At 58.0% G+C, this 110,245-nt stretch carries 112 protein-coding genes and 15 pseudogenes (1 of these 127 cut by a window edge); 64 read left to right on the top strand and 63 right to left on the bottom strand.

The window, feature by feature from the left end; genetic code table 11:
• A protein-coding gene (gene icd / locus ACXPVS_RS09210) for an NADP-dependent isocitrate dehydrogenase (RefSeq protein WP_283180862.1) crosses the window boundary here: on the top strand, positions 1–1,234 show its 3' portion. Its footprint begins 23 nt before the window's first position; 1,234 of the gene's 1,257 nt are visible here — the last part of the coding sequence; its start codon lies beyond the left edge, outside the window; the stop codon is at positions 1,232–1,234.
• A gap of 96 nt (positions 1,235–1,330) precedes the next feature.
• Here icd and cspD read toward each other — a convergent pair whose 3' ends face one another.
• Positions 1,331–1,603, bottom strand: coding sequence for a cold shock domain-containing protein CspD (gene cspD / locus ACXPVS_RS09205; protein WP_458509645.1), 273 nt, complete (start codon positions 1,601–1,603; stop codon positions 1,331–1,333).
• Positions 1,604–1,822: 219 nt separating this feature from the next.
• On the opposite strand from cspD, the gene clpS reads away from it, so the two are divergent.
• Both clpS and clpA read left to right on the top strand, forming a co-directional pair.
• Entirely contained in the window at positions 1,823–2,206 is a 384-nt protein-coding gene (clpS, locus tag ACXPVS_RS09200; protein WP_458509644.1) for an ATP-dependent Clp protease adapter ClpS, read from the top strand.
• Positions 2,207–2,236: 30 nt separating this feature from the next.
• On the top strand, positions 2,237–4,507 hold the full coding sequence (gene clpA / locus ACXPVS_RS09195; protein ID WP_458509643.1) for an ATP-dependent Clp protease ATP-binding subunit ClpA: 2,271 nt from the start codon (positions 2,237–2,239) through the stop codon (positions 4,505–4,507).
• A gap of 148 nt (positions 4,508–4,655) precedes the next feature.
• Here the strand turns inward: clpA and infA are convergent, their stop codons facing one another.
• The 4 genes from infA to trxB all read right to left on the bottom strand — a co-directional run bounded on the left by infA (position 4,656) and on the right by trxB (position 7,456).
• Positions 4,656–4,874, bottom strand: coding sequence for a translation initiation factor IF-1 (infA, locus tag ACXPVS_RS09190; protein WP_002553999.1), 219 nt, complete (start codon positions 4,872–4,874; stop codon positions 4,656–4,658).
• A gap of 111 nt (positions 4,875–4,985) precedes the next feature.
• Entirely contained in the window at positions 4,986–5,693 is a 708-nt protein-coding gene (locus ACXPVS_RS09185) for an arginyltransferase (protein ID WP_458509642.1), read from the bottom strand.
• 56 nt (positions 5,694–5,749) lie between these two features.
• Positions 5,750–6,430, bottom strand: coding sequence for a leucyl/phenylalanyl-tRNA--protein transferase (gene aat, locus ACXPVS_RS09180; protein WP_458509641.1), 681 nt, complete (start codon positions 6,428–6,430; stop codon positions 5,750–5,752).
• Positions 6,431–6,496: 66 nt separating this feature from the next.
• The gene (gene trxB, locus ACXPVS_RS09175) at positions 6,497–7,456 is read right to left on the bottom strand and encodes a thioredoxin-disulfide reductase (RefSeq protein ID WP_458509640.1); all 960 of its coding nucleotides are present in this window, start codon (positions 7,454–7,456) and stop codon (positions 6,497–6,499) included.
• 38 nt (positions 7,457–7,494) lie between these two features.
• Between trxB and ACXPVS_RS09170 the strand changes: the two genes are divergently transcribed.
• From ACXPVS_RS09170 to cysG, 7 genes are all read left to right on the top strand, one after another.
• Positions 7,495–7,767, top strand: a complete 273-nt coding sequence (locus ACXPVS_RS09170) for a hypothetical protein (protein WP_458509639.1) — start codon at positions 7,495–7,497, stop codon at positions 7,765–7,767.
• Positions 7,764–10,169 carry a DNA translocase FtsK gene (locus ACXPVS_RS09165; RefSeq protein ID WP_458509638.1) on the top strand — a complete coding sequence of 802 codons (2,406 nt, stop codon included), beginning with the start codon at positions 7,764–7,766 and terminating at the stop codon, positions 10,167–10,169. The genes ACXPVS_RS09170 and ACXPVS_RS09165 overlap by 4 nt, the downstream gene beginning before the upstream one ends.
• A 63-nt stretch (positions 10,170–10,232) precedes the next feature.
• Positions 10,233–10,856 (top strand): outer membrane lipoprotein chaperone LolA, encoded by a 624-nt coding sequence (gene lolA / locus ACXPVS_RS09160; RefSeq protein ID WP_458509637.1) that lies wholly within the window; start codon positions 10,233–10,235, stop codon positions 10,854–10,856.
• Between the two features lie 23 nt (positions 10,857–10,879).
• Positions 10,880–12,202: a replication-associated recombination protein A gene (locus tag ACXPVS_RS09155; protein WP_458509764.1), complete on the top strand. Its 1,323-nt coding sequence runs from the start codon at positions 10,880–10,882 to the stop codon at positions 12,200–12,202.
• A complete protein-coding gene (crcB, locus tag ACXPVS_RS09150) occupies positions 12,202–12,576 on the top strand; it encodes a fluoride efflux transporter CrcB (protein WP_458509636.1) in 375 nt (124 codons plus the stop codon). The genes ACXPVS_RS09155 and crcB overlap by 1 nt, the downstream gene beginning before the upstream one ends.
• 15 nt (positions 12,577–12,591) lie before the next feature.
• The gene (serS, locus tag ACXPVS_RS09145; protein WP_458509635.1) at positions 12,592–13,872 is read left to right on the top strand and encodes a serine--tRNA ligase; all 1,281 of its coding nucleotides are present in this window, start codon (positions 12,592–12,594) and stop codon (positions 13,870–13,872) included.
• Positions 13,873–15,267, top strand: a complete 1,395-nt coding sequence (cysG, locus tag ACXPVS_RS09140; protein WP_458509634.1) for a siroheme synthase CysG — start codon at positions 13,873–13,875, stop codon at positions 15,265–15,267.
• 56 nt (positions 15,268–15,323) lie between these two features.
• Here the strand turns inward: cysG and ACXPVS_RS09135 are convergent, their stop codons facing one another.
• The 9 genes from ACXPVS_RS09135 to ACXPVS_RS09095 form a co-directional block, all read right to left on the bottom strand.
• Entirely contained in the window at positions 15,324–16,325 is a 1,002-nt protein-coding gene (locus ACXPVS_RS09135; RefSeq protein WP_458509633.1) for a glutathione S-transferase family protein, read from the bottom strand.
• 90 nt (positions 16,326–16,415) lie between these two features.
• Positions 16,416–17,417 (bottom strand): glycosyl transferase family protein, encoded by a 1,002-nt coding sequence (locus ACXPVS_RS09130; protein ID WP_458509632.1) that lies wholly within the window; start codon positions 17,415–17,417, stop codon positions 16,416–16,418.
• Complete coding sequence (locus ACXPVS_RS09125) at positions 17,414–17,749, bottom strand: TusE/DsrC/DsvC family sulfur relay protein (protein WP_458509631.1); 336 nt, start codon at positions 17,747–17,749, stop codon at positions 17,414–17,416. Before ACXPVS_RS09125 ends, ACXPVS_RS09130 begins: the two co-directional genes overlap by 4 nt.
• Positions 17,746–18,039 carry a sulfurtransferase complex subunit TusB gene (gene tusB / locus ACXPVS_RS09120; RefSeq protein WP_150656268.1) on the bottom strand — a complete coding sequence of 98 codons (294 nt, stop codon included), beginning with the start codon at positions 18,037–18,039 and terminating at the stop codon, positions 17,746–17,748. The genes ACXPVS_RS09125 and tusB overlap by 4 nt, the downstream gene beginning before the upstream one ends.
• On the bottom strand, positions 18,039–18,401 hold the full coding sequence (tusC, locus tag ACXPVS_RS09115; RefSeq protein ID WP_458509630.1) for a sulfurtransferase complex subunit TusC: 363 nt from the start codon (positions 18,399–18,401) through the stop codon (positions 18,039–18,041). The genes tusB and tusC overlap by 1 nt, the downstream gene beginning before the upstream one ends.
• A gap of 1 nt (position 18,402) precedes the next feature.
• Positions 18,403–18,795, bottom strand: coding sequence for a sulfurtransferase complex subunit TusD (gene tusD / locus ACXPVS_RS09110; RefSeq protein ID WP_458509629.1), 393 nt, complete (start codon positions 18,793–18,795; stop codon positions 18,403–18,405).
• A gap of 89 nt (positions 18,796–18,884) precedes the next feature.
• Complete coding sequence (locus tag ACXPVS_RS09105; protein WP_458509628.1) at positions 18,885–19,589, bottom strand: YoaK family protein; 705 nt, start codon at positions 19,587–19,589, stop codon at positions 18,885–18,887.
• Positions 19,590–19,624: 35 nt separating this feature from the next.
• On the bottom strand, positions 19,625–19,954 hold the full coding sequence (locus ACXPVS_RS09100; protein ID WP_458509627.1) for a DUF6388 family protein: 330 nt from the start codon (positions 19,952–19,954) through the stop codon (positions 19,625–19,627).
• Between the two features lie 20 nt (positions 19,955–19,974).
• Complete coding sequence (locus tag ACXPVS_RS09095) at positions 19,975–20,223, bottom strand: hypothetical protein (RefSeq protein ID WP_008154823.1); 249 nt, start codon at positions 20,221–20,223, stop codon at positions 19,975–19,977.
• 161 nt (positions 20,224–20,384) lie between these two features.
• Here ACXPVS_RS09095 and ACXPVS_RS09090 point away from each other — a divergent pair, with 161 nt between their 5' ends.
• The 3 genes and pseudogenes from ACXPVS_RS09090 to ACXPVS_RS09080 form a co-directional block, all read left to right on the top strand.
• A complete protein-coding gene (locus ACXPVS_RS09090; RefSeq protein WP_458509626.1) occupies positions 20,385–20,735 on the top strand; it encodes a hypothetical protein in 351 nt (116 codons plus the stop codon).
• 210 nt (positions 20,736–20,945) lie between these two features.
• Entirely contained in the window at positions 20,946–21,383 is a 438-nt protein-coding gene (locus tag ACXPVS_RS09085) for a hemerythrin domain-containing protein (protein ID WP_458509625.1), read from the top strand.
• 61 nt (positions 21,384–21,444) lie between these two features.
• A pseudogene (locus tag ACXPVS_RS09080) lies at positions 21,445–21,600 on the top strand (GDP-mannose pyrophosphatase); the annotation flags it as partial.
• Between the two features lie 60 nt (positions 21,601–21,660).
• Here the strand turns inward: ACXPVS_RS09080 and ACXPVS_RS09075 are convergent.
• Positions 21,661–22,176, bottom strand: coding sequence for a methylated-DNA--[protein]-cysteine S-methyltransferase (locus ACXPVS_RS09075; RefSeq protein WP_458509624.1), 516 nt, complete (start codon positions 22,174–22,176; stop codon positions 21,661–21,663).
• A 149-nt stretch (positions 22,177–22,325) separates the two neighbouring features.
• Here ACXPVS_RS09075 and ggt point away from each other — a divergent pair, with 149 nt between their 5' ends.
• The 3 genes from ggt (at position 22,326) to ACXPVS_RS09060 (ending at position 25,461) form a co-directional block, all read left to right on the top strand.
• Positions 22,326–24,053, top strand: coding sequence for a gamma-glutamyltransferase (gene ggt, locus ACXPVS_RS09070; protein ID WP_458509623.1), 1,728 nt, complete (start codon positions 22,326–22,328; stop codon positions 24,051–24,053).
• Between the two features lie 69 nt (positions 24,054–24,122).
• Positions 24,123–24,656 carry a cysteine hydrolase family protein gene (locus ACXPVS_RS09065; protein ID WP_458509622.1) on the top strand — a complete coding sequence of 178 codons (534 nt, stop codon included), beginning with the start codon at positions 24,123–24,125 and terminating at the stop codon, positions 24,654–24,656.
• A gap of 184 nt (positions 24,657–24,840) precedes the next feature.
• Entirely contained in the window at positions 24,841–25,461 is a 621-nt protein-coding gene (locus tag ACXPVS_RS09060; RefSeq protein WP_458509621.1) for a flagellar biosynthesis protein, read from the top strand.
• Positions 25,462–25,591: 130 nt separating this feature from the next.
• Here ACXPVS_RS09060 and ACXPVS_RS09055 read toward each other — a convergent pair.
• A pseudogene (locus ACXPVS_RS09055) lies at positions 25,592–26,254 on the bottom strand (LysR family transcriptional regulator); the annotation flags it as partial.
• Positions 26,255–26,294: 40 nt separating this feature from the next.
• On the opposite strand from ACXPVS_RS09055, the pseudogene ACXPVS_RS09050 reads away from it, so the two are divergent.
• The 5 genes and pseudogenes from ACXPVS_RS09050 to ACXPVS_RS09030 form a co-directional block, all read left to right on the top strand.
• Positions 26,295–26,951: pseudogene (locus ACXPVS_RS09050) on the top strand (purine-cytosine permease family protein); the annotation flags it as partial.
• Entirely contained in the window at positions 26,948–27,517 is a 570-nt protein-coding gene (locus ACXPVS_RS09045; protein WP_458509620.1) for a nitrilase-related carbon-nitrogen hydrolase, read from the top strand. The pseudogene ACXPVS_RS09050 and the gene ACXPVS_RS09045, both read left to right, overlap by 4 nt.
• A gap of 134 nt (positions 27,518–27,651) precedes the next feature.
• Complete coding sequence (locus ACXPVS_RS09040; RefSeq protein ID WP_458509619.1) at positions 27,652–28,347, top strand: tRNA (adenine(22)-N(1))-methyltransferase; 696 nt, start codon at positions 27,652–27,654, stop codon at positions 28,345–28,347.
• Positions 28,348–28,670: 323 nt separating this feature from the next.
• Positions 28,671–28,859 carry a hypothetical protein gene (locus ACXPVS_RS09035; RefSeq protein WP_458509618.1) on the top strand — a complete coding sequence of 63 codons (189 nt, stop codon included), beginning with the start codon at positions 28,671–28,673 and terminating at the stop codon, positions 28,857–28,859.
• 82 nt (positions 28,860–28,941) lie between these two features.
• On the top strand, positions 28,942–30,183 hold the full coding sequence (locus ACXPVS_RS09030) for an MFS transporter (RefSeq protein WP_458509617.1): 1,242 nt from the start codon (positions 28,942–28,944) through the stop codon (positions 30,181–30,183).
• Between the two features lie 149 nt (positions 30,184–30,332).
• Here ACXPVS_RS09030 and ACXPVS_RS09025 read toward each other — a convergent pair whose 3' ends face one another.
• Complete coding sequence (locus tag ACXPVS_RS09025) at positions 30,333–31,187, bottom strand: LysR substrate-binding domain-containing protein (protein ID WP_458509616.1); 855 nt, start codon at positions 31,185–31,187, stop codon at positions 30,333–30,335.
• A gap of 147 nt (positions 31,188–31,334) precedes the next feature.
• Between ACXPVS_RS09025 and ACXPVS_RS09020 the strand changes: the two genes are divergently transcribed.
• Both ACXPVS_RS09020 and ACXPVS_RS09015 read left to right on the top strand, forming a co-directional pair.
• On the top strand, positions 31,335–32,381 hold the full coding sequence (locus ACXPVS_RS09020) for an agmatine deiminase family protein (protein ID WP_458509615.1): 1,047 nt from the start codon (positions 31,335–31,337) through the stop codon (positions 32,379–32,381).
• A 78-nt stretch (positions 32,382–32,459) separates the two neighbouring features.
• Positions 32,460–32,706, top strand: a pseudogene (locus ACXPVS_RS09015) (agmatine deiminase family protein); the annotation flags it as partial.
• Between the two features lie 117 nt (positions 32,707–32,823).
• Here ACXPVS_RS09015 and phnE read toward each other — a convergent pair.
• The 4 genes from phnE to ACXPVS_RS08995 are packed head-to-tail and all read right to left on the bottom strand — an operon-like array spanning position 32,824 to position 36,054.
• On the bottom strand, positions 32,824–33,591 hold the full coding sequence (phnE, locus tag ACXPVS_RS09010; protein WP_458509614.1) for a phosphonate ABC transporter, permease protein PhnE: 768 nt from the start codon (positions 33,589–33,591) through the stop codon (positions 32,824–32,826).
• Complete coding sequence (locus ACXPVS_RS09005) at positions 33,588–34,415, bottom strand: PhnE/PtxC family ABC transporter permease (protein ID WP_458509613.1); 828 nt, start codon at positions 34,413–34,415, stop codon at positions 33,588–33,590. Before ACXPVS_RS09005 ends, phnE begins: the two co-directional genes overlap by 4 nt.
• Complete coding sequence (locus ACXPVS_RS09000) at positions 34,409–35,206, bottom strand: phosphonate ABC transporter ATP-binding protein (RefSeq protein WP_458509612.1); 798 nt, start codon at positions 35,204–35,206, stop codon at positions 34,409–34,411. The genes ACXPVS_RS09005 and ACXPVS_RS09000 overlap by 7 nt, the downstream gene beginning before the upstream one ends.
• Positions 35,203–36,054, bottom strand: coding sequence for a putative selenate ABC transporter substrate-binding protein (locus tag ACXPVS_RS08995; RefSeq protein ID WP_458509611.1), 852 nt, complete (start codon positions 36,052–36,054; stop codon positions 35,203–35,205). Before ACXPVS_RS08995 ends, ACXPVS_RS09000 begins: the two co-directional genes overlap by 4 nt.
• Before the next feature lie 123 nt (positions 36,055–36,177).
• Here ACXPVS_RS08995 and ACXPVS_RS08990 point away from each other — a divergent pair, with 123 nt between their 5' ends.
• Positions 36,178–36,393 carry a hypothetical protein gene (locus ACXPVS_RS08990; RefSeq protein ID WP_458509610.1) on the top strand — a complete coding sequence of 72 codons (216 nt, stop codon included), beginning with the start codon at positions 36,178–36,180 and terminating at the stop codon, positions 36,391–36,393.
• Positions 36,394–36,406: 13 nt separating this feature from the next.
• On the opposite strand, the gene ACXPVS_RS08985 is transcribed toward ACXPVS_RS08990, so the two are convergent.
• A complete protein-coding gene (locus tag ACXPVS_RS08985; RefSeq protein ID WP_458509609.1) occupies positions 36,407–36,841 on the bottom strand; it encodes a GFA family protein in 435 nt (144 codons plus the stop codon).
• A 72-nt stretch (positions 36,842–36,913) separates the two neighbouring features.
• Positions 36,914–37,855 (bottom strand): carbon-nitrogen hydrolase family protein, encoded by a 942-nt coding sequence (locus ACXPVS_RS08980; RefSeq protein WP_458509608.1) that lies wholly within the window; start codon positions 37,853–37,855, stop codon positions 36,914–36,916.
• Positions 37,856–37,958: 103 nt separating this feature from the next.
• On the opposite strand from ACXPVS_RS08980, the gene ACXPVS_RS08975 reads away from it, so the two are divergent.
• Positions 37,959–38,642, top strand: a complete 684-nt coding sequence (locus ACXPVS_RS08975; RefSeq protein ID WP_458509607.1) for a winged helix-turn-helix transcriptional regulator — start codon at positions 37,959–37,961, stop codon at positions 38,640–38,642.
• Positions 38,643–38,770: 128 nt separating this feature from the next.
• On the opposite strand, the gene ACXPVS_RS08970 is transcribed toward ACXPVS_RS08975, so the two are convergent.
• Positions 38,771–39,784, bottom strand: a complete 1,014-nt coding sequence (locus tag ACXPVS_RS08970) for an acyltransferase family protein (protein ID WP_458509606.1) — start codon at positions 39,782–39,784, stop codon at positions 38,771–38,773.
• Between the two features lie 367 nt (positions 39,785–40,151).
• Positions 40,152–41,555, bottom strand: a complete 1,404-nt coding sequence (locus ACXPVS_RS08965; RefSeq protein WP_458509605.1) for a DUF1254 domain-containing protein — start codon at positions 41,553–41,555, stop codon at positions 40,152–40,154.
• Between the two features lie 289 nt (positions 41,556–41,844).
• On the opposite strand from ACXPVS_RS08965, the pseudogene ACXPVS_RS08960 reads away from it, so the two are divergent.
• Positions 41,845–42,186, top strand: a pseudogene (locus ACXPVS_RS08960) (hypothetical protein); the annotation flags it as partial.
• On the opposite strand, the pseudogene ACXPVS_RS08955 reads toward ACXPVS_RS08960, so the two are convergent.
• The 5 genes and pseudogenes from ACXPVS_RS08955 to ACXPVS_RS08935 all read right to left on the bottom strand — a co-directional run.
• Positions 42,161–42,430: pseudogene (locus ACXPVS_RS08955) on the bottom strand (hypothetical protein); the annotation flags it as partial. The pseudogenes ACXPVS_RS08960 and ACXPVS_RS08955 sit on opposite strands and share 26 nt — an antisense overlap.
• Before the next feature lie 116 nt (positions 42,431–42,546).
• The gene (gene arsH, locus ACXPVS_RS08950; RefSeq protein WP_458509604.1) at positions 42,547–43,239 is read right to left on the bottom strand and encodes an arsenical resistance protein ArsH; all 693 of its coding nucleotides are present in this window, start codon (positions 43,237–43,239) and stop codon (positions 42,547–42,549) included.
• Positions 43,240–43,250: 11 nt separating this feature from the next.
• Entirely contained in the window at positions 43,251–43,721 is a 471-nt protein-coding gene (locus tag ACXPVS_RS08945) for an arsenate reductase ArsC (protein WP_458509603.1), read from the bottom strand.
• A 29-nt stretch (positions 43,722–43,750) separates the two neighbouring features.
• Positions 43,751–45,034 (bottom strand): arsenic transporter, encoded by a 1,284-nt coding sequence (locus tag ACXPVS_RS08940; protein ID WP_458509602.1) that lies wholly within the window; start codon positions 45,032–45,034, stop codon positions 43,751–43,753.
• 23 nt (positions 45,035–45,057) lie between these two features.
• Positions 45,058–45,405 (bottom strand): metalloregulator ArsR/SmtB family transcription factor, encoded by a 348-nt coding sequence (locus tag ACXPVS_RS08935; RefSeq protein WP_458509601.1) that lies wholly within the window; start codon positions 45,403–45,405, stop codon positions 45,058–45,060.
• A 278-nt stretch (positions 45,406–45,683) separates the two neighbouring features.
• Here ACXPVS_RS08935 and ACXPVS_RS08930 point away from each other — a divergent pair, with 278 nt between their 5' ends.
• From ACXPVS_RS08930 to ACXPVS_RS08905, 6 genes and pseudogenes are all read left to right on the top strand, one after another.
• Positions 45,684–46,706 carry a helix-turn-helix transcriptional regulator gene (locus ACXPVS_RS08930; protein WP_458509600.1) on the top strand — a complete coding sequence of 341 codons (1,023 nt, stop codon included), beginning with the start codon at positions 45,684–45,686 and terminating at the stop codon, positions 46,704–46,706.
• Between the two features lie 149 nt (positions 46,707–46,855).
• The gene (locus ACXPVS_RS08925; protein WP_458509599.1) at positions 46,856–48,490 is read left to right on the top strand and encodes an amidohydrolase; all 1,635 of its coding nucleotides are present in this window, start codon (positions 46,856–46,858) and stop codon (positions 48,488–48,490) included.
• Between the two features lie 18 nt (positions 48,491–48,508).
• On the top strand, positions 48,509–50,251 hold the full coding sequence (locus ACXPVS_RS08920) for an amidohydrolase (RefSeq protein ID WP_458509598.1): 1,743 nt from the start codon (positions 48,509–48,511) through the stop codon (positions 50,249–50,251).
• Between the two features lie 110 nt (positions 50,252–50,361).
• Complete coding sequence (locus tag ACXPVS_RS08915) at positions 50,362–51,102, top strand: TorF family putative porin (RefSeq protein ID WP_458509597.1); 741 nt, start codon at positions 50,362–50,364, stop codon at positions 51,100–51,102.
• A 50-nt stretch (positions 51,103–51,152) separates the two neighbouring features.
• Positions 51,153–51,281: pseudogene (locus ACXPVS_RS08910) on the top strand (hypothetical protein); the annotation flags it as partial.
• A gap of 231 nt (positions 51,282–51,512) precedes the next feature.
• Positions 51,513–51,971, top strand: coding sequence for a GNAT family N-acetyltransferase (locus ACXPVS_RS08905; protein WP_458509596.1), 459 nt, complete (start codon positions 51,513–51,515; stop codon positions 51,969–51,971).
• Between the two features lie 15 nt (positions 51,972–51,986).
• On the opposite strand, the gene ACXPVS_RS08900 is transcribed toward ACXPVS_RS08905, so the two are convergent.
• From ACXPVS_RS08900 to ACXPVS_RS08890, 3 genes are all read right to left on the bottom strand, one after another.
• Complete coding sequence (locus tag ACXPVS_RS08900) at positions 51,987–52,748, bottom strand: protein kinase (RefSeq protein WP_458509595.1); 762 nt, start codon at positions 52,746–52,748, stop codon at positions 51,987–51,989.
• A gap of 456 nt (positions 52,749–53,204) precedes the next feature.
• Positions 53,205–54,500 carry a cardiolipin synthase gene (gene cls / locus ACXPVS_RS08895; protein WP_458509594.1) on the bottom strand — a complete coding sequence of 432 codons (1,296 nt, stop codon included), beginning with the start codon at positions 54,498–54,500 and terminating at the stop codon, positions 53,205–53,207.
• Positions 54,501–54,693: 193 nt separating this feature from the next.
• Positions 54,694–55,254 (bottom strand): lipid-binding SYLF domain-containing protein, encoded by a 561-nt coding sequence (locus ACXPVS_RS08890; protein ID WP_458509593.1) that lies wholly within the window; start codon positions 55,252–55,254, stop codon positions 54,694–54,696.
• A gap of 174 nt (positions 55,255–55,428) precedes the next feature.
• Between ACXPVS_RS08890 and ACXPVS_RS08885 the strand changes: the two genes are divergently transcribed.
• Both ACXPVS_RS08885 and ACXPVS_RS08880 read left to right on the top strand, forming a co-directional pair.
• Complete coding sequence (locus ACXPVS_RS08885; protein WP_458509763.1) at positions 55,429–55,686, top strand: c-type cytochrome; 258 nt, start codon at positions 55,429–55,431, stop codon at positions 55,684–55,686.
• 98 nt (positions 55,687–55,784) lie between these two features.
• Positions 55,785–56,846: a sterol desaturase family protein gene (locus ACXPVS_RS08880; protein WP_458509592.1), complete on the top strand. Its 1,062-nt coding sequence runs from the start codon at positions 55,785–55,787 to the stop codon at positions 56,844–56,846.
• A gap of 64 nt (positions 56,847–56,910) precedes the next feature.
• On the opposite strand, the gene ACXPVS_RS08875 is transcribed toward ACXPVS_RS08880, so the two are convergent.
• Positions 56,911–58,626 (bottom strand): amidase, encoded by a 1,716-nt coding sequence (locus ACXPVS_RS08875; protein WP_458509591.1) that lies wholly within the window; start codon positions 58,624–58,626, stop codon positions 56,911–56,913.
• Positions 58,627–58,947: 321 nt separating this feature from the next.
• Between ACXPVS_RS08875 and ACXPVS_RS08870 the strand changes: the two genes are divergently transcribed.
• Positions 58,948–59,364, top strand: coding sequence for an SRPBCC domain-containing protein (locus ACXPVS_RS08870; protein ID WP_458509590.1), 417 nt, complete (start codon positions 58,948–58,950; stop codon positions 59,362–59,364).
• Positions 59,365–59,565: 201 nt separating this feature from the next.
• Here ACXPVS_RS08870 and ACXPVS_RS08865 read toward each other — a convergent pair.
• The 3 genes and pseudogenes from ACXPVS_RS08865 to ACXPVS_RS08855 all read right to left on the bottom strand — a co-directional run.
• Positions 59,566–59,661: pseudogene (locus ACXPVS_RS08865) on the bottom strand (transposase domain-containing protein); the annotation flags it as partial.
• Positions 59,662–60,672, bottom strand: a complete 1,011-nt coding sequence (locus ACXPVS_RS08860; protein ID WP_458509589.1) for a zinc-dependent alcohol dehydrogenase family protein — start codon at positions 60,670–60,672, stop codon at positions 59,662–59,664. It lies immediately after the preceding pseudogene.
• A gap of 55 nt (positions 60,673–60,727) precedes the next feature.
• Entirely contained in the window at positions 60,728–61,024 is a 297-nt protein-coding gene (locus tag ACXPVS_RS08855) for an ArsR/SmtB family transcription factor (RefSeq protein WP_458509762.1), read from the bottom strand.
• A 338-nt stretch (positions 61,025–61,362) separates the two neighbouring features.
• Here ACXPVS_RS08855 and ACXPVS_RS08850 point away from each other — a divergent pair, with 338 nt between their 5' ends.
• Positions 61,363–63,222, top strand: a complete 1,860-nt coding sequence (locus ACXPVS_RS08850) for an ABC transporter ATP-binding protein (RefSeq protein ID WP_458509588.1) — start codon at positions 61,363–61,365, stop codon at positions 63,220–63,222.
• Between the two features lie 212 nt (positions 63,223–63,434).
• Here ACXPVS_RS08850 and ACXPVS_RS08845 read toward each other — a convergent pair.
• From ACXPVS_RS08845 to ACXPVS_RS08825, 5 genes and pseudogenes are all read right to left on the bottom strand, one after another.
• Positions 63,435–64,594 (bottom strand): annotated as a pseudogene (locus tag ACXPVS_RS08845) (IS1182 family transposase).
• A 273-nt stretch (positions 64,595–64,867) separates the two neighbouring features.
• Positions 64,868–66,223: an ATP-binding protein gene (locus tag ACXPVS_RS08840; protein WP_458509587.1), complete on the bottom strand. Its 1,356-nt coding sequence runs from the start codon at positions 66,221–66,223 to the stop codon at positions 64,868–64,870.
• Positions 66,199–66,864 carry a response regulator gene (locus tag ACXPVS_RS08835; protein WP_458509586.1) on the bottom strand — a complete coding sequence of 222 codons (666 nt, stop codon included), beginning with the start codon at positions 66,862–66,864 and terminating at the stop codon, positions 66,199–66,201. Before ACXPVS_RS08835 ends, ACXPVS_RS08840 begins: the two co-directional genes overlap by 25 nt.
• Before the next feature lie 96 nt (positions 66,865–66,960).
• Positions 66,961–67,398: a hypothetical protein gene (locus ACXPVS_RS08830; protein ID WP_458509585.1), complete on the bottom strand. Its 438-nt coding sequence runs from the start codon at positions 67,396–67,398 to the stop codon at positions 66,961–66,963.
• A 29-nt stretch (positions 67,399–67,427) separates the two neighbouring features.
• Entirely contained in the window at positions 67,428–68,192 is a 765-nt protein-coding gene (locus ACXPVS_RS08825) for a COG4705 family protein (protein WP_458509584.1), read from the bottom strand.
• 235 nt (positions 68,193–68,427) lie between these two features.
• On the opposite strand from ACXPVS_RS08825, the gene ACXPVS_RS08820 reads away from it, so the two are divergent.
• From ACXPVS_RS08820 to ACXPVS_RS08805, 4 genes are all read left to right on the top strand, one after another.
• Entirely contained in the window at positions 68,428–69,786 is a 1,359-nt protein-coding gene (locus ACXPVS_RS08820; protein ID WP_458509583.1) for an MATE family efflux transporter, read from the top strand.
• Between the two features lie 577 nt (positions 69,787–70,363).
• Complete coding sequence (locus ACXPVS_RS08815) at positions 70,364–71,011, top strand: hypothetical protein (RefSeq protein WP_458509582.1); 648 nt, start codon at positions 70,364–70,366, stop codon at positions 71,009–71,011.
• A gap of 410 nt (positions 71,012–71,421) precedes the next feature.
• Complete coding sequence (locus ACXPVS_RS08810; protein WP_458509581.1) at positions 71,422–71,991, top strand: YceI family protein; 570 nt, start codon at positions 71,422–71,424, stop codon at positions 71,989–71,991.
• Positions 71,992–72,075: 84 nt separating this feature from the next.
• On the top strand, positions 72,076–72,798 hold the full coding sequence (locus ACXPVS_RS08805; protein WP_458509580.1) for a GNAT family N-acetyltransferase: 723 nt from the start codon (positions 72,076–72,078) through the stop codon (positions 72,796–72,798).
• A gap of 111 nt (positions 72,799–72,909) precedes the next feature.
• On the opposite strand, the gene ACXPVS_RS08800 is transcribed toward ACXPVS_RS08805, so the two are convergent.
• Positions 72,910–73,851, bottom strand: coding sequence for a class I SAM-dependent methyltransferase (locus tag ACXPVS_RS08800; RefSeq protein WP_458509579.1), 942 nt, complete (start codon positions 73,849–73,851; stop codon positions 72,910–72,912).
• A gap of 197 nt (positions 73,852–74,048) precedes the next feature.
• Between ACXPVS_RS08800 and ACXPVS_RS08795 the strand changes: the two genes are divergently transcribed.
• The 5 genes from ACXPVS_RS08795 (at position 74,049) to ACXPVS_RS08775 (ending at position 77,343) form a co-directional block, all read left to right on the top strand.
• Positions 74,049–74,669 (top strand): cytochrome b/b6 domain-containing protein, encoded by a 621-nt coding sequence (locus tag ACXPVS_RS08795; RefSeq protein ID WP_458509578.1) that lies wholly within the window; start codon positions 74,049–74,051, stop codon positions 74,667–74,669.
• Positions 74,666–75,451 (top strand): molybdopterin-dependent oxidoreductase, encoded by a 786-nt coding sequence (locus tag ACXPVS_RS08790; protein WP_458509577.1) that lies wholly within the window; start codon positions 74,666–74,668, stop codon positions 75,449–75,451. Before ACXPVS_RS08795 ends, ACXPVS_RS08790 begins: the two co-directional genes overlap by 4 nt.
• Positions 75,452–75,522: 71 nt before the next feature.
• Complete coding sequence (locus ACXPVS_RS08785) at positions 75,523–75,834, top strand: pentapeptide MXKDX repeat protein (protein WP_458509576.1); 312 nt, start codon at positions 75,523–75,525, stop codon at positions 75,832–75,834.
• Between the two features lie 183 nt (positions 75,835–76,017).
• Positions 76,018–76,425: a response regulator gene (locus tag ACXPVS_RS08780; protein ID WP_458509575.1), complete on the top strand. Its 408-nt coding sequence runs from the start codon at positions 76,018–76,020 to the stop codon at positions 76,423–76,425.
• A gap of 249 nt (positions 76,426–76,674) precedes the next feature.
• Positions 76,675–77,343: an HAD-IA family hydrolase gene (locus ACXPVS_RS08775; RefSeq protein ID WP_458509574.1), complete on the top strand. Its 669-nt coding sequence runs from the start codon at positions 76,675–76,677 to the stop codon at positions 77,341–77,343.
• A gap of 294 nt (positions 77,344–77,637) precedes the next feature.
• On the opposite strand, the gene ACXPVS_RS08770 is transcribed toward ACXPVS_RS08775, so the two are convergent.
• Positions 77,638–77,955 (bottom strand): DUF2388 domain-containing protein, encoded by a 318-nt coding sequence (locus tag ACXPVS_RS08770; RefSeq protein ID WP_458509573.1) that lies wholly within the window; start codon positions 77,953–77,955, stop codon positions 77,638–77,640.
• A 147-nt stretch (positions 77,956–78,102) separates the two neighbouring features.
• On the opposite strand from ACXPVS_RS08770, the pseudogene ACXPVS_RS08765 reads away from it, so the two are divergent.
• The 5 genes and pseudogenes from ACXPVS_RS08765 to ACXPVS_RS08745 all read left to right on the top strand — a co-directional run.
• A pseudogene (locus tag ACXPVS_RS08765) lies at positions 78,103–78,312 on the top strand (FAD-dependent oxidoreductase); the annotation flags it as partial.
• 71 nt (positions 78,313–78,383) lie between these two features.
• A pseudogene (locus tag ACXPVS_RS08760) lies at positions 78,384–78,676 on the top strand (DinB family protein); the annotation flags it as partial.
• 116 nt (positions 78,677–78,792) lie between these two features.
• On the top strand, positions 78,793–79,203 hold the full coding sequence (locus ACXPVS_RS08755) for an SRPBCC family protein (protein ID WP_458509572.1): 411 nt from the start codon (positions 78,793–78,795) through the stop codon (positions 79,201–79,203).
• A gap of 281 nt (positions 79,204–79,484) precedes the next feature.
• Positions 79,485–79,753 (top strand): annotated as a pseudogene (locus tag ACXPVS_RS08750) (DUF4242 domain-containing protein).
• Positions 79,754–79,790: 37 nt separating this feature from the next.
• Positions 79,791–80,603: a class I SAM-dependent methyltransferase gene (locus ACXPVS_RS08745; RefSeq protein WP_458509571.1), complete on the top strand. Its 813-nt coding sequence runs from the start codon at positions 79,791–79,793 to the stop codon at positions 80,601–80,603.
• Positions 80,604–80,675: 72 nt separating this feature from the next.
• On the opposite strand, the gene ACXPVS_RS08740 is transcribed toward ACXPVS_RS08745, so the two are convergent.
• Positions 80,676–81,602 (bottom strand): universal stress protein, encoded by a 927-nt coding sequence (locus ACXPVS_RS08740; protein ID WP_458509570.1) that lies wholly within the window; start codon positions 81,600–81,602, stop codon positions 80,676–80,678.
• A 72-nt stretch (positions 81,603–81,674) separates the two neighbouring features.
• Between ACXPVS_RS08740 and ACXPVS_RS08735 the strand changes: the two genes are divergently transcribed.
• Positions 81,675–81,797, top strand: a complete 123-nt coding sequence (locus tag ACXPVS_RS08735) for a hypothetical protein (protein ID WP_458509569.1) — start codon at positions 81,675–81,677, stop codon at positions 81,795–81,797.
• On the opposite strand, the gene ACXPVS_RS08730 is transcribed toward ACXPVS_RS08735, so the two are convergent.
• Positions 81,794–82,234, bottom strand: a complete 441-nt coding sequence (locus tag ACXPVS_RS08730; RefSeq protein ID WP_458509568.1) for a hypothetical protein — start codon at positions 82,232–82,234, stop codon at positions 81,794–81,796. The two genes, ACXPVS_RS08735 and ACXPVS_RS08730, sit on opposite strands and share 4 nt — an antisense overlap.
• A 360-nt stretch (positions 82,235–82,594) precedes the next feature.
• On the opposite strand from ACXPVS_RS08730, the gene ACXPVS_RS08725 reads away from it, so the two are divergent.
• From ACXPVS_RS08725 to ACXPVS_RS08715, 3 genes are all read left to right on the top strand, one after another.
• Positions 82,595–82,792 carry a hypothetical protein gene (locus ACXPVS_RS08725; RefSeq protein ID WP_458509567.1) on the top strand — a complete coding sequence of 66 codons (198 nt, stop codon included), beginning with the start codon at positions 82,595–82,597 and terminating at the stop codon, positions 82,790–82,792.
• Positions 82,793–83,058: 266 nt separating this feature from the next.
• Positions 83,059–84,213 carry a hypothetical protein gene (locus ACXPVS_RS08720; protein WP_458509566.1) on the top strand — a complete coding sequence of 385 codons (1,155 nt, stop codon included), beginning with the start codon at positions 83,059–83,061 and terminating at the stop codon, positions 84,211–84,213.
• 74 nt (positions 84,214–84,287) lie between these two features.
• Positions 84,288–85,406, top strand: a complete 1,119-nt coding sequence (locus ACXPVS_RS08715; protein WP_458509565.1) for a glycosyltransferase 61 family protein — start codon at positions 84,288–84,290, stop codon at positions 85,404–85,406.
• Between the two features lie 32 nt (positions 85,407–85,438).
• Here the strand turns inward: ACXPVS_RS08715 and ACXPVS_RS08710 are convergent, their stop codons facing one another.
• Both ACXPVS_RS08710 and ACXPVS_RS08705 read right to left on the bottom strand, forming a co-directional pair.
• On the bottom strand, positions 85,439–86,656 hold the full coding sequence (locus ACXPVS_RS08710; RefSeq protein ID WP_458509564.1) for a DUF3422 domain-containing protein: 1,218 nt from the start codon (positions 86,654–86,656) through the stop codon (positions 85,439–85,441).
• 122 nt (positions 86,657–86,778) lie between these two features.
• On the bottom strand, positions 86,779–88,458 hold the full coding sequence (locus tag ACXPVS_RS08705) for a thiamine pyrophosphate-binding protein (protein ID WP_458509563.1): 1,680 nt from the start codon (positions 88,456–88,458) through the stop codon (positions 86,779–86,781).
• A 310-nt stretch (positions 88,459–88,768) separates the two neighbouring features.
• Here ACXPVS_RS08705 and ACXPVS_RS08700 point away from each other — a divergent pair.
• From ACXPVS_RS08700 to ACXPVS_RS08690, 3 genes and pseudogenes are all read left to right on the top strand, one after another.
• Positions 88,769–89,035: pseudogene (locus ACXPVS_RS08700) on the top strand (ParD-like family protein).
• A complete protein-coding gene (gene map / locus ACXPVS_RS08695; RefSeq protein WP_458509562.1) occupies positions 89,032–89,823 on the top strand; it encodes a type I methionyl aminopeptidase in 792 nt (263 codons plus the stop codon). The pseudogene ACXPVS_RS08700 and the gene map overlap by 4 nt, the downstream one beginning before the upstream one ends.
• Positions 89,824–90,009: 186 nt before the next feature.
• Entirely contained in the window at positions 90,010–90,993 is a 984-nt protein-coding gene (locus ACXPVS_RS08690; RefSeq protein WP_458509761.1) for a GlxA family transcriptional regulator, read from the top strand.
• A gap of 339 nt (positions 90,994–91,332) precedes the next feature.
• Here the strand turns inward: ACXPVS_RS08690 and ACXPVS_RS08685 are convergent, their stop codons facing one another.
• Positions 91,333–91,947: an FMN-dependent NADH-azoreductase gene (locus ACXPVS_RS08685; protein WP_458509561.1), complete on the bottom strand. Its 615-nt coding sequence runs from the start codon at positions 91,945–91,947 to the stop codon at positions 91,333–91,335.
• Positions 91,948–92,104: 157 nt separating this feature from the next.
• Between ACXPVS_RS08685 and ACXPVS_RS08680 the strand changes: the two genes are divergently transcribed.
• Positions 92,105–92,986, top strand: a complete 882-nt coding sequence (locus ACXPVS_RS08680) for a LysR family transcriptional regulator (protein ID WP_458509560.1) — start codon at positions 92,105–92,107, stop codon at positions 92,984–92,986.
• 112 nt (positions 92,987–93,098) lie between these two features.
• On the opposite strand, the gene ACXPVS_RS08675 is transcribed toward ACXPVS_RS08680, so the two are convergent.
• Positions 93,099–93,620 (bottom strand): hypothetical protein, encoded by a 522-nt coding sequence (locus tag ACXPVS_RS08675; RefSeq protein ID WP_458509559.1) that lies wholly within the window; start codon positions 93,618–93,620, stop codon positions 93,099–93,101.
• A 580-nt stretch (positions 93,621–94,200) separates the two neighbouring features.
• Here ACXPVS_RS08675 and ACXPVS_RS08670 point away from each other — a divergent pair.
• Entirely contained in the window at positions 94,201–95,076 is an 876-nt protein-coding gene (locus ACXPVS_RS08670) for an alpha/beta fold hydrolase (protein ID WP_458509558.1), read from the top strand.
• Here the strand turns inward: ACXPVS_RS08670 and ACXPVS_RS08665 are convergent.
• The 5 genes from ACXPVS_RS08665 to ACXPVS_RS08645 all read right to left on the bottom strand — a co-directional run bounded on the left by ACXPVS_RS08665 (position 95,050) and on the right by ACXPVS_RS08645 (position 98,214).
• Positions 95,050–95,817, bottom strand: a complete 768-nt coding sequence (locus ACXPVS_RS08665; protein ID WP_458509557.1) for a metallophosphoesterase — start codon at positions 95,815–95,817, stop codon at positions 95,050–95,052. The genes ACXPVS_RS08670 and ACXPVS_RS08665 overlap by 27 nt on opposite strands.
• A 63-nt stretch (positions 95,818–95,880) precedes the next feature.
• On the bottom strand, positions 95,881–96,354 hold the full coding sequence (locus ACXPVS_RS08660; RefSeq protein WP_458509556.1) for an N-acetyltransferase family protein: 474 nt from the start codon (positions 96,352–96,354) through the stop codon (positions 95,881–95,883).
• An 81-nt stretch (positions 96,355–96,435) separates the two neighbouring features.
• Positions 96,436–96,822, bottom strand: coding sequence for a DUF488 domain-containing protein (locus ACXPVS_RS08655; protein ID WP_458509555.1), 387 nt, complete (start codon positions 96,820–96,822; stop codon positions 96,436–96,438).
• 13 nt (positions 96,823–96,835) lie between these two features.
• A complete protein-coding gene (pcsA, locus tag ACXPVS_RS08650; protein WP_458509554.1) occupies positions 96,836–97,555 on the bottom strand; it encodes a phosphatidylcholine synthase in 720 nt (239 codons plus the stop codon).
• A gap of 233 nt (positions 97,556–97,788) precedes the next feature.
• Positions 97,789–98,214: a GNAT family N-acetyltransferase gene (locus tag ACXPVS_RS08645; protein ID WP_458509553.1), complete on the bottom strand. Its 426-nt coding sequence runs from the start codon at positions 98,212–98,214 to the stop codon at positions 97,789–97,791.
• Positions 98,215–98,437: 223 nt separating this feature from the next.
• Here ACXPVS_RS08645 and ACXPVS_RS08640 point away from each other — a divergent pair, with 223 nt between their 5' ends.
• Positions 98,438–99,154, top strand: a complete 717-nt coding sequence (locus ACXPVS_RS08640; RefSeq protein ID WP_458509552.1) for a tellurite resistance TerB family protein — start codon at positions 98,438–98,440, stop codon at positions 99,152–99,154.
• A 78-nt stretch (positions 99,155–99,232) separates the two neighbouring features.
• On the opposite strand, the pseudogene ACXPVS_RS08635 reads toward ACXPVS_RS08640, so the two are convergent.
• Positions 99,233–99,683 (bottom strand): annotated as a pseudogene (locus tag ACXPVS_RS08635) (cupin domain-containing protein).
• A 194-nt stretch (positions 99,684–99,877) separates the two neighbouring features.
• Between ACXPVS_RS08635 and ACXPVS_RS08630 the strand changes: the two are divergent.
• From ACXPVS_RS08630 to ligD, 3 genes and pseudogenes are all read left to right on the top strand, one after another.
• Positions 99,878–101,263 (top strand): iron-containing redox enzyme family protein, encoded by a 1,386-nt coding sequence (locus ACXPVS_RS08630; protein WP_458509551.1) that lies wholly within the window; start codon positions 99,878–99,880, stop codon positions 101,261–101,263.
• 10 nt (positions 101,264–101,273) lie between these two features.
• Entirely contained in the window at positions 101,274–102,269 is a 996-nt protein-coding gene (locus tag ACXPVS_RS08625; RefSeq protein WP_458509550.1) for a methyltransferase, read from the top strand.
• 131 nt (positions 102,270–102,400) lie between these two features.
• Positions 102,401–102,708, top strand: a pseudogene (gene ligD, locus ACXPVS_RS08620) (non-homologous end-joining DNA ligase LigD); the annotation flags it as partial.
• A 17-nt stretch (positions 102,709–102,725) separates the two neighbouring features.
• On the opposite strand, the gene ACXPVS_RS08615 reads toward ligD, so the two are convergent.
• The 4 genes from ACXPVS_RS08615 to ACXPVS_RS08600 form a co-directional block, all read right to left on the bottom strand.
• On the bottom strand, positions 102,726–103,400 hold the full coding sequence (locus tag ACXPVS_RS08615; protein ID WP_458509549.1) for a DUF3313 domain-containing protein: 675 nt from the start codon (positions 103,398–103,400) through the stop codon (positions 102,726–102,728).
• Positions 103,401–103,448: 48 nt separating this feature from the next.
• Positions 103,449–104,717, bottom strand: coding sequence for an OmpP1/FadL family transporter (locus ACXPVS_RS08610; RefSeq protein WP_458509548.1), 1,269 nt, complete (start codon positions 104,715–104,717; stop codon positions 103,449–103,451).
• Between the two features lie 69 nt (positions 104,718–104,786).
• Positions 104,787–106,403: an arylsulfatase gene (locus tag ACXPVS_RS08605; protein WP_458509547.1), complete on the bottom strand. Its 1,617-nt coding sequence runs from the start codon at positions 106,401–106,403 to the stop codon at positions 104,787–104,789.
• A gap of 359 nt (positions 106,404–106,762) precedes the next feature.
• Positions 106,763–107,164: a hypothetical protein gene (locus tag ACXPVS_RS08600; protein ID WP_458509546.1), complete on the bottom strand. Its 402-nt coding sequence runs from the start codon at positions 107,162–107,164 to the stop codon at positions 106,763–106,765.
• A 157-nt stretch (positions 107,165–107,321) separates the two neighbouring features.
• Between ACXPVS_RS08600 and ACXPVS_RS08595 the strand changes: the two genes are divergently transcribed.
• Positions 107,322–107,702, top strand: coding sequence for a RidA family protein (locus ACXPVS_RS08595; protein WP_458509545.1), 381 nt, complete (start codon positions 107,322–107,324; stop codon positions 107,700–107,702).
• Positions 107,703–107,788: 86 nt separating this feature from the next.
• Here the strand turns inward: ACXPVS_RS08595 and lipA are convergent, their stop codons facing one another.
• The 3 genes from lipA to ACXPVS_RS08580 form a co-directional block, all read right to left on the bottom strand.
• On the bottom strand, positions 107,789–108,772 hold the full coding sequence (lipA, locus tag ACXPVS_RS08590) for a lipoyl synthase (protein ID WP_458509544.1): 984 nt from the start codon (positions 108,770–108,772) through the stop codon (positions 107,789–107,791).
• Positions 108,773–108,822: 50 nt separating this feature from the next.
• Positions 108,823–110,079 carry a serine hydroxymethyltransferase gene (glyA, locus tag ACXPVS_RS08585; RefSeq protein WP_458509543.1) on the bottom strand — a complete coding sequence of 419 codons (1,257 nt, stop codon included), beginning with the start codon at positions 110,077–110,079 and terminating at the stop codon, positions 108,823–108,825.
• Positions 110,080–110,124: 45 nt separating this feature from the next.
• The coding region (locus ACXPVS_RS08580) for a hypothetical protein (RefSeq protein WP_458509760.1) at positions 110,125–110,245 on the bottom strand (121 nt) is incomplete at its 5' end.

The following is a 110,245-nucleotide window of genomic DNA, read 5'->3' as shown; positions in this document are numbered from 1 at the left end:
TCCAGCAGTCGGCGACAAAATCACCGTCAACGCGGACCATTCTCTCAATGTTCCTAACAACCCGATCATCCCCTTCATCGAAGGTGACGGTATTGGCGTTGATATCAGCCCGGTCATGATCAAGGTTGTCGATGCTGCTGTTAAGAAGGCTTACGGCGGCGAGCGCAAAATTTCCTGGATGGAAGTCTACGCCGGGGAGAAAGCGACTCAGGTTTACGATCAGGACACCTGGCTACCTCAGGAAACCCTGGACGCGGTAAAGGATTACGTGGTTTCCATCAAAGGCCCTCTGACCACTCCGGTCGGTGGCGGCATCCGTTCCCTGAACGTTGCCCTGCGTCAGCAGCTCGATCTTTATGTTTGCCTGCGCCCTGTGCGCTGGTTCGAAGGCGTGCCGAGCCCGGTCAAGAAGCCAGGCGACGTCGACATGACGATCTTCCGTGAGAACTCGGAGGACATCTACGCCGGTATCGAGTGGAAAGCCGGTTCGCCGGAAGCGACCAAGGTCATCAAGTTCCTTAAAGAAGAAATGGGCGTCACCAAAATCCGTTTCGACGAAAATTGCGGTATCGGCATCAAGCCGGTTTCGCTGCAAGGCACCAAGCGTCTGGCGCGAAAAGCGCTGCAGTATGTGGTCGACAACGACCGCGACTCGCTGACCATCGTGCACAAAGGCAACATCATGAAGTTCACCGAAGGTGCCTTCAAGGAGTGGGCCTACGAAGTGGCGGCTGAAGAGTTCGGCGCGACCCTGCTCGATGGCGGTCCATGGATGCAGTTCAAAAACCCTAAAACCGGCAAGAACGTTATCGTCAAAGATGCCATCGCCGACGCCATGCTCCAGCAGATCCTGCTGCGCCCGGCCGAATACGATGTGATCGCGACCCTGAACCTGAACGGCGACTACCTCTCTGACGCCCTGGCGGCGGAAGTGGGCGGTATCGGTATCGCACCGGGTGCCAACCTGTCTGACACCATTGCGATGTTCGAAGCGACCCACGGTACTGCGCCGAAGTACGCAGGCAAGGACCAGGTCAACCCGGGCTCGCTGATCCTGTCCGCAGAGATGATGCTGCGCCACATGGGCTGGACCGAAGCGGCTGATCTGATCATCAAAGGCACCAACGGCGCGATTTCGGCCAAGACCGTGACCTATGACTTCGAACGTCTGATGGAAGGCGCGAAACTGCTGTCTTCGTCCGCGTTCGGTGATGCGCTGATTTCGCACATGTAAGCGAAATTCAGGCAAGACACTCTCAAGCCTGAAAAAACCGCCCGACTCAAGTGATTGAGTCGGGCGGTTTTTTATGACTGGATGGTAAGTGCAGTCTCAGGCCGTAACGGTCTGTTCACCAGCGGGAGCGGTGACCGCCTGAGCATCAACAGGCGCGCCTATGTTCACGGCATGCAGGCCTTTTGGGCCCTGAATGATCTCAAAGATGACGGCTTGCCCGGCTTTCAGGGTTTTATAACCGTCCATCTTGATGGCTGAGTAGTGGGCGAACAGATCTTCGCTCTTGCCTTCCTCGTTGATGAAGCCGTAACCCTTGGCATTGTTGAACCATTTGACCTTGCCGCTGACCTTGACACCTGACATACCCATATCCCTCTGCAACAGACTCCATCACTGGAGTATCATCCAGTTCATCCGCAGTCATTTCCTGGAAATAAGATTGACTCCGCGGACCTTTTTTACCCACTGTGGGCTCTATTGGTTGTAACACCGTTTTGCCGATAGTCAAGGTGACCGGGCGGTCGGAGTTGAAATCGTCCATAGCCGCCCCCACCACTGTATTTGAACTACTGACGAACCTCTCTTTCCATGCATGCAATCAGCCAGATTCGACTAACATTCAATCAGGATCGCCCGGCTCTCCAAAAAGATCATCCGGGGGCTCACGACGACGATTCCGCAGGTATTGCTGTTCAGGAGGCAAAGCCTGCTTTACAGGCGCCGCCGATGTACAAGGTGGTTTTGTTCAATGATGACTACACACCGATGGATTTCGTCGTCGAAGTGCTCGAGGTGTTTTTTAACCTGAATCGGGAGCTGGCGACCAAGGTCATGCTGGCCGTCCACACAGAAGGACGGGCAGTATGTGGAGTGTTTACCCGCGACATCGCCGAGACTAAGGCCATGCAGGTCAACCAGTACGCCAGGGAAAGCCAGCATCCGCTACTCTGTGAAATCGAGAAGGACGGTTAATCGCCGACCACTTGGGTATGAGGTGAAGCTATGTTAAACCGCGAGCTCGAAGTCACCCTCAATCTTGCCTTCAAGGAGGCACGCTCGAAGCGTCATGAATTCATGACCGTCGAACACCTCCTGCTGGCCCTATTGGACAATGAGGCTGCCGCCACCGTTTTGCGTGCCTGCGGCGCAAACCTCGACAAACTCAAGCACGATCTGCAGGAGTTCATCGACTCCACCACGCCATTGATCCCCGTTCATGACGAGGATCGTGAGACTCAGCCAACCCTGGGCTTCCAGCGTGTTCTGCAGCGTGCTGTCTTTCACGTACAGAGCTCGGGCAAACGCGAAGTGACTGGTGCCAACGTACTGGTCGCGATCTTCAGTGAGCAAGAGAGTCAGGCAGTGTTCCTGCTGAAACAGCAGAGCGTTGCGCGCATCGATGTCGTCAACTACATCGCACATGGCATTTCCAAAGTGCCGGGGCATGGCGATCACTCTGAAGGTGAGCAAGATATGCAGGACGACGAGGGCGGTGAGTCTTCTTCTTCAGGCAATCCTCTGGATGCTTATGCCAGCAACCTCAACGAACTCGCGCGCCAGGGTCGAATCGATCCATTGGTAGGCCGTGAGCTGGAAGTCGAGCGCGTCGCGCAGATCCTGGCGCGTCGTCGCAAAAACAATCCGTTGCTGGTGGGCGAGGCGGGCGTGGGTAAAACCGCGATAGCCGAAGGGCTGGCCAAGCGCATTGTCGACAACCAGGTGCCGGACTTACTGGCCAATAGCGTGGTGTATTCCCTCGATCTGGGGGCCTTGCTGGCCGGGACAAAATACCGCGGCGATTTCGAGAAGCGCTTCAAGGCGTTGCTCAATGAGCTGAAAAAACGTCCGCAGGCGATCCTGTTCATCGACGAAATCCACACCATCATTGGTGCGGGTGCCGCGTCCGGTGGGGTCATGGATGCCTCGAACCTGCTCAAGCCGCTGCTGTCGTCGGGTGATATCCGTTGCATCGGTTCGACCACGTTCCAGGAGTTTCGCGGGATCTTCGAGAAGGATCGGGCCCTGGCTCGGCGCTTCCAGAAGGTCGATGTGTCCGAACCTTCGGTTGAAGACACCATCAGCATTCTGCGTGGCCTGAAAGGGCGTTTCGAAGCGCACCACGGCATCGAATACAGCGATGAGGCCTTGCGTGCCGCTGCGGAACTGGCGTCGCGCTACATCAATGACCGGCACATGCCGGACAAGGCCATCGACGTGATCGACGAGGCGGGCGCCTATCAGCGCCTGCAGCCGGTCGAGAAACGGGTCAAGCGTATCGAAGTGCCTCAGGTCGAGGACATCGTTGCGAAAATCGCGCGGATTCCGCCCAAGCACGTCAACAGCTCTGACAGAGAGTTGCTGCGTAACCTGGAGCGTGACCTGAAGCTGACGGTATTTGGCCAGGATGCCGCAATCGACTCGCTGTCGACTGCGATCAAGCTGTCCCGTGCCGGCCTCAAGTCGCCTGACAAGCCTGTCGGTTCGTTCCTGTTCGCAGGGCCAACCGGCGTCGGTAAAACCGAAGCGGCGCGTCAGTTGGCCAAGGCGCTGGGCATCGAGTTGGTGCGCTTCGACATGTCCGAGTACATGGAACGCCACACCGTATCGCGTCTGATCGGTGCGCCTCCGGGTTATGTCGGGTTCGACCAGGGTGGTCTGCTGACCGAAGCCATCACCAAGCAGCCTCATTGCGTGCTGTTGCTCGATGAAATCGAGAAGGCGCATCCGGAAGTCTTCAACCTGCTGCTGCAGGTCATGGACCACGGTACGCTGACCGATAACAACGGGCGCAAGGCGGATTTCCGTAACGTGATCGTCATCATGACGACCAACGCCGGTGCCGAAACGGCCGCTCGCGCTTCGATCGGTTTCACTCATCAGGACCACTCGTCCGATGCGATGGAAGTGATCAAGAAGAGCTTTACGCCAGAGTTCCGCAACCGTCTGGACACCATTATCCAGTTTGGTCGCCTCAGCCATGAGGTCATCAAAAGTGTGGTGGACAAGTTCCTTACCGAGCTTCAGGCGCAGCTGGAAGACAAGCGTGTGCAGCTGGAAGTGACGGACGCGGCGCGCAGTTGGCTGGCAGCGGGTGGTTACGACACGGCAATGGGTGCTCGACCAATGGCGCGTTTGATTCAGGACAAGATCAAGCGTCCGCTGGCGGAAGAGATCCTCTTTGGCGAACTGGCCGACCATGGTGGTGTGGTTCACATCGATCTCAAGGACGGCGAGCTGACCTTCGACTTCGAGACCACGGCTGAAATGGCCTGACAGTTATCTCAGGAAAGCAAAAGGCGCCGAAAGGCGCCTTTTTGCTGTCCGCCGGATCTACACCCGCTCCCGCATTGTCCCTGCGCGGCATAAAATCACGCGCGCACAAAAACGCCCGGCATAAACCGGGCGTTTTGTATTGACTTGATTAGCGAGCGCGGTAAGTGATGCGCCCTTTGCTCAAGTCATAGGGCGTCAGCTCGACGCGCACTTTGTCGCCGGTAAGAATACGAATGTAGTTCTTGCGCATCTTGCCGGAGATATGCGCGGTTACGACGTGCCCATTTTCCAACTCCACACGAAACATGGTGTTGGGCAGGGTGTCGACGACAGTGCCTTCCATTTCGAAGCTGTCTTCTTTCGACATGCAGTAAAGCCCTCGGTGTCCAATGAATGGCCCGGTGCAACTGCGCCAGGCAAAAGCGGCGTGCATTGTGCCCGAAAAATGGGGTTTAAGCCAAGGGGTTTACGGTCTGCTCTAGTTCAGGATGACCCAGCGCTGATTAATCAGCAGTTCGATAGGACGATATTGAGTCTTGTAACTCATTTTTTTGCAGTTTTTGATCCAATAACCCAGATAGACGGCTTCCAGCTCTAGACGCTGAGCCTCGGCGATTTGCCAGAGAATCGCATAGCGCCCCAGGCTACGGCGTTCTTCAGCGGGTTCGTAGAACGTGTAAACGGCCGACAGACCGTTTGGCAGCAAGTCGGTGACGGCCACCGCCACCAGTCGTCCTTCGAGTCGGAATTCGTAGAATCGGGAAAACGGCAGGTCACGTACCAGAAACGTCGCAAACTGATCGCGACTCGGCGGGTACATATCGCCATCGGCGTGACGCTGTTCGATATACCGCTGATAAAGGTCGAAATACTCTTCGCTGAATTGCGGCCTGGCAGGGCGCACCTGTAGGTCGACGTTGCGTTTGAAAATGCGTTTCTGCTGGCGGTTGGGCGAAAATTGCGCCACAGGGATGCGCGCCGGTACGCACGCATTGCAATTCTGGCAATGAGGCCGGTAAAGATGATCGCCGCTACGACGGAAACCCATTTCAGACAGGTCTGCATAGACATGCACATCCATGGGCTGACTAGGATCGAGGAACAAGGTCGTGGCCTGTTCCTCTGGCAGATAGCTGCAAGAGTGGGGCTGAGTGGCATAGAACTTCAAGCGCGCCAACTCGGTCATGATCAACCCTCGGGATAAGCTTTTGATTAAGTGTAAGCCACGCGCGCCAAAGTCGCTCAGCAAACCCAGAGTGCGCGGTTGGGCTGATCCAGATGCTGCGTAAGGTAACCGGCAAACTCGCTGCGAGGAATCGCTCGGGCGCCGAGGCTGTGCAGATGGTCGGTAGGCATCTGGCAGTCGATCAGCACAAAGCCTGAGTCTTTCAGATGTCGGACCAGTGTGGCAAAGCCATATTTCGAGGCGTTATCGGCGTGGCTGAACATGGACTCGCCGAAAAACAGCTGACCCATCGCCAGGCCGTATAGCCCGCCGACGAGTTCGCCCTGGTCCCAGACTTCTACCGAGTGGGCGTAGCCACGCCTGTGCAGCTCGAGGTAGGCCTTCTGCATGGCTTCTGTGATCCAGGTGCCGTCGGCGTAATCCCGAGGCGCGGCGCAAGCGCGGATGACCGCGGCAAAATCCTGATCAAAGGTCACTTGATAGCGTTGCTGGCGCAGCAGTTTGTTCAGGCTGCGCGAGACATGCAGTTCGTCGGGAAACAGCACGGTGCGTGGGTCCGGCGACCACCAGAGAATCGGCTGGCCTTGCGAGAACCAAGGAAAACAGCCGTGGCGATAGGCCTGAATCAGACGGTCGGCGGACAGGTCCCCGCCCGCAGCCAGCAGTCCGTTGGGATCGCGCATGGCTTTTTCCAGGGGCGGGAAGGTCAGGGTGTTGCGTTGTAACCAAGTCAGCATGGCATCCGGGCTTGCAGAAGGGGAGGGTGACGGTGGGCGCGGGTGGGCCCATCGTGAAGTGTGCCGTCAAACGACGGGAATGTCGTCCAGATACTTCTCGGCGTCCAGTGCGGCCATGCAGCCGGCCCCGGCAGAAGTCACGGCCTGGCGGTAAACGTGGTCGGCCACGTCACCGGCGGCAAACACGCCCGCAATTTCGGTGCTGGTCGCATCGCCTTCGCTGCCACCCTTGACCAGCAAATAGCCGTCACGCATTTTCAGCTGGCCCTTGAACAGGTCGGTGTTGGGTTTGTGGCCAATAGCGATGAACACGCCGGTCAGCGGCAATTCACGGGTTTCGCCAGTGTGGCTGTCCCGCAGGCGGGCGCCGGTCACACCGCTGGCATCACCCAGCACTTCATCCAGATTCTGGTTCCAGTGCAGGCGGATATTGCCGTTGGTGGCTTTTTCGAAGAGCTTGTCCTGAAGAATCTTCTCCGAGCGCAACTTGTCGCGCCTGTGAATCAGGTGAACTTCCTTGGCGATGTTTGACAGGTACAGCGCTTCTTCAACCGCCGTGTTGCCGCCGCCAACGACTGCGACCACCTGATTGCGGTAGAAGAAACCGTCGCACGTCGCGCAGGCCGATACCCCTTTGCCGGCAAATGTCTCTTCCGATGGCAGTCCCAGGTATTGCGCCGAGGCGCCGGTGGCGATAATCAGCGCATCACAGGTGTAAGTGCCGCTGTCACCGATGAGTTCGAATGGGCGCTGTTGCAACTTGGCGGTGTGGATGTGGTCGTAGACGATCTTGGTGTGAAAACGCTCGGCGTGTTTTTGCATGCGTTCCATCAGCGCCGGGCCGGTGAGGCCTTCGACATCACCGGGCCAGTTGTCGACGTCGACGGTGGTGGTGAGCTGGCCACCTGCCTGTATGCCGGTAATGACAACGGGGCTGAGGTTGGCGCGAGCGGCATAAACGGCTGCGCTGTAACCGGCAGGGCCGGAACCCAGAATGATCAGGCGGGAATGCTTCGCTTCGCTCATAAAAACACCTCATAAGCCTTTGTCACAAAAGAGAATGCATGCTCAAATTGAGCCGCGCATTATGCGCTGTGGACTATGCTGCATCTTGGTTTTCAAGCATGGCATCGGACGAACAAACCCGTACAATGCCTGCCTGTTACAGTGTTTGTAATAAATTAAGCGCTGCGCGCCGTGTTTATAAAAACCGGAGCGTAGTGTTAAAAGTAGTCCCAGTTACACCTGTTATCTTTTTTACCTGCCTGGATTGGGCAGTTTTTTATAGTCACTCAGCAGATGGACGCGCCATAGGCGCAGGAAAAGAAGCGTTTTGAAGAAATCCACCGCAGCACCCAAAACAGTCGTTCCGCTCTGGCGCCAGCAGTTGCACTACCGGCTCAAGGAAGGTGCATTGATCGCCATCGGCGGCTTGTGCCTGTTCCTGATGATGGCTTTGTTGACCTACAGCAAGGACGATCCGGGTTGGAGCCATAACAGCAAGATCGACGATGTGCAGAACTTCGGCGGACCGGTCGGCTCCTACAGCGCCGATATCCTGTTCATGGTGTTGGGTTACTTCGCCTACATCTTTCCGCTGTTGCTGGCGATCAAGGCTTATCAAATCTTCCGTCAACGCCACGAGCAGTGGGATTGGAGCGGCTGGTTGTTCTCCTGGCGCCTGATCGGTCTGGTGTTTCTGGTGCTCTCGGGCGCGGCCCTGGCTCATATTCATTTCCACGCCGCGACCGGCCTGCCGGCCGGTGCTGGCGGCGCTTTGGGCGAAAGCCTCGGTGATCTGGCCAGGAACGCCCTGAATATCCAGGGCAGTACGCTGTTGCTCATCGCGTTGTTCCTGTTTGGCCTGACGGTGTTCACCGACCTGTCGTGGTTCAAAGTGATGGACCTCACCGGCAAGATCACCCTGGACCTGTTCGAATTGTTCCAGGGCGCGGCCAATCGCTGGTGGGTTGCCCGCACCGAACGCAAGCAACTGGTCGCCCAACTGCGTGAGGTCGACGACCGCGTCCATGACGTGGTGGCTCCGACCGTCACCGACAAACGCGAGCAGGCCAAGGTCAAGGAACGCCTGATCGAGCGTGAGCAGGCCCTGAGCAAGCACATGTCGGACCGCGAGAAGCAGGTGCCGCCGGTGATTGCCCCGGCGCCGCCCACGCCATCGGCGCCCAGCAATCGCGTCGAAAAAGAGAAACAGGCACCGTTGTTCGTCGACAGCGCCGTCGAAGGCACCTTGCCACCGATCTCGATTCTCGACCCGGCAGAAAAGAAACAACTCAATTACTCGCCTGAATCCCTGGCTGCGGTTGGCCACTTGTTGGAAATCAAGCTCAAGGAATTCGGCGTCGAAGTCTCGGTGGATTCCATTCACCCGGGCCCGGTCATTACCCGTTACGAAATTCAGCCGGCCGCAGGCGTCAAGGTCAGCCGTATCTCCAACCTGGCAAAAGACCTGGCGCGCTCCCTGGCCGTGACCAGCGTACGTGTGGTGGAAGTGATTCCGGGCAAGACCACCGTCGGTATCGAGATTCCCAACGAAGACCGCCAGATCGTGCGTTTCTCCGAAGTGCTGTCGACCCCCGAATACGACAACTTCAAGTCTCCGGTCACCCTGGCCCTGGGTCACGACATCGGCGGCAAACCGGTCATCACCGACTTGGCGAAAATGCCTCATTTGCTGGTAGCCGGTACGACCGGTTCCGGTAAATCGGTGGGCGTGAACGCGATGATCCTGTCGATCCTGTTCAAGTCCGGCCCGGAAGACGCCAAGCTGATCATGATCGACCCGAAAATGCTTGAGCTGTCGATCTACGAAGGCATTCCGCACCTGTTGTGCCCAGTGGTCACTGACATGAAGGACGCTGCCAACGCCCTGCGCTGGAGCGTGGCGGAGATGGAGCGCCGCTACAAACTGATGGCGAAGATGGGCGTGCGAAACCTGTCGGGCTTCAACGCCAAGGTCAAGGAAGCCCAGGACGCCGGTACACCGTTGACCGATCCGTTGTACAAGCGCGAAAGCATTCACGACGAAGCACCGCTGCTGACCAAGCTGCCGACCATCGTCGTGGTCGTCGACGAATTCGCCGACATGATGATGATCGTCGGCAAGAAGGTTGAAGAACTGATCGCCCGTATCGCCCAGAAAGCTCGTGCGGCCGGTATCCACTTGATCCTTGCGACGCAGCGTCCGTCGGTTGACGTGATCACCGGTTTGATCAAGGCGAACATCCCGACGCGCATGGCGTTCCAGGTATCGAGCAAGATTGACTCCCGGACCATCATCGACCAGGGCGGCGCCGAACAATTGCTGGGTCACGGCGACATGCTCTACATGCCTCCAGGCACCAGTCTGCCGATTCGTGTCCACGGCGCGTTTGTGTCCGATGACGAGGTTCACCGGGTGGTTGAAGCCTGGAAACTGCGTGGTGCTCCCTCATACAACGACGACATCCTTGCCGGTGTTGAAGAGGCCGGTAGCGGTTTTGACGGTGGCAGTGGCGGTGGCGACGAAGACAGCGAATCCGATGCGCTTTACGACGAAGCTGTGCAGTTCGTCCTGGAAAGCCGTCGCGCGTCCATCTCTGCGGTTCAGCGCAAGCTGAAAATCGGCTACAACCGCGCTGCGCGCATGATCGAAGCCATGGAAATGGCCGGGGTCGTGACGTCAATGAATACCAACGGCTCGCGTGAAGTTCTGGCCCCTGGCCCGGTACGCGACTGATTTGAATTGCGGGGGGGGCCAACAGGCGCCGCCCGCACTCCCACGAATGTTATGAGGACTCCGATGCGTCTTATCCGCATGCTGTTGCTGCCGGTTTTGGCTTTGACCACGCTCTCGGCCCACGCCGATGACAAGGACGTGGCACGTCTGACCCAACTGCTGGAAAAATCCCAGACCCTGACCGCGCGTTTCTCCCAGCTGACCCTCGACGGCAGTGGTACCCAGTTGCAGGAAGCCGCGGGTGAAATGTCCTTGCAGCGTCCTGGTTTGTTTTACTGGCACACCAATGCCCCGGCCGAGCAAACGATGATCTCCGACGGCAAGAAGGTGACATTGTGGGATCCGGACCTGGAGCAGGCCACCATCAAGAACCTCGATAAGCGCCTGACCCAGACCCCGGCGTTGCTGCTGTCCGGTGACGTGTCCAAGATTAGCGAGAGCTTCGACGTCAGCGCCAAGGAAGCCGGTGGCGTGATCGACTTCACCTTGAAGCCGAAAACCAAGGACACCCTGTTCGACAGCCTGCGCCTGTCGTTCCGCAACGGTCTGGTCAATGACATGCAGATGATCGACAGCATCGGTCAGCGCACCAACATCCTGTTCACCGGCGTGAAAGCCAACGAGCCGATTCCGGCGTCCAGGTTCAAGTTCGACATCCCCAAGGGTGCCGACGTGATCCAGGAATAAATCAGAGGTTTCAAACGCACGTGATGGACCTGTTTCGCATTGCCCCGATTGCTCAGCCCTTGGCCGCCCGTTTACGTGCCGCCAATCTGGACGAGTACGTCGGTCAGGAGCACGTGCTGGCTCGTGGCAAGCCTTTGCGCGAAGCCCTGGAGCAGGGTGCCCTGCACTCGATGATTTTCTGGGGCCCACCGGGTGTGGGCAAGACCACCCTGGCGCGGTTGCTGGCGGAAGTCTCGGACGCGCACTTCGAAACGGTTTCGGCGGTACTGGCCGGCGTGAAGGAAATCCGTCAGGCGGTGGACATCGCCAAGCAACAGGCCGGGCAGTACGGCAAGCGGACCATCCTCTTCGTCGATGAAGTGCATCGCTTCAACAAGTCCCAGCAGGATGCGTTCCTGCCATACGTTGAAGACGGCACGCTGATCTTCATCGGTGCAACCACTGAAAATCCCTCGTTTGAACTCAACAATGCATTGCTTTCCCGAGCCCGCGTCTACGTGCTCAAAAGCCTCGATGAGGCGGCCCTGCGCAAGTTGGTGCATCGCGCGCTGACCGAAGAGCGTGGCTTGGGCAAGCGGCAATTGACCCTCAGCGACGAAGGCTTCCAGATGCTGCTGTCGGCCGCCGATGGCGATGGCCGGCGTCTGCTCAACCTGCTGGAAAACGCCTCGGACCTGGCTGAAGACAACAGCGAGATCGGCGTCGACCTGCTGCAAAGCCTGCTCGGCGATACCCGCCGGCGTTTCGACAAGGGCGGCGAAGCGTTTTACGACCAGATCTCTGCGCTGCATAAATCGGTGCGCGGCTCCAACCCGGATGGCGCGTTATATTGGTTCGCTCGGATGATCGACGGTGGTTGTGATCCGTTGTACCTGGCCCGGCGGGTGGTGCGCATGGCCAGCGAAGACATCGGCAACGCCGACCCCCGCGCCTTGAGCCTGTGCCTGGCGGCATGGGAAGTGCAGGAGCGCCTCGGCAGCCCTGAAGGTGAATTGGCGGTGGCCCAGGCCATCACCTACCTGGCTTGTGCGCCGAAAAGCAACGCGGTGTACATGGGCTTCAAAGCGGCGATGCGCAGCGCCACCGAACACGGTTCGCTGGAAGTACCGCTGCACCTGCGCAATGCGCCGACCAAGCTGATGAAGCAATTGGGGTATGGCGATGAATACCGTTACGCCCACGATGAACCGGACGCCTACGCCGCGGGCGAAGACTATTTCCCGGAAGAACTCGAGCCGCAGCCGTTCTATCAGCCAGTGCCGCGCGGCCTGGAGCTGAAGATTGGCGAGAAGCTCAATTACCTTGCACAACTTGATCGTCTAAGCCCTAGGCAGCGGAGAAAATAGTGATTCCATTGATCGTTGCCGTGTCAGCGGGCGGTATCGCCGGCACGCTTTTGCGTTTTGCCACCGGTAATTGGATCAACGCTAATTGGCCGCGGCACTTCTATACCGCGACGCTGGCCGTTAATATCGTCGGCTGTTTGCTGATCGGCGTTCTATACGGTCTGTTTTTGATACGCCCGGAAGTGCCGATCGAGGTGCGCACCGGGTTGATGGTCGGCTTCCTCGGGGGGCTGACGACTTTTTCTTCCTTTTCACTGGATACGGTGCGCCTGCTGGAAACCGGGCAAATGCCGCTAGCCGTGGGCTATGCTGCCATCAGCGTATTCGGCGGGCTGCTCGCTACCTGGGCAGGCCTGTCCTTGACCAAACTTTGATAACGAGAGACCGATATGCTCGATTCCAAACTGTTACGTAGCAACCTTCAGGACGTAGCGGACCGCCTGGCATCCCGTGGCTACACGCTGGATGTTGCGCGCATCGAAGCGCTGGAAGAACAGCGCAAGACCGTCCAGACCCGCACCGAAGCACTGCAGGCTGACCGTAATGCGCGCTCCAAATCCATCGGTCAGGCCAAGCAGCGCGGCGAAGACATCGCGCCGCTGATGGCCGACGTCGAGCGCATGGCGAACGAATTGAGCGCCGGTAAAACCGAGCTGGACGGCATCCAGACCGACCTGGATTCGATTCTGCTCGGCATCCCGAACCTGCCCCACGAATCTGTACCCATCGGCGGTGACGAAGACGGCAACGTCGAAGTGCGTCGTTGGGGCACCCCGACCGTGTTCGATTTCCCGGTTCAGGACCACGTCGCTCTGGGCGAGAAATTCGGCTGGCTGGACTTCGAAACCGCCGCCAAGCTGTCCGGTGCCCGTTTCGCCTTGTTGCGCGGCCCGATTGCTCGAATGCACCGCGCTCTGGCGCAGTTCATGATCAACCTGCACACCAGCGAACACGGGTACGAAGAGGCTTACACGCCTTATCTGGTTCAGGCGCCGGCGCTGCAAGGCACGGGTCAACTGCCGAAGTTCGAAGAAGACCTGTTCAAGATCACTCGCGAAGGCGAAGCCGATCTGTACCTGATCCCGACCGCCGAAGTGTCGCTGACCAACATCGTCGCCGGCGAAATCGTCGACTCAAAACTGCTGCCGATCAAGTTCGTCGCCCACACCCCGTGCTTCCGCAGTGAAGCCGGTGCCTCGGGTCGCGATACGCGTGGCATGATCCGTCAGCACCAGTTCGACAAGGTTGAAATGGTCCAGATCGTTGAGCCGTCGACCTCGATGGACGCGCTGGAAGGCCTGACGGCCAACGCCGAAAAAGTCCTGCAATTGCTCGAACTGCCTTATCGCACTATTGCGCTGTGCACTGGCGACATGGGCTTCAGCGCGGTCAAGACCTACGACCTGGAAGTGTGGATCCCGAGCCAGGACAAATACCGCGAGATTTCGTCGTGCTCCAACTGCGGCGATTTCCAGGCCCGTCGCATGCAAGCGCGTTTCCGCAACCCGGAAACCGGCAAGCCTGAACTGGTTCACACCCTGAACGGTTCTGGTCTGGCGGTCGGTCGTACGCTGGTGGCGGTGCTGGAAAACTATCAGCAAGCCGACGGTTCGATCCGTGTGCCGGACGTACTGAAACCGTACATGGGTGGCCTTGAGGTCATCGGCTGAATGGACTATCTGCCGCTGTTCCATAACCTTCGCGGCAGTCGTGTCTTGGTCGTCGGCGGGGGGGAGATTGCCTTGCGCAAATCCCGCCTGCTGGCCGAAGCCGGTGCGCTGCTGCGGGTGGTCGCACCTGAAATCGAACCGCAGCTGCGCGAACTGGTTGCCGGCAGCAATGGCGAGTGCTTGGTCCGAGGCTATGCTGAGTCGGACCTGGACGGTTGCGGGCTGATCATCGCCGCCACCGACGACGAGCCGCTGAACGCACAAGTTTCCACCGATGCCCATCGGCGTTGTGTGCCGGTCAACGTGGTGGACGCGCCAGCCTTGTGCAGCGTGATCTTCCCGGCGATCGTCGACCGTTCTCCTTTGATCATTGCGGTTTCCAGCGGCGGCGATGCGCCGGTGCTGGCGCGGTTGATCCGCGCCAAACTGGAAACCTGGATTCCTTCTACCTACGGTCAACTGGCGGGCCTGGCAGCGCGTTTTCGCAGCCAGGTCAAACGTCTGTTCCCGGATGTGCAACAGCGCCGGGCGTTCTGGGAAGATGTGTTCCAGGGCCCGATTGCTGACCGGCAACTGGCCGGGCAGGGCGCCGAAGCCGAGCGCCTGATGCGGGCGAAAATTGCCGGTGAAGCGCCGAATGCAACGGGCGAAGTCTACCTGGTGGGCGCCGGCCCGGGTGATCCCGACCTGCTGACTTTCCGCGCCTTGCGCCTGATGCAGCAAGCCGATGTGGTGCTGTATGACCGCTTGGTGGCGCCTGCGATTCTGGATTTGTGCCGTCGCGATGCCGAGCGGGTTTACGTCGGCAAGCGCCGCGCCGATCACGCTGTGCCGCAGGATCAGATCAACCAGCAATTGGTGGATTTGGCCAAGCAAGGCAAGCGGGTCGTGCGGTTGAAGGGCGGTGATCCGTTCATCTTCGGTCGCGGCGGTGAAGAGATCGAAGAGCTGGCGGCCCATGGCATCCCGTTCCAGGTGGTGCCGGGTATCACGGCGGCCAGCGGTTGCGCGGCGTATGCCGGGATTCCGCTGACTCACCGTGATTACGCGCAGTCTGTGCGTTTTGTCACTGGGCACCTGAAGGACGGTTCCTCCGACTTGCCGTGGGCCGACCTGGTTGCCCCGGCGCAAACCCTGGTGTTTTACATGGGGTTGGTGGGGTTGCCGATCATCTGCGAGCAGTTGATCAAGCATGGTCGCGCGGCGGATACGCCAGCGGCGTTGATCCAGCAGGGCACCACCGTTAATCAGCGGGTGTTTACCGGCACCTTGGCCGATTTGCCAAGTCTGGTGGCGGAGCATGAAGTGCACGCGCCGACGCTGGTGATCGTTGGGGAAGTGGTGCAATTGCGCGAGAAACTGGCGTGGTTCGAGGGCGCGCAGGCGCAAGTCTGACTACCCGGTAACGGATCGTTCCCACGCGTCTGGGAACGATCATTCACGATCATCTGTCAGGCTTTACGCCAAACCCCTTTCCCACTCAACCGCTCCCGATCATGCGGCGCCGTGAAATCCTGCGCCGGCCCTTTCGGCACAACGCCCGTCGGGTTAATGGTCGTGTGGCTGGCGTAGTAGTGATTTTTGATGTGCTCGAAATCCACCGTCTCGGCAATCCCCGGCCACTGATAAATCTCTCTTAGCCAATTCGACAGGTTCGGATAGTCGGCAATCCGTCGCAGGTTGCACTTGAAGTGCCCGTGATACACGGCATCAAAGCGAATCAACGTGGTGAACAACCGAATATCAGCTTCAGTCAGGTATTCACCCGTCAGATAACGATTGGCGCCCAACAGCTGTTCCAGCCGATCAAACTCCTCGAACACCCCATCGAACGCGTCTTCATAAGCCTTCTGCGACGTGGCAAACCCTGCGCGGTACACGCCATTGTTCACCGCCGGATAAATCCGTTCGTTCAGCGCGTTGATATTGTCCCGCAGCGGCGCCGGGTAGAAATCCAGGTCATTACCCGTCAAATCATCGAAGGCGCCATTGAACATGCGGATGATCTCCGCCGACTCATTGTTCACGATGCGATTCTGTTGTTTATCCCAGAGCACCGGCACCGTGACGCGACCGGTGTAATCGGCGGTATCGGCGGTGTAGCGCTGGTGCATGAAGTTGAAGTGATCGAGTTTGTCGCCGGTCGATCCGAGGTTCTGGTCGAAGGTCCAGCCGTTTTCCAGCATCAGCCAACTGACCACCGAGACGTCGATGAGGCTTTCGAGGCCTTTGAGTGTGCGCAGGATCAGCGTGCGGTGGGCCCATGGACAGGCGAGGGACACATAGAGGTGATAACGACCGGCTTCGGCCGCAAAGCCGCCGACACCCGTCGGGCCGGGTTCGCCGTCGGCGGTTAGCCAGTTACGACGCTGCGCCTGTTCACGCTGGAATGCGCCGTCCTTGCCGCTTTCGTACCACTGGTCATGCCAGCGACCTTCAACTAACAAACCCATGTTCAAGACTCCTCAACCAATAAGCGTTGGAGAGGAGTCTATTCACATAGGTTCGATAAAAAAGCGCAAAGGTTGGGCGCTTATGATCGGTTAAATCGATTTATCCCGAGCGTCCCAATACTGCTGGGCGGTTTCGAAGGCGTGTTCGCGGGTTTGGCCGAGGCCCCGCAAGGCCAGGGCCATGGTCGAGATCAGCGCCATTTGCGGATAGCTGTCGACTACGTCGCCACGCCACACGGCTTTCAAATACTCGGGATCTAGGGTGGCCGGTTTGACGTGGCGTTGTGCCGACAGCTGCGGCCATTCCTCGTCCCAGCTTTCGCCGCCAGTGGTGCCGTACAAGTGACTGTCGGCGTCTGGGTTGATCTCGATTTCGCCGCCGTCGCCTTTCACCACGATCGTGGTATCGCCGAGCAAACCGCTGGCATCGCGATGCACCGCCTGGTAACCGGGGTGGAAAATGCTTTGCAGGCCACAGCGCGCGCCCAACGGATTGAGAATCCGCGTCAGGGAATGGATCGGCGAACGCAGGCCCAGGGTGTTGCGCAGGTCGATCATTCGTTGGAGTTGCGGTGCCCAATCGACCAGCGGCATGAAGGCCAGACCGCCGTTATCGAGCGCCTCACCGACCTGCTGCCAGTCGCGGCATAACGGAATCTTCAACTCGTCCAGCAACTGTTCGCTATAGAGCCGACCCGCCGTGTGTGCGCCGCCGCCGTGCATGAAGATTCGCACGCCCTTCTGCGCCAGGCACTTGGCCGCCAGCAGATACCATGGCAGATGGCGTTTCTTGCCGGCATACGTCGGCCAGTCCAGATCGACGGTCAGTGCCGGCGGATTTAGACGTTCGCGCAACGCTTCGGTAAAACCGGCCATCTCCTCGGCGCTTTCTTCCTTGTGCCGCAACAACATCAGGAATGCGCCGAGCTGGGTGTCTTCGACCTTGTGGTCGAGCACCATGCCCATGGCTTCGCGGGCTTCGACCCGGGTCAGGTCGCGGGCGCCGCGTTTGCCTTTGCCGAGAATGCGCACGAACTGGGCGAACGGGTGTTCGGCGGGGGTTTCGAGGGTCAGCGCTGGGTAGTCGGTCATAAGCAATTCGTCGGTTTGGGCAGGCCCGCCAGTTTTGCGGCGAGTTTGGCGGGGGTGCCTTTGAACAATCGGTTCAGGTGCAGGCTGTTGCCCTTGTCCGGGCCCAGCTTCAACGCTGTGTACTTGATCAGCGGGCGGGTGGCTGGCGACAGCTGGAATTGGGCATAGAAACTGCGCAGCAGTTCGAGGATCTCCCAGTGTTCGGGGCTCAACTCGATGTCTTCGGCAGCGGCCAGGGCGCTGGCCACCTCAAAGGACCAGTCGCTCAGTTCTATCAGGAAACCGTCCTTGTCCAACTCGATGGCACGGGCGCCGACCGTCAGGGAGTTCATAGCCAACTGTTGACCTTGTCGTAGTGAATCGACAGCTCGACGAAAGCCGGGTAATCGATGGCCTTGGCCGTGTCAGGAATCTCCAGCGCGCGAGCCTGGGCGTCCTCGGCCAGTACGAACAGTTTCAGATGGCGGGCGTTCAGCGCATTGAACGGCGCGGTGCCTGGTTGCAACGCATAGGCTGCGTCGCCAGTCAGCAGCAGCGCATCGTCAGCGCCCATCAAGCGCAGGCAACTGGTCAGGCGATCGTCGCCGAACGGGGAATGAGACAGCACATGTAAAGTCGACATCAGAGGGTGATCACCTGGTCGTATCGGTCAATAAGTGCAGTGATCTCGCGGGAGACCAGCACCTGAGCTTCGTCCAGCGACAAATCGGCCGGGTTCAAGCCTCGTTCACTAACGCTGTCGCCGCAGACAAACAGCTCGTCGACACCGAACATCGGCAAGGCTTGCAGGTTGGCACTCAGGTCTTTCTGCTGGAGGGCCTTGGCATCCTGTTTCGCGGCGAGCTGGAACACCCCGTCATCGAGAAACAGCAGGCCGATCGGCAGATCAAAAGCGCCGCCGGCCAGTACGATGTCCAGCGCTTCGCGCGCACTAGGCCCGGACCAAGGCGCCTGACGGCTGATAATCAGCAAGGATTTAGGCATCTCACGCGCCTCCGAAACAGATCAGGCGGTCAGCGTCCTGCACCGCGTCATGCAGCTGGCCGAGTCCAGACAATTCCCACGGCGCGCCCACCGCAACGGCTTCGCGCTGATAGCGACTGGCTTCTTCTTCGTTCAACACGCCACGACGCAGGGCGGCCGCGATACACACGACACCGTCCAGTTGATGCTCGGTGACGAAGTTGCGCCATTGCTTGGGCACATCCTGCTCATCCTGCGGCGTGACCACACTGCCGGAGGCGTTGTAGACGCCGTCCTGATAGAAAAACAGCCGGACAATCTCATGCCCGCCGGCCAGCGCAGACTGAGCAAACAATAAGGCGCGGCGCGAGGAGGGCGCATGGGCAGCGGAAAACAGCGCGATGGCGAACTTCATGACGGACTCGATCAGTAGAACTGCGGCCATGATAAAGCTTTATCGCCGGGGCGGCTCAATCGATGTTGTCTGTGCGGGCCCCACAAGATTCAGCGCGGCATGTAACCCAACTGCCAACGCCGCGGGATTTTCAGAGACAGCAGCCCGACCGCGCCGGCCAACAGACCGCTGACAAACAACGCCTTGAGCCCCAGGTGATGTTCGAGCACGGCGCCGAGTACTGCGCCGGCAAACATTCCGGCCCAGGGGATCAGTTGCACGCGCCAACCGTTGCGCCGTTCGCCGAGCATCCAGCGTCCCAGGCCACGGCCGAAGCGCGACAGGGCGCCGGTGACGTAGGTCAGGCCGACCGGCAAGCCGTTCACTTCTTCCACGGCGGCATTGAGCATGCCCATGGCGATGATCGCCGCCAGTAGCGCTGGCAATTGTTCGACGTAGGGCCACGCTGCGGCGCCGCAGAGCAGCGTGGCGATGCACAGCAGCAAGGGCAGCGCCCGACGGCCGCCGAGGCGGCTGACGACAATACCCAAGGCGTTGCCGACGATGAAGGTGCCGACGAGGATCACCAGGCGCAAGGTCAAGTCCAGGTCGCCGTCGCTGATGGCGACGGCGAGGCGGGTGGTGTTGCCGCTCATGAATGAGACGAAATCGCCGCTGGCCATGAAGCCGATGGCGTCGGTCATGCCCGCGAGCACCGAGAGGCAGGCCACCAGCGACATGCCGATGCGTCCGCGCCATTTGCGGGTATGCCGATGGCGTGGACTGGCGCGATCAGTGGAGAGGGATGGCAACATCAGCGAAGGTCGTCCTCAGGCAGCGACCGAAAGGGTCACTTACTCAATCCATATAACTCGCAATACTCCAACCAGTCCATGCCGGCCATCTCGGCCACTTCCTTGTGCACTTCCAGGCGCTGTGCCTGATAGTCCTCGGGCGTCGTGGCGGTCAGTTGCAGCGTCAGCTCCCAGGCAAACAATCCCAGGCGCTCGGCCTCGGCTTCAAAGGCTTCGTGCAAGCGTTCGTCGCGGTACTGCGTTGCGGTCTCGCCCTTGGCCTGAGCCAACAATGGGTTGAGGTTGTCGAGTTCGACGCGCAGTTCAGGGCGCTCATCGAGAAACTTCTTCAGCGCTTGCTCATGTTGCTGTTCGGTTGCCGCCATGGTCGCTCCTTTAGGCTGGATTACGAAGACTGCTTCTTGCTGGCCTTGGCCGCTGCGGCCAGGCACTCGAGGGCAAACTGCTCGGGATACGTCATTTGAATCGGCGTGGTTTCGCCTTTGACCGTTCTTTCGCCGTCGAGGATGTAACGAATCCGCTTGTCGGTGACGCCAATTCGCTTGGCAATCCAGGACGGCGTCTGACCGATCTGGCTGATCAGCTTGTCGGCATATTCAGCGGTCGGTTTGTAATATTCGGCGTTGGGTGTCATGGCCTTTCCAAAAAATGAGCCCGGAGAAATGGGCGATGCGTCGTTAATGGCGCGACAGGGTGCGCGAATCGTCACTCGGTGTCGCGGTATAAATGAAGTAAAGCAGAACGATACGCCGTGCCACGGTGATACAGTCCGCTTTTTCTTGATGAGCGAACGCAATGCGAATTCTGATGGTGGCGCTGGCCGTAACGTTGCTGGCGGGATGCGCGGGCTCGACGATGAACGACGCCCGCACTGGAACCCCGTACAAAACCCTGACGTCGGACAAACCGGAAAAAATCGTCGCCCAGTGTGTGCAGTTTTCCTGGCAGGATGAGGCGGTGTTCGGTGTCGATGCTGGCGCGTATTTGCAACCTGGCGAGAAGGGCGGTACCACCGTGTACACGCGCTCGGCGGAGTCCTTTGTGGACGTGAAGACTGACGCTTCGGCCACTGTGCTCAATTATTACGCGCAGCATGACGACTTTGTGGCCAAGCGCCGACTGGCGGCGTTGGCGACGTGCCTCTGAGGTTGATGCAGTACCCATCGGGGCGATTCTATGTTGCAGGACAACCCTGCAACTTCAGGCCGGTTGGTATTCGCTTTGAGTTTTCATCAGGGCAAATGCCCCCCGGCGGATAATCAGCGGTCTGGCCTAGTTCTTCGTGGAACCGTCGCTGTCGTCCGGATGTCTAGCCTAAACAGCGTCATTCCAGAACGCGGCCTATGAGGACACTCCGTGAATATTTTCCAAGCCTTGCGTGAAAGCCACGACCGTCAACGCACCTACGCCGATGCGCTGATCCAGACCAGCGGCGACACCCCCGAACGGATCGAGGCTTACAAGCAGCTCAAGTCCGAACTTCAAGCCCACGAAACCGCTGAAGAGCGGCACTTCTACATCCCGCTGATGGAGTTCGATAACGGCGTCGACCTCAGCCGTCATGCCATTTCAGAACATCACGAGATGGACGAAATGATGGAGGAACTGGACGAGACCGAGATGTCCAGCCCGGCTTGGCTAGCGACTGCGAAGAAGCTCGCCGAGAAGGTCAATCACCACCTGGAAGAGGAAGAGCAGAAGTTCTTCCAGATGGCCGGCAAGCTACTCGACGACAAACAGAAAGAGACGCTGGCGGGTCAGTATCAGGAGGAATACAAGGCTCAGCTCTCTTAGCGCCAGGCTTTCGTTTTCGCCTAAGCTGCGTGCCTTCTGACAAAAAAAGGGATGCATTGTCATGTCGAACACCGCCGAGCGGGTCAACCTCATCGAGTCTCAGGTGTTGTCCCACGACTGGTACCGGCTCAAGAAAATCACCTGCGATTACCTGCGTGACAATGGCGAATGGCAACGCCAGCCCCGCGAGGTCTATGACCGTGGTAACGGCGGGGCTGCTCGAAGGGGCTACGACTTAAGCGGTGTCCCCCTCGCTACAAGTGCGGCGGCTGTCACCTCAAAACAAATGGCCAGTCCTGCTGGCCCCTGACCATTCGCATCCTTCCAGCGTCAGCAGTTGCTCCTTCACCTCAAGCCCACCGGCAAACCCGGTGAGTTTCCCCGAAGCGCCAATCACCCGATGACACGGCGCAACAATCGAAATCGGGTTCTTGCCGTTAGCCGCCCCCACCGCCCTCACTGCTCTGGGATTGCCAATCTGCCGGGCGATCTCGCTGTAACTACGGGTTTCACCAAACGCAATGGTCAGCAGCGCTGCCCAGACCTTCTTCTGAAACGCCGTCCCGGCAAAATCCAGTTCCAGGTCGAAACGTTTGCGTGTGCCCGCAAAGTATTCCCGCAGTTGCTGAGCGGTGCGCATCAGGATCGGACTGTCCGGTGCCTCGCGCATCGGCCCAAGCCGCACCCGTTCGGGGTTGTCGTTTTCCCAGAGGATGGCTGCCAGTCGTGAGCCGTTCGCGACCAGCTTCAACTCGCCCACTGGGGAGGCGAGGGTGATGAAGGTGTAACTCATGCCGGTGGACTCCCTAAAAGTGCTGAGCGGCGGCCAAGCATACGGCCTCGACGGGGAGGCGCAATACGCAATCCCAGCCATACTTGCGTCTGCTCTTGAAGCCTTCCCTTTGTTTTTTACAGAACCTGAAAATAAAAAGAGACCGACTCATGAAGTTCGAACCTTTTGCCAAATCGCTGATTGCGACCTCATTGGCGCTCAGCTGCCTCAGTGCTTATGCGGCCTCCGTGGCGCCGGTCGCGGCCGAAAACGGGATGGTCGTCACCGCCCAGCATCTGGCCAGTCACGTGGGCGTTGATGTGCTCAAGAACGGTGGCAACGCTGTCGACGCCGCGGTAGCGGTCGGTTACGCACTGGCGGTGGTTTATCCCGCGGCGGGCAACCTGGGCGTCGGCGGTTTCATGACCATTCAGTTGGCCGACGGGCGCAAAACTTTCCTCGACTTCCGCGAAAAAGCTCCGCTGGCCGCCACCGCAGACATGTACCTCGACAAGGAGGGCAATGTCGTTCCTGACCTGAGCACTCGTGGCCATCTGGCTGTTGGCGTGCCGGGCACCGTGTCCGGTATGGAACTGGCGCTGAACAAATACGGCACCCAACCGCGCAAGGAAGTGATCGCCCCGGCCATCAAGCTCGCCGAAGACGGTTTTGTGCTGGAACAAGGCGATGTCGAATTACTGGAATACGCCACTGACGTGTTCAAGAAGGACATGCGCGATTCCGGCTCGATATTCCTGAGCAACGGCGAGCCTATGCAGGTCGGTCAGAAACTGGTGCAAAAAGACCTCGGCAAGACCCTGCGGGAAATCTCCGAGAAGGGCGCCGACGGCTTCTATAAAGGCTGGGTGGCCGATGCCATCGTCACCTCCAGTCAAGCCAACAAAGGCATCATCAGCCAGGCCGACCTCGACAACTACAAGACCCGCGAGCTGGCCCCGATTGAATGCGATTACCGCGGCTACCATGTGGTCTCGGCACCGCCGCCAAGTTCTGGTGGCGTGGTGATTTGCGAGATCATGAGCATTCTCGAAGGCTATCCGATGAAAGACCTGGGCTATCACTCGGCCCAGAGCATGCACTACCAGATTGAAGCGATGCGTCACGCCTATGTGGACCGCAACAGCTACCTGGGCGACCCGGATTTCGTGAAGAACCCGATTGACCATCTGCTGGATAAAAATTACGCCACCAACATTCGCACCGCCATCGATCCGCAAAAGGCCGGTGTGTCCCGCGAGCTCAAACCCGGCGTAGCGCCACATGAAGGCAGCAACACCACCCATTACTCCATCGTCGATAAATGGGGCAACGCGGTCTCGGTGACCTACACCTTGAACGACTGGTTCGGCGCCGGCGTCATGGCCAGCAAAACCGGGGTCATTCTCAACGACGAAATGGATGACTTTACCTCGAAGATCGGCGTGCCGAACATGTACGGGCTGGTGCAAGGGGAGGCCAACGCCATCGCTCCCGGCAAGGCACCGCTGTCGTCCATGAGCCCGACCATCGTCACCAAGGACGGCAAAGTGGTAATGGTCGTCGGCACCCCCGGTGGCAGTCGCATCATCACCGCGACCTTGTTGACCATGCTCAACGTGATCGACTATGGGATGAACATCCAGGAAGCGGTCGATGCACCGCGCTTCCACCAGCAGTGGTTGCCGGAAGAGACCAACCTTGAGACCTTCACTACCAGTCCCGATACGGTGAAGATGCTCGAAAGTTGGGGGCACACGTTTGCCGGACCACAGGACGCCAACCATGTGGCGGCGATTTTGGTAGGCGCGCCATCGCTGGAAGGCAAGCCAGTGGGCAAGAACCGTTTCTATGGGGCGAACGACCCACGTCGTAACACGGGCTTGTCGCTCGGTTATTGAGGGTTGTTTTTCAACGGGGACGGATCTATTTTTCGTCCCCTGATCTACTGACATTTCAAGGAAGGGACCATGGCTACCGCACTGCTGATCATCGACGTCCAGCGCGCCCTGTGCACTGGCGAGTACGAATGTTTTGAGATCAAACGCGTAATCGAGAACATCAATGGCCTGAGTGCCAAGGCTCGCGAAGCAGACATCCCGGTCATCTTGATTCAACACGAAGAAGAAGGCGACCTGCTGTCATACGGGTCCGAAGGCTGGCAGCTGGCGGACGGACTGGAAACGTCACGCCTAGACCTGTGCGTGCGCAAAACCACCCCGGATTCGTTCTACCAGACCAACCTGCTGCAATTGCTGAAACATCAGGACGTTGACCGCCTGATCATGTGCGGCCTGCAAACCGATTATTGCGTCAACGCTACCGTCCGCCAGGCCCTGACCCTGGGCTATGACGTGGTGCTCGCCAGTGACGCGCATTCCACCGTCGACAACGGCAACCTCGCCGCCGAAGACATCATCACCGAGCACAACACAGATCTGGCGCACTTGACCGGGCCCGTGGCGCGGATCGATGTCCTGCCTGCCAGCGAAATCCGCGTTTAAACCCGACATCGTCCTTCAAACAATAATCGTGTCCCATCGCTCACGATTCCCGCCGCGCTGCCGATCCTCTTCATGCCCCTGCAAGCCCCGGTCTTTTTCATCGGGGCTCGACAGCGCAGGGCGCATGCAACCTGCTTGCCTCCCTGAATCGAAAATTGGACTGATCACAATGACCGGAGTCGTCATGAAACACCTGAAATTCGCCTGCTTGTTGCTGGCTACGACCGCCTTGTGCGGGTGCGTGACCAGTCGTTCGGTCGTCGGCGTAGACACCCCTCAAGCCGCGAACGGCAATGGCCAGAAAGTCGCGATCACGGTGCTCGACGAGCGCCGCTTCGAACTCAAACCTGAAATTCCCGAGATCCCGTCCCTCAAGGATGGCGAAATCACTGACAAAACCATCACCGAGCGTGCCATCGCCCGTAAACGCAACGGCTACGGCATGGCACTGGGTGACGTGTTGTTGCCAGAAGGCACCAAGCTCAGCGACCTGATCGCCAAGAGCATCGCCGCAGCGTATGGCCAAGCGGGCTATCGCGTCGTCCAGAACGGTGAAAAGACGGCCGATACTCAAGCGGTCACCGTGCATGTCATTGAATTCTGGTCGTGGATGTCGCCCGGTTTCTTCACCGCAGGCGTGAATAACAAGCTTCACCTGAAAGTGGAAACAGGCAATGCGTCCCCGGCTGTCGAAATCGTGAGGCAGAACCGTGAAGGCGTGCAGGTCGTCACCGAAAACGACTGGAAGGAAAGCACCCAGCAAGGTTTAAAAGCCATCACCGAGACGATGGCAAAAAATCTCTAAAAAACACTAAAAAAACGGGCGCTCGCAAGGCGCCCGTTTTAATTCAATCTGTCTGCAACCGCCGCACGACCACCTGAAAACGCTCGGAGGCCACCCCGTCAGCCTGTACGCGTCATGTCCCTCCCAGCGCTTATGCGGCCCGGAATCTCTCGATCAATTCAGTCAAAAAAGCGCTCACCACATCACGTTGACGCGCCGAATGCCTGACCGCCGCGTAGTGCTGCGGCAGAAACCCCAAATGCTGGCCCGACAGAATGATCAGGGCGGCGCCGTCCATGCTGTCGGTGAGCACCGTCAGACGTTCTATCGAGGTGGGCGCCGGCATTTCCGGTAAAGGATGGCTGGGCCATACCCAATCGTAATCGCTGACGTCATCCCGGGTCAGCTCGCCCACTTGCTCGAACAGTGGATGAGTGGGGGCGCAGTAGGCGATCTGGGTTTCCTGGAACAACGCAAAGTAATCAATGTTGGGCAGGCGATGCCAGAAATAGCCGATCGCCAGATCGATATGGCCGTTGATGATTTTCTCTTCCCGCAGCGATGACGACAGCTCTGTGAAATGGAAATACAGCCCTTCATGTCGGGACCGTAATCGCGCAATGGCCAAGGCGATTTTCTTGTTGGCAACCGGATCGATTTGACCGAGCAGGCCGATGTTGATGTTGCCCGATACCTTGCGATTGATGTGCTGGACTTCAACCCGCAACCCCTCGGCAGCCAAAAGTAACCGACGGGCCGCCTCGACAAACTGGCTGCCCTTGGGCGTCACCGAAAATCCGCCGCGCCCGCGCTCCTTGGCTTGTCGGCGTTGTGGACGATGTTGGCCGATGCTGTTGTCGGGCGGCTGGATGATCGGTCTCGGGGCCTGGCTTGCGCAGCAGTTGAAAGCGGCGGATGCGCTGGTGGCGCTGAACCAGGTGGGCTCTTCGATGATTCCAGGCCTGGGTAATGTGTTGGTGATCGTTTCGGTGGCGGGCTTTCTGCCGATCATCGCGCTCAACACCTACAGCGCCATGCTGACGTTGCTGACAGGTGTGGATTCGATAAAAAAAATCACACCGACACCTGGTGCCCGAGTGATGTCGATCAAAGGCGATGGCATCGCGCTGCTGAACACCTTCCTCGTGCTGCTCCTGTACTTCTTCGTGCGCAAAGGCCGCTACGCGATCGCGCATTTCTTCACGCCGAAGGGCATTTACGGCGCCTGGCAATTTCGCGGCATCGTCTCTTATCTGATTGGCTTCGCGGCCATGGTGCCGTTCTTCTACATCTTTGATGCGGCGGCCGGCAAAGAGGTGTTCGTCGGGCCAATGGCGCGGATGCTCGAAGGCGTGGATATTGCCTGGCTGGTTGGCCTGGTGGTCTCGGGCCTGACGTATTACCTGCGCAGCCGTTCGATAGACCTTGAGTACGAACGCCGGATTATCGATTCGATTACTGAGAGCGACATTGTTGCCATGGCTCATCAGTCTGTGGAGGAGGGGCGTTGAACAGCACCCAAAGTACCGTGGTCGCCTGCTGCCAACTGGCGCCGAAAATAGGCGACCTCGCTTACAACCGGAAGCTGACCGAACGAGCGATTCGTTCGGCGGTTTACCAGGGCGCCCAGGTGGTGGTGTTGCCTGAGCTGGTCCAGAGCGGCTACCTGTTTGCCGACCGCAGCGAAGCCCTGTCCCTGGCAGAAACCGTCGAAGGGCCAACCGTGCGTCTGTGGGCGGCGCTGGCCGGTGCGGACCTGCTCTGCGCCCCGGTCAATTGGCCCGATGGGCCACGGCCGCTAACTGAGCGTCCGGCCGAAGTTGTGCGAGTCCAGGCCAACGCCTCGGTCAACCGAATGTTCATCGCCGCGTGTGATCGGCATGGTCATGAACGAGGGGTCAGTTGGGTGCAAGGCTCGGTGATCGTCGATGCCGATGGCTACCCTGTGGCAGGGCCGGCGGAGCAGGGTGGCGAGCAGATTTTGTTAGCGACGCTGAATCTTGCTGAGGCGCGGAATAAGCGAATCAGTGCGCGTAATGATTTGCATCGGGATCGGCGGTCGCAGTTGTATGGGTAAGCCGTTCGATCGGGTAGGTACAGGTCGAGCTATGGTTCTGGTCGCATAAATTTGAAATACACGGCGTTGCTCGACAGAATCGCGTCCCGATCCGGCCAAAGGTGCCGGACATTCGTGGTGAAAAGGAACTGCAGTTGAACGAACAGACATTGTCCCAGCGCCTGGAGCGCGTGGCGGCGCATGTGCCAGCAGATGCGCGCCTGGCTGATATCGGCTCGGATCACGGCTACCTGCCGGTGGCGTTGATGCGCCGTGGCGCCATTGCGGCGGCAGTGGCCGGCGAGGTGGCATTGACGCCATTCCGCTCGGCCGAACGCACCGTGCGCGAAAACGGCCTGGACCAGCGGATCACCGTGCGCTTGGCCAATGGTCTGGCGGCGATCGAGCCGGGAGACGGGATTACGACGATCAGCATCTGCGGCATGGGCGGCGAGACGATCCGCGACATCCTCGACAGCGGCAAGGCGCAGCTGAGCGGCCAGGAGCGCCTGATTCTGCAGCCCAACGGCGGCGAGCAGCCACTGCGCCAATGGCTGATGGAAAATGGCTACCGCATCCTCTACGAGGAACTGCTGCGGGAAAATCGCTTCGACTACGAAATCATCGTCGCCGAGCGCGCCGGGCCGATGATGTACACCGCCGAGGAGCTTTACTTCGGTCCGCTGCAGATGCAGGCACGCAGCCCGGCGTTCCTGATCAAGTGGCAGCGCATGCTGCGCGAGAAGCAGAAGACCCTGGCCCACTTCGCCCGTGCGCGGCAGGCCGTGCCCGAGCAGAAAGTGCAAGACATCGCCCGGCAGGCCCGGTGGATCACCGAGCTGCTGGCTTGAGCCCTTCTGACCGATAGCGACCGGTTGCGAAGGGCCGCAATCGATCCGAAGCAGAACGCTCGCCGCCCCGATACGCTGCTCAAAAGCGGCTCGGGCGCTCGTTCGTCAGGCGCTGACGGAGGGTGAGCACGCGCGACGAAAGCACGACACTTCGCATAAGAACTCGCGACCTTCTCCTCCCTGACACCGAATAGCTCACGTTTCATCAGGCCGTTGTGAATGACACCTTCCGGTTGATGGGCTGGCGTTTCAATGAAAAGCGAATTTGTATCGGGCGTGTCGCACAAAGACGTGAAGAGTACGTTTTTGTCGAGGATCTATAGTTGCCGGTCAGTATAGTTTCAGTAGCGGTGAGCATTGCCAATCGCACCGAGAGATGGCTTGGTCTGTTTGATCATTATCGAGATGGGTTGCTCAAAGGCAGTGTGCGTGGCGGTGCCTACGTCAACCTGGATGGTGACTCTGTGGTCGTCGTGGCGCCGCAGTTCGCAGTTCGCGGCAGAGTCGATTGATACCTCGCTCGCCGGTAGCCTCTCGCCGCACTAGCTCGCATCCCGATACCCCCAGCGTTTACCTCCCATAAGGAACCCCGCTATGCGCGTGAATGCTGCGATTGTGATGTTGCTTACAAGTCTTGTCGCGGCAACTTATGGTTTCGGGATTTACCTATTTGCGCAACTCGTCCCCGATATGCAAGCGACCCTTGGCTTCGATTTTTCATACGTCGGGGCCATCACCGCATCGGGGCAGTTCGGGTTTCTCGTGTGCGCGCTGCTGGCGGCGTGGTTGACGCCCAAGGTAGGGGGTGGGTGGATGATATTCGGTTCTGGAATGGTATGCGCAATCGCGTTATTGCTTATCCCGCTCTCGGACAACATCCTCGTTATCGGTGCATTGTTGACCGTGCTCGCGGGCACTGCCGCAACCGTATTCGTTCCGATGGTCGATGTCATATCGAGGGTGGTTGCGTATCGCTACCGTGGAATGGCAATGGGGCTTGTATCCAGTGGCACCAGTTATGGGGTGTTCATCAACAGCGTGCTCGTTCCAATATATGCCCCGCAGGGGGAATGGCGGACCGTTTGGTGGTGGGTAGGACTTCTCACCGTGGGGATAGCCGCGGTGGTGTTCTGGGTTTTCAAAACCGGCGGCCTGTTCAGAAAGGAACGGCATCCAGTCGCGGGTCCAGCAACAGTTCGGATGTCCCTTCCTAGTGGTCGGCTATTGGGTCGCGAGAGTGAGTGGATGAAGCGATGGGTTCTTACCGTTTGGGCTATGAACTTCCTGATCGGTTTTTCAACCTTTCCATTTCAAAACTATCTCTCATCCTACCTGCGCACCGAACTGGGCTTCGGGGTGGAGTACACCGCACAAATCTGGGCAGGTATCGGATTCGTGGGGATGTTTGCGGGACTCGCTGTCGGCTGGCTCTCGGATCGGACAGGGCTTCGAACAGCGATGCTGTTGGTGTATGTGTGTGTCGTTCTAGCGGCTCTGATCTTCGTATTTTTTCCAACGGGGTACTGGCCTTTGGTGGCCGGGGTGCTGTTTTCTACGGCCTTTTATCCCATCTTCGGGCTGATTCCTGCGTACGTTTCCAAGCTGGCATCCTCTTCCGCCATGGCCGTCGCCATCTTCGGCATTGCTAATGTCATGCAAGGTACAGGTGGGATGCTTGGCAACTACGGTGCGGGGCTTCTGGCAAGTCACAGCGGAACGTTTTCTGGTGTTTATGGCGCGATCGGTATCGTCGGCGTGGTCCTCATCGTGCTGACGATAATGTTACCTGCCGAATCGCCGGTCACTGCGCCCAGTGGCTTACCCACTTCCTTTTAGTTCTGAACGTCGGTGATTGCCTTCGACACAGCGTTCATCGCTGTTGCCCTGCTTTTTGTAATCGCCGCCCCCCTCCTGGTTGGCATCAAGAGCGGATGCTCGCGAGACGCAAAAGTGCGCGCTGCGCGAACCGTAGCGTGAGGCTTCACTCAGTCCAGGTTACCCAGCAACCACTCACTGAAGCTTCGCGCCAACGCAGTGTTCTCACTGTCACGATGGGTCAGCATGGCCCAGTTCGGGCCGCGAATGGTTTGCTCAACCAAGGGTTGCAACAGTCCTTGGGCGCGCGCCTGCCGACTCAATAACTGGCTGACCAGGGCGATACCGAGCCCGGCGCACGCGGCGTCCAGCAGCAGGCCGGGGTCGGAGAAATTCAGGCCCTGATCTTTCTGGCCGACATCAATGCCAGATTCCACCGCCCAGTGACTCCAATCCATTTCCCGCTCGCCATGAAGGGTGGTGCGCTGTTCGCGTGGCAGCGCCAACAGGTTCGGGTGACACGCCGGATAGAGGCGGTCGGTGTGCAGCACCTTGAAGCTGCACTCAGCTTGGGAACTGATGTCATCGCGCACGGCGAGGTCGATGGTCTGGGTGGTCATGTCCGGGACTTCATCGGTACTGAAAATCCACAGATCAACGTCCGGGTGCTCGTGGCGAAAATCCCCCAAGCGTGGCAGCAGCCAATGACGGGCGAACGCCGGGGTGGTGTTGAGGACCAGTTGGTTGGGTTTCTGGTATTGCCCAAGGCGGCGAATGCCGACGGACAGTTGTTGCAGCAATGCCTGGGTGGTGCTCAACAGGTCGTGACCGGCATCGGTCAGGCTGACGCTGCGTCCACTGCGAAAGAACAAGGGTTGTTCGAGGTACGCCTCAAGGCTGCGGATCTGCTGACTGATCGCTGATTGGGTCAAGTGCAACTCGGCGGCCGCCTTGTGAAAGCTGCCCAGACGGGCAGCGGCTTCAAAGCCACGAAGGGTGCTGAGTGGCGGCCAGTGCTTGAGCATATTGATAAGTTCCTCTAATCATTTGTCTGCAAAATCCATCGTTTGTTTGCCTGTTTTTAAGGCCGTAGCATGCATGCCAGGACCACCCAAGCAGTTTTTTTGAACACAATGGCTTAACTAAAAGGGCTTTTTATCATGCAGCATGTCATGCGGCAGAATGAAATTCGAAACAGCGGCTGGATGATGCCGGCCGAGTGGGTCAGGCACGCCGCTACCTGGATGGTCTGGCCGCACAATACGGCACTCTGGGAGTCCGGTTGGGGCGTGACCTTGCCGCTGGTGCAAGAGGACTTTGCTCGCGTCGCCAACGCCATCGCCCGTTTCGAACCGGTGAAACTGATCGTCGACCCTTCTGCTATCGCCAGCGCCAAAGCCTTATGTGGACCGAACATCGAATTGATCGAGCTGGCGGTGAACGACAGCTGGTGCCGGGACTCCGGACCGAGTTTCATCTGCCATCCGCAGCATGGCCTGGCCGGGGTGAGCTGGCGCTTCAATGCGTGGGGCGGCAAGTCGGCCCATGATCTGGACGAAAGCCTGGCTCGTCGCGCACTCAATCACTTGGGCGTGGAGTGCTTTGGCACACCGCTGAGCAATGAGGGCGGGGCCATCCATGTGGACGGCGAGGGCACGCTGATCACCACCGAGTCGGTGTTGCTCAACCCCAATCGCAACCCGGGCATGAACAAGGCGCAGATGGAGGACATCTTCACGCGTCTGCTGGGTGTGAAGAAGACGATCTGGCTGCCGGGTGATCCGGACTATGTGACGGGTGACATGACCGATGGCCACGTCGATGGCGTGTGCGCGTTCGCCCGCCCCGGGGTGTTACTGGTGGACGCCACCCATGACCAGCACTCGGTGTATGCCGAAGTGGCCCGGGAAAACCGTCGCGCCCTGGAGTTGGCCACCGACGCCCAAGGCCGACAGTTCGAGCTGATCGAATTGTATGAAGCCACCGATGCCGTGGACACCGACGCTGACGTGTTCTGTGCCTCCTACACCAATTTCTACATCGCCAACGACGCCATCATCATGCCAGCCTACGGCATTGATGCCGACAACGTGGCTGCCGCCGTACTGCAGCAGGCATTCCCGGAGCGCGAAGTGGTGCCGGTGCGGATCAATCACCTGGCCCATGGCGGTGGCGGTGTGCATTGCATCACGCAGCAGCAACCCCATTCCCCAGCCTGATATGCGCACGCGCACCTGGACCCAGTTCAAGACCGCTACGGTGAAATGACTTCAGACACACATTCCAGGGACCAACACATGTCGACGCGTCGTGAGTTCTTCAAGCAAGTATCGGTAGTCGCCGGTTTGGGCGCGGCAGCATCAGCGGGCTTTCATCGCCTTTGGCGCACAGGAAGCGATCTGGGAAGAGTTCACCCCCGACGTACAAGCAGCCATTGGCCTGATCGCTCGCACCCTCGCGCAATATGAACCGGTGACCGTGTTCTGTCGTGAGCGAGAACGGGATCTGGCCGAAGCACACTGCGGCACGGCGGGGATGCGCCACTGGCCGCCCTGGTTGCAAGCACCGTTGAAGCCCGTCAACCCACGAAAGAGCACGTTCAGCCGCAACAACCCGGGCTTAGTCTGGATCAACGCGTTGCCATTGGGTTGTGTGAAGCCGTCAGGACTTGACCCAGCGTTGACGGCTCCAGCTGCTCAATGTGTCGACGGCAAATACCAGCAACAGCATGGCCAGAATGACCGTGCTGGCCTGCGCTTCCTGGAACAGGCTGAGGCTGACATAGAGCATTTGCCCCAAACCACCGGCGCCGACGAAGCCGAGCACACTGGCCATGCGGATATTGTTTTCCCAGCGGTACAGGATGTAAGCCAGTAGCTGCGGCAGCAGGTTGGGCAGTGATCCGTAGCAGAACGCCCATATGGCATTGCTGCCCTGCAGGCGGAGGGCTTCGGCCGGTTCGGGAGGGGTGTTTTCCAGCGCTTCGGCGAACAGCCGACCGAGCACGCCGGTGGTGTGCAAGGCCAAGGCCAGGGTGCCGGCATTGGGACCGAGCCCGGCGGCCAGAACCATCAGCGCAGCCCACACCAGTTCCGGAACCGCGCGCAAGGCGTTGAGTACAAGGCGCGACGCGCTTTGCAGAAGCCAGCCGAAGCGCCCGGCCGCGGGCAATGCCAACAGTAGACCCAGTACTGCCGCGAGCAGAGTGCCGAGGGCGGACATGGCGATGGTTTCCAGCGCGCCGTTGCCGATGGCTTGCAGATGGCCTGCGCTCAGGTCCGGGCTGAGAAAACGCTGCGCATAAGCGCCCATCAGCTTCAGGTTGCCGTTGTCACCCAGTTCGCCGAGGTCGATGCCCAAGTAGATGAACGAGGCGACCACCGCTGCGCCGATACACAGGAGCAGCACCAGGTTGATCAGGCGATTCATGCCAGCCTCCAGCGCAGCAGGCGGCTGAGTTGATCGGCGAGCAGTACCAGGACGAGAAACGTCAGTAACAAACTGGCGACTTCACCGCCGGCGAACATGCGCAACGACAAATCCATTTGCTGGCCCAGACCGCCAGCACCGACGAAGCCCATCACCACCGAGGCGCGGATTGCGCATTCCCAGCGGTACACCGTGTACGACAGCAACTCGGCAGCGACATTGGGCAGAATCCCGTAAAAAAAGGCTGCGAGACGACCGCTGCCAGCCTGCAGCAGTGCGTGGGCCGGGCGCTGGTCGACCGACTCGAAAATTTCCGCGTAGACCTTGCCCAACATACCGCTGTAGGTAATGGCGATGGCCAGCACCCCGGCCGTCGGACCGAGGCCGACGGCGCGCACAAACAAAAGTGCCCAGACGATTTCCGGCACGCTGCGCAGGAAGATCAGTAAACCGCGTACCGGCCAACGCAGCAGTTGGCCCCAATAACCCGGGTGGCCGGCACGGGAGGCGGCAGACAGCGACAGCGCCCGACTGGCCAGCAGGCTGGCGGGAATGGCCAACAGCAACGCCAGGGCCATGCCGGCCGTGGCGATGGCCAGGGTCTGCAGGGTGGCTTGCACTAACAACTCAATGAATTCTTCGCCATGGGCCGGTGGCCAGAAGGCTGAGACAAACCGGCCCATTTCGCTCTGACTGTCACTCGCTACCAGAACACTGAGGTCCAATTCGCTGAAATGGATGCCCGGCCACAGCAAGGCAAGGGCCAGTAAGGTCAGCAGCAGGCGGGGTCGGGTGGCCGGGTCTCGGGTATCACGGGTCAGCATCGGGGAATCTGCACACTCAAGGGCGCCGGAGTCATCGGTGGAGACTGCAGTTGTTCGTTGGCGTAGAGCTTATCGAGCAACTCACGGTCGACTTCGCTGGCCGCAAGGTCGAACAGAACTTGTCCATCACGCAAGCCGATGATGCGCGAAAAGTGCGCCAGGGCCAGCTCCACCGCATGCAGGCTGGCGACCAGGGTAACGTTGTGCTTCCGGGCATGGCGGCAGAGCACCGACAGTGTGTGTTCGGCCAACACCGGATCCATGGCCGATACCGGCTCATCGGCCAGCAACACCTCGGGCGCTTGATACAGCACCCGGGCAATGCCCACGCGCTGTAGCTGTCCACCGGACAGTTGCTGACATTGCGCGAACAACTTATCGCTGAGGTCCAGCCTGGTCAGCGCCGCGCGTGCGCCCGGAATATCCACCGGATGCAGCAAGTTCAGCAGGCTCTTGCCCAGCCCCCACTGACCCAGTTTTCCAGCCAGAACCGCGGTGACCACGCGCTGGCGCGCGGGCAGCGGGGGCGCTTGATGGATCAGGCCGATGCGCGCGCGCAGACGCTGACGCAGACGGGCAGACAGCTGCCAGGCGCGCTCGCCGAGCACCTGCAGCTCACCGTCGTCCGGTCGCAGGGCGGTGGCCAGCAGGTTGAGCAGGCTCGACTTGCCCGCGCCGGACGGACCGATAATGGCGACCTGTTCGCTGGCACCGATGTGCAGGTCCACACCACGCAGTGCCTGGACGCCGTTGGCGTGAGTAAGGCTGACCTGGGTCAGATGCAACGTCATTTGAGCAGTTCGGCGGCGCGTGCGGCTTCCTCGATACCCTTGTAGTTCTCGGGTTTGGTTTCGATGAATCGGCTGGCGGCCTGCAGATCCAGAATTTCCTTGTCCTTCGGGTTGGCCGGATCGAGCGCCAGAAAGGCGGCCTTTATCTTGGCCGCCAGCGCCGGGTCGAGGGTCCCGCGTACGGTCCAGTTGTAGTCGTAGTAGGACGGGGTGGTCGCAAACACTCTGACCTTGGTGGTGTCGACCTTGCCGGCGGCGACCAGTTTTTCCCAGACGCTGGCGTTCAGTACCCCGGCGTCCACCTTGCCGGCCTGAACCCAGGCGACAGTGGCGTCATGGGCGCCGGAATAGCCCACGCGGCTGAAGTACATTTCCGGCTTGATGCCGTCCTTCAGCATGAAATAGCGCGGCATGAGACTGCCCGACGTGGATGACACCGAACCGAAGGCGAAGGTCTTGCCCTTGAGATCAGCGAGGGATTTGACGGCCGGGTCGGCAGTGATGAACTTGCTGGTGAATTGGGCGTCCTGTTCGCGCTGTACCAGCGCAATGGCATTACCGGTTTTCAGGCGGGCCTGCACGAACGTGAAGCCACCCAGCCAGGCCATATCGATCCGGTCAGTGGCCAGCGCCTCGACCACGGCCGGATAGTCGCTCACGGGTACGAACTCGACCTTCATGCCCAATTGTTGTTCCAGGTAGGCGCCCAGCGGCTTGAACTTGCGCAGCAGTTCGGTCGGGGCTTCATCGGGAATCGCGCTGACTTTCAGGGTGTCGGCGGCCTGCGTCAATAGGGTGCAAAAAGACAGGGTCAAGCCGACAGCCAATGCCAGGGTACGGTTGAGCATGAATATTCTCCGGTGCTTTAAGGCAACAATATCTATGCGCCAAGCGCAACTTGATGGCTGCATGGCGCTTTGTGAGGGTAGACGAAATGGAGCGAAATTGACCGCTTTTGGCCGCCCTGTTCCATGACCGCCCGTAACCCGGCACGAGGGTTAGCTCACGCTTCGCTATTGTTGATCACACCACAAGGTTGCAAGTGGAACAGAGGATGGAATGATGAAGATGTTATCGAGCGCATCCTGAACAGCATCAAACCGAAGGCGGCGTATTTTAGCGAGCAAGATGGCATGTGTGGTGAGATTTTTGTGGTCGACGTACAAAACCCCGTACCGTGCTCCTGAGTCCTTGCTAGCACTATTCGTCCATGCCCATGCCCGATCCTCCTAATTCGGTGGGGAGATCCTTCAACTTGGGCACTCCATCTTTTATGCGCAGCACGGTCTCCTGATAGTGGACGTGAACGCCTGGCGAATACGCGAGGTCCGGGATGATCGCAGCATAGACATCGATGAGCCCCATCCCCGGGTGTTCAGTGAAGATGTGCCCGCCGCAAGTCTTGCACCACTTGCGGTAACTCTGCGGTGTCTTGTTGTAGGCACCGATGTTGTCGGCACCCCGAGTCACTTGCACCGCCTCGGGTTTCCACAGCGTGAAGGCATTGACCGGTCCCGCAGACCAATGTCGACACGACTCGCAATGGCAGTAGCCCATCCCGACTGGCTCGCCACTGACTGTGAACTCGACTGCGCCGCAAAAACAACTGCCCTTGTATGACCGTTCAATGCTCATGGCGTGACTCCTTGATCAATGGTCAGGCGAAGCCGCCGGACATGGCGTGAATCGCCTGAATGTGGCCTGCCTTCACCCGTCGATGTAGCGCACCGCAGTCGCCGGCGTGCGCCGCACCTGCAGTTGGAAAATGTCAGGGCGCGCGTAATGCCCGGTGACGTCGAGCGCCCGCCGCGCTGGCGCTACAAGTGCTACGTCGATGTCCGCATACAGAATGCCTGCCTCTCGGTGTAATGGACCGGCCACGATCCGGCCCTGAGGATTGATCACCACCGAGTCGCCGTCGTTGATCCACTCGTCCGGATCGGGAAACAGTTGCGCACGAGCCGGGAAGTCGTCGGGGATGTCACTGCCGCGCAGCACGGTGCCGCTGCCGAGCACCCAACAGCGGCCTTCGAGTGCAATGTGACGCATCGTACTGATCCAGCCTTCGCCCGTGTCGTACGTGGGCGCGACGTAGATTTCCACCCCTTGGGCATACAGTGAATAGCGTGCCAGCGGCATGTAGTTTTCCCAGCAGATGAGCGTACCCACGCGGCCGACCGGTGTATCGACCGTGCGCAACCCGCAGGCATCACCGAAGCCATGCACCATGCGTTCGGGATTGGTTGGCATCAGCTTGCGGTGTCGGTTGAGCACGGCGCCGTTCGCGCCGATAACGACTACGCTGTTATAGAGCGTGCCGCCTCCATTGCGCCGATCGCATTCATTGATGCCGCACACGATCGTCACGGCGTGAGCCTTGGCGGCCTCGCACAACTCGCTCAGGTCACCGTTCGCGATATCGACGGCGTTGGCCAGCAGTTGGGTGTGCAACTGGCCCATTACAGCCCCGTCCTTTCCTGCCGCCAGGCGCCAGATCCACGACGGGTAACCTGGAATGAACGATTCGGGCAAAACGATCAGCGAGGCTCCCGCCGCCGCTGCCTCGGCGACTGATTGCACGGCCCGGGCGATCGTCGCGCTGCGATCGAGCAGCACGGGCGGGCGCTGAATAATGGCTACCTTGGTCATGGCGTGCTCCTTCGGTATTTGGCTTTTGAGGTTTCAGCGTGCGCGTGGCGAAGTGGCGGGGCTAGTTCAGAATCTGAAGCGTTGTAATTGTGGAGCCAAGGCAATGGACGAGAGCTACGGTCAGTTCTGCACGGTCGCACGCGGTGCTGAAGCCCTGTGCGAACGCTGGACACCTTTGGTCGTGCGCGAGTTGCTGTGCGGCAGCAAGCGCTTCAATGAACTGCACCGCGGCGTTCCACGGATGTCCACCAACCTGCTGGCACAACGTCTGCGGCATTTGGAAGACATCGGCGTCGTGCACCGAACGGCCACAGGCAACGTCTGGGAGTACGGCCTGACCGAGGCGGGCGAGGAATTGCGCCCCATCATCATGGCACTGGGTCATTGGGGGGCGCGCTGGATCGGCAGTCGCCTTCGCAATGACGAACTCGACGCGGGCCTGCTCATGTGGGACGTGCGCCGGTTTGTGCGCATCGAAACGTTCCCGTCCCGCCCCGTTGTCATCCACTTCAAATTCCGCGACGCGCGGCCCGGCGAGCAAGCGTGGTGGCTCGTGGTTGAACAGGGTGTGGCAGACCTGTGCCGCGACGACCCCGGCCGCGAACTGACACTCGTCGTGGACTCTAGCGTGCGCGCGTTGACCGAAGTGTGGACGGGCGACCGCACACCGCGGGAGGTTCTTCAGTCGCGAGAGCTGCGTGTAGACGGCGCAGTGCCGGATGCGGAAAACCTGTGGCGCTGGCTTGGCACGAGTGCGTTCGCGGGTACCCGGAGCGCTGCACACTAGCGCTGGCAGCTGCCACTGGGGTCAGTGCACATTGCATTCCGTCGGTCGCAGGACTTGAACTGTCTGGGCTTAAAACGTCATAAAACCCGCGATATCAACCCTACGGAAGCCATCATGCTTATGTGGACTCAACCGGTCGATATAACAGATCGGCTAGCTACTTTCCTGGCGAACTTCTTGCCAAAAGCAATCCACCATTTTTCATAATAGAAGGTCGAGATATGCGCGGTGACAAAAATGGCGGCGAACAACAACGGGCGCTTCAAATATTTTATGACGGTATCTCCGCTACCCAACCAAGTGTGCACTAGCAGCGGATGAACAACGTAGAGGGCATACGAGAGGGTAGCGATATAAAATAGAACGGGATTGTTCAGGACCTGCGCAACGCGTGTCCGGCTATTGAGTAACGTGCTTCCCACCATTGCTGCGGCAAGATAGGGGCGCAAGTAGTTCATGAAACCCGCGTCGGGATGACAGGACAAAACAAACAGGAGGCATAAAAATATTTGCAGGGTCCCCGTTGGTGTCGGAAGTTTGGCAAGGAGGTTGCCCAACCTGTTGTTGTATATCAGTGCCAGTAGGCATCCGGAAAGTATTTCATCCATACGGTAATAAGTGTTGATTGCGACATGGACATCATTCATGACTCGGTACATCGTGACGGCGACGCAGAGAAAAGGGATGAGTACTGCCCAGTTTTTTCTCATCAGAACGACCAACACAGCGATGGCGAAATAAAATTGCACCTCCATGCACAAACTCCATAGATGGCCGTTTACATTGCCAAGCCACATAGGTGGCCAGTTGGCAATGAACAGAAAGTTTGCGATGTAGACATCCGAAGTGCTGTCCATGACCGGTAAAGCAATGACCATGTACAACCAGGCGAGAGGCACCACCCGAAAGATTCTGCGGATTAAAAAATCAACGACGCTGCTGTTACTGAGCAGAAAATTTGTTATCAAAAAACCCGATAGCGTAAAAAATATAGCCATGCCCATGACGCCGGCCGCGGAATTAAATTGCCAATGCTTTGGGCCAAGTGGTAGCAGGTGGCACGCCAAGACAAGCAAGATGCTCATGCCGCGCCATCCATCCAGTATGCTAAATCGAGAGCCCGCTACGGAACGACCATTCATGTTTGCATTCGCTCATTGGATTGTGTGTCTCAATCAGCAGTGAGCTAAAGATCCCGCTCCGCGCATTTTTCCAGAAATCATGCAGTGCTGCGTCTGAAGACTGTCTGAATTCATAAAAAAACCAGTAGTTGCAGCGGTGAAAAACTCATGAGATCAGACCATTTAAGCCTGTAGTTTAGGACACCTTTTGCACTTTACACATCACGCCATGAAAAAATTCCAGCCGCGAGGACATCGCTAAATGACTGGGTTTTTGACGTTGCTTGACCGGATTCATGTGGGCGCCTGCGGCTTGATGAATCATTGTGAGGGTGACGTCTGGGCCGCTTATGTTTAAAGCGGCACACGTTCTGAACACTGCGCTTGTTCACTCGACTATTTTCAGAGTCGGCGGGGTCCAACTCCCATTCAGCGCCGGTGATGCCGGCCAATACAGGCGCATATACATGGCAAATGCTCCCTGCGGGGCGGGTAACCAGTTGGACTCCTTGTCCTTGCCGGGCGACTCATTCTGGATGTAAATCGTCAGCCCACCGTCGGAATCCTTTTTCATATCAGGCATCATCGGCGAGTTGACCAGATAACGGTTGATCGGGTTGGCGACCAGCAAGCTCTGCGGCAGGTCGTACATCGTGATTGACCAGAACGCCTTGACCGGTGGATACGCGCCAGGTTCGAAGCGCAGAGTGTAGCGGTTGGCACCGGTCAGCGGCTTGCCTTGCCCGTCGACACGATAAATGGGGTACATGGCTTCTTGCTTGGTGTTGCCATAAATGCCGATGGTCGCTACCCAGCGATACAGGTAATTGTTTTTCAGGAAGTTGCGGGTACCGAACACTTCGCCAGAGGTCAGTTTGCCCTCATCCAAACGCTTTACTTGGCCGGCAAACTCCTCATACGCATCGGCGCGCCCCGCTTCGATTGCGGTCCTGATCTGTGGCGAGAGTTTGGCCGGATCAAAGTGCTCACCACCCCCCACGCCGATCTTGGCGAAACGCTTCATCAGATCGATTTCGCTCGGCACGGTCGGGCAATAGCGGAGCACAAAGTTGAGGACGTTGAAGAACTCCAGCGAGGACTTCTCTTCTTCCTGAGTCAGTGGTTTGATCCAGTCAACCGCTGGCGCAGCAGCGGGTGCGGGCGTGCCGAGGAACGCCGACAGGGGCTGCACCTTGTATTGGGCCTGGATCTTCTTAATATTGTCGAGGTCCGCAGGGTTGAACAACTGCGTACGGAAAAGGACCATGTCGAAGTCCGTCTCGGAGCGGATCACCTCCTTGATGCCCGCAGGCTTTTCGCCCTTCCAGTTGGGACCCGCGATCAGAAAACTGCCGGCATCGTTGCCCGTCGTACGTGAGCCCACGTAAGCAAAGTTGAAAGTGTAAGCGTCGATGAACTGGATACTGTAATAGCGCTTCTTCTCGATCGCGGGAACGCTGATCACGACCGGCTCGACGCGTAGGTCCAGCCCCACGAAGGAGTAAGGCGTGTCCGAATTGGGCGTCTGGATTGCGGTGTCGGTGGGTGTATAGACCTCGGGAATGTTTTTAAGCTGGTTCCACGGTGCCTTATACGACTCATCAATCTTGTCAACGAAGTAGGCGTACTGAATGCGGTAGCTGTCCACCAACGGATAACCGTATATGTAAGCCTCCTTGGCGATGGTACGTGCTTCTTCAGGCGTTACCACCGGGCCGGCACTTTGGGCGGCTAGTGGCAAACCGACGACAACTGTAAGTAACAGTGGCGAGGCAATTTTCAGTAACAGCATGCGCGTCTCCTCATCAAGGTGGATTGCTTGCGGCGTGCTGGTTGTAAACGGCTTTGAAACGGGTCGTCTGTGAAAGAAAAGTCGTTAGCTTGCGTCGCGCTCTATCATTGCTATTTTGTTGAATTCCGATTTTCGACGCTGAGTTCACTCGCCAGCCCCGCAAGTGTAGTAGCAAATTAGCTTAAAGAACTGACCGCCCGTGCCTGTCCGATTGCAGTCCTTCGCGGCAGGCAGCAACGGGCCGAGAGTGTGTAAAAACGCCGAATGGGCCAAGAGCTGCCGTGGACGCATGTCTACTAAAGTGGGGATTCCAGCCCAGACCAACGTCTGCCCAGGCGGCGAGACACAAGTGTGCCTGGGCGGTTGCAACTGCTTGCCAGACATAGGGCAGCTGCTCGGTCGGCACCTCCGGGAGCAACTGCTGCGCTGGTACGACCCCAGCGTCCTCGATACGGCGTGCTACACGGTGGGCGACAACGGCCAATTCAGCGCCGCCACGGCCATGCTGCAAAACCCCGATGTCGGTGCTGTGACGCTGATCGACATCATCCTCTTCCGGGATGCTCAAAGCGCAGAGCAGCGCATTGCGCTCTGGGCTCACGTATTCAAGCAGGTGCAGCCGTATCGGGAAGGGCGTGACTGAGGAGCAGCGAACCCCGCTGTTCGGCCATCAACAGCAACGACTGCGGCACAGGACTTTGCGGGTGCTGCGGCTCCTGCAGGCCGGTCAGCCGAAAACCGGCCATGTCCAGCGCATCGAGCCAACTGGACAAGGTGCGCAAATACCACGGCATGGGTTGCCACTGCCCCTTGAACCCGGCAAAGGTTTCTTCTCGCCAACCATCCTGATAGTCGCCCGCCGCTGCGGTCGATGGCGCCGGCGCAGATGGCTTCGATCCCGGGTTGGCCATTTCGTTGTCCGAACTGGGCGTACTCATCGAACACACCTTTTTGCAGGATGAAGCCAAACGCGTTGGCTTCATCCCAGCTTTCAAATCGACCGTTGATTCACACGCTGAGTCAGTTCTTCCGCTGACTCCTTGCGTTCCGAGTAGCGGTCAACCAGATCCGGGTGCTGGCGCAGCAGCAACGTGAACTTCACCAGTTCTTCCATGACGTCTACCACCCGGTCATACAGCGAGGACGGTTTCATGCGGTTGCCTTCGTCAAACTCCAGATAAGCCTTCGGCACGGAAGATTGATTAGGGATCGTGAACATCCGCATCCAGCGTCCCAGCACGCGAAGCTGATTCACCACGTTAAAGGATTGGGAGCCGCCGCTGACCTGCATGACGGCGAGCGTTTTCCCTTGGGTCGGACGAACGGCGCCCATGGCCAACGGCACCCAGTCAATCTGGGCCTTGAATACGGCAGACATGGCGCCGTGGCGCTCGGGTGAACACCAGACCTGTCCTTCAGACCATTGCATCAGCTCAAGCAATTCCTGAACTTTCGGGTGATCGCTGGGGGCGTCATCCGGTAGCGGTAATCCCGATGGATTGAAGATCCGCGTCTGTGCGCCGAAGTGTTCGAGCAGACGGGCTGCTTCTTCGACCAGCAGCCGACTGAATGACCGTGCGCGGGTCGACCCGTACAGCAACAGGATTCGCGGTTTGTGTCGGCCGTCGTCACTGGTAAGGGGCTGAATCAATGACGCGTCGAGATTAGGCAGTGGGTTGGTCATGGGGGCTCCAGTTACAACGTGCTGATACGGTCGAGTTCGCGTTTCAGAGCATCGTGATCAAGTTGGGCGAAGGGCAGGGCGAGGAAGGCCCGGCAGCGTGTTTCGATGCGCGCGAGCGTCGAGTGGAATGCAGCGGCGACGACCCTCTCATCACCCTTCACGTCTGATGGATCTTCCAATCCCCAATGGGCTTTCAAAGCCGGCCCGAAGTAGACCGGGCACGCCTCGCCGGCGGCCTTGTCGCAGACGGTGATGACAATGTCCGGTGGGTTGGCCTCGAAGGCGTCGTTCCCTTTGCTGCTTAACCCGTCGATCGCAATCCCGGCCTCTTGCAGCGTGGTCAAGCTGCGCGGCAGAACCTGTCCTTTGGGGAAACTGCCGGCGCTGATCGCCTGGAAGCCTTGCGGTGCGAGATGATTGAACATCGCTTCGGACAGAATGCTGCGACAGCTATTGGCGGTACACATGAACAGAACGCGCATGGCGACTCCTCTTTCCAGACGGGCAGGTGCTAAGCGCCCAGGCGCAAGGCCAGGGCAGATAAGGTAATGAACAGAATCGGCAACGTCAGAACGACCCCCACCTTGAAGTAGTAACCCCAGGTGATGCGGATGCCCTTGCGCTCCAGAACATGCAACCAGAGCAGTGTTGCCAGGCTACCGATAGGGGTGATTTTCGGGCCCAGATCAGAGCCGATGACATTGGCGTAGATCATGGCTTCACGCACTACACCGGTGGCGTCACTGGCCTGAATCGACAGCGCACCCACCAACACCGTAGGCATGTTGTTCATGGCGGATGACAGCAGCGCCGTGAGAAAACCAGTCCCCAACGCGGCGCCCCAGATGCCGAATTCGGCAAAGTAGTTCAGGGCTACCGTCAGATAGGTTGTCAGGCCCGCGTTTTTCAGCCCATAAACCACCAGGTACATGCCCAGCGAGAAGGTCACGACTTGCCATGGCGCTTCACGCAATACACGTCGGGTTGAAATGACATGCCCACGCGCCGCAACGGCGAACAGCATCGCGGCGCAGACAGCCGCAATGGCACTGATCGGAATGCCCAGAGGCTCCAGCGCAAACAGCCCAATCAGCAACAAACCCAGAACAATCCAGCCGACGCGAAACGTCAGCGGGTCTCGCACGGCCCGTTGTGGATCTTGTAGATCATCCAGTGAATAACGTTCGGGTATGTCACGACGGAAAAACCAATACAGCACCCCGAGAGTGGAGCCCACCGCAACGAAATTGACCGGGACCATGACCGAAGCGTACTCGCTGAACCCCAGGCCGAAATAGTCGGCTGAAACGATATTGACGAGATTCGATACCACCAGGGGCAGGCTGGCCGTGTCGGCAATAAAGCCCGCCGCCATGACAAACGCCAGGGTGGACGCAGGGGAAAATCGCAAGGCGAGCAATATTGAAATAACGATGGGGGTCAGAATCAGCGCCGCACCGTCATTGGCAAACAGGGCGGAAACGGCCGCGCCCAGTAGCACCGTGAATGCGAACAAGCGACGACCATCGCCTTTGGCCCAGCGTGCCACATGCAATGCTGCCCACTGAAAGAAGCCTGCCTCATCAAGCAACAAACTAATGATGATGACCGCGATAAACGTAGCGGTGGCGTTCCAGACAATGCCCCACACCAATGGAATATCGTCCAGCGTCACGACGCCTGCAATCAGTGCAAGAGCAGCCCCCAAGGAGGCGCTCCAGCCGACACCCAGTCCCTTGGGCTGCCAGATGACCAACACAATGGTGACGAAAAAAATGGCGAACGCAGTAAACATGGGCAGTCTCGACGGGTGAGGGGTCAGCAGCAGGCGGCAGTGTTGACAGGACGGTCGCCCATCGCTTTGAGTCGAGCGTTGTTTTCCTCAAGCCAGTCGGCGTTGGCTTCCAGTGTGGTCTCAAGAATGGTGCGAACCCACTTTGGCAGTTCGGGGTTGAGCCGGTAATACACCCACTGACCCTGGCGACGGTCGAGAAGCAGGCCGCATGCCCGGAGCTGCGCGAGGTGGCGAGAGATTTTGGGCTGACTGTCGTCCAGGGCGCAGACTAACTCGCAGACGCATAACTCTCCCTCACGGGTGATCAGCAAGGTGGCCCGCGTGCGAGTTTCGTCGCAAAGGCATTTGAATACGGCGGCAGGGTTCAGCATGGAGGCGTCTTCAGTACATGTGGTTATCCGAATATACGGTTATCCATATGTATTGATCAAGCCAAAATCTGATCGACCTCAGTAAGACGACCTGTCGCAAGTGACTGTGCTGGGGTCATTCTTGCTGATAGCCGGAGTAAAACCGTAGGACAGCGAAGCGAGCGGCCATCCGCCAGTCACCAGAATTCTCCCGCAACAACAACACCGCTCGCTGGACGCCATAACCGCGCCTATGGCATCGTCGAAAAATACGCCATGTAATAAACAGGATGAGAACAATGGAGGAGGGTGATGAAGTCGGCGCCAACACGTCGATGGCAACGCTAAAGGCGTTCAATCGTTGCGTGTTGCACCTGGGGCGGTTTGCTCGAGATCGCGGGGCCTCCCAATTCATCGCCGACGGCTTGCAGGCCTTCCGCCAACTGGTGCCCTTCGCTTCGGCATGGTGGGGCGAGATGTCGACGTCAGACGCCAGGACTCCTGCTCAAAGCTGGATGCACGGGCGGATCAATCTACCTGAGTCGTTTGCCGTCGAATGGCACAAAGTGGCGGTCAGCGACAGATTTTCCCAGGAAACCTTAAGTCAACCCGGGGAAGTGGTGCGCGACAGTGGGTTCACCGATCCCTGCGAGGAGGTGAACGACTTCGCGCGGCGTCACGACCTCTACCACTTGATGAGCATCACGTTCGAGCTCCCTGAAAGCGGCTTGATGTTCTTCGTCTGTCTCTACCGTGGCCTTCATGCACCGGTTTTCAATGACAGCGAAGACGGGTTGTTCTCGGCATTCTGCGACCATCTGTTGCAGTTGTGGCGCTTTCAGGTACAGGACATGATTCGTTGCGACACGGGCAACGGGGCGAGTGACTTCGGGGTTGCCCGGATGGACGGCAGTCTGCTGTATGTGGGCGCAGGCCTGTGCGCTGCGATTCAGCGCGAGTTGCCTGGGTGGAGCGGTTCAATGCTTCCCGTGGAGGTCATCGAACAACTGCAAAAAGCGCCCTGCGTGATTCGTCTGGGTCGCACTGCAATGACGCTTAGCCCCAACGCCGAGCACGTCATCCTGTCACTCGAAACACAGTCGCGCGGGGCGGTGCTCGCACCTCGCGAGCGAACGGCGGCGATGCTGTTCGCCGCCGGTCATTCCTATAAGGAAATTGCCAAAATCCTTGCACTGAGTCCGGCCACGGTGCGCACTTATCTGCGCAACTGTTACTTGCAGCTCGGTGTGAAGAGCAAAGTGGAGCTGGGTTCTGTCCTGCGGTCATCGACCTCGCTTGCGCAGGCAACGCACCGCGATTAACCCCCTGCATTTCAACTAGTTGCCTTACCCCTCCTCATTTGTGGAGGTCCATCCGACCGCCGCGCTCTATAGGGTATGCCCTGCATATCAGGGGCTTGCGACCGTCCGTTCGGGCCACTTCAAAAATTATAAAAATAGAGGTGAGGCAATTGAAATTTTCCAGGCTATTTATCGCCGTTGCCGCGACAACGACATTTTCCTGTGTGGCGCTGGTGGGGTGTCAGACACACGCTTCGACAGGCGCTGACATGGTCATGCGCAACGGCTATGTCTATACCGTCGACGGCAAGAATTCCGTGCAGCAGGCGATCGCGGTCACGGCTGGGAAGATCGTTTATGTCGGCAGTGATGCAGGGGTTTCCGCTTACATCGGCACGCAGACACAGCTGATCGATCTGGCGGGGCGCATGGTGATGCCGGGCTTCGTTGATGCACACATGCATCCGGGGGACGGCGGCCGCGCCATGACGTTGTGCGACCTGAAATACCAGACAATGACCCGCAAGGTTTTTCAGGAAACTATTCAGACGTGCCTGGACGCCGACAAGGACAAAGGCCCCGATGTCTGGCTCGAAGTGGGCAGCTGGGACCGCATTGGCATGACCGGACTCGACGGCGACCCCGACAAGTCGACACTGGACGCGCTCAAGACCAACCGTCCAATTCAAGTCCGTTCCACCGACTTCCATACGGTGCTGACCAACTCTCGTGGCCTGACGGTCGCCGGTATCAACAAGCACACGGCCAATCCCGGTGATGGCAAGTACCTGCGCGACAGCGCCGGCAACCCGAACGGCATCTGCGAAGACGGAGCCGCCGAGGCCAAGGCCAAGGCACTGGCCACCACCTACGACCAGGGCGAAGCGAAACCGGCGCCGGGCGTGAGCATGCGCTACGTCAAACTGTTCATGGACGGCATCATCAACGCGCCGGCCGACACCGGTGCCATGTTGACGCCGTACCTGCGAAACGCCGGTAGCGATACGGCGCCGAAGTGGACACCGGGCCAGAACACAGGTGAGCTTTACTTCCCGCCGCAAGTGCTCAACCCGCTGCTGCTGAAGGCCGTTCAGGCCGGCCTCGATCCTCACTTTCACGCTACCGGAGACCGCGCGGTGCGTGACTCACTGAACGGCATCGAATACGTGCGCCAGCAACTACCTGGCAATGGCTTCCGCCCAGCGATTACTCACAACGAGTCGGTGGACCCTGCCGACTATGCACGCTTCAAGGCGCTCGACGTGACCGCCAACATGTCCTTCCAGTGGGCCCAGCAGGCATCGTCTACGGTTGACGGTACCCACGAACATCTGGGGGCTACGCGATTTGCCCGCATGGAGCCCTCCGGCAGCATCGCCCGTGCCGGTGGTCGCGTTGCGTATGGCAGCGACTGGCCGGTCGACCCGCTCGACGAGTTCCTGGCGCTGAAAATCGGTGTTACTCGCTCAGGCGATCCGCTGAACCCGCACAGCTACGGCCCCAAGTATGCGGGCAGGCTGAATGCCGACCCGGCGCTGTCGCGCACTGAAGTGCTGCGCACCATCACCCTGAACGCTGCCGAGCAGCTGAAACTGGACGCTGTCGTCGGTTCGGTCGAGGTGGGCAAGTTCGCGGACCTGATCGTACTGGACAAGAACTTCATGCAGGTCCCCGAGGAGGAGTTGGCTCGAAATAACGTGCTGCTGACGCTAGTGGGCGGCCAGGTCGTGTGGGCCAAGGCGCCGTTCGTTGGCCTTGACCCGAAGGCATTGTCCCAGGCATCAGCCGCCCGCCCAGTCCAATAAAAACAAGAGAGTGTTCCGATGCAGCGATTTATTCCAAACCTGTTGGCCGCAGCCCTGGCCTTTTCTTCGGTGCACGCCATGGCCGCCGCTGACCTTGTGTTGTTCAACGGCAAGGTATTCACCGCCGAACCCGGTCAGGGACTGGTCCAGGCAGTGGCCGTGCAAGACGGCAAGATTCTCAAAGTGGGCAGTAATGCCCAGATCAACGCCCTGGCCGACACCCGCACGCAACGGATCGATCTGGCGGGCAAGGTGCTGATGCCGGGAATGATTGATTCCCACAGTCACCCGGTGGTTGCGGCCTTCGACAGCATGGGGGCCAACCTGCTGGATGAAGTCAAGCCGTTGCCGGAGCTTGAACAGTGGATTATCGAACAGGATCAGGCGGGCATTGCGCGGGCCGGTGACGTGATCAGCATCGCCGGGGTCAGCTCGGCGTATTGGGACAAGAGCCGTGAGCTAGGCCAGCGCTTCAATCAGGGGCGCTGGGTGGATCAACCGGTGGTCCTCAGCGGGATCGACGGGCACACCGGCTGGGCCAACAACGCCATGCTCAAGCGTCTGAAAATAGACGCGACACTGGTAAAAGGCCTGTCGGAACAGGATCGCAGCTATGTGGGTCATGACGCGGATTTCACCCCCAATGGTTATTTTGCCGAGTCTCGCTGGGACCAGGTACGCAGCCAGATCCCCGCGCCCAGCGACGAAATCATGTTGAACGCCGCCCGCGAAGCGGTGAGGGTCAATAATCAATACGGTGTCACCGCCTGGATGGACGCGGCGGCGAATGCCGGCAGTGGTGATTCGTTGTTTGATTTCAAGGCAACCGAGCAGAGTTACGGCGTGCTGCCGCTTTACCGTGAACTGGCAGAGAAGGGCGAGCTCAATGCCCACGTCGCTGCGCTGCTGTTGGCCAACCCGAAAAGCCGACCGGCCGACCTGGAGGTGCTGGCCAAGGTGATGAAGAAATTCGAGGGTGTGCCCAACCTGAGTTTTCCTGGCATCAAGGTCTTCGCTGACGGCGTTCTGGAGTTTCCGGGGCAGACCGCCGCGGTGATCGCTCCCTTCAAGAACAGCCATAAAAACGGTCAACTGCTGATCGACCCCGCGCATTTCGGTGAGTTGGTCGTGGCAGCGGAGAAGCGCGACTGGATTGTGCACATGCATGCGGTCGGCGACCGTGCGGTGCGTGAGTCACTCAATGGTTTTGCCTACGCGCGCCAACTCAACCCGACACCGGTGGCTCATAGCATCAGCCACCTGCAATTGGTCAACCCGAAAGAGTTTGCGCGCTTCAAGCAACTTGGCGTGATCGCTTCCATGCAATTGCTGTGGGCCACGGGCGAGAGTTACACCGTCGAGCTCGTCAAACCGTATATCAGCGCGTTTGCTTACGGATATCAGTATCCCGCCAAGTCCCTGCATAACGCTGGTGCGGTCATCGCCGGTGGCAGTGACTGGCCGGTATCCAGCCCCAACCCATGGAACGCCATCGCTCAGGCCAGCACGCGCAAAGGGCCATTGGGCGTGTTGAATGCCAAGGAGAGCATCGATCGCCAGACCCTGTTCTACGCCTACACGATCAATGCTGCCAAGGCCTTGCGCCTGGAGCAGCAGATTGGTTCGCTGACACCCGGCAAACAGGCCGATCTGATCATCCTCGACCGCGATGTCTTCAAGGTCAGCGACGACGAACTGTTCGACACCAAGGTCCTGAAGACCTTCTTCGCCGGCAAAGAGGTGTACGCGCCCGCGTCCTGAGCCTCCATTCACCCGCACCACGCAAAAAATGCCTGGCTCCTCGTATGACGAGGGGCTCGGCATCGCCATGGCTGAAATAACCCGCACCTTCATAAAAATAAGAGACTTGTATGAACGCACGCTCAGTATTGACCCTTGCCACGCTTGTATTGGCACCCCTGACCACCCAGGCACTGACACTCAACGATGACTTCAACCTGGACATGACCCTGGGAGTCGTCAGCGACTACCGCACCCGTGGCGTTTCGCAAACCTTGGGTGACCCGGCGGCTCAGGCCGGCGCCACGCTGGTGCACAGCAGCGGCCTGTACGTCGGCGCCTGGACCTCGAGTGTCGACTTCGGCGGCGAGTTCAAGACACGACAGGAACTCGAGTATTACGCGGGCTACTACTGGCAGGCGACGGAGGCCATCAGCCTCGATCTGGGGTACATCAAGTACGACTACCCAAAAGAGGGCCAATTCAACCTGAGTGAGGTCTACGCCGTCCTTGACGTTTATGGCGTGAAGCTCGGCGCTTACTACTCAAAAGACTCGCCGAACTTTTTTGGCGAGGACCAGGACACCCTTTACACCTACCTCAGTTACAAAATCGAATTGCCGGCCGAGATCGGCCTGGACCTGCGCGTGGGGCGCAACGATGTCAAAGACCCGGCTTTCTGGTCCGCCAGCGGCGAAAGCCGTGATGCCTATAACGAGTGGGAAGCCACGTTGACCCGTGATTTCGTGGGCGTGACCTGGGGCCTTAGCTACATTGATACTGACCTGTCGAAAAGCGAATGCACGAGCTGGTACGGCTATGGTGATTTGTGCACGGCCACAGTGGTTGCCAGTGCCAGCATGGCGTTCTAAGCGTTCGAGCCCACACCATAAAAACAAGTGCCTCAAAGGAAAACAGCGTAATGACCAAGGTCAACGATAGTCAGCAGCGAAGTCCCCTGATCGAGACACGTTCGATCGATTACATCCCCAAGGCCGAGCGTCATGGCAGTCGCTACAGCCAGTTCACTCTGTGGCTCGGCGCGAACCTGTAAATCACCGCGATCGTCACTGGCGGCCATCGTCGGGTCGGGCAGCGCCGGTGTAATGGCATCCCTGCTGTACTTGAGCGTGGTGTTCGGCAAGGTCGCGGCATCCACAACGCTCGCTATGACATCCCGGCGTTGTCTGATCCGGCGGGTCGTTATGGCCGCTGGAACATGCGCGGGATCGGCATGTCCCTTTTTCCGCTCATCAAATCAATCCACAAGGAGACGATCAACATGAACATTCAGGCCCTGCGCGCCGACGCATCCCACGTCGATAAAATCGCCAGCCTGTTCGACGCCTATCGAGGCTTCTACGGCCAGCCATCGAACCTGCCGCAGTCGTGCGACTTCATCGCCGAGCGCATTGCCCGGGACGAATCCGCGATTTTCTTCGCCCAGGCTCCCAGCGGCGAGGCGCTGGGTTTCGTCCAGTTGTTCCCGACGTTCTCCTCCATCGACGCGCACCGCACCTGGCTGCTTGGCGACCTCTTCACAACCCCCGCCGCCCGAGGGCAAGGGGTCGGCACGTTGCTGATGAACACCGCGCGAGCCTTTGCAGTGTTGACCGGCGCCAAAGGCCTGTTGCTGGAAACGGCCACGGACAATGCTGGCGCGCAACGGTTGTACGAATCCCTGGGCTATGTGCGCGATACGGGTTACTACACCTACTGCCTCGATTTGAAACAAGGCTGAACCAACCGCTGCCGGTTACATCAACTCGTGCAGGAATGCAGCTTGGGCCTTGGGGCAGGTGAGGATGCGGTAACGCGTGCTACGGGAAACATCACGGTCCCGAAAGCGCTCGTACACCGCTTGGAAAACCTCACGGTTCAATTCTGGATGCTGATTTTTCAGGTAGCGTTCACAGCACGCGTTGTAGTGTTCAACCGATATGAACGTGTTGAACCAGAAGCGATAGAAATAACCCAGCAGAAAGCCGAGGCTGAAGTCGTGATCGAGCACCGAATGCGCGCAGCATTCGAAATCGATCAGGCGCAGCCTGCCATCAGGGCCAATCAAGATGTTCTTGGGGTGCGGGTCCATGTGAACAAACCCCTCGACCAGCGTCCCTCCAAACAGTTGGAAAATGTCCAACAGCAGCGTTTGCGCCTGTTCGGGTTGGGTGATCAGTCGTTCATCGACGCTGCAATGGTTGTCGAAAAAATTGACCAGCAAATACTCTTCCTTGAGAAACGGAAAACGCCCGACGTGGCCGAATGCAGCCACTCGGGGCGATGATTCTGACTTGGCAGACACAACGGACAGGTTGATGAATTCGTTGGTCAGGTCATGCAGACCGAACACACGCTTGAGGCCCAGGAAATTCTGCAGCTGCTTTTTCCAGTGGGTCAGGCGGTTGTGTTTCAACACCCATTTACGCTCACCTTCGAGCAGGAACACGCTGCGGGTTTCCTCGGGAATATCCAGCAAAGCATGTTGATCCGGCTTGGCAAAAAAACGCTGAAGCACCGTTACCAGTTCGTTCTGATCAGATGGATCTAAATGGAAGGTGACGCCAGCAATCTTTTGCTGATTCAGAGGGGAAGTAAGGTGTCTGAGGTGACGCATGTAAAGTCCCTGCCAATGCTTTCTGGTCCATGAAGCGCCGGCAATCGAGCGCGACGCTTTGTCGTTATCGGCAGGCCCCTGAATTACCTTACTCACAGAGGCGATTTTTTAGCGCAGGGGTACAGCCTTGCCATTACGAGACGGGCGTGGACTCTATGCAAACCCGAGAAACGACAAGATAACCACGACAATCACAACAACCCCGACGATGTAGATGATGTTGTTCATGAGTTTCACCTCTCAACCTGAATGGATTGCGGAACGTGGGCGTTACAAACACAAGGTACTGCACCTTTACGCGCCACTCCATTGCAAAACGCACACAGCTCCGTTGCTCATTCACGACGCGCCACTCGACTATAGCCAGTATTCCCAGAGTCGCCCCATCTGCTCCTTGGCTCTCAACGCGAGCGAGCGACGCTGCCACTTTTCCAGCTTGATTTCATTCGACTTGGCCAGATCAGCCATGAATGCCGCCTGCATCTTTTTTCCAAACCCGGTGCCCAGCACAACGACGTTGACTTCATCGTTGTGCAGAAAGCTGCGCCAGTCGAGGTTAGTGGAGCCGACACTCGACCACACACCATCGATGACGGCAGTCTTGACGTGGAGTAGCGCGTCACGGCGTTCGTAAAGTTTGACGTTGGCTTCCAGCAGTTCGCTGTAGTGGGCGCGTCCGGCATGGAACACCAGCCACGAATCTGTGCTGCTGGGCAGCACCAGTTTGACGTCGACGCCACGTGCTGCCGCCTCCTTGAGTGCTGCCAGCAACTGCGGATCGGGCACGAAGTAGGCGTTAGTCAGCCATATCTCGGTCTGCGCGCTATGCAGCGCCGAAATCAGCGTGGCATAGATCAGGCTGAACGGCTCGTCTGGCGAGCTGCCGATGGCGCGAATCACCTCGGTGCCTTTGCGCTCCTGGGGCGGAAAGTAGTGGCGAGGCGCGAGGGGTTCACCTTTCTGGGCCGTCCAGGTTCCGATGAACAGCTTCTGCAGGTCCGCAACCACAGGCCCCTCGATGCGCAAGTCGGTATCGCGCCAGGGCAAATCACCATTGGAGCGAGTCTTTGAGTGATCGCTGAACGAGCCCCCCGAATAGACGCTGCTGATGTTGATCCCGCCGAGAAAAGCAATACGACCGTCCACTATCAGCAGTTTTCGGTGGTCGCGCTGGTTCACGTCCCAGCCCGCTTTGGCCGTCATCGGGTTGATGGGGTTGTACTCCAGCACTTTGATGCCCGCTTCGGTCAATCGAGAGAAAAATGCTGAGGGTGTTCCAAGGGTTCCAACGCTGTCACGGATCAGATTGACCTGTACGCCTTTGCGTTGCTGAGCGATCAGTGCGGCGGCGAAACGCTGGCCGACTTCATCGTCGTCGAGGATGTAGGTCTCCATGTTGATGTGATCGCGCGCAGCCTCAATGGCTTTGATCATCGACTGGTAGGTGCTGGGGCCGTCCTGCAGCAAGTCGACCTTGTTTCCTTCCGTCAGCGGGCTACCGGCAACGGATTCTTCGATGGCGAGGTGCACATCGAAGATGTTGGTCTCTGCGCCCGTGGACTTGAGTCGGTCGAGAATGGCTTTGCTGCGCTCGGCTGACAGAGGTCCGTGTATCCCGTCGAGTTGCACTGGCGCAGAGGGCGCGCGAGCCATGTCGGGCACTATCCTCGGCAAAGCACTGGAGCCAATCACAAATGTCAGGAGCACAGCCACGCATAGCACCAGAGCACTACATGCACCCTTACATCGGGTTAGAAGATTCATTAGGCCTCCTCTTGGCGAGGATGGTGATAACGCTCTGTCCGGGCGTCTTGCGGACTACGCAAGGCGCCTTGATGGACGGGTTTCAGCGCTTGATCAGGGAAATCTTGGTTCCCTCGATGCTGACTCCGGCCATTAACCCTTGTTGGTCGAAGATGAACGCGTAGGCATCGTCCTTGAGTGTTGAACTCGACAGGTTCTTCGAGACCCCTTCGTCAACCACGACTACGGTTGGTCCCACGCCGACTTCCCAACCCTTGGTCTCACGAACATATTTCACGGCGTTGTCAGTCATCAGGAACAACGCATAACCGTACGATTGGGCGCCTGCCTGCAGCCCCCATGACCCCGTTACGGAGTTGTAATAACTCTCCACTTTCGAGCCCTTCATCAGCACGCCTTCGCCATAGCTGCCACCAAACACAAGGCCAGCCTTAATGATGTTCGGGAAGACCAGCACCGCTTTGGCATTGTGCGAAATGGTTTCGGCAAATGGAGTGGCCTTGTAAAGCGTTTGCAACGCTTGCCGGGAGTCGGCATTCAGATCCTCGGCAGTTGCCGCACCTGCATTGTTCAGCAGGCTCGCTGATGCCAACGAGGTTACCGCGAGGAAGATCGATAGGAAGTAGCGCATTGACTGAGTCATTTTCTTACTCCGATAAGGGAGCAGGGGATGGAAGCAGCAGTCAGCACCTGCACCAGACAGGATCCGAACCTACTGAACGTTATCCGGCGCACCCTAATGTGTGTGAATTGCAAAGCTTCGCTTTTGAATGAACCAGGACCAAGGCCTCTGATCAGTCGCGATGCCATCAGTGGGTTGGACCACTGCGCAAGGGCCGGGTTCGTCGTCAGAAACAAAGTGGTCGCCCTGGTGCTCAGTGCAGGTTTATTCAGCGCCCAAGCACAAGCGGCTGGCGATGCTGAAGCGGGTGCGACACTGTTCAAGCGGATATGCGGCGGCTGCCATCAGGTCGCAGAGTCGGCACGCGGTTCATTCGGGATCTTCTGGGGGCTCAGCGCCCCGGAAAGAATCGACAACCTGTTGGCGTACCTTCAGACGTTGCAGCCGCAGTAGGACTTTGCGACTGTCGAGGGCATTCGCCAGGCGCGGAGCACCCGGTGGTTCTGATTTGATTTACAATTCCCCCTTTTTTGACGGAGGGGCAGCCGTTCATGGGTGTACTCGCGTTTCTGTATGACCACCTGATCAAGTGGGTGATCGAGCCTGTCACGGATCAGTTTCTTGGCATTTTCGATATGAACGGCCGCTTCAGTATCGTGTTTCTCTGCTTGTCCTACAGCATCGCCTACAGCCTGTATCGCTTCAGAAAATATCGCGGGCTGAGCGACGCATGTTCTTTCTGGCAGTTCATCGGCGGGCACCGGGTTCACTTTCATCCCTCGGCGTTGCTGGATTATCGGTACTACTTCGTGCGGGCCATCCTGAAGGTCGCGCTGGTGGTGCCCCTTGTTGGCCTGATCGATCCGTACGTCCTGCGCTCCGGCGACTACATCTCATTTTTCAACAATCTTTGGGGCGCGCGCGCGCAGGTGGGGGAGAACCTCTCACTTTCCTTGCTCTACGGGCTGGGCGTGTTTCTGGTGCAAGATTTCACCCATTACTGGGGCCATCGCGCCTTTCATTCCCGGTATCTGTGGGCGTTCCACAAAGTACATCATTCCGCGCCCGTCCTGGTGCCGGCGACGGCAAGCCGGATTCACTTTATGGAAAAAATGGTCGAAAAGCTGACTGACACGGTCTGCCTCGGCGCCTTTGCCGGTGTCTTCTGGTACGCCTGTGGCGGGGAGATCAGCCGGTACACCTTGTTCGGCGTTACGTATATGGTCTTGATCCTCAATGCCTTGGCGGCCAACCTGCGTCACAGCCATGTCTGGCTTTCTTTCGGCCCCGTGGTCGAGCATGTACTGAACAGCCCGGCGCAGCACCAGATTCACCACAGTGACGCGCCCCGACACTTCAACAAGAATTTCGGTACCAACCTGTCACTCTGGGACTGGATGTTCGGTACGCTCTACGTCACGCACTCGACGCCCGAGCCTATTCAGTTCGGTACTGGCAAGCAGGACCACGACCGTTACCTGACGCTCTATAGTCTGATCGTCACGCCCTTTGTGGACATCGCCCGCAAGATCCCCACCAGACGGGTCATGGAATGGCCGTCGCGTTTCCTCGAAAAACGCTCGTTGGCACTGTTCCGTCGACGTTGGCGCTGAACGCCGGGACGACGGTCAACCAGTGGAAGGGATTGGAGCGTGTAACGCCCCAATTCCGCCCTTTCTATTGTTGGCCAACTGGCAAGGGTGGGGTGCGAGGCGGGATCAATCGTTTCGTCCCGATCGACTCGAACGCCGAAGCCAGGCGCAACAGCGTCGAATCGTCATAGGCACGACCGGCAAATGTCAGCCCGACGGGCATGCCGATGTCCGCCATGACGCCCATCGGCACGGTGACCGTGGGGACGCCCAGGTGCCGGATGGCGAGGTTGCCGTTGGCGACCCAGATGCCGTTACTCCACGCGATATCCGCAGACTTCGGATCGACATCGGCATTCGCCGGACCCACATCGGCAACCGTCGGGAATAGCACCGCATCGAGCCCCAGCCGATCCATCCAGTCTTCAAGATCGATTCGACGCGTCTGCTCAAGTCCGCGCAGCCCGTCAGGCAGTGTGGTGATCTGGTCCCACGGTGTGATGCCGCGCTCGGCCATCTTCACGTACTCGTCCATGCCGGCGGCCAGGTCGTCCTCCCGGTTGGGGAGCGTGCCCGGGTCGTGGGGGAAAATCAGCGGTCCGTTGACATCGGCCAAGCGGTTTAACTTGGGATCGCCATTGGCCCGCAGAAAATCATCGAACGCCCAGGCCGACAGGTCCCACAACTCATGGTGCAGGAACTCTTTGGACACCATGCCCCGCGTAAACACGGTCGGCGTACCGGGACGATCACCCTCGCAATTGGAGACCATCGGGAAATCGACTTCGATCACTTCCGCACCCGCGGCTTCGAGTGCTTTACGAGCCTCTTCCCACAGCCCGATCACGCAAGGACGGGTGATGATTCGCTGCCCTGTCGGACCACCGATGCCAGGTGCATCGCTCGTGCCTGCTTCGGGATCCGCGTTGATGTACATGCGCGGAACACCCAAGCGCTTTCCTGCCAGTGCATCGGACTTCACCGCCAATTCGGCATAGGAAGCGGGGCGCACCGAAGCGACACTCGGAATCGGCACCCAGGGTTGCATCCGCCACAGATCGCCACGGGTGTCGGGATCATCCGCCACCACCACGTCGAGCACTTCGAACAGGTCGGACATGGTTCTGGCAAACGGCACGACAACGTCCATCGTCGGCGTCAACGGCCAGTTGCCGCGCACCGAAATCACCCCGCGCGAAGGTGTGTAGGCACACAGACCATTGTTCGATGCAGGGCCGCGTCCGCTCGACCAGGTTTCTTCCGCGAGGCCGAATGCCGCGAAGCTGGCGGCAGTTGCAGTACCGGCGCCGTTTGATGAACCCGAGGCGAAGGGCGCGGTGAGATAGTCAGCGTTGTACGCGCTCTGCGCACGGCCATAGACCCCGCGCTGCATGCCGCCGTTTGCCATGGGCGGCATGTTGGTTTTGCCCAGGCAGATCGCGCCAGCCGCGCGAAGCCGTTCGATCGTGAACGCATCGCGATAAGCAATCAGGTTCGCGAAGGCCGGACTTCCCGAGGCGGCGGTGAGCCCCTTCACCAGATAACTGTCTTTGGCCGTATAGGGAATGCCATCGAGCGGACCCAGGGTCTCGCCCTTGGCCCGACGAGTATCGGACGCCTGTGCCTCGTTCAGCGCCTCGGGGTTTCGAACCACTACCGCGTTGAGAGCGGTGGGCGTGTTGGCGCCGTCGTAGGCATCGATTCTGGCGAGATAGGCCAGGACCAGACCAACCGCAGTGGTCCGACCAGACTCGAGCGCAGCACGCAGTTCGGCAATGGAAACTTCGGTGACCTCAATCATGCTGTTACCACCGTCTGCTGATGGGCGACGCGATGGATGTTTCCATCGCGCTGAATGTTGGGCTCAGGGACATCACTGCTCTCAAAAAAGGTATTCATCGGTGTTCTCGTTGCGCTGCTTTTCGCGCTCTATTTAACACCAAGCCGGGAGCAGAGGCATCTGTGGTAAACAGTTCCCGGTGGTAGACAACATCCTCAAATACCTCGATGACCGTGTTGAGAAGACCCAGCAATGGCAAGCCATTGATGTTTTGCTTCACCGATGGATTCAATCGTCATTCAGTGCTTCCATACGCTGAACTGTAGGAATGGTCGTGACTTTATGAAAATCAGCATTGAATCGAGTGTTGCCGCTCCCATCGCTGATACTTGGCAAGCTTTTAATAATCCCGAGGATATCGTGCAATGGGACGCCTCTGATGATTGGCACACCACTAGGGCATCGAATGATCTGAAGGTTGGCGGGAAGCTGTTGTTGCGCATTGAAGCCAACGACGGGACTCCGGGATTCGACTTCGCGGCCACCTACACCCAGATAGCGCCAAACCGACTGATTGAATTTCGAGATGACGACGGTCGAGTGGTTCGATTAGATTTTGTCGAATCCGACAAGGGCGTCACGATTCGTCAGACCTTCGACGCCGAATCAACGCAGCCGGAAGATCAGCAGCGCAAGGAATGGCAAATCGTCCTTAACCGCTTCGCTCGATACGTCGAGCGGCAATTCACCAGGGAGTAACAGCGAAGCCCATAGAGGCCGCACCCGATCAATTAAAGCTTCGCGTACTCGCCTATGCCTCAAAGCAGTCTGCCCGCTTCCGACAGCGGGTCGGAATCGTTGCAAATGCTTATCCACCCTGCAGCTTAGCGAACGTCTGCACTGGGTCGATTGCAGTCCTTCGCGACAGACAGAAATCGACCCATAACTGCCGGTGGCGACAGGCAGTAATGGGCCAATTTCTCTCGTCCGCTGCGTCGGCAGCCGTGTCAGCACATCCTTGAAAGAGGCATACGGATCATGCCCATTCATGTGTGCTTAGATATCCAGGCAAATTTTGCCGAAATGCTGGTTGGTTTCCTGATACTTGAACGCTTCGACAATCTCGCTCAAAGGGAAATGACGATCAATAATCGGGCGCATGCCATTAGCATTGATGGCGCGGATCATGTCTTGCTGTTGGCTGCGGCTACCCACCAATACACCTTGCAGTCGCACTTGCTTGATCAGTGCCGGTACAAAATTCATTGCACCGCTTACGCCACTCAATATCCCGATGACGGAGATGTGACCAGCGACCCGAATTGCAATCATCGATTGCTCAAGCGTCGCAGGGCCGCCGACTTCGATGATGTGGTCAACACCACGGCCACCCGTTAGAGCGCGTGCAGTTTCGCCCCAGTTAAGGTCTTTGCGGTAATTGATCACATGATCAGCGCCTAGCGCTGTCAGACGTTCAAGTTTTTCGTCGCTGGAAGAGGTAGCAATGACGGTAGCACCGGCCATTTTTGCGAACTGCAGGGCGAAAATTGAAACGCCACCAGTGCCTTGAACGAGCACGGTGTCGCCCGGCTTGAGTGAGTCATCGGCCATCAACGCGCGCCATGCAGTAAGGCCAGCGGTGGTAAGCGTCGACGCTTCGGCATGGCTGTAGCCAGTAGGCGCGAGGGTGAACGATGTGGCTTTGGCCGTCACTTGCTCACGAGCGTAGCCGTCAATGCCATCACCTGGCACGCTTACAAAGCCTTCAACCAGTGGCGCACCGTCGATCCACTCCGGGAAGAAGGTGCTGACGACCGAGTCACCCACCTTGAATTCAGTGACATCTGGGCCGACAGCAATGACTTCACCTGCACCATCGGCCATGGGGATGCGTTTTTCGCTAGGGCCCCACATACCGCTGACCACCGCGAAATCGTGGTAGTTGAGCGAGTTGGCGTGAAGGCGTACGGTGATTTCGCCACGCGCGGCGGCTTGGACTTCGCTGCTGCCAAGCACAACCTTTTCATAGCCGCCGCCGGGTTGAACGAAGATAGTTTTGCTGCTCATAGGGGGTTCCTCATATTTTCTAATTACGCGAAATAACGAAATGAAAATTTAAAAATTACAATTCGATGATCAATCTGGCCGCAAAGTCATCAATTGCCTGCTCATTGCGCCGGTAGTAAGTCCATTTTCCGATGCGGGTGGTTAGCACGAAGCCTGCACGTTGCAAGATAGCTAGGTGTGCAGACGCGGTAGAAGGTGAGAGCCCGGCCTTGTGCTGCAAATGGGTTACGCACACGCCTATCGCAGGATCGCCATGATCCTGAGGTGGGAAATTACTGAGAGGGTCTTTGAGCCACTCCATCATTTGCATGCGAGTGTCATTGCCCAGGGCTTTGAGCTGGTCGAGTATCATGGTCGCTGATGTTACGCTTTTTTGCGAAATGTTCAATAAGTAATCTATTGCCCTTCGACAGGGTTTGAAATCAAAAAACGCATCCGGCTGAATCGACCCTGTTTTTGTAGACGCGTTGAATGATTGCTGTCGAAGGTCAGCACTTTCTCGTCGCTTCCCCGCCCTATTACGATCGCATCTTTGTCGGCGATGAAGCGATCCAGACGGGTGGCGATGAAAACATGTGCGGTGGTCCTCGGAGTCTCCTTTTTAGACGACCGGACCTTTAACTTCGCCAAATCCTCAACGCAACGGTTCAATGGCAGAATACCCTTAACTTGATCGTTTCGGAGACCCCCATGCTTCGTGCATTTGAACGAAAGCTCGACCCCTTTCCTCCCGACGAGGTACCACCACCACCCGATGGCCTGGCCCGGTTCCTGTGGGCTTGCACGCGGGGCGCCCGTGGTTACATCCTTTTGTTTGCACTGCTCAGTGCCGGTGTGTCGATTTACGAAGCCTGGTTGTTTTCCTTCCTCGGGCAGATCGTGGACTTGCTCTCGACTTGGCAGGCAGGCGGTGAGGCCGCAGCGCAGGAAAGTCGTGTGTTGTGGGGTATGGGCATCGTAATGGTGACCAGCGTCGGGCTAGTGGCGTTGCGCACCATGGTGCAGCACCAGATATTGGCGATCAATCTGCCGTTGCGGCTGCGCTGGGACTTCCATCGCCTGATGCTGAGGCAAAGCCTTTCGTTTTTTTCCGATGAGTTTTCCGGTCGGGTCACTACCAAGGTGATGCAGACTGCGCTAGCCGTGCGCGACGTGCTATTCACCCTTATCGAGATCGCCCCCGGGATTGGGGTGTATTTCATCGCAATCATCGCACTGGCCGGCGGCTTCGCACTGAAACTGATGCTGCCTTTTGTTGGCTGGGTGGTGTTGTTCGGGCTTGCCATGCTGTACTTCGTGCCTCGCTTGGGGAAAGTCGGGCAGGAACAGGCTAATGCGCGGTCGATGATGACCGGCCGTATCTCAGACGCCTACACCAACATCACTACGGTGAAGCTGTTCTCCCACTCCAATCGTGAAGCGCACTTCGCGCGTGCAGCGATGGAGGATTTCAAGCAAACCGGCTTTCGCCAGATGCGCCTGGTCAGCCAATTCGAGATCGTCAACCAGGCATTGGTGGTGGCGTTGATCATGGCCGCAGGTGGTTATGCGCTGTGGCTGTGGCATCAGGGTGAGGTGGGTGCAGGTGCCGTGGCGGCAATCACCGCTATGGCGTTGCGTATCAATGGCATGTCGCACTGGATCATGTGGCAAATGACCTCGCTGTTCGAGAGCATCGGCACGGTACAGGATGGCATGGCGACGCTGACCATGGGCGCCAAGGTGCAGGATGCCCCTGGTTCGGGAGCGCTAGTGACCTCCGGCGGCGCGGTAACCTTCGAAAATGTGATCTTCAACTACAATGGCGAACGCCAAGTGTTCGATGGTCTGAGCTTGAGCATCCGCCCGGGCGAAAAAATCGGCCTGGTTGGCCACTCCGGTGCTGGCAAATCCACGTTGATCAACCTGCTGCTGCGCTTCTATGACGTCGACAGTGGGGTGATTAGCATCGACGGCCAAAACATCGCAAAAGTGACGCAAGAAAGCCTGCGCGGCGCCATCGGCATGGTCACGCAGGATACCTCGCTGCTGCACCGTTCCATTCGCGACAACATCGCCTACGGCCGTCCCGATGCGACCGACGCGCAAATCCGCAGTGCCGCAGCGTCAGCCCAGGCTGATGAGTTCATAAGCCAACTGAGCGACCGACAAGGCCATACCGGCTACGACACCCTTGTGGGTGAGCGCGGCATCAAACTGTCGGGCGGCCAGCGCCAACGCGTCGCGATTGCCCGGGTGATGCTCAAGAACGCTCCGATCCTGCTTCTTGACGAGGCCACCAGCGCGCTGGACTCGGAAGTTGAAGTGGCCATCCAGGAAAGCCTCGATCACATGATGCAGGGCAAGACCGTGATCGCCATCGCCCATCGGCTGTCCACGATTGCGGCGATGGACCGGCTCGTCGTCATGGATGACGGACGCATCATTGAACAGGGCACCCACACCCAATTGCTCGAAAAGAACGGCGTCTATGCGCGGCTGTGGCAGCATCAAAGCGGCGGGTTCCTGGGTGAGGATAAGGGCGTGGTCGAGGCTATGGATCAGGCGTGAGCGTGAAGGGGGCGCAAAGGAGAGTAGTGGGCGGACCGACGTCCGCTTCCGGCCCAGAGTGTGTAAAAACGCCGAATTGGGTTTTCTCTGTCGACGCTAAGAGGCCCGGCTCACGTTTCACTCACTGATCATGGCCATGACGTTTCCTGGAACAGTTAAAACGGCTCAACAGCCTCTTAAAGTCCTTTGGATGGGGTAACAAAGACCGGTTTTTACGCCGTTAACGCGTTCATCAAGTCAGTGGCGCCGATGATTTTCATGACCCTTTTCAGGTTGTAGGCGAGCACATTCAGGCTCATCTCTGCACTCACCCCGTTAAGTTTTCGGGTCAGGAAGTGTGTCGCGCCCATCCATTGCTTGAGCGTCCCGGAGGGATGCTCAACAGTCCGTTTTCGGATCCGCATCATGTCCGGCGCGTTGCTCAGCCTATCCTGCATTTCCTCCAGTACGGCTTCATGCTCCCAGCGTCGAACTCGCCGTTCCGTGCTCGGTGTGCACTGCGGTTTCATTGCGCAGCCCCGGCATTTCGAACGCCAGTAACGGTGTAACTTCAGGCCTTTTTCAACATAGGAATAGCGCCAAATCAGCGCCTCGCCAGCCGGGCAAATGTATTCGTTTTTTTGCCGCGTCATAGATGAAGACATCGTTATTGAAGCGCCCGTCCGCTTTGGCTCCGGATGTCATTGGCTTCGGCACGTAGGCGGTGATATCTGCATCGTGACGGGCCAGGATTTCTTCGCTTTTAAAGTACCCTCGGTCAGCCACTACCGACAGCGTTTCCAAGCCCATGGCCTCGCGGGCCTGCTTGGCCATCGAGCTGAGTTGATAGCGGTCGGAGCCCACGTTGGTGACCTCATGCGCAACGATCAAATGGTGCTGGGTATCCACCGCTGTCTGCACGTTGTAGCCGACGATTCCAGTGCCGCGCGTCATCATGGAGCGGGCGTCTGGATCGGTCAGTGAGACCTGTTTGTCCGGCGAGTCGTTGAGCTGGATTTCAATCGCCTGAATCTCCTTCATTTGTTTCTTCAGCTTGGCAATTTTCTCTTCCAGCCCCCCAGCCTTGTGCTCTGCGGACTTGGGCTCTTCCCGATCAGCAGCATCGAGTGCCGTCAGATAACGATTGATGCTCGATTCAATTTCCTCCATTCGCCGCTTCAGTTTGGCGCTGGTGAAATTGCGGTCACGATTGTTGACAGCTTTGAATTGGCTGCCGTCGATGGCGACGAGATTTTCTCCGAAGTGACCAGGTCGAGTTCGTCGACGAAGACATCGACTACACGCACCGGGTTGGTATCGGTCACGTAATCGTCGAGGCTTTTGGGAGCAATGTACTTTGGCCCCGATGTTCACCTTGGATGAAGCGCTTCATGGGCGATCCTTACGATGAAGTCCTCAGAAATCATAGCAAGGGTTCGCGAAAGCGTTTTTACACACTCTGGGCCGATTGCAGCCCTTGGCGACAGGCAGACATCGGCCAAGAGCAGCAGTTTTGGAAGGTCAATATCCGGTTAGTACCGAGGCGAGGTGCTGCTTCACTGCTTTAAGAGTCTTCAGCTCATACAGGGCTTGCCAGATGTATGAGTAACTTGAGGTCATCAATATGTCGTGTCGGTTATGCAGGCTACTGAACGTATGAGTAGTGCTAGAACTCATGCCTTTTTAGCCAGACAGAAACACGTAGCCCGACCTGCTTCACTTCATCTGAAAAGCTCAATTGGATACGTGCTCCAGTACGATCTGCGATCGCTGTGACGATCGATAAACCCAGCCCGGAACCCGTTTCGTCGGTTCCTAAGCTGCGGTAAAACGGGTCAAACACTAGAGATTGTTCTGCAACGCTGATGCCCGGCCCCGAATCCTTGATCTCGATAATGACTGTGTCCCGATCCAATCCGACCTTAAGGTCGACACGGCCTCCAGGAGGGGTATAGCGAATTGCATTGTCGACCAGGTTCTTGAGGAGGATGAACAAGTCCATCTCGTTGATGATGACTTGAACATCCAGGAGACTTTCAACACCAATATCAATGTCCTTATGCTCTGCCAATGGCAGCAAGTCCTCCAGTACCCGCCGAAAAAGCTCATGTATGGACACTGATGTATGTGGCCGCTCGGTAATCGATTGTGCGGCTGCCAAGGCCAGCAGTTGTTCGATCAGTTTTCGGCTGCGCTCGATCCCCTGAGCCAATGGCAAAAAGCGTTCTTGGGCGTCGGCTGACATCTGCGTAGACTTCAATCGATCCGCTTGCAGTGATAGAGCCGTCATTGGAGATCGTAATTCATGGGCTGCGTCAGCAATGAACCGACGTTGTGCTTCCATGGCCTGCTCGACGCGCTTGAGCAATCGATTGATAGCCACGACGAAAGGCCGGATCTCTACCGGCAGGTGACTCTCGTTAATAGGATGCAAAGCCTGCTTGTCGCGCTGATCGATTTCGGCCGAAAGCGTGGCAATCGGACGGAACATCTTGCGTACCAAATCACCCACCACCAGGAGCAGCACCGGAAGGAGAATGAAGAAGGGCAAAAGACTGCGCCAGGCGCTTTCGCGCGCGCCCTTATCGCGGACGTCTGCTTCTTGAGCAACCACGATACGCCTGCCTTCTGTCGTCGTTCTGACCAAGACTCGAAACTTTTCGCCAGTGATCGTCAACGTCGATAAACCATCGGCCAGCGTCACGGGAAAGGGTAAGGGTATGGCCGCGTCGTTATTGCCGGTCGCATGCTCGCTATCGGCCAGGTATTGCACGATGACCCTAGAGTCTTCGTCGTCGCCAACGATCTGTTCTCCACTGGGATACTGCAGCGTCATTTGTTGTCGATCAAACAGTGCTGCTACCTGACGCAGGGCGTCGTCCTGCATTTCGTGCGCCTCATCGAATGCGGAGACGAAAGCGAACACACCGGCCAGTAATGCGACGATCAGAATGGCTAGCGACAGTGTTATAGAAAGCCGTAACTGTACCGAGTCCCTCAAGCGCCTTTTGAAACCATCCATCCCATACCCCTAACGTTTTTTATGACATGGTTTCCCAGCTTTCGTCGCAATGCGTGGATCAGAAACTCCACTGCATTACTTTCCACTTCATTGCCCCAGCCATAAATGCGGTCTTCAAGTTCGCTACGCGACAGAATGGCGCCAGGTCTTATCAAGAGCGCCTGCAAAAGGGCGAATTCTCGATTGGTGAGTTGGGCGTCGGTTATTTCGGCGGTGGTGGCCTGCTTAGAGACGAGATTTAACGATACCTCTGCGTTATCCAGCACCGATTGAGCGTTACCGCCGCGTCGGCGCAATACAGCGCGCATGCGCGCCAGCAACTCGGCCATCGGGAAGGGTTTGAGCAAGAAGTCGTCAGCGCCGCCATCGAGGCCACGCAAGCGATCGTCGAGGGCATCGCGTGCGGTGATAACGATCAATGGAACAGGGTTGTTACGAGCGCGAATGACATCCAGCACATCAAGCCCGTCTTTGCCGGGAAGGCCGAGGTCAAGCAGCACCAGGTCATAGGTCTGGGTGTCCAGAGCCGCCAGGGCGGTGAGGCCGTTTTTCACCCAGTCGGTGGCGTAGCTCGCATCGTTGAGCGCACCCTCGATGGCCTCACCAATCATCAGGTCATCTTCGACCAGTAGAATTCGCATGCACGCTCCGATAGAAAAAGGCGCGACGGTCACAACCATCGCGCCTGTATTGAAGCACCTGAATCGGCGTTTGTCCGCCGCCGGCTCCGTGCATGCTTACGGTTTGCCTTTCATCGAATCGAAGGCTTTGAGCAAATCATCCATTGTCGCCTTGCATTCGTTTTGCTTGGCTGAACTCGCTCGAAGCGCATTGAGCGCACGATCTATGCCTTTGTCCAGTACATGCCAGTCGGCGGCCGCGCGGGGTTTGATGCCGGCTTCGGCGGAATCCCAAGAGGTTTCCAGATCCTTGATGCGAGTCTTGGCAGCGGGCAGGTCGTTTTTCTCGACGAGTGCGGTAACGTCGGCGGCGATTGCCCGGAACTCGCCCAGATCACCCAGCTTTGAGCCAGACTGAGCAGGCGCGCTCAATGTGGTAATTGCTGTGCCGGCGCCGGGTTTGTCAGCAGGTTTCGAGCAGCCGGCCATGCTGCCGAGCAGCACCAAAGACGAGATGATCGCTACGTGGCGAAGAGCCATTTGAACGGAGCGCATGATGATTCCTTTGATAGGTGTCTGAACGGTTATTGAGCGAGGGTTTTACGGTTGCCGATGCTGACTTGCGCGACCGCCACCAACAGCACGATGACGGTCAGGAAGATGGCGCTGGTCCAGGCGGCGCCCATGCCCAAGCCACCATAGGTCTTGGCCTGGGTCAGCAAGTCGCCGAGGGAGGCTCCAAACGGGCGAGTGAGGATGTAGGCCACCCAGAACGTCAATACCACATTGGCTCCCAGGCGCCAGGCCAGCAGCGTCGCGGCAATCAGTGCGCCGAATATCACCGAACCGACGGTGAATCCCAGCCCCAGCGCTTCAGTGGCCAGATCCCCGGCGGCGGTGCCCAGGGCAAAGCTGCAGAGTACGGTGGACCAGTAAAATAATTCGCGCCGTGGCGTGTCGATTTCGCGGATCGACAGGTTGTGCTCCGATCGGTACCAGAGCAGAAAATTGATTGCCAACAGGGCCGAGAAGACTGCGGTGCTGACGTACAGACTGATGTCGAGCATGTCGGTCATGATGTCGGTGATCTGCGTGCCAACAATGCTCACCAGCACCACGGTCAACCAGTAAATCCAGGGCGAGTAGGCTGTTTTGCGCATCTGAAAAAACAGTGCGCACGCCAGTAATAGCGCCATACCAATGCTGGTCCAGCCCGCGCCGAAACCTGCATCTACTGCCAGGAAGTCAGCACCGGTTTCACCCACGGTCGTTGACAGAATTTTGATCACCCAGAAAGACAGCATCACTTCGGGCACTTTATTGAGCCATCCGGCTTTTATGTGATTCATGTGCGAGTAGCCTCTCCTGATCTGCGCTGAACTTGCGTAGAGAAGAAGATACGCAGAGAAACTTAGCTGAGACTGAGGGCGGTGGTGTGAATGCCAGAATCCTTTTCGGAAAACTTCTAATTGCCGAAAACGGACACTACTCATGCTGTCCAGATCGGCGAAATCGAATCGGGTGGTGCCCAGTCCCCTAGCGTAGAATTTCCACAACACGAGCCCACCTCGAGACGGACCCTCAATGCAAACCCCCGCCGCCCAAGCCGCTCTCTGGAAAACCTACCTTCTTTTCCTGGCTCCCATGGTTCTTTCCAATTTCCTCCAATCCATGTCGGGCACCATCAACAGCATCTATATCGGCCAAATGCTCGGCACCCAAGCGCTGGCTGCCGTGTCCGGCATGTTCCCCATCGTCTTCTTCTTCATCGCCCTGGTCATCGGCCTCGGCGCGGGTGCCGGGGTGTTGATCGGCCAAGCCTGGGGCGCGCGTGAACCGCACCTGGTGAAAACCATCGCCGGCACAACTTTATTGCTAGGCGCAATGATCGGCCTGACAGCAGCAGTACTGGGCAGCGTATTCGCAAGGCCAGCCTTACAAGGCTTGGGCACCCCGGCAGACGTTATCGACGACGCCGTGTCCTACGCCCAGGTGATGATGTGGATCATGCCGTCCCTCCTGGTCTACGTGCTCTTCACTCAACTGCTACGCGGGGTGAGCGATACGGTTTCGCCGTTGATTGCCTTGGTGGTGTCGACGTGTATCGGGTTGGCGCTGACGCCAGCGTTGATTCGGGGTTGGTTCGGGTTGCCGATGATGGGGATTCAGAGTGCGGCGTATGCGGGGTTGGCGGGCAACTTGTCGGCGATGGGGTGGTTGGCGTGGCGGTTGATTCGCAAAGGGCACCCGTTGGCGCCGGATCGGGAAATGTTTGCGGCGATGCGGTTGGATCTGTCGATTCTCGGCAAGGTGTTGCGCATTGGGTTGCCGACCGGGTTGCAGATGGTGGTGTTGTCGGTATCGGAGTTGGTGATTCTGGCGCTGGTGAATCAGCACGGTTCGCAAGCGACGGCGGCGTACGGCGCGGTGACGCAGATCGTGAATTATGTGCAGTTCCCAGCGCTGTCGATTGCGATCACGGCATCGATCCTTGGTGCTCAGGCGATTGGGGCAGGGCGTCTTGAGCGCATGGGACCGATTCTGCGTACGGGGCTTTTGATCAACGTGTGCCTGACCGGTAGCTTGGTGGTGTTGGGTTATCTGTTGTCGCACTGGTTGCTGGGGTTGTTCCTTACGGATGATTCCACCCGGGCGAAGGCGGAACATCTGTTGCACATCATGCTCTGGAGTTTGTTGGTGTTCGGCTTTCAGGCGATTGTCGGCGGTATCATGCGCGCGAGCGGGTCGGTGCTGGTGCCAATGGCGATTTCGATTATTTGTGTGGTCGGGGTGCAGTTGCCGGTGGCGTATGTGCTGGACGGGCACTTCGGGTTGCAGGGGGTGTGGATGGCGTTTCCGGTGGCGTATTTGGGGATGCTGGTATTGCAGACGGCGTATTACAAAATGGTCTGGCAGCATCAGAAGATTGAACGGTTGGTGTAGACGGACAGGAGGCACCTGTTGTCATCCCTTGCTCGGCGAGTGGACTGCTAAAAGTATGACTGTTTCAGTGGGGCAGGTCCTAAGTGCGAGCTGCTCGCTATTGCATTGTTCGTAAGTTGCGCAACAACTAATGGATCCAATAGATATCAGTGGAAGCCTCTGTAATTCACCAGCCCAGTTATCATGGGGCTGACAGGGAAGTTGATGAGTTAGTACCGGCGTGTGGGGCGTTCACAATAGCCGCCGTTTGTCGGTGGGATGCTCAAAAAATGAACATTCCAGGATCCTGGGCCTCTGATCTTGCAGCACGTCACCCAAGACCTGCTCCTGCAGCCGCAGACACGAAGTGGAAAAATAACCTCATGTGCATTGAATGCTATTGGGGATTTTTTTACCTGAAATTCAGGAGGCAATAAATAAGCCGGTCATTGATTTACCAGGTGAATCAATGGGCTAAGCAGTGCCAAGTCTATGAGTTGGCATATCTTATAAAAGTTAAAGATCGCGCAGGGTTTCGAAGAGTTGAGTGCCCTGTTAAAGACCGATCTGCACTGTCGAATAAGGTGGAAAAAGTACCGTGGCGATAAATACAATTATGAGCCTGCTTGAAAATAAAGAGTGCATGGAGTTTTTGCGATTGGGCGTTATTTACGTTCATTTAGTGTCGTGTTGTGTGGCCATTGGTTTGGTATTGACCAGTGATATTGCGATGGTTAGAGACGTGTTAAAACGGAAAACATTCACTGAGCATGATACTGCTCATCTGGAAAGTCTTCAGACGTCTGTCATCGTTGCATTGATAGCATTGTGGGTGACGGGTATCGCTATCATCGGTATTGATTACCTGGAAAAAGGTATGAATTACTTTATGAATCCCAAGCTTCACGCCAAAGTAATTATTGTCGTGTTGCTGAGTTACAACGGCATCTTGTTGCATCGCCTGGTATTGCCCGCGTTGCAAAAGGCAGGCTCGTTGCTCAATCTTGGCTTCAGCGCACGGATGCTGGCGCTGTTCTGCGGCTCGCTGTCGGCCGTGTCCTGGATGTATGCGGCGATGCTGGGGGTCGGGCGCCCGTTAGCCTGGAAGTACTCCCTTTCCGAATTGTTGATGGCGTATCCGGTACTGATTGCACTAGGTTTCCTGACGATGCTGGTTTTGACTCAGCGGGTGAAACTACAGGGTTGCGTCGTTGTTTCTCCTCGGGCAGTAGCGAGCGCATGCTAGGCCTGTTCCGCGTGTAAGCCTTAGCGCTTATACGGAGCTGACAGGGGCGACCTTCTTTGTGCAGGTGACAATAAAGACCTGCATCAGGGAGGTCGTTTTTTATGAGTCGGAAGGCCGGATGCTTCCAGACACTAAACACTTGTAGTGGTCAACTTATTCCGGCCACTTCCACGGTCTGATTGATCGGCGTTTTTTGAGCGATAGCTGTCAATGCGGCCGCAACATCGACCGAGGCTACCGGGTGCAGGGCGGCGGACGTTAAATGGAGGGTATTGCCATCCTCGCGACCCGAGTAAGCAATAGTCTGAGCGCCAGGTGGAATTAACGGCGTTTGTTTGCTTTAGTCCACCTATCGCGGGCTCACGTGTGCAGCGCCTCAGCTCATGACGGGAACTCAACCGGAGAATCCCATGAAACACCGATTCCCGACCTGCTCCGTGTTGGTGGCAGCCCTTGCATTCGGCGCGTTGCCTTGCGTCCAGGCGGTCGAGTACACGCAGGTGAATGAAACTGCCAGCACTATTTCCTTCACCTATAAACAGTTCTCTTCGCGGGTGTACGGTACGTTCCGCAAGTTCGAGGCCTCGCTTGATTTCGACACGGCGAACCCGTCGGCAGGCCGGGCTGCGCTGACCCTCCAGCTCGACAGCATCGACGCCGGAAGCAGCGACGCCAACAGCGAGCTGCAAAAACCAGCCTGGTTCAACACCGCAACGTACCCAGTGGCGACGTTTGAATCGACCGGCGTGAACGTACTGGGCGACAACCGTTACTCGATCACCGGCAAACTCACGCTCAGGGGTATCTCGCATGAAGTGGAGGTACCGGTCCTCTTGAAGGTCGAGAACGCCATCGGGATTTTCGATGGCCAATTAACGCTCAAACGCAGCGATTTCAAAGTCGGTGAAGGTGAATGGGCCGACAGTGTCGTCTCCGACAAGATCAATATCCGGTTTCGGATGGTTGCGCCGCAGCGGTAACTCGGCCAGGCGCGCGTGGCGTCGGTTATGATAGCCACGCCCGCGAACACACTCTTCACGCCCGCCCCAGAGTCAGAGCCACGAATGCCCCAGATCACCCATTTCAAAACCCCGTGCCCCGAGCACATCAATAGCCAGATCCTGCAGATGGTGGTCGATTACCTGACCGACATCAGCATGGTCGCTATCGCGCCGAGCAACCTGCTGTACAACGTGTATCAGTACGCGATCGGGTATGAGGTTCATCTCTATCTGGAAGCATTGAACGGGGCGAAAGGGATTGCGGTGGAGTTGCTCGTCGCGACCGACGAAGACGACCCCGAGAAGGTCATCGGCTTTTTGCTGTACCTGCCGGTCAAGGACGATCCCGATGCATGCGGTGTTGCGTATATGGCGGTGAGTGACCGCCATCGACGCCAAGGTATTGCCCGGCGGATGCTGCAGGAAATGGTCGGCCGCTACCCGCATGCCGAGCTGACGTGCGCGGTGGCCAAGGTTCCGTATTTTGTGGCAATGGGCTTTCAGGTCGTGGGCGTGCGCGCGACTCAAGTGCTGATGAACACCCGCGACCACGGCACAGACGGCTTGATGGCCCTACTGGACGTGGCGGCGATCTACAGCTCGCTGGAGGTGCGGCAGATTCATACGTACCTGCTGCAAAAACACGGCAAGCGGGCCATGCACGACGCGGAAAAACAGCGTGACCGGCATCTGGACCAGATGACGCGCAAAGCGAATGAGTTTGTTCGGGAGCGACTCGGTGAAGGTGCGGCGCCAGCGCTTTCCCCTCGGCTGCGGCTGGTCTAGTCGCTTCGACTCAACGCAAAAAAAGCCTCAACGCTCTTCGATGGGAAGGAAGTAGAGCCCTCGAGGCGCAAGATGCGCATGACGCTAGTGGTGAGTTGTTTGCGTTGGTGTTCAATCCTCCAGCCTGAACACCAACGCCTTCAACCCGCATTCAACATCGGCATCGGGAAACTCTGGCGGATTGTCCAGCCGTTGCTCGAAACGCAGGCTCGGTGCTTCTCGGGTGACGCCGTCGATGAGGAAGTCCGCACCGAACGCCGGATCGTTCATGCATGCCAGCACTGTGCCCTGGGGGCTGAGCAGTTCCGGCAGTCGGCGCAGCACGCGCTGGTAGTCTTTGGTCAGCAAAAAACTGCCTTTCTGAAAGGACGGTGGGTCGATGATCACCAGGTCGTAAGGGCCTTTGCCGATCACCTTGCCCCAGGACTTGAACAGGTCGTGACCGAGGAACGTCACCTTGCTCAGGTCGTGGCCGTTGAGCCGGTGATTGTCTCGGCCACGGCTCAAGGCCGGGCTGGACATGTCCAGATTGACCACGTGCGTCGCAGCCCCTTCGATGGCGGCTACCGAGAATCCGCAAGTGTAGGCGAACAGATTCAGCACGCGCTTGCCCTGGGCATTGGTCCGCACCCAGTCGCGGCCGTAACGCATGTCGAGAAACAGGCCAGTGTTCTGTTTACGTCCCAGGTCCACCCGGTAATGCAGGCCGCCCTCGGTGATCGTCATCTCGTCGATCGCGTCCCCCAACAGCCACTCGGTGGTGCTTTGCAGCAGGTAGCGATGTTGCAGCAAGAGTGTATGCGCGCCGGATTGCATCCACGCAGGCGATTGGGTGAGGTCCATCAGCTTCTGTTTCAACGCTTGCAGCTGTGACGCTTCAGGTTCTTTGAACAGCGACACCAGCACCACGCCCTGCAGCCAGTCGACGGTTAATTGCTCCAGCCCCGGCCAGCACCGGCCACGGCCGTGGAACAGCCGGCGGGTTTCAGCGGGGGCCGCTGCCAGGGCTATCAGTAAATGGTCGTGGAGGGTGGAGAGAGCGTCAGCGTTCATCGGGCAGGGCCAGCCATTTGTTGGGGCGGCATTTTAACCACAATTGAGCCAAGGGCGGACCACGCAAACCTGGGGGAGCAAGCTCACTCGCGCAGGGTATTGGGGTAGTTATCACGTTTAATTTAACTTTACGTGAGGATTTGGCGATCTTTAGGCCCACATACTCGGCTCCATCGATCAACCGCCGGGAGCCCATCATGTCGCAGTTACCTGCTCCACCCACGGTCAGCAGCCATCCCCGTTGGCTACGGCTGACCCATTGGCTGAACGCTCTGGCGGTGCTGGTCATGGTCACCAGCGGTTGGCGAATCTATAACGCCTCACCGCTTTACGACTTCAGCTTTCCCAAAACGATCACCTTGGGTGGATGGCTCGGAGGCGCATTGCAATGGCATTTCGCGGCGATGTGGTTTCTGGCCATCAACGGTCTTGTCTACCTGATCATCAACCTCGTCAGTGGTCGTCTGAAGCGGCGCTTCTTCCCGGTTTCGCCTAAAGGTGTCCTGCATGACCTGTGGGCGGCGTTGAAAGGGCGGTTGGGGCATGCCGATCTGAGTCATTACAACCAGGTGCAACGGGTGGCGTACCTGTTCGTGATGGTCGACATCACCCTGCTGGTAATTTCCGGCCTGGTGTTGTGGAAGTCCGTCCAGTTTCCTCTGTTGCGTGAACTGCTGGGCGGTTATGAAGGCGCACGGCACGTGCACTTCATCGCGATGTCGCTAATGGTGGCCTTTGTCGCGGTTCATCTGGTGATGGTCGCACTGGTTCCCAAAACGTTGTGGGCCATGATTGTCGGTCGCAAGGAGGTCGTATGAAAAAGCGCATTCAAGTCTCAGGGCTGGACGAGTCGTCCATCCTGACGGATGCCAGGAAAATCATTGCCCCACAGATCGAGGACCGCTCACGACGCTCGTTCCTGATGCGCAGTCTGACGCTCGGCGGCGTGGCCATGTTGTCCGGCTGCAACCTCACCGACAACGAGAGTGTCGACACTGCGTTGTCCTCCATGTCCCGGTTCAACGATCGGGTGCAGGGCTGGTTGTTCAACCCCAATACCCTGGCGCCGACCTATCCCGAGTCAATGATCACCCGGCCGTTTCCGTTCAATGCCTTCTACGGCATCGACGAGGCACCGACGGTGGAGGAAGAAAGTTATCGGCTGGAAGTGACCGGCATGGTCGCCGACAAGCGCAACTGGCGCCTGGAAGAACTGCGCGCCATGGCCCAAACCGAACAGACTACCCGACACATTTGCGTCGAAGGCTGGAGCGCGATCGGGCGCTGGGGCGGCGTACGGTTCAGCGACTTCCTGAAGCGGGTCGGTGCCGACACGGATGCCAAATATGTCGGGTTCAAATGCGCCGACGACTACTACACCAGCATCGACATGGCCACCGCACTGCATTCGCAAACCTTATTGTCGCTGACTTATGACGGCGCGGTGCTGCCTCGCCAATACGGCTTCCCGATGAAGCTGCGTATGCCCACCAAGCTGGGCTACAAGAATCCCAAACATATTCAGGCGATTTTCGTCACCAACACCTATACGGGTGGCTACTGGGAAGACCAGGGCTACAACTGGTTCGGTGGCAGCTGATGGCGCCTGGCTACTTCACTGCGTAGCACTCGCTGCGCTCATTCGCAACCTACGCTTCAAGGAGTTTCATCATGAAAAAATTAGCGACCACCGTACTGTCCATGTGCCTGGCATTTGGCGCCGTCAGCGTGTTTGCCGCCGATGCAACAACCAATAACGGCATGAGCAACGACAGCATGAGCAAGGATTCAATGTCTAAAGATGCCATGCACAAAGACGCGATGAAGAAAGACTCCATGTCCAAAGACTCCATGTCCAAGGATTCCATGAGCAAGGACGCGATGAAGAAAGATTCCATGTCCAAAGACTCCATGTCCAAGGACGGAATGAAGAAGGACGCGATGTCCAAGGACACCATGAAAAAAGACGCTCCGTCGAACTGATCGGCACACCCGTCTTCGAGGCCAGACCCTGGATTTCAGGCACCCATACAGCTCTGTATGGGTGCCTGATTTCATCTCCCGGTTGTATCAAAAATGAATTTGCGCCGAGTCCGCTGCTCATACCTGATAGGCAGCGGATTTAAGCGCGCGAAATCATTTGGGCAATCAGGGAGTGGCACAGTCATGAGACCCATATCGAGGGCGGGCGATCATCTCCTTGGCGGGTTGATTCTTGTGGTTGAGGACGACCCGTTGATCCTGGAGTTTCTCTGCGAAATTCTTCAGGAGGAAGGCTTTGTGGTTGAACCGCAGACCAGCGCGGATGCCGCGTTGAAGTATCTTGAGCAACACTGCGAGGGCGTCCGTCTATTACTCACGGACATCACCATGCCGGGCAAACTCAATGGCGCGGACCTGGCCAATCTGTTTGGCGACCGCTGGCCCGACAAACCGATCATGATCATGTCCGGTTTCGAAACGCCGGCCAGCTCCGGGGTGAGGCATTCGGTGTCGTTCATCAAAAAACCATGGGTGCTTGGGCAGTTGCTGGACTGTGTGGAAGGTGCCTTGAAGTCCAAACGTACCCTGTAGGGTCTGCCGCAGCTCTGGGGAGACGGTCATGGCGCGTAAATATGTCGACTGCCGCCGCTCAGCATGCGGTCAATGTTCACAAGCACACCGACTCACCGTAACTGCGCGCTCAAATGAAGACGATGTTTCACGACGGCCAAGAGTGTCAGGTTTATTGTGTGCGGGCCGTTAACGGCCGCGTTCGACAGCTCATCGCAAATGCTACATTGCTCGGCGAACCCGCCTGACACTTGCGAGAGGAAGCTTCCCTTGTCTGCTCAAAAATCTGGCTTCAATACCCCTTACCGGGCTTTTCTGTTTGATATGGATGGCACCGTCCTCAATTCCATTGCTGCTGCCGAGCGGATATGGTCGGCCTGGGCCTTGCGCCACGGCGTCGATGTCGACTCATTCCTGCCCACCATCCATGGTGTTCGCGCCATCGACACCATCAATCGCCTGGCGTTGCCCGGGGTGGATGCCGAGGCTGAAGCGGCGTTCATCACCGAGGCGGAAATCGAGGATGTCGAGGGGATCATCGAGGTGCCTGGCGCGGCGAACTTCCTGAAGTCGCTGCCCGCCAACCAGTGGGCGATCGTCACTTCGGCGCCGAAAGCATTGGCGCTGCGGCGGATGGCCGCAGCGGGTATCGCGCAGTCTTTGGTGATGGTCACTGCCGAAGACGTCAGTGCAGGAAAACCCGACCCCGCGGGCTATCGACTGGCGGCCAAGCGCTTGGGCGTTGAACCGGTCGATTGCCTGATTTTTGAAGACGCCACCGTGGGTATTCTCGCCGCCGAGGCGGCGGGCGCCGGCCTGATCGTGGTGACCGCTACCCACGACCATCCGCTCCAGACCCCGCATGCCACGCTCGCCAGCTATGAATTAGTTGTCACGCTAGTGGACCCCGACGGGCATGTCCGCCTACAGAAAATCTGATGTGGATGGCTAATAACCCCCGTATTCGTTGCCGAACTGCGCCCTTAACAGCCCTTCTTCGGAGTAAATGCGAGCGATCAGCGTCACCGCGACTGCAACGGGGGCCTGCACCAAGGCCACAAGAGGGACGCCTGCGAAGCCCTGCGTCAGACGCTGTCAGGCGTGTTCGGCAATTCCACGGCGGCACCGCGTTGTCGCTGAAGCGGTAGCCGCCGGGCAGGGTGAACTAAGCTTGGATCAGGACCGTTCATACTTAAGGCGCTCTGCCATGCTTCGCCGCTACCGTTTCAGTCTTCATTGCCCCGCAGTTACGCCTTGCTGGACGAGGATGGCTCTGGCCAGGTCTTCGTCGCTGGCGTTGAGTCCAGGATTTTCCTGACGAATCTGCTTTAAGTACGACTCCAGATAAACACCACGAATAGCGCCACCACTGGCAACGAAGCTGGAGGCGTCATCTCGGGCCGGAATCACCCGTTTGTCATCCTTGAACGTCGAGTACAGCGATGCGGAAACCCCGGCTGACGTGGCGACATCGCCCGCATCCACTTTGGCCATCGCGGAGCCGATGGGTAAACACAGCAAAAGGGAAGAGATGATCATCAGACGGCGCATGACGGTGTCCTCTGAAAACGTGAAGCAAAAAGGGAGTACCTCATCTTTTAGGATGCGTGGCGGTCCCCAGGAGTTCCCTGTCGATGCGTTAACAGTCAAACACCGGCGCCTGAAGAAACTCAGCCCCGCGCCGCACATACCCCGCTGGCGTTACCCGATAACAGCCTGCAACCGACCTACAGTGGCATCCGCCTAAAAATCACCGGACCGACTGAGCGGGCGAGCGACTTTGTCATCAGTGGGTCGCCCGAGCATGGTGTGCCTGGGCTGGTGAACCGGTTCGGAATCGAATCACCGGGCTTGACCCGTTGCCTGGCGCTGGCCGATCGGGTGGTCGAGGCGTTTTCCGACCGGTAATCAGCGTTTGCAATGCCGCTCGCCCTGAGCGCTATGCTTGGCAGAGCGCCCATCACAGTGGGAGAACTCTACTGATTAACGTACGCACGGCCCGCCTGCTTACCGATTACAAGCGCGGGGCCAATCAACGCCTCTTTGACAGCCTGGCTGCCTTGCCACCGGGTGAGGTCAATAAAGAACGCGTGTCGGTGTTCAAGAACATGATCGGCATGCTGAACCACCTCTACGTGGTGGACTGCATCTGGCAGGCTCACCTCGAACCGAACTCGCTGAATTGTGTCTGGCGCAAAAGGACATCGATCATTGGTACTGCGACTGGAGCGAACGGCAGACCGATGAATGGCTGGGTCAGCCCGTCGAGTTCGATCTTCCCGCGTGTTGCGGATGTCTTGGACGTTGCCAACCTGGTGGCTTACATTGCCTCGCCGTTGTCGTCGACAGCATGGCGATCTGAACCTTATTGATTGAGAGCGATATTTCATGGCTACAGCATCAGCATTCATCGACATCCCGGCGACCGCCGACCAGGTTTGGCAATTGATTGGCGGCTTTAACTCACTGCCGGACTGGCTGTCGTTTATTCCCAAAAGCGAGCTAAGTGAAGGCGGCCGGGTACGTAGCTTGAAAACGGCGGACGGGGCGGTGGTGGTTGAGCGGTTGGAGGCGTTTGATAACGCTGGGAAGACTTACAGTTATTCGATTTTACAGGCGCCGTTTCCGGCTACTGACTATCTAGCGACTATCAGGGTTGAAGCGCAGGAGCAGGGCGCGCGAGTGACGTGGTCCGGGCAGTTTGCACCTGTCGGTGTGAGTGACGAGGAAGTGGTGGCGCTGTTTACCGGCATCTATCAGGGCGGTCTGGAAGCCTTGCGCGCCAACTACCCGGCTTGATCCTGTACTGATCGTTCCCACGCAGCATGGGAACACCAAAGCCGTCTGCGTCGCTTGCCTGTTTACCGCCCTGAACATCAAGAAAATGGTGTCGCTGAAACAGGGCGCCTCGCCTTTCTGTAGTGAGTTTGATTGTGAGCCTGTCACGGCGGAGCGTGAAATCTCCGGACGATCGGACAGGGTTGGCCGACGATCGGGCAGGACGTCAGCGTTGCCCGGCGCGATAGTTGGCACACAGGGTCTGCCGACCCTGTCATCAATGACAAGAATGAGCGGTTGCCATGCCGAAGTTCGTCATAGAACGCGAGATGCCAGGTGCTGGAACACTGTCAGAAAGGGATTTGAAAGCGGCTTCGCAAAAGTCCTGCAGACGTTGCGCGACTTGCCAGAGGTGCAGTGGCAGCAGAGTTATGTCACCGGTGACAAGCTCTACTGCGTGTACATCGCGCCCAATGAAGCGTTGATCAAGGCACACGCCAGGCAGAGCGGTTTTGCGGCCAACCGCATTGCCCAGGTCACGGCCATCATCGATCCCACCACGGCCGAATAAGCCGGGTTGCGTTCCAACCCGCAACGGAGCGGAATTCATGAGTACACCCATTGATCTTACTGCCTTGAAAAACCGTCAGATGGCCTCTTGGGCCAGTGGCGACTATGCCGTGATCGGCACCACGTTGCAGATCGTCGGTGAGCATCTCGCCGAGGCCTGCGACCTGCTTTGCGATGAGCGCGTGCTCGACGTGGCCGCCGGCAATGGTAACGCGACGCTCGCCGCCGCGCGCCGTGGCTGCCACGTCACCTCCACCGACTATGTGGCCACGCTGCTGGAGCGCGGCGAAGACCGGGCCAGGGCAGAACGCCTGGAAGTGATGTTTCAAGTGGCCGACGCTGAAGCCTTGCCGTTCGAGGATGCCAGCTTCGATGCCGTGCTTTCGACGTTCGGTGTGATGTTTACACCGGACCAGCCCAAGGCCGCCGCCGAGCTGGCGCGGGTCTGTCGCCCCGGAGGGCGGATCGGCCTCGCCAACTGGACGCCCGAAGGTTTTGTCGGTCAGATGTTCAAGACCCTCGGCCGCCACCTGCCGCCACCGCAAGGCGTCCAACCGCCTTCGCAGTGGGGCACCGAAGCCTGGTTGCACACGCAGTTCGACGAACGTGATTTTCTACTGCAGGTGACGCGCAAGATTTTCAACTTCCGTTACCGCTCGGCCGCGCATTTCATCGATACGTTCCGCACCTGGTATGGCCCGGTCCACAAAGCCTTCGCGGCGCTGCCTCCCGAAGGCGCCCACAGGCTGGAAAGCGACATGACCGAATTGATCAACCGCATGAACAGGGCGGGAGAAAAATCGCTGGTGGTGCCCAGTGAATACCTTGAAGTGGTGATTACGCGGCGTTGACCTGGCAGCACTAAACCCAGTGGGAGTGAGGTTGCCCCCACAGGGTTTAGTGCTGTCCGGTAGGTCAATCAATCAATCATCCAGCCGCTCGGTGTACACCACCCAAACACTGCACGGCATTTTGTACAGCAGATGCTCCACCGTGCTGCCGATCAGCCGGCCCATACCGCGATGGCCGATCCGGCCCATGACAATCACGTCAACGTCATAGGCATCGGCATAACGGGTGAGGACCTTGGCCGGGTTGCCCATGATCATGTGCCGCTGCTGCGGCGCGATGCCGTTGCGCTCGGCCAGTTCGTTGAAGGCATCCTCCTGGTAATCGAACACGGTCTTGGCCTTGCCCGACGAGAAGAACGCCGACCCGTTGTCGAAGCCGAATTCGTCAGCGCTGATGGATGAAAGGTCATAGGCGTAGACCACATCGAGATCGGCATTACAGGCGCTCGCCAGTTTCGTCGCCTCGTGAAGGATTTTGTCGTTGAAGGTTTTGTAATGGTCATCGCGATGAAAGGGGTCGACCGCCGCGATGATTTTTCGCGGCAAAGCGTGCACTGCGTGGCTCACGAAATGCAGCGGTACCGGGCATTCGCGCAACAAATGCACATCAATAGGGGTAAAGATCAACCGCGACAGCAGCGATTGATGCTCCAGTGTCTTGATCAGCACATCCATCGGCTGCTCTTTGAGGTGAATCAGGATCTCTTCCAATGGGCGTTCGACCCAGGCCACTTCGGTGGTGACGTTCACCCCGATTTTGCGCAAGGGACGGGCCTGTTCCTCAAGCCATTGGCGGTGGCGCTCGACGTAGCCCACGCGCATCTGTTCCAGAGCCTTTTCGTTGACCAGACTGGCGGTCGCCAGGCCTTCAAGGTAATCGAAGGCGACGATGTGCAGCGCTGCGTCTTCGGCCTTGGCCAGCGCAGCGGCCCTGTCGAAAGCAGGGCTGTGTTCCATCAGCGGTGATGCAACCAGCATGAAGCGGGATTGACCAGACATGATGAACCTCCCGTGGATTAGCCGCCCGACGTGCGGCTCGTGCGACGTACATCCAGTCTCTAAGTATTGACCATGATCGACCTCCCGTCCGTAAACCGGGCGGTGGATGAAGGTTCGGCGGCCGAGTTGGCCGCGTGCGAGGATATCCAGAACTGGTATTTGGGGGCCGAGGGGCAGGGCACGCTTGAACGCTAACTACACATGACGCTAACGGCCTTCGCGGCGCGTTGCAGTTCTTGTTTTACGTCGACCGGTATCCGCTGTTTCACGAGTCGTTGCTCGAGGAATGTCTGATCGCCTCGGGTATCAACCTGAGCGTCAATAGCCGCATCTTCTGCTTCTATGGTGGCCGCGTGGGCCTCGATGACCGAATCGACCTCAGCGTCGCTCTTGGCGGCGTCGAGCGCACCAATGAGTGTCGCCACTTCATCCTCTTCAGCCTTGCCGTAGGCTTCTACAGACAGTCCGGCAACCAACGCCCGGGCTCGGATTTCTACGCCTTTGAGCGTCTGCTTGGCCTGTCCGCACAGCATGTCCTGTTTTTGCCTTTCGACGATTTTCCATTGGAAAAATCCATACGTCATCGTGCCAATAATCGCTACGGTGATACCACCGATCAGGATCCGGCTCATGGTTAACGACGTGAAAGTCTGGGGATTGTGAGTTCGGTGGACATCGTTTCATTCTCTATTCGAGGAAATGAAAGCGTAGCACCGGAACCGGCCCAGCCCCGTAGAAGACTGAGCGCCTCCTTCCTGCTACTGGGTTCGACGTCGTTAACACTGTTATCGCGGTTCATATCACTGACCTCCATTGAGCGAACGTTGGATTCAATGCCATGGCTGAGTTCGAGTTTTTTGTCGGCCTCAATCAGCGTGGGCAACGAAATGTACCGGCGGTCAGACGGCCTGAATTTTCCCTGATGACGGTACTCCACCGCCCGAGGAGCAGTCGCTCCTTAATAGCGGTGTAATCCGCTGGGGGAACACGTAATGCCATCGGTCGAAGATTTCAGGATCCAATCACACGCTTTCCTGATCGAGCTGGACGCTGCAACGATGGGCATGATGACGCTGGTCTCTTCCAAATGTGTTTCAGGACCCGCATGGGAAGAGGCGACCAAACGGCATCACGATGCTTACGAAACCTGGAATGCCTTTCTTAATGCCTCTGCTTCAAACACTGAGTGACGTCGGTTAACCGGGCCAAAACGCGACTACTCCATTCTGACGGCGCTTCTACTGGGTCTGGAAGAAAAACTGGCGTCATGAAATAGACGGCTGGCGTCGCCCCATGTCGCTTGCAAAGTCGCGGCCTTGATCTTTACTAGTCACTGAACGTGAGAGCGTTACTCATCAAATATGTCTTTCATATCAAGCTTTAAGCACGCCTCTTGACGTTCCGCCCTGATCTTTTTCTGACCTACCCAAAAGAACGTTCAAAGGATGACGAAGACATGAAAGAGAACGTGGTGGCAGTTGTCCGCAAACTCATATCTCCTTCATTGCGGTATGAGATAAGAAACGCTTCAAACTGGTTGCGGGACATCCTTGGACGTGCGTGTTTCTGGCGCTGGGAGATTGCCAGGTTCAGAGTGCAGAACGAAAGTCCTTACGAAATCCTCTATATCGGAAGGAAAAAGAAGCGGGAGATGGCCAAGCTTCTCATCAGGGGAAAGTCCCAGGGTGATTCCCCGATGGTCGACGGCGAGCCGGAGCCTGGCGCGTCGAATCATGTGGTAGTGGTCAGTGAAATGCCGACGTCGGGCGCCTTGTTTGTACCCCTGTATCTGAGTGCCGTCGTACCGCTGGGGCGATCCATTGAGGAGATCACCACAAAATACGATAGCGAATTGCGTCGAAATATACGCAAGAACCGACCGCGCTACCGAATGGTCCAGACGCTGTTGGATGAAGAGATTGAAAAGGCAGACAGGGAAATGCTTCGACCTTATGCCACGGCAAGGCAAGGCATCCACGCTGCGCAATTTGCCACGCAGGAGGTCTTCAGAATAGCCAAGACTGTCGGCCGGCTCGACCTGATCATGCTGGAGGACGAGGTTGTTGCATGTCACCTTGGCTGCGTAATAACCCGGGGCGGAAAGCGCTACTGGAGCACGCTACGTTTCGGATATACCGAGGCGATTTTTTCAGATGCCAAAAGACTGCGTGAGGTCAACTCGATTACCACCTTCATGGCACTTGAATGGGCGATAGAAAATGGCTTCGATTACTACGACATCGGTCTTTGCCTGGCACGGCCGGATGACGGACTTCTGAAATGGAAAAGAAGGCGCGGCGGCGATATTGATTCCTTGGGAAACCACGCTTATATGTTTGTCCGGCTGCCCAAGACAGGGACAGCCAAGTTCCTCTGGGACACGCCGCTATTCGCTGTCGAAGGAAAGGAGTTGACCCTTCACCTCGGCTTGCCGGACGGGCCAAGCGATGAGGAGGTCGCCAGCCGTTATCACGAAATGGTATTTGGCGGGCTGCACAAAATTTATCTTTATTGCGCCAAAAGCTCGGGCGAACAGTTTCTTGAAACCTTGCGTAGTCGCTACGCCAGTTTGCAGGCCCCACCCATTATGAAAAGGATTGCATCCAGCTGAGCAGTTTCCAGAACTGAAATAAATAGAGCGCTTCGCGTCTGATTATTGACCCTGTCCCGCAGGGAGGACTTTTCATGGAAAGTGATGTCTCGCCAATAAGTACTGCGATCACTGGCAATCGAAAAAAATGGACCCTGGCCGCCTACAGGTATATGGCAAGAAAAAGACTCGCACAAAAGGCAGAGATCAACTTAAAAAGCGTGGCGGCGAAAACCTGGGATATTGCGCCGGGAGGGACATCGTATTCTCCGCCTGCATTCTTCCTGCCCAATCAAATGGACCGTGTCACAGGATGGGAGGCGAAGCGCTTTTATCCTTTCGAGCATCCCGCTCGCACAATGGAAGGGCTGGGCAACGTAGTACAAGGCCCGACACGTGGCTACCTGATCAAGGATGTCTGGCTGATCGATGGGGCGCTCTACAAGAACAATGCAAGTCACTGGTTGTCTCTCAAACCCGGTTTGTTTCCGCGAATTCTCGTGGAAAACGAGATCGAGCGCGGTGCCGCCTACTGCACGCAAAATGGAAACACATGGTTTGGTACATGGTTAATGGAGGACTGCCCGACCTATTCATTGGCATGCGACGAAGGCGTCCCGATAACCACCGCGCCATCCGCCAGGTTTCCTCTATTTACCCAGGCCCCCGCTTATGAGGACTGGTTCGGTATGAAGCCGCTTCGCTTGCGCAGTGCGTTTTTTCGTGAGCTCGTGCTGTTCGACGATGTGAGCAACAATCAAAACAGGCACTTACGTTTCCGTGCCATGGGTGAAAAGCTACTGTCGCACGTGAGCTATGCGCCTCACCCTGGCGTGTTCATTCTCCGGGGTGGGGACGGCGACTTGCGCTTTTTGCGCAATGAAATGGAGCTCGCTGAACATCTGCGCAAGCGTAGGGGATTTAGCATAATCAACCCTTTGAAAACCGATGTCCCGACCATCGTGGCGACGTGTGCCGGGGCGCGGACCGTGGTGGGGGTCGAAGGGAGCCAGCTCGTACATGGTGTCAATGTACTGCCGCAGGGTGGTTCGCTGCTGGTACTGCAGCCACCGAACCGTTTCGTCAGCTACTTCAAATACCTGACGGATCGCGACAACCAGAACTTTGGCTTTGTGGTTGGAACGCCAGAGGGCGATGGCTTCAGAATCGACATTCAAGAGGTTGAGCGCACACTGGACCTGTTCCCTTCCTGATGGGTGATGGTGCCTCCGTGCGATTCACCGTATCAGTGCTCTTTGACTTTCTTGATGCGCAAGATAATCAGCGCAAGGATGGCGATCGCGAGGGGCGTCATGGCCAGCATCGCCTCTCGCGGGGCCACCTCGACACCGAGCAGGTGCAACCCTGAGTAGCCAAGCTTGAGCAGGTTCAGCAGGTAGTAAGTAATGGCGATAATCGACAGACCTTCCACGGCTCGCTGGATCTTGATCTGTGCATCGGCGCGGGCGTTCAGGCTTTTGAGAATTTCCGAGTTCTGTTCTTCCATTTCCACCTGAACCCGCGCTTGCAACAGGTCGCCCAGGTTGGCCACGCTTTTGGCCAGGTGCTCCAGGCGTTGTTCGGTGGCGGTGCAGTACCTGACGGTGGGTTTGAAACGGCGCTCAATGAACACCCCGAGGCGCTGGCAATCGCCGACGTGACTTTCCCGCAATTCGCCCAGGCGCTCGTACACGAGTTGGGCATAGGCTTGGGTGGCACTGAAGCGGTGGCGGGTTTTCGCGGTGTTGCTCACCACTTGCGCTGACAGGTTGGAGATGTCCGCCAGCAGCGCTTTCGCGTTGCCGCTGTCAGCGTCGGCGTTACGCTCGGAGAGGATGACCAAGGTCTTGTCAAAGACATCAAGTTGCGCGCTCAAGGTCTTGGCTGTGGTTAACGACAACGAGGCCATCATGCGGTAGGTCTCGATTTCCAGCAGACGGCGGATCATCCGCCCTTGGCGGTAAGCGTTGAGGCGCCGGTTGACGAACAGGATGTGGTTGTTGCCGTCCTCGCTGAGACGAAAATCGCTCCAGACCACCGCATCGCCACCACCTACGCAGGAGCCGCACGGGTCCTTGAAGCCGTAGCCTGCGAGGTCCAGATCGGCTTCGCCACGCACGACGATCTGCACCGAGTTGATCAGCTGCGGCAAATGCGCGTCGACTTGTTGCGCGAGCACCTCGGGCAGCGATGTCCAGGACACGTCATCGCAAGAGGAAGTGACCACCAGGGTCAGGGTAAAAAACTCGGCGTGGCGTTCCCATTTCAGGGCGTGGCCATCGAGTTGGGTGATGCCTTGGGCGGCATGAGGATCGATCGGAGCAGGGCAGCAGCGCTCCAGCAGTGCATTGCACGCCATGTCCCCGCCGAGGAAGGCCAGATGAAATACATGGGCCGGCTCGTCGAAATACAGTGACGGCCGCGCGTGCAGTTCGTTGTGCAGGGTTTGTCTTTGCGGATGCATGCTCTTCACGCCATTGATCGACTGCTGTTGTAGGTGGGACAGGTCGATGAACTAATGAGTCACACGCTCAAAAAAGGCGCCTTGTAAATTGTGAGTCAGGCGCCAAAAACACAAGAAACGGGCTACGTGTTGCTTGATTGCTCTCTGATCTGAGTCAGGCTGAGTCGGGGGGTCAAGGCTTCAGGGTCGACTCTGACCTCAATCAAGGATGGCCGGGATATTTCAAGGCAGCGCTCAAACGCTGGCGCAAATTCCGACGTAGCAGTTACCACCTCGCCATGCAATCCGTAGGCCTGGGCCAGTGCGGCGAAATCCGGGTTGCGCAGTTCAGTGCCTGACACGCGTCCAGGGTAATTGCGTTCCTGGTGCATTCTGATGGTTCCGTACATTCCGTTGTTGATCACCACGAAAATCACATTGGCCCCATATTGCGCGGCAGTCGCTATCTCCTGACCGTTCATCAAGAAGCAGCCATCACCTGAAAACGACACCACCACTCGGTCCGGGCAAGTCAGTTTGGCGGCCACCGCCGCAGGAACGCCGTAGCCCATAGAGCCATTGGTAGGGCCTAGCTGTGTGCGGTACTGGCGGAACTGATAGAAGCGTTGAAGCCAGACGGCATAGTTTCCGGCACCATTGGTCAGGATCGCGTCGTCCGGAAGACTGCGGTTCAACCACCCAATGATTTCCGCCATTTGCACATCGCCAGGGGAGGGCGAGTGTTGCAGATTTTCGCGGTAGTTTTTGTTCAGGGTGCGCGTCCATTCGCTCTTTATTAGGCAGGTCGCCGCCGGAAGTTTTGCGGCTGATTTGGCAAAGGTCGACAGGCTGCTGTTTATCGCTAACGCAGGTTGGTAAACCCGTCCCAACTCCTCGATGCCTTGGTGAACATGGATCAAGGTTTGCTTCGGTACCGGGATGTCCAAGGCAGCATATCCACCCGTTGAAACCTCGCCCATTCTGGAGCCCACGACCAACAGCAGGTCGGCGTTTTTTACTGCTGAGGACAGCTGCGCTGACGCGGCGAAACCAAGATCACCGATATAGTTTGGGTGTCGATTGTCGAACAGGTCCTGGCAGCGAAAGGAGGCGGCAACCGGGATATTTTGCTGTTCAGCAAAAAGCCGTATGTCGTGCACTGACTTGGCATCCCAACCGCTTCCCCCCAGCACCATCAATGGCCGCTCTGATCGCTCGAGCAGTTGCTGCATGGCGGCAATTTGCTCGACTGCCGGGGTCATCAATACGCGTTTGAAAGGCCCGGCATCACTGACTTCCGCCATTTCGGTCAGCATGTCTTCTGGCAGTGCGACCACGACAGGCCCAGGCCTGCCATTGACCGCTCGGTGGAACGCCTGGCTGATCAGTTCGGGAATTCTGCGGGTGTCGTCTATTTGCACGACCCATTTTGCCAAGGGGCCAAACATCTGGCGAAAATCAACTTCCTGAAAGGCTTCGCGATACTGTTGATCGCGAGCGACCTGGCCAATGAACAGAATCATCGGCGATGAATCCTGGAACGCAGTGTGAACGCCAACCGAGGCGTTCGTTGCACCCGGGCCTCGGGTCACGAAGCAGATGCCAGGCTCTCCAGTGAGCTTGCCGTAGGCTTCGGCCATATAGGCCGCCCCACCTTCCTGGCGGCACACCACCAGATCGATTTCTTCTTGCACGTCATGCAATGCGTCGAGCACCGCTAGGTAGCTTTCCCCCGGAACACAAAAAGCTCTTTTGACGCCATGGATGCGTAAGGCATCCACCAATATCTGACCTCCGCTACGACGAGAAATGGTTTTATTCATTGTTATCTCCTGAGTCGAATGGTGCGGTGTGAAAGGGTGAATGACGCTCTTTCTGACAGGGACTGACTCGGTCAATTGGAAGACCAACGGCTAACGACTGCGCCACGAATTCTGAGCATCATCGAATAGGGGTACAAACGATGATTGCTCAGCACTTCATTCCCTCAGCTATTGAAGTCGGACTTCACGTCGCCCAGTGACTTTTTTATGCTGCCGCGCGCTTCAGTCATGGCTAAAAATCGTGAAATTGCAATTTCACACGACTACCGACTAATATACGATCCATATACATTTCATATTGGATTAATCAGTGGGTATCGTAAAAATTTCAGAAGCCATGCACGAGAACCTGCGCGTCGCCAGCGATGCGTTGAGTTGATCGATCAACGCACAAGCCGAGCACTGGATGCGCATCGGGATGCTTGCGGAGTTACATCCCAACCTGGACCACAGCGACATCTGCCGTTTGCTGATTCGTGCCGAACTGGCTGGCGGCCTCGATGTAAAACAGCTATGCGCACTGGCCGATTTTTCGCAAAGCACCCGGGTTGATGCAGCATCAGGAGTCAAGCAATGAAGGCCAATATCACGCTCAATACGCAGGCAGAAATAGCCATGTCTCGTGTTGCGGGCACGCTGGCCGCCGAGGTCCTGGCGATGATTGCGCCGCATGTCAAAGCGGGGGTCACCACCGACGAACTTGATCAGCTCTGTCACGACTACATCGTCAACGTGCAGAAAGCCATTCCGGGCAATGTCGGCTATCACGGCTTCCCGAAAACCGTGTGTGCATCGGTCAACCAGGTGGTCTGCCATGGTATTCCTTCGGCCACGCCACTAAAGGATGGCGATATCGTCAATATCGACATTGCCGTTATCAAGGAGGGTTGGTACGGCGACACCAGTCGCATGTACTTCGTGGGTGAGCCCGGCCCGGATGCCCGACGCTTGGCTGAGACGACCTATGAAGCGATGTGTGCCGGTATTCGCGTCGTCCGCCCCGGCGCTACCCTGGGTGACATCGGCCATGCCATTGAGAAGGTGGCTGAAAGAGACGGATTCAGCGTCGTGCGTGAATACTGCGGTCACGGTATCGGCAAGGTTTATCACGATGAACCGCAGGTCCTTCACTACGGCTACCCCGGCCAGGGGCTGAAACTGAAAGCCGGCATGATCTTCACCATTGAACCCATGTTGAACGCTGGCAAGCGCCATGTAAAAACGCTGGCTGATGGCTGGACCGTGGTCACCAAGGACCACTCACTTTCGGCTCAGTGGGAGCATATGGTCGCAGTCACTGACGACGGCTTCGAGGTTCTGACCCGTTGGCCCGATAGTGTCGATGGGTATCCCGCCATCGTTTAGGCGCGCTTGCGAGTGACATAAAGTTACGTCACGGCTTTGCGCAGGCCTGATCAATCGCAAAATGGCGCTAGTGCTTTTGAAACGTCTGCAGTTAGCATTGAGGTTTATCAACGCACCCAACGACCTGTTGGGTAACGTAACCGAGTAGGTCGAACATTGATCGAGCGACGCCAATTTAGCGGAGGCATGAAGGGGAAAAATCTCCGCTATTTGAATGAGAGCCCCAACGAGAAAACTCAGACGGTTCGGGCAGGATTTCTGTTGCTTGAGCATTTCTCGCTGCCGGCCTTCACGCAAGCACTGGATACGATTGTCACCGCGAATCTTCTGCGACCCGGATTGTTCTCTTCCCGAACGTTCGGCTTGACCGATGAGGAAGTCGTCAGTGACTTGGGCCTGGTTATTCGGCCGGATACCCGTTTCGATGGCTCAACGATCCAGAACCTGGACCTTCTGGTCATTTGCGGCGGCTACAGGACCGAACTCAAAGCGACGGATGAGCTCGTTTCCCTATTGAGGGCTGCATCGGACTTGGGCGTCAGTCTGGCCGGGTTGTGGAATGGCGCATGGTTCTTGGGGAGGGCAGGTTTGCTTGACGGGTATCGTTGCGCGATTCACCCCGAACATCGCCCCGCACTCGCGGAAATCGCCAAGGCGACGCATGTCACCAGTGAGCCCTATGTCATTGATCGAGACCGGCTCACGGCTTCCAGTCCCTCGGGGGCATTCCACATGGCGCTGGACTGGATCAAAGGACTGCACGACAAAGCACTGGTCGAAGGTATCGAGGACATTCTTGCTTTCGAGGAGTCGCGTTATCGGCGCATAAAACCGACTGAAAATATCTGTGTGAGCGCGCCATTACGCGAGGTGGTGAAGCTGATGGATGCTAACCTCGAAGAGCCTCTGGAGTTGGAGCAGTTGGCGGTTTACGCCGGCCGTTCGCGTCGCCAACTCGAGCGCTTGTTCAAGGAACAACTGGGCACAACGCCGCAACGGTATTACATGGAGCTGCGAATTACCGAAGCGCGTCGACTCCTCCAGCACACAGAACTGTCCCAGGTGGACGTGTTGGTTGCATGTGGCTTTGTATCGCCCAGCCACTTCAGCAAGTGCTATAGCTCGTACTTCGGATACAGGCCTTCCAAGGAAACGCGGCTCGTCAAATAGAACGACTTTTTGAGTCTGTGTTGACTCGTGATTGGCGCAGATCTGCGCAATCACCCTTAATGCCAGGATCACCATGCGCCAAGGTAAGGCTTACCCGAAATCCTTCAAACCCAGGTTGTCCAAGAGTGCGAACGACCCGGGGTCTGGCTGGTTGCTCGTCGGCTGAACCAAGGGGCGTTCCACTGGCCAGGTATTCGCCATGGCTCTGAAATGCAGTTGGATTGCGAGCAACTCTGCCTTGGCAAACGGGTGAGCGAAATCGATCAGTTGCTGCCACATGCAAGGCGTGATGGGCGCACGCCTACAGAGCAGAATCGTATGGGCCAGGAGAAATGCTGTCTAAACCAGCGACTTTTGAATTTGATGATCAAATGTATCTAGAAAATCGTGCATGCTGATTTCTCCGAGATCGACAGATTTAGCGCCGCCGGCTGCAATAAAGGTGACATCAGTGATACCGAGGACGTTCAGGATCAATTTCAAATATTGAGTCGCAATGTCACGGTCTCTAATCGGGGAGTCGTTGGTGTATACACCTCCCGAGGCGAGCAGCACCGTTGCCTTTTTACCGGTCACAAGCCCTTTACCATCGAAGCCCAAGGTCAGGCCTTTACGTACCACGTGATCCACCCACGCCTTGAGCGCCGCCGGGACGTTATAGTTGTAGACCGGCGTTGAGATAAGCACGTGATCGGTTTCCATCAACTCGGCCACAAGCTCATCGGATAGCTGCAATACGGCTTTCATTTCAGGCGAATGTTGGGTTTGCGGGGTGAAATAAGCCTGTAACCAGGGTGCCGTCACGAACGTAAGCGCCGTGTCCGTTAGATCCCGGATTTTGATGGAGCCCCCAGCGTGTGAAGCTTCCCATGCGGCCACAAATCGGCGAGTGAGCAGCCGGGAGATTGAAGCATCCCCACGTGGGCTGGTTTCAATAGTGAGAAGTCTGGTCATGAATGTATCTCCTGCGCGGTGACGCGGCGGTATGTTTTGCGTTGTCGCTTTGGGCGATGTGCGACACACTCTACCCAATGCGATCTATATGCAGGAGTGATGTAAATATGATCGAGTCCATCTATTTAAGTGATAGGGCATGATCGGGAATCTCAGCTTGGATCAGTTGCGGATCCTTGTAACCATTGCTGATACAGGCAGTTTCTCGGCAACGGGACGTTATCTGCGGCGTGCCCAATCGGCTATTAGCCAGTCGATTGCCACACTGGAGTCCGTTCAAGGTGTGAGGCTGTTTGATCGCAGCGGCCATCGTCCAACGCTCACTGAGGTAGGTAGAGTGCTGGTGGTTCAAGCGCGCGCAGTGCTGGCAAGCGCTGCCCAGTTTGAAGCCATGGCCGCAAGTACGGCTGCGGGGGTTGAGCCGGAGCTGGCTCTCGCAATAGACCCTTTAGTCCCTAGTGCACCGCTCATCGAAAGCCTGCGCACTCTCCGTGAGACTTTTCCGCATCTGGCAGTGAGTTTTTCTACAGAAGGCTTAGGCGGCGCAGAGCGCCGGTTGCGCAACGGTGACGCGGCACTGGCGCTTTGCACATTGATTCCGACAGTGCCCGACGATGTCACCGCGCTGCCAATGTTCAGCGTCGATTTGAGGCCAGTAGTAGCCAGCGGGCATCCCCTGGCTATGTTAGGCCGTCGGGCAACAAGTGCTGACCTCAAGCCTTATGTGCAACTGGTACTTTCCGATCCGGTTTTCCCCGAAGGCCCGAGCTATGGGGTGACGGGCAGTCAGCCGTGGCGGTTTGTAGATTTGGCTCGGCGGCTGGATTTTTTGCTCGCCGGGTTCGGTTGGTGCCGAATGCCAGAGCATCTGATTACAGATCATCTGGCTTCAGGACGCCTCGTACCTCTTGAGTTAACCGCCGAACTTCAGCGCACACCAGACACACTTACGATCTACGCCGCGCACATGCAAAATCGCTCTTTAGGGAAAGCAGGCCGATGGCTTCTGAATGATCTGACCCATCGTCTGTGCAGGTGATGATACGAAGATGACTAACGTCAGCGGTTTGGTTATCCCGTTGGCCAAAGGGCTGGGTAGATGACTTGGCCGGACGGATACCGTTTTCGATTCATTGCCTATTATGTTTTGGTTACGGACGGCGGCTCGCCCGGTAGGTATATCGACAACCAATCAACAGAAACAGGGTGATCAGGCCGAGGGCTAGCCCACGAGTAATCACCGGTTTAACCAATGGCGCAGGGTTATCTTCTTCGCAGGCTGCGCTATCGGCTTCCGCGACGGTGATTTGCCCGTAGTCTGTCAGGTGCCGCTTTTCGTCATTCAGGATCGCCGCCTGTTGTTCCAGATCTAAAGCCTGATACTTCCAGAGCGTTGGCGATCCCTCTCGGCAATAGGTGAACGTTTTAGGGGTTGAAGCGGCAATAATACAAGCGTCGTTGATGCCCCGTTTTTTCAACGTATCAGTAGCTGACCTTGTGAAGTCCAGGTCGAAGGCGGGAATAACCCCCGTCGCAGAAACCGCGACCGAAACCAAAAGGCTGCCCGCGACGCAGATAGTTGAAATTTTCAAGGTAGGGTTTCCCTTGTTGTTCAGTTGTTTTTTGATTTGCGCGCGGAGCGTGGCCAGCCTGCTTTTAATGAACGTTGGCAACTAATAAGCCTGATGGCTTTGGCGGGCGAAAGTCCCCAACCTTGGGGGGATTCCTGAAAGTGGGGCGGTCTGCCGTCCAGTTGCTTACCACAATCAATACCCTGTCAGGTCCTGCATAAACGCCATGTTCGTCACCAGGCTTGCGGTCTGCATCAGCAGCCGCGGTCGTCTGCCAAGCATCAGGCATAAATACTCGAAGTTGCGCAAAGACGGCCTGGTACCGCAAATATGCCAAAGCAAGGCCCGGGCCAACAGCCAAGTATTTCGACGAGACCGATGACTCGGGAGGCGTCACTCGCGCAGCTTTCGCGCCTCGCCTCGTCTTCGACGCAATAACTCGTCTGCGCTCTTGCAGACAGGGAAATCCCTGCTTAACTCTGAATATATGGTCAGTCGGTGACTCATTGGTCACTGTGGCCATCGGAGCACCCTGCGTGACGCTTGAAAATCACTCTGAGTTATTCATGTCTTGGCTTGGCACTTCGCGTTCAGGTCCACGTGTTCTGCTGTCTGCGATAGGGCCCTGTGGGCATCCCTCACGCTGTGCGTTTAGTCCAATGGGTTCAAGGAAGTAAATGTCATGATGCCGAAAACTGCCATCGTCGAGATCTGCGGGAAGTACCAGGTTTATACGGAGCACTATCTCAACACTGCCGCTGACAAGACCATCATTCTGGTCAACGGCTCACTGGCAACGACCGCGTCTTTTGCCCAAACGGTGCGTTACCTGCAGCCGCGATTCAATGTGGTTCTCTACGACCAGCCCTACGCCGGTCAGTCGAAGCAACACAACCACCACGGCCAACCGATCCGAAAGGAAGACGAGGCAGCGATATTGCTGGATTTAATCGAGCACTTTGGTGCGCACCACGTGCTGTCCTTTTCCTGGGGCGGTGCGGCGACCTTGCTGGCGCTGGCTCAGCGGCCGAGACGAATCGAGAAGGCGGTGATCAATTCATTCGCAGCGCGTATCAATGCACCGATGCGCGATTACCTGGAGAGCGGCATGAACCACCTCCAGGCTTGCGACCGCCTCAATGTCGGTCGCTTGATCAACAGCACGATCGGCAAGCACCTGCCATCGCTGTTCAAACGCTTTAATGACCGCCATGTCAGAAGCCTGGCCGAGCACGAATACAGGCAGATGCATTTTCACGTCAATGAGGTGCTGACCCAAGACACCCATTGCTACGTCGCCTGTGCCGCTGCCATCGAAATACCGCTGCTGTTTATCAACGGCGAATGGGATGAGTACACCTCGGTCGAAGACGCCCGACTGTTCGCCGATCATGCGTCTCAGTCCCGGTTTCATACCATCAAGAACGCGGGGCACTTCCTCGATATGGAACATTCGGCGGCCTGGCATGACACCCGACAGGCCTTACTCGGTTTTCTGGATCCGGCTTGCAGGAGGCAGGGCCGTGTTGCCTCAGATATCCAGGTCAATCACGTATGAGCCATTAAATTCCGGATTTTCATTAATGCCATTTTTTGCATAGCCCCGGGCATTGCAAATGACGCGAGTTTTGCCCACCCGATAGTCAAAGCTCCCATGAGTATGGCCATGCAGCCAAAGTGCCGGCTGCCAGACCTTGATTCGGTCTTCGAGGTCTGAAACAAAACTCGCGTTAATCGGCGAATGCTCAAACAGCGGGCTTATGCTCAATCGTGTCGGCGCAAAATGGGAAACCACCACCGTGGGAGTGGTGCTGTCGCGGTTGAAGCAGTCTTCCAGCCAGGCGACTGTCTGTAAAAAAATCAATTGGGACACTGCCGGGCTGAACAGGTCTGGAAAGTCTGGCGAGATTTTTATGTGAGTGAAGTCCCGCATGAGCTTCGTAGCCAGATCAACACCCTGTTCCCGATCCCCTGCAGAATCGAAAAGGCGATAGTCAGACCACAGGGTGCAACCCAAAAACCGCACGCCGTTGTGGACATACTCCGAACGTTCCAAAACGTGAATATGTGTGCTTTCCGACAACCTGTTCAAGTGCTCATAGGTAGAGATCAGGTCGCTGCCATAAAACTCGTGATTCCCTGCCACGTACACGATCGGAACAGGGCATGATTTGGCCCACTCAATGGCCTTGGCCGGTCGGGAGATGTCTCCAGCGAGGACGACAATATCGGCCTCCACATCGGGGAAAGGTAACGCGTTGACGGACAAATGGATGTCTGACAGCAAGGCGATGCGCATCGATCGACTCCTACTTGTTTTGGAGGGTGATGAGAACAGTTCAATGAAGGGCATTCGCTGGCGTTAGTTTGACGCGCTGACAACGGGCGTCAGACGCCGCTCCATAATGATTGTGCGCTCGGCCCCGTGAAACGCATCGCGAACTTTTCGATAACCCAGCTTGAAGTAAAAGGCTTCTGCGGTAATGGATGAGGGAACGCGCAGTACCTCGATTTTTGCGTCCTGGGCGACAGAATGAAGCGTTGCCATCAACTGCCTGCCGAGTCCGACGCCCTGATGGTCTGGGTCGACGAATACGCTACGCACAACGTTTTGATCAAGACTGGCCGTGGCGACTACACGCTTATCAATGGTGGCGACAAAGACCTGGCGTTGGCTCAACAAAGCACGGATGGCCTCGCTAGAAAAGCTTTTCTCTACCTGTGTGATGACTTCGGGCGGGTAGTCCAGGGCATTGGACTGGCGCAGCGATTGAATGATGATCTGGCTGATGGCTGCCGCATCGTCAGGGGTGGCGAGTCGAATCTGGCTGTTCATTTGAAGACCCCAATCCTTGTGTCTTATGCCTTACCAACATCCGTCAGCCCGATCTTGACCCAGAGTCGCCTGCGCCAGCGACTATTTAAGCTGTGCACCTCGTGCCTTTAACAACTCGCGCAATACCGACCGATGGCAATGCTCTTCATCTTCACAATAACAGCCAATGGCCAGTGACGTTTGATGGGACAACGCCGCCAACAAATCGAGCAATTGGCTGGGCGCGGGGTGGTTCATTTCAGTCTTGAACTTGCGTTTGAACGCTTCCCACGCCTTGGCGTCTTTCGCCGCTTTGGCTTCTGCGACCAGTTCTGCACTGGGAGACAGCAGCGGCTGCCACACGTCATAAAAATCACGGCTGGCAAACTCGGCTTTCGGCACGCCACGCGGCGGGCGACGCACCGTGCCCAGGCGCAGGCCTTCATTGGCTGAGCGCGGCGTACCGAGTTGGACGATATGGATGGCCACGCTCTACAGTCCTTTATCCCCGCGAGTTTTCGAACCACTCCAGCGCCGTGCGCCAGATGCAGATCCCCAGGAAGTAAGCCGACATCAGCAGCCAAAGCCCCATCACCAACGGGTTGATCACCGGATGGTTGACCACCAGTGACAAGCTGCACAGCAGCCAGATGGCCGTTACCGCGATGTTGATCGGCATGAACTTGCGCACGCGGAACGGGTGGAGGAACTTCATCCGGGTCACGGTCAACAGCGCCAGACCGATGACCGTGAGGACGTTGATCCACGGCGACGGGGCGATGATGTACAGGCACAGGGCGACCACGTTCCAGGCGGCGGGGAAGCCCTGGAAGTAGTTGTCCTTGCTCTTCATGTTGACGTTGCAGAAGCAAAACAGCGATGAGACCAGAATCAGCGACACGGACAGCAGCAGCGTGTAGTCCGGCAAGGGGATGTAACGATAAATGAACAGCGCGGGGATAAACACGTACGTCAGGTAGTCGATGACCAGATCGAGGATCGAGCCATCGAAACTTGGCAGTACCGACTGGACATTGACCTTGCGTGCCAGCGCGCCGTCCAGCCCATCGACGATCAGGGCGACGCCCAGCCATAGCAGGCAGTTTGTGGCCTGGTTTTCCAGCAAGGCGAGGGTGGCGAGGAAGGCAGTGACCACGCCGGTGGCGGTAAAACCATGGGCGCCCCATGCTTTGAGCCTGGCGATGTGTAGGGTCGATATCACGGGGGCGTTCTCCAGAAAGTGAAGCAAGCCTGTTATCACCCCTTCAATTGGGGGGCGTTAAACCAAGTCAGGTTGCATGTATCGACCGGGTATCCGGGGATAAGGTTCACCCTCTGTAAATCTTAGCTGGGCCGCAAAAAAACACCCCGGATAAACCCTCGGTATTAAATGAAACGTTGGCGCAGGGTGATACGTTCTACTCAAGCGCAATGATGGGCTGCAAACAGGTTCATTCACAGCGCCTTGTTCATGAACACCCGACTCGTGCCTGGCGGGTTGCAAGGCACTTCGCCGAAGCGCTGCCAGCCGTGTTTTTCATAGAACTGCGGGGCTTGGAAACTGAGGGTATAGAGCACCGCCGAGCGGCAACCGCGACGACGGCCTTCGTCCTCGTACGCTTTGAGCAGTCGAGCGCCGAGCCCGGCGCCCCGTAGTGACTCGGGCAAGTAGAACAAATCGAGAAACAGCAGACCGAGCGACGTACGCCCGGTAATACCGCCCAGCACCTGATGGGTATCCGGATCTCGGACCGTTACTGCCAGCGACTGGCGGTCGTTGATGCCGGTCATCTGATCATTGAAGGCACTCAGCCCGGTGGTGAGTATGTGCTCGACTTCAGGTTCGATGACGTCGCTGACGACAATCAGGTGGCGGTCCATGTGTTGGGTGATCCTGTGGGCATCGGGTTAGCGAGGGTAGAACACTCGCAGTCCAGGCATCAGGGTCAAGTGTGACGAAGGTTGACCGAAACCCCGCTCAGCGGCTGTTTGTACAATGCGCAGCCTGCGAGCAGGTTTCACGTCAGCCAAACGGTGGTGGCGTATTTGCCTGCGAGGACTATCGTTGCCTGACTGGATCACTTCAATCGATGAGGACACCGGCATGAACACCAACGATCTGCTCGAACAGTTACTAAAGGCCGGCCAAGGCTCAATGTCGCAACAGGGTGGCGGTGGCACGTCGGCCCAAGGTGGCCTCGGTGGATTGCTCGGCGGCCTGTTGGGCGGTGGTGCCGGGTCAAGCGCCGGTGGCGGTGGCCTGGGTGGTTTGCTCGGTGGTCTGCTGGGCGGTGGCTCAACCGTGGGTGGTTCGACCCAGCCCCGGTCGGCTGGCGGCACTAACTACGCGGCGCTGGCTTCGCTCGGAATGATGGCATTCCAGGCCTATCAAGCCTGGCAACGCAACCAGGCCTCGGCGCCGCAACAGGCACCGCGCACGGTCGACCTGTTGTCCGGTCCGGAAGTCGAGGACCACAGCCACGCGATCCTTCGTGCATTGATTGCGGCGGCGAAGGCCGATGGTCGGATTGATGACGTCGAGAAGCAGATGATCAGCACCGAAATCAGTCGCCACACCGACGACCCAGAGCTCCAGCAATGGCTGGATGACGAAGTTGCACGGCCACTGGACGCCGCCGATGTGGCGCAGTCGGCCACGGATTCCGGCATGGCGGCGGAGATGTACCTGGCCAGTGTGATGCTGGTGGACGATCAACAGGACGCCGAACGTCGCTATCTGGATGAACTGGCGGCGGCGCTGAACATCGATCCGGCGCTGCAAGTGCATCTGGAGCAACAGGCCAAAGGTGGTGTGGCCTGAAGAACGTTCACACGCAGAGCGTGGGAGCGATCATAAAAAACGGCCCTGAGAAGGCCGTTTTTTTCGGGAGTCTGGCCTCTACCGACGTTCAGCGGCTTTGGGCACCAGAAACGTAACGCCGAAACGCTCAGCGATTGCCAGGATCCGCGCAAGTCCTGCGGCACTTTGAGCTGATTCACCGCAGCGAAGAACTGACCCCCGCGCGGATCAGATACCACTCCGATCATCTTCGCCGTCGCGCTGACGTTCTTGTAAGCATGAATAGCCCCCCCGGGAATATGCACATAGCCCCCGGGGGAAACGGTGGTGGCCTTGCCCGCAACCGTCACTTCCACCTGTGCGTCAATGACGTAGAACGCTTCGTCCCAAGGGTGAAAGTGCGGAGGCGGCCCGCCGCCTTGCACGCCTTCCTGGATATGCATTTCAAAAGGTTTGCTCAGATCCCGCCCGCTAGAATCGTGATGGCTTCACCCACGACATTGACCGGGTCGGGTTGTTTTTCGGGCTCGATGATATGAACCGTTCGCATGATTGCTCTGCGAAAGATGAGTCCACCCCCGCTGAGTATATTCACTTGATCTGGCGGCGGGGCGCGCGCCACAAGCCCGTTTGTCAGGGCAATTTCAACGCCGATGGAATTTTCTTCCGGGGGTGTCGCTCTGCTGATGTAGAGACGTGCTGATCCAGCGTCCTGCCATTGGCCTCAGACCGAGAGACGACTCCATGACTGTCCTGACACGACTTGAATCCCAGCCGACCCACGAACGCTCGATCCCGACCACCGGCAGCCTAAAAGGTATCTACGAGCAGTTGTTGCTGAGCGACGATGCTGAACATCAGCGCACACTGGGGAAAACCTTCCTCGAGGCTCAACTTGCGCACGCAAATGACCTGCCCACGGACCTGCCGCAAGAGCTGTCGGCACTGCCAGCCTTTGTCGAACAGCACTGCGTCGAAGTGGCTCGCCAATACGCCGACTACCTGCAAAAGCGCAAGGACGGCGCACCACGGCAGTTCTTCACCTCCAAGGCGCACGCGTTGTTTTTCCTGCAAGCCGTTGCGCCGACCAAACTGGTGGACGGCGCGTGGCTGTATGGCCTGCTGCGGCACTGGCATGACCCGCGTTTCGACGGGCTGATTTGCACCTGTCTGGAAGAGCTGGGCGACGGCAACCCGGCGCAAAATCATGTGGTGATTTACCGCAAGCTACTTGCCGAGCATGGCTTGCTGGACAACGCGTTGATTGCGGACGAGCGTTACTTGCAAGGCGCGGTGCAATTGGCGCTGGGTTATTGCAGCGACGATTTTTTGCCGGAGGTGATCGGCTACAACCTCGGTTATGAACAACTGCCGCTGCACTTGCTGATCAGCGCCTATGAACTCAGCGAACTGGGCATCGATCCGTATTACTTCACCCTGCACGTGACCATCGACAATGCCAGCACCGGTCATGCGCAAAAGGCCGTGCAGTCGGTGCGGCAATTGTTGCCGGTAGAAGGTGACCGTGAAGACTTTCTGCGCAGGGTTGCGTTGGGTTATCGGCTCAACGATCTGGGGCAGGGCAGTCGCGCGATTATCGAATCGTTCGACCTGTACGGCGAGTTGCTGAACATGCTTGAACGCAAGCGCCCGTTTGGTCAGCACATGCATTCGGACTATTGCCGGTTTGAAGGCAAGACCGTCAATCAATGGCTGTCGTCACCGGAGCAGTTGCCAGGCTTGCTCATTGCCATGGAAAACAAGGGCTGGATCAAGCGTCACCAGGACCCGCAAGCCAGCCGTTTCTGGCAATTGGTCGATGGCGACGGCGCGGCCATGTTCGGGGTGTTCAGCCCCTACGAAAAACAACTGCTGCACGACTGGATTGCCGGAGACTGGCGACCTGAGCGAGCGCCGGCCGGGGCTCGACGCGGTAGCAGTACCGCGACCGCACCGCCAGTGCCCGTCAATGACCCGGATATCCAAAGCCTGCACGCTACACTTAAAGGGCTTGCCGCCGACGAGCAAATGCAAGTCTTGATTCCGTGGTTGTCCGCCCATCGGCATGCCCACCCCGCAGGCCTGATGGCCACGCGACGGTTCATCGAACTCAAATCCGGTTTTCGATAGGGAGCCCTTCATGAATCAGGAAGAACACCTTAGCGCCGCCGATCTGGCCTTACTGCAACTGGGGCGTCGCTTGCAGGCCGACGGTTACCGTTTCGTCACGCCAACGCCGCTGACCCATCAGCGGGTCAATGATCGCGTCTTCGGACAAAGCGCCCGGACCCTGCGCGAAGTCTTTGGCTGGTCGCGGCCGTTTGAGCCGGGTCTGTTGTCGCAGGATGAGCAGCGGCAGTTGCAACAGGCAGGCGTCCTTGAAGAATGCAAGGGTCGACTGAAAAGTCATGTGCGCTGGTCAAGCCTCGATGACCTGTTGTTCGTGCATTCGGGCTACCCCACTGATGCCGCTGACGCGGTGTTCTTCGGTCCCGACACTTATCGTTTTGCACAACTGATTCACGCTCATCTGCAACAGAGCTTCGCGCCGATCAGGCGCGCCGTGGACATTGGTTGCGGCGCTGGCGTCGGAGCGATTGTGATTGCCCGCGCTCGCCGTGAAGCTGAAGTGCTGGCCGTGGACATCAACCCTTTGGCGTTACGCATGACGGCAGTCAATACCGCGCTCGCTGAGGTGACTAACGTCAGCATCGAGGCCAGCGATGTGCTGCAAGACGTCGACGGCCACTTCGACTTGATCGTCGCCAATCCGCCCTACATGGCCGACCCGGCCGAGCGTGCTTACCGGCATGGCGGCGGCGCGCTTGGCGCGCAATTGTCGTTGCGCATTGTCGAGCAAGCCTTGTATCGGTTGGCCCCCGGTGGGTCTCTGGTGTTGTACACCGGCGTGGCGATGATCGATGGTCTCGACCCGTTTCTGGAGGCGGTGGCGCCGCGTCTCGAATCGTCGATGTTCGGCTGGACCTACCACGAACTCGACCCCGATGTGTTCGGTGAAGAACTGTTGACCCCTGGCTATCAACGGGTGGAACGAATTGCCGTCGTCGCCCTGATTGTCACGCGTATCGGCCCAGGCATCGAGGGCACCGTGACCTCGTCAGCAGGTGCGCCATGACCCGCAGCCTGGACGATTACAATCGCATGCGCGATTTCTCGGCGACCTCTGAACCGGCCGCCGGCAAACGTTCGGGCAAAAAAAAACGCGAAAGGCCATGCCTTGCAGTTCTGCATCCAGAAGCACGAGGCCTCGATCCTGACGCGGCGCGGCCTTGGAAAAGCAGGGTCGAAGCCACCCAGTTGACCCTCTAGGTGCTCGATGAATTGGGGCTCAAGGCGTTCCTCGAGACCAGTGACGGCAGAGGGATTCACCTGGTGGTGCCACTGATCCGCAGCTTTGTTGGGCTGGGGTGAAGGACTTCAGCCACGTGATTGTCAGCCACGTGGCCAAGTTGCTGCCGAAGCGCTTTTGCGCCGTATCGGGCCCGAAGCACCGCGTTGGGCCGGTCTTCATCGGTTACCTACGCAACGGCCTAGGTGCCACGACTATCTGCTCTTGCAAGAAACAATCGGACTATTTGATAAATGCCTGTAGATCACTGGTCAGCTTGTCGATCGCCACTTTGAAATCCTTGGTGGTGATCTTCTGGCTGGCGTTTTCCAGCGTGGAGCCAAAGACTTTGCGCACAACTTTGGCCACGGTCTGATTGTTGCTGGCGTCGATGAACTCGGCCTCGATGAACAGTGTGGTGTCCTGATCGCGGTGGCCACTGGCAGCGGCAACACCCCCCACGACGGCGGCAATCGGCACCACTTCATACCACTTCATGCCTTCGTTTTCGGCACTCACCCCGGTGATCGCCGCGCGCATGATCAAGGTTTTTGAACCGGCAGGCGATGATTTCGCGTTCGACACCACCCGATATTTCTGACCTAACACACCTATGGCCTTACTGGTCATGTAGCTCTGCAACTCGTCCAGGGTTTGCTGGTTAACCCGTTCAGTAGGCTTGGGCGCCGGGTAGAGCTCCAGCTTATTGAAAACCACGGTGTTATAGGCCTCGGGATTCCAGGACGGGCTCACCCAGCGCATGGCTGTTTCGCCACTGGTGGTGGTGACCTGCTGCAAGTTGTTGTAGTTGGACAGGAAGCCGGAATACTGCGCGCGTTCGGTGACTTTCGAGGTGCAACCGCCGAGCAGCAAGCTGGTCAGCGCAACGCCAATAAACAGCTTTCGGGACAGGTTCATAGTGGTGTGTGCTCCGTGGATTAAGTCGTTTTTTTTGGTCGCAAGGTATCAGAAACGCCAGGTCATATTGCCGGTCACGGCTTGAATCCAGGCATTGTCGAATTGACCGGACGTTCGCGTGCCTGACGTGGATTTGGTCTGGTCCACCGGCATGTCGCCGAGCCAGACCATGGCCCAGCTGACATTGATGTCGGTGACCTTGTTCAGAGCATAGGTGGCTCCGGCCGCAATGCGCCAGGATTCGCCCATGGGCACGGTAAATGTTCGGTTGCCGTCCGAAACGGCGCTGCTGTCATATGCCACACCGACGTTCCACAGCAGTTGCGGCGTGGCCTGATATTGCGCGCCGAGGGCCAGTTGCCAGGTGTCTTTGAAATGGGCGTCGACCGTCGTCGATTGAGCGCCAAACGCGGTGGTGTCGACTTGCACCGCGATATCGCCAAACTCTGACCAGTCCTGCCAGTTGACCGAGGCCAGCAGGGCCCATTGCGGGTCGAGTTGCTGGAACAGGCTCAGCGTTGCAGTTTGCGGCACGGTCATGTCGAGTTGGGTGTTCAGGCCATCCAGACGATTCAGCGCTGGCCCGTCGCCTTTGACGTCCAGACCGTCCTCGAACGCCAGATCGACCTTGCTGGTGTAGGCAAGGCCGATGCGGGTGCCGGGTTGCGGGGCATAGATCACGCCCACATTCGCGCCGAAACCCCAATCGTTGTCTTTGTACTTGAGTTGGCCGTCGCTGCGCTCGGTAAAGCCGAAAGGTGAGCGGTCGATCGCGGTTTGGGCTTGCAACATGCCATACATAGCTTTCACGCCAACGCCCACCGACCATTGCTCGCTAAAGCGATAAGCCACGCTGGGCACGAAAGACAAACCGGCGAGGCTGGCGTTTTGTGCGAAGTAGCGCCCGGACCATTCGTTGTCGTAATTGGCCGCCAGGCCAAAGTCAGCGTACTGGCCGAAGCCGACGCTCCAGTGGTCATCAAGTTGATGGCTGATGAAGAAACTGCCGCCGGGAATCGGGTCGAGGGCGTTGCCACTGCCACTGCCGGTGCCATTGGTGTTTGAGTCGCGATCAAAGGTCAGGTCGCCGTACAGTATCTGCAAACCTCCAGTGATTTGTGTGCCCGGCAGATAACTCATGCCCGCCGGGTTGCTGGCAATGGTCGAGGGGCCCTGAGCACGGGCGGCGGCGCCAGCGTTGGCCAGACCGGCGTTATCGGTGCCTATTTCATAAAGCATAATGCCGCCCGCGTAGGTTTGCTGGCTGCACAGGGCCAACAGGGTGAAGGCGGGCAGGACGGAAGGTTTTAGCTGCATGGAGTCACCTCAGCAAATGTCCGTCATGAACGCGGGTGGCGAGCGCTGGCCACCCGCGCATTCAACTGCTTACTTGCCCATCGCCGACCGGGCCGCTTCAATCTTGGCTTTGACGGCTTCGAGGTTGAAGCTCGCGCCTTTTTGCATGGGCGGGAACTCAACCGCTGTTTCAGCCAGTTTGACCACCTGCTGCTGCACAAACACAAATCGCCAGAACTGGAATTTGAACCACTGGAAATACTCCAGGGAGCCATTGGCCGCCATGTTTTCCGGCCATCCAGCGCGTTCGAACGGGTCGAGGCGCAAGTTGGTCAGAACCGGCATGTCCAGCGTGGTTTTTGCCCCCAGCCAGCCACCAGGCTGGTCAATGAAGCGGTACTTGAAGTCATCGATACGGATTGCGCCCAGCGTGCTCTCGCCGAAATAGAAGATCTCATGGCGATTAGACGGACCTTTGCCAGTGATCATGGGTGTCTGGTCATAGCCGTCCAGGTGCACTTTGTAAGTGGTGTCGCCCAGTTGTTTACCCTTGAGCAGTTCGGCGCTGATGTTCGGGTTGCCGGCCGCCGCGACGAAGGTCGGGAACCAGTCCATTCCGGACATGATGCCATTGGCCACTGTGTTGGCCGGTACTTTGCCCGGCCAACGAACGATCGCGGGCACCCGGAAACCACCTTCCATTACCGTGCCTTTACCCATGGCAAACGGCGTGGTGCCGCCATCCGGCCAGGTGAAGTTTTCCGCGCCATTGTCAGTGGTGAACAACACGATGGTGTTGTCGTCCATGCCGTCTTTTTTCAGCTTGGCCATCACGTCGCCGACGATGTCGTCGATCTGTGCCATGCCGGCTTCCTGTTCCGACCAGCCATTTTGCGCATTGCGCATGGCTTCGTACTTGTCGGAGAGATGAGTGACGATGTGCATGCGGGTTGGGTTGAGCCAGAGGAAAAACGGTTTGTTGTCCTGCTTGGCCTTGTCGATGAAGGTGAAGGCCTTGTCACGAATCTCGTCATCGACAGTTTTCATCCGTTCCGGATAGAGGGTGCCGGCGTCTTCGATTTTCTGTTTGCCGACCTTGCCCCAGCGCGGCATCACGGTCGCGTCGTCAGTCGTCGTGGCCCAACTGTGAACCATGTTCCGTGGGCCGACGGTGGGCAGAAGATCTTGTGGATAGTTGGGGTGCGCCGGGTCTTCCATGGCGTCGAGGTGATAGAGGTAGCCAAAAAACTCGTCGAAACCATGCACGGTCGGCAGGAATTCGTTCAAGTCGCCCAGGTGGTTTTTGCCGAACTGGCCAGTGGCGTAACCCATGGACTTGAGTGTGGTGGCGATGGTGACGGCTTCGGCAGGAATACCAATGGGAGAACCGGCCTGCCCGACAGTTGTCATCCCGGTACGGATCGGCAGTTCGCCGGTAATGAAATTGGCGCGTCCGGCGGTACAACTGGCCTCGGCGTAATAGTCGGTGAAGCGCATGCCTTCAGCCGCGAGCTGGTCGAGGTTGGGTGTTCGACCGGCCATCATGCCTTGGTTGTAGACACCGATATTGGACCAGCCAATATCGTCGCCCATGATGACGACAATGTTGGGGGCTGTTTTGTCGGCAGCTTGTGTGATGCCGGGAAGCACCATTGCAGCCAACAGTACTGGTACAGCGAACGCCGAGGATAACGTTGTCCGATTCATGTCGAGCTCCTGCGCACTAGCGTTAGTACTCTGAGACGAGCCCCCACCGCCCACGAGAAATTGGATCCCCCGCGAAGAGAGTAGGTACGAACTGGGAAATATCCAGAAATTAGTTTCTCGGCTGTAAGCCGTTGTTTCATGGGCTTTACAGCTTGTCGTGGATTCGGATGATTACTGACATTTCAACCAGGCGAAGTCCTCGATCCGTGCCTCGATCGGGCATATGGGAGGTGTGATTCGACGTGCGGAAGGGCATGGAGCAGTGAGCGTGGCTCGCCGCCCTAACGACTATTGTCTGCCAACAGCGGCCGCCAGCACCCACTTCTCAATGGCTGCCGGCTCGCTTCATGGGATTGATTTCACGCGTCGCGCAACAGGTCGTTGGCGTTGAGCAGGTCGTAGGCAATCTCCGGGCGCTTCTCCAGTGCGCGACGAATCGCGGCCGGGATCGACTGACGGGTTTTGCGGCATAGCCCCGGTTGTTCGCCAAGGTTAATACCGATACCGCGCATGGTGCGTACTTCATTGAAACTGGGGACGATGTCTACGCGGATGCCCAACTGCTCGTACATCCGCCGTTGCACACGCTCGAGGTCACTCAGGCTCTGGAGATTTTCCAGGCGCTCGATCAGGCGCTTTTCCTCCGAACGGGTCAGAAACAGGATGCGCACGTCCGCCCCTGGTGTTTCCAGCAGCGGGTCACGTCCGCAGTCGCAGGCGCCGGGAGGGCAGGGTTGGCGGATCGGAGGTGGGGTGGTCATGGGGTTCAATCATAGAGTGCTCCCATCCGGTTTGCCCATAGGGTTTTGCCCTTCTGGCGAACAGAAGAAGTCGCTATCCAACGGGGCGTTCCACACTGAGTTTTCCAGCCGCTATATACTCGACGGCCCCTTTACCACCTCATACAAGAGAATCCCCATGGCAAACCACGACCTCACCTTCCTTCCCGACCCCGATCCGCAATCCATCTCCTCGGATGTCGCCGGTTTCGGCGGCCTACTGGTCTCCACTCAGATCCCCACCCGCGCCGACGGCAGTCTGGAACTGGGCGACATCGCCCTGCAAAGCGAATGCACGCTGCAGGCGCTCAAGGTTGCGCTGGAGCACGCCGGAAGTTCCATGGACCGGGTTCTGCACCTGACCATCTACCTTGCCGACATGGCCGATCGCGCCGCCTTCAACGAGGTCTACCAGCGCTTCTTCGCCAAACCCTGGCCGGTTCGGGCCGCCGTTGGCGTGGCTTCCCTGGCGGTCGAAGGCATGCGCGTGGAAGTCACCGCGATGGCGGCCAAAGGCTGAGTCCGCGGGCTTGTCTGGCGGTCCCGCGCACTGAGCGGGCGATGGCGTCGGAACCCCCTGGCAAGGTGTCTGGAATTAATTGACCACTACACAGTGCTCGTTGCCCGCTGAACTTGTTGGTCGGCATGGTAGGACGAGCGCACCAGGGGACCGGAGGCAACGTTCTTGAAGCCCATCCGCGTCCCTTCCTCGGCGAACCGGGCGAACACGTCCGGGTGCACGAAACGCTGGACTGGCAAGTGGCTGCGCGACGGTTGCAGGTACTGGCCGAGGGTGAGCATGTCGACATCGTGCTCACGCAGGCGCTGCATGACCTCGATGACTTCATCGTCGGTCTCGCCAAGGCCCAGCATCAGGCCGGATTTGGTTGGCACAGGCGCGACCATTAGCTTGAACTTCTGCAGCAGATCCAGTGACCACTCGAAATCCGAGCCCGGCCTTGCGGCTTTGTACAGGCGCGGGACGGTCTCCAGGTTGTGGTTGAACACATCGGGTGGTTCAGTGGCGGTGATCGCCAGGGCGACGTCCATGCGACCACGATAATCCGGCACCAGGGTTTCCAGTTGCACGCCAGGCGACCGCTTGCGGATTTCGCGCAGGCAATCGACAAAATGCTGGGCGCCTCCGTCGCGCAAATCATCGCGGTCCACCGAAGTGATCACCACGTACTTGAGGCGCAGATCGGCGATGGCGACGGCGAGGTTCATCGGCTCGTCGGCGTCCAGCGGTTTTGGCCGGCCGTGGCCGACGTCGCAGAACGGGCAGCGGCGGGTGCAGATGTCACCCATGATCATGAAGGTCGCCGTGCCACCGGAAAAACACTCGCCGAGGTTCGGGCAGGAGGCTTCTTCACAGACGCTGTGCAGCTTGTGTTTGCGCAGCAGCTGTTTGATGCGATCGACCTCGGGGGAGACCGGAATGCGTACGCGAATCCAGTCGGGTTTGCGTGGAAACTCATCGGTCGGGATGATCTTTACCGGAATTCGCGCGACCTTTTCCTCTCCGCGAAGCTTGACCCCGACTTGCATTTTTACCGGGCTTTTGCCGGTCGATTCCACCACTTCGCTCATGTCATTTTTCCTTTGGCGCGAGCGGGAGGGACCAGCCCTCCCGCTGCGGATCAGTCGCGGTAGACAGGGAAGTCAGAGCACATCGCGGCAGCCTGTCTGGCGACGTGGGCCTCGACATCGGCATCGCCGAGGTGATCGAGAATGTCGCAGATCCAACCCGCCAGCTCGATGCTTTGGGCTTCCTTGAAACCACGGCTGGTGATGGCAGGCGTGCCAATGCGCAGGCCGGAGGTCACGAACGGCGATTGCGGATCGTTCGGTACGGCGTTCTTGTTCACGGTGATACCGGCGCGGCCGAGGGCGGCGTCGGCGTCTTTGCCGGTCAGGCCCTGACGAATCAGGCTGACCAGGAACAGGTGGTTGTCGGTACCGCCCGACACCACGTCGTAGCCTCGATCAATAAAGACTTTTGCCATCGCCTGCGCGTTGCGGATCACTTGCGCCTGATAGGACTTGAAGGCCGGCTCCAACGCTTCTTTAAAGCACACAGCCTTGGCCGCGATGACATGCATCAACGGGCCACCTTGGCCGCCGGGGAACACCGCCGCGTTGAGTTTCTTCTCCAGTTCCGGATTGGCCTTGGCCAGGATCAGGCCGCCGCGTGGACCGCGCAGCGTTTTGTGGGTTGTGGTGGTGACGACATCGGCAAAGGGAATCGGGTTCGGGTACAGACCAGTCGCTACCAGCCCGGCAACGTGGGCCATATCGACAAACAGATAAGCGCCGACCTTGTCGGCAATCGCCCGCAAGCGTGGGAAGTCCAGGGTCTTCGAATAGGCGGAGAAGCCGGCGATGATCATTTTCGGCTGGTGCTCGACGGCCAGGCGTTCGACTTCGTCGTAAACGATCAGCCCGGTCGCGGTGTCGATACCGTACTGAAGGGCGTTATACAACTTGCCGGAGAAGCTGACTTTGGCGCCGTGGGTCAGGTGGCCGCCGTGGGCCAGGCTCATGCCCAATACGGTGTCGCCTGCCTGCAGCAATGCCAGATAGACCGCGGCGTTGGCCTGGCTGCCGGAGTGCGGCTGGACGTTGGCGTAATCGGCGCCGAACAGCTGTTTGGCACGGTCAATGGCCAATTGTTCGACCACATCGACGTGTTCACAGCCGCCGTAATAGCGCTTGCCCGGGTAGCCTTCGGCGTACTTGTTGGTCAGGCCGCTGCCTTGCGCTTCCATCACCCGTTGGCTGGTGTAGTTTTCCGAGGCGATCAACTCGATGTGGTGCTCTTGCCGTGCGTCTTCGGCATTTATCGCCGCCAGCAGTTCGTCGTCGTAGCCCTTAATCTGGTCGTGCTTGCTGAACATGGTGCAGTCCTCTGTTGTTCTTGAAGGGTAGGAGTGGGCTGACGATCAGGCGTCCTGATAATCCGCAATCGACGGGCAGGCACAGATCAGATTGCGATCGCCGAACACGTTGTCGACGCGACCGACCGGTGGCCAGTACTTGCCTTCGATCAGCGACGCAACCGGA

The organism is Pseudomonas sp. Ma2-10 (assembly GCF_054330215.1).
Note: the sequence above shows the minus strand (reverse complement) of the source record. Positions and strands in the feature narration are given on the sequence as shown.

Excerpts from the sequence above, each read along its gene's own strand:
- cspD (WP_458509645.1), bottom strand. The coding sequence starts at position 1,603 with ATGGGTATGTCAGGTGTCAAGGTCAGCGGCAAGGTCAAATGGTTCAAC.
- ACXPVS_RS08705 (WP_458509563.1), bottom strand. The coding sequence starts at position 88,458 with ATGAATAAAACCATTTCTCGTCGTAGCGGAGGTCAGATATTGGTGGAT.
- ACXPVS_RS09060 (WP_458509621.1), top strand. The coding sequence starts at position 24,841 with ATGAAACACCTGAAATTCGCCTGCTTGTTGCTGGCTACGACCGCCTTG.
- ACXPVS_RS08625 (WP_458509550.1), top strand. The coding sequence starts at position 101,274 with ATGAATCAGGAAGAACACCTTAGCGCCGCCGATCTGGCCTTACTGCAA.
- ACXPVS_RS08735 (WP_458509569.1), top strand. The coding sequence starts at position 81,675 with ATGATCGACCTCCCGTCCGTAAACCGGGCGGTGGATGAAGGTTCGGCG.
- ACXPVS_RS08670 (WP_458509558.1), top strand. The coding sequence starts at position 94,201 with ATGATGCCGAAAACTGCCATCGTCGAGATCTGCGGGAAGTACCAGGTT.
- ACXPVS_RS08830 (WP_458509585.1), bottom strand. The coding sequence starts at position 67,398 with ATGCGCTCCGTTCAAATGGCTCTTCGCCACGTAGCGATCATCTCGTCT.
- ACXPVS_RS09125 (WP_458509631.1), bottom strand. The coding sequence starts at position 17,749 with ATGAACTCCCTGACGGTCGGCGCCCGTGCCATCGAGTTGGACAAGGAC.
- tusB (WP_150656268.1), bottom strand. The coding sequence starts at position 18,039 with ATGTCGACTTTACATGTGCTGTCTCATTCCCCGTTCGGCGACGATCGC.
- ACXPVS_RS09185 (WP_458509642.1), bottom strand. The coding sequence starts at position 5,693 with ATGACCGAGTTGGCGCGCTTGAAGTTCTATGCCACTCAGCCCCACTCT.
- ACXPVS_RS08665 (WP_458509557.1), bottom strand. The coding sequence starts at position 95,817 with ATGCGCATCGCCTTGCTGTCAGACATCCATTTGTCCGTCAACGCGTTA.
- trxB (WP_458509640.1), bottom strand. The coding sequence starts at position 7,456 with ATGAGCGAAGCGAAGCATTCCCGCCTGATCATTCTGGGTTCCGGCCCT.
- ACXPVS_RS08940 (WP_458509602.1), bottom strand. The coding sequence starts at position 45,034 with ATGTTTACTGCGTTCGCCATTTTTTTCGTCACCATTGTGTTGGTCATC.
- ACXPVS_RS08610 (WP_458509548.1), bottom strand. The coding sequence starts at position 104,717 with ATGCAGCTAAAACCTTCCGTCCTGCCCGCCTTCACCCTGTTGGCCCTG.
- ACXPVS_RS08640 (WP_458509552.1), top strand. The coding sequence starts at position 98,438 with ATGAACACCAACGATCTGCTCGAACAGTTACTAAAGGCCGGCCAAGGC.
- ACXPVS_RS08715 (WP_458509565.1), top strand. The coding sequence starts at position 84,288 with ATGGAAAGTGATGTCTCGCCAATAAGTACTGCGATCACTGGCAATCGA.
- ACXPVS_RS09095 (WP_008154823.1), bottom strand. The coding sequence starts at position 20,223 with ATGACACCCAACGCCGAATATTACAAACCGACCGCTGAATATGCCGAC.
- ACXPVS_RS08605 (WP_458509547.1), bottom strand. The coding sequence starts at position 106,403 with ATGAATCGGACAACGTTATCCTCGGCGTTCGCTGTACCAGTACTGTTG.
- ACXPVS_RS09005 (WP_458509613.1), bottom strand. The coding sequence starts at position 34,415 with ATGCTGACCCGTGATACCCGAGACCCGGCCACCCGACCCCGCCTGCTG.
- ACXPVS_RS08800 (WP_458509579.1), bottom strand. The coding sequence starts at position 73,851 with ATGAACGCTGACGCTCTCTCCACCCTCCACGACCATTTACTGATAGCC.
- ACXPVS_RS08755 (WP_458509572.1), top strand. The coding sequence starts at position 78,793 with ATGGCTACAGCATCAGCATTCATCGACATCCCGGCGACCGCCGACCAG.
- lipA (WP_458509544.1), bottom strand. The coding sequence starts at position 108,772 with ATGAGCGAAGTGGTGGAATCGACCGGCAAAAGCCCGGTAAAAATGCAA.
- ACXPVS_RS08685 (WP_458509561.1), bottom strand. The coding sequence starts at position 91,947 with ATGACCAGACTTCTCACTATTGAAACCAGCCCACGTGGGGATGCTTCA.
- ACXPVS_RS08835 (WP_458509586.1), bottom strand. The coding sequence starts at position 66,864 with ATGCGAATTCTACTGGTCGAAGATGACCTGATGATTGGTGAGGCCATC.
- ACXPVS_RS09000 (WP_458509612.1), bottom strand. The coding sequence starts at position 35,206 with ATGACGTTGCATCTGACCCAGGTCAGCCTTACTCACGCCAACGGCGTC.
- ACXPVS_RS09030 (WP_458509617.1), top strand. The coding sequence starts at position 28,942 with ATGCGCGTGAATGCTGCGATTGTGATGTTGCTTACAAGTCTTGTCGCG.
- ACXPVS_RS08860 (WP_458509589.1), bottom strand. The coding sequence starts at position 60,672 with ATGAGCAGCAAAACTATCTTCGTTCAACCCGGCGGCGGCTATGAAAAG.
- ACXPVS_RS08600 (WP_458509546.1), bottom strand. The coding sequence starts at position 107,164 with ATGACCACCCCACCTCCGATCCGCCAACCCTGCCCTCCCGGCGCCTGC.
- ggt (WP_458509623.1), top strand. The coding sequence starts at position 22,326 with ATGAAGTTCGAACCTTTTGCCAAATCGCTGATTGCGACCTCATTGGCG.
- ACXPVS_RS09100 (WP_458509627.1), bottom strand. The coding sequence starts at position 19,954 with ATGGCGGCAACCGAACAGCAACATGAGCAAGCGCTGAAGAAGTTTCTC.
- ACXPVS_RS08990 (WP_458509610.1), top strand. The coding sequence starts at position 36,178 with ATGACCGCCCGTAACCCGGCACGAGGGTTAGCTCACGCTTCGCTATTG.
- glyA (WP_458509543.1), bottom strand. The coding sequence starts at position 110,079 with ATGTTCAGCAAGCACGACCAGATTAAGGGCTACGACGACGAACTGCTG.
- serS (WP_458509635.1), top strand. The coding sequence starts at position 12,592 with ATGCTCGATTCCAAACTGTTACGTAGCAACCTTCAGGACGTAGCGGAC.
- ACXPVS_RS08690 (WP_458509761.1), top strand. The coding sequence starts at position 90,010 with ATGAAGGGGAAAAATCTCCGCTATTTGAATGAGAGCCCCAACGAGAAA.
- clpA (WP_458509643.1), top strand. The coding sequence starts at position 2,237 with ATGTTAAACCGCGAGCTCGAAGTCACCCTCAATCTTGCCTTCAAGGAG.
- ACXPVS_RS08880 (WP_458509592.1), top strand. The coding sequence starts at position 55,785 with ATGGGTGTACTCGCGTTTCTGTATGACCACCTGATCAAGTGGGTGATC.
- ACXPVS_RS09170 (WP_458509639.1), top strand. The coding sequence starts at position 7,495 with ATGCTCAAATTGAGCCGCGCATTATGCGCTGTGGACTATGCTGCATCT.
- ACXPVS_RS08660 (WP_458509556.1), bottom strand. The coding sequence starts at position 96,354 with ATGAACAGCCAGATTCGACTCGCCACCCCTGACGATGCGGCAGCCATC.
- ACXPVS_RS08595 (WP_458509545.1), top strand. The coding sequence starts at position 107,322 with ATGGCAAACCACGACCTCACCTTCCTTCCCGACCCCGATCCGCAATCC.
- ACXPVS_RS08995 (WP_458509611.1), bottom strand. The coding sequence starts at position 36,054 with ATGCTCAACCGTACCCTGGCATTGGCTGTCGGCTTGACCCTGTCTTTT.
- aat (WP_458509641.1), bottom strand. The coding sequence starts at position 6,430 with ATGCTGACTTGGTTACAACGCAACACCCTGACCTTCCCGCCCCTGGAA.
- ACXPVS_RS08905 (WP_458509596.1), top strand. The coding sequence starts at position 51,513 with ATGAACATTCAGGCCCTGCGCGCCGACGCATCCCACGTCGATAAAATC.
- ACXPVS_RS08795 (WP_458509578.1), top strand. The coding sequence starts at position 74,049 with ATGTCGCAGTTACCTGCTCCACCCACGGTCAGCAGCCATCCCCGTTGG.
- ACXPVS_RS08630 (WP_458509551.1), top strand. The coding sequence starts at position 99,878 with ATGACTGTCCTGACACGACTTGAATCCCAGCCGACCCACGAACGCTCG.
- ACXPVS_RS08920 (WP_458509598.1), top strand. The coding sequence starts at position 48,509 with ATGCAGCGATTTATTCCAAACCTGTTGGCCGCAGCCCTGGCCTTTTCT.
- ACXPVS_RS08740 (WP_458509570.1), bottom strand. The coding sequence starts at position 81,602 with ATGTCTGGTCAATCCCGCTTCATGCTGGTTGCATCACCGCTGATGGAA.
- tusC (WP_458509630.1), bottom strand. The coding sequence starts at position 18,401 with ATGCCTAAATCCTTGCTGATTATCAGCCGTCAGGCGCCTTGGTCCGGG.
- ACXPVS_RS09025 (WP_458509616.1), bottom strand. The coding sequence starts at position 31,187 with ATGCTCAAGCACTGGCCGCCACTCAGCACCCTTCGTGGCTTTGAAGCC.
- ACXPVS_RS08970 (WP_458509606.1), bottom strand. The coding sequence starts at position 39,784 with ATGAATGGTCGTTCCGTAGCGGGCTCTCGATTTAGCATACTGGATGGA.
- ACXPVS_RS08875 (WP_458509591.1), bottom strand. The coding sequence starts at position 58,626 with ATGATTGAGGTCACCGAAGTTTCCATTGCCGAACTGCGTGCTGCGCTC.
- ACXPVS_RS08945 (WP_458509603.1), bottom strand. The coding sequence starts at position 43,721 with ATGCGCGTTCTGTTCATGTGTACCGCCAATAGCTGTCGCAGCATTCTG.
- lolA (WP_458509637.1), top strand. The coding sequence starts at position 10,233 with ATGCGTCTTATCCGCATGCTGTTGCTGCCGGTTTTGGCTTTGACCACG.
- ACXPVS_RS08930 (WP_458509600.1), top strand. The coding sequence starts at position 45,684 with ATGGAGGAGGGTGATGAAGTCGGCGCCAACACGTCGATGGCAACGCTA.
- ACXPVS_RS08720 (WP_458509566.1), top strand. The coding sequence starts at position 83,059 with ATGAAAGAGAACGTGGTGGCAGTTGTCCGCAAACTCATATCTCCTTCA.
- ACXPVS_RS08780 (WP_458509575.1), top strand. The coding sequence starts at position 76,018 with ATGAGACCCATATCGAGGGCGGGCGATCATCTCCTTGGCGGGTTGATT.
- ACXPVS_RS08745 (WP_458509571.1), top strand. The coding sequence starts at position 79,791 with ATGAGTACACCCATTGATCTTACTGCCTTGAAAAACCGTCAGATGGCC.
- ACXPVS_RS08785 (WP_458509576.1), top strand. The coding sequence starts at position 75,523 with ATGAAAAAATTAGCGACCACCGTACTGTCCATGTGCCTGGCATTTGGC.
- ACXPVS_RS08725 (WP_458509567.1), top strand. The coding sequence starts at position 82,595 with ATGCCATCGGTCGAAGATTTCAGGATCCAATCACACGCTTTCCTGATC.
- ACXPVS_RS08615 (WP_458509549.1), bottom strand. The coding sequence starts at position 103,400 with ATGAACCTGTCCCGAAAGCTGTTTATTGGCGTTGCGCTGACCAGCTTG.
- ACXPVS_RS08965 (WP_458509605.1), bottom strand. The coding sequence starts at position 41,555 with ATGCTGTTACTGAAAATTGCCTCGCCACTGTTACTTACAGTTGTCGTC.
- tusD (WP_458509629.1), bottom strand. The coding sequence starts at position 18,795 with ATGAAGTTCGCCATCGCGCTGTTTTCCGCTGCCCATGCGCCCTCCTCG.
- ACXPVS_RS08730 (WP_458509568.1), bottom strand. The coding sequence starts at position 82,234 with ATGAGCCGGATCCTGATCGGTGGTATCACCGTAGCGATTATTGGCACG.
- ACXPVS_RS08825 (WP_458509584.1), bottom strand. The coding sequence starts at position 68,192 with ATGAATCACATAAAAGCCGGATGGCTCAATAAAGTGCCCGAAGTGATG.
- ACXPVS_RS08790 (WP_458509577.1), top strand. The coding sequence starts at position 74,666 with ATGAAAAAGCGCATTCAAGTCTCAGGGCTGGACGAGTCGTCCATCCTG.
- ACXPVS_RS09135 (WP_458509633.1), bottom strand. The coding sequence starts at position 16,325 with ATGGGTTTGTTAGTTGAAGGTCGCTGGCATGACCAGTGGTACGAAAGC.
- map (WP_458509562.1), top strand. The coding sequence starts at position 89,032 with ATGAAGGCCAATATCACGCTCAATACGCAGGCAGAAATAGCCATGTCT.
- cysG (WP_458509634.1), top strand. The coding sequence starts at position 13,873 with ATGGACTATCTGCCGCTGTTCCATAACCTTCGCGGCAGTCGTGTCTTG.
- ACXPVS_RS08820 (WP_458509583.1), top strand. The coding sequence starts at position 68,428 with ATGCAAACCCCCGCCGCCCAAGCCGCTCTCTGGAAAACCTACCTTCTT.
- ACXPVS_RS08935 (WP_458509601.1), bottom strand. The coding sequence starts at position 45,405 with ATGCTGAACCCTGCCGCCGTATTCAAATGCCTTTGCGACGAAACTCGC.
- ACXPVS_RS09130 (WP_458509632.1), bottom strand. The coding sequence starts at position 17,417 with ATGACCGACTACCCAGCGCTGACCCTCGAAACCCCCGCCGAACACCCG.
- arsH (WP_458509604.1), bottom strand. The coding sequence starts at position 43,239 with ATGACCAACCCACTGCCTAATCTCGACGCGTCATTGATTCAGCCCCTT.
- ACXPVS_RS08975 (WP_458509607.1), top strand. The coding sequence starts at position 37,959 with ATGGACGAGAGCTACGGTCAGTTCTGCACGGTCGCACGCGGTGCTGAA.
- ACXPVS_RS08810 (WP_458509581.1), top strand. The coding sequence starts at position 71,422 with ATGAAACACCGATTCCCGACCTGCTCCGTGTTGGTGGCAGCCCTTGCA.
- ACXPVS_RS08980 (WP_458509608.1), bottom strand. The coding sequence starts at position 37,855 with ATGACCAAGGTAGCCATTATTCAGCGCCCGCCCGTGCTGCTCGATCGC.
- ACXPVS_RS08890 (WP_458509593.1), bottom strand. The coding sequence starts at position 55,254 with ATGACTCAGTCAATGCGCTACTTCCTATCGATCTTCCTCGCGGTAACC.
- ACXPVS_RS09075 (WP_458509624.1), bottom strand. The coding sequence starts at position 22,176 with ATGAGTTACACCTTCATCACCCTCGCCTCCCCAGTGGGCGAGTTGAAG.
- ACXPVS_RS08915 (WP_458509597.1), top strand. The coding sequence starts at position 50,362 with ATGAACGCACGCTCAGTATTGACCCTTGCCACGCTTGTATTGGCACCC.
- ACXPVS_RS09155 (WP_458509764.1), top strand. The coding sequence starts at position 10,880 with ATGGACCTGTTTCGCATTGCCCCGATTGCTCAGCCCTTGGCCGCCCGT.
- ACXPVS_RS08985 (WP_458509609.1), bottom strand. The coding sequence starts at position 36,841 with ATGAGCATTGAACGGTCATACAAGGGCAGTTGTTTTTGCGGCGCAGTC.
- clpS (WP_458509644.1), top strand. The coding sequence starts at position 1,823 with ATGCATGCAATCAGCCAGATTCGACTAACATTCAATCAGGATCGCCCG.
- phnE (WP_458509614.1), bottom strand. The coding sequence starts at position 33,591 with ATGAATCGCCTGATCAACCTGGTGCTGCTCCTGTGTATCGGCGCAGCG.
- ACXPVS_RS09090 (WP_458509626.1), top strand. The coding sequence starts at position 20,385 with ATGCGAATTCTGATGGTGGCGCTGGCCGTAACGTTGCTGGCGGGATGC.
- ACXPVS_RS08770 (WP_458509573.1), bottom strand. The coding sequence starts at position 77,955 with ATGCGCCGTCTGATGATCATCTCTTCCCTTTTGCTGTGTTTACCCATC.
- ACXPVS_RS08855 (WP_458509762.1), bottom strand. The coding sequence starts at position 61,024 with ATGATACTCGACCAGCTCAAAGCCCTGGGCAATGACACTCGCATGCAA.
- ACXPVS_RS09065 (WP_458509622.1), top strand. The coding sequence starts at position 24,123 with ATGGCTACCGCACTGCTGATCATCGACGTCCAGCGCGCCCTGTGCACT.
- ACXPVS_RS09020 (WP_458509615.1), top strand. The coding sequence starts at position 31,335 with ATGCGGCAGAATGAAATTCGAAACAGCGGCTGGATGATGCCGGCCGAG.
- ACXPVS_RS08870 (WP_458509590.1), top strand. The coding sequence starts at position 58,948 with ATGAAAATCAGCATTGAATCGAGTGTTGCCGCTCCCATCGCTGATACT.
- ACXPVS_RS08710 (WP_458509564.1), bottom strand. The coding sequence starts at position 86,656 with ATGCATCCGCAAAGACAAACCCTGCACAACGAACTGCACGCGCGGCCG.
- cls (WP_458509594.1), bottom strand. The coding sequence starts at position 54,500 with ATGGCTCGCGCGCCCTCTGCGCCAGTGCAACTCGACGGGATACACGGA.
- ACXPVS_RS08645 (WP_458509553.1), bottom strand. The coding sequence starts at position 98,214 with ATGGACCGCCACCTGATTGTCGTCAGCGACGTCATCGAACCTGAAGTC.
- ACXPVS_RS08850 (WP_458509588.1), top strand. The coding sequence starts at position 61,363 with ATGCTTCGTGCATTTGAACGAAAGCTCGACCCCTTTCCTCCCGACGAG.
- ACXPVS_RS08840 (WP_458509587.1), bottom strand. The coding sequence starts at position 66,223 with ATGGATGGTTTCAAAAGGCGCTTGAGGGACTCGGTACAGTTACGGCTT.
- ACXPVS_RS08805 (WP_458509580.1), top strand. The coding sequence starts at position 72,076 with ATGCCCCAGATCACCCATTTCAAAACCCCGTGCCCCGAGCACATCAAT.
- ACXPVS_RS09105 (WP_458509628.1), bottom strand. The coding sequence starts at position 19,589 with ATGTTGCCATCCCTCTCCACTGATCGCGCCAGTCCACGCCATCGGCAT.
- infA (WP_002553999.1), bottom strand. The coding sequence starts at position 4,874 with ATGTCGAAAGAAGACAGCTTCGAAATGGAAGGCACTGTCGTCGACACC.